Origin of the sequence: Actinoplanes sp. TBRC 11911 (assembly GCF_012933445.1) — a bacterium.
Taxonomy (GTDB): domain Bacteria; phylum Actinomycetota; class Actinomycetes; order Mycobacteriales; family Micromonosporaceae; genus Actinoplanes.
Map to the genome: position 1 here is coordinate 227,438 of NZ_JABBNC010000002.1, position 112,382 is coordinate 339,819.

Annotated in this window: 115 protein-coding genes and 2 pseudogenes (2 of these 117 running past the window's edge); 55 read left to right on the top strand and 62 right to left on the bottom strand. The window is 68.8% G+C overall.

The genetic code is table 11. The features are described 5' to 3' along the window. Positions 1-711: the 3' portion of an ABC transporter permease gene (locus HH310_RS04085; RefSeq protein ID WP_169174016.1), read on the top strand. 45 nt of this gene lie to the left of the window's left edge; 711 of the gene's 756 nt are visible here — the last part of the coding sequence; the start codon falls outside the window, past its left edge; the stop codon is at positions 709-711. 582 nt (positions 712-1,293) lie between these two features. Here the strand turns inward: HH310_RS04085 and HH310_RS04090 are convergent. The 5 genes from HH310_RS04090 to HH310_RS04110 all read right to left on the bottom strand — a co-directional run bounded on the left by HH310_RS04090 (position 1,294) and on the right by HH310_RS04110 (position 5,265). Continuing rightward, a complete protein-coding gene (locus tag HH310_RS04090) occupies positions 1,294-1,908 on the bottom strand; it encodes a nucleoside triphosphate pyrophosphatase (RefSeq protein WP_169174017.1) in 615 nt (204 codons plus the stop codon). Between the two features lie 66 nt (positions 1,909-1,974). Continuing rightward, positions 1,975-3,081 (bottom strand): type VII secretion-associated serine protease mycosin, encoded by a 1,107-nt coding sequence (gene mycP, locus HH310_RS04095; RefSeq protein WP_169174018.1) that lies wholly within the window; start codon positions 3,079-3,081, stop codon positions 1,975-1,977. Between the two features lie 32 nt (positions 3,082-3,113). Then, entirely contained in the window at positions 3,114-4,475 is a 1,362-nt protein-coding gene (locus tag HH310_RS04100) for a hypothetical protein (protein ID WP_169174019.1), read from the bottom strand. After that, positions 4,475-4,903, bottom strand: coding sequence for a hypothetical protein (locus HH310_RS04105; protein WP_169174020.1), 429 nt, complete (start codon positions 4,901-4,903; stop codon positions 4,475-4,477). The genes HH310_RS04100 and HH310_RS04105 overlap by 1 nt, the downstream gene beginning before the upstream one ends. A gap of 119 nt (positions 4,904-5,022) precedes the next feature. Further along, on the bottom strand, positions 5,023-5,265 hold the full coding sequence (locus tag HH310_RS04110; RefSeq protein ID WP_312033819.1) for an acyl-CoA carboxylase epsilon subunit: 243 nt from the start codon (positions 5,263-5,265) through the stop codon (positions 5,023-5,025). A 57-nt stretch (positions 5,266-5,322) separates the two neighbouring features. Here HH310_RS04110 and HH310_RS45710 point away from each other — a divergent pair. From HH310_RS45710 to HH310_RS04125, 3 genes and pseudogenes are all read left to right on the top strand, one after another. Next, positions 5,323-6,900: pseudogene (locus HH310_RS45710) on the top strand (protein kinase); the annotation flags it as partial. Between the two features lie 2,022 nt (positions 6,901-8,922). Further along, the gene (locus HH310_RS04120; RefSeq protein WP_169174022.1) at positions 8,923-9,654 is read left to right on the top strand and encodes a M50 family metallopeptidase; all 732 of its coding nucleotides are present in this window, start codon (positions 8,923-8,925) and stop codon (positions 9,652-9,654) included. 63 nt (positions 9,655-9,717) lie between these two features. Next, entirely contained in the window at positions 9,718-10,380 is a 663-nt protein-coding gene (locus tag HH310_RS04125) for a M50 family metallopeptidase (RefSeq protein ID WP_169174023.1), read from the top strand. A gap of 523 nt (positions 10,381-10,903) precedes the next feature. Here the strand turns inward: HH310_RS04125 and HH310_RS04130 are convergent. Next, positions 10,904-12,490, bottom strand: coding sequence for an acyl-CoA carboxylase subunit beta (locus HH310_RS04130; protein WP_312033820.1), 1,587 nt, complete (start codon positions 12,488-12,490; stop codon positions 10,904-10,906). A gap of 109 nt (positions 12,491-12,599) precedes the next feature. On the opposite strand from HH310_RS04130, the gene HH310_RS04135 reads away from it, so the two are divergent. The 3 genes from HH310_RS04135 to HH310_RS04145 are packed head-to-tail and all read left to right on the top strand — an operon-like array spanning position 12,600 to position 14,889. Continuing rightward, positions 12,600-13,424, top strand: a complete 825-nt coding sequence (locus HH310_RS04135; protein ID WP_169174024.1) for a hypothetical protein — start codon at positions 12,600-12,602, stop codon at positions 13,422-13,424. 18 nt (positions 13,425-13,442) lie between these two features. After that, entirely contained in the window at positions 13,443-14,297 is an 855-nt protein-coding gene (locus HH310_RS04140; protein ID WP_169174025.1) for a biotin--[acetyl-CoA-carboxylase] ligase, read from the top strand. A 4-nt stretch (positions 14,298-14,301) separates the two neighbouring features. Beyond that, the gene (locus HH310_RS04145; RefSeq protein WP_169174026.1) at positions 14,302-14,889 is read left to right on the top strand and encodes a PH domain-containing protein; all 588 of its coding nucleotides are present in this window, start codon (positions 14,302-14,304) and stop codon (positions 14,887-14,889) included. Here HH310_RS04145 and HH310_RS04150 read toward each other — a convergent pair. The 3 genes from HH310_RS04150 to HH310_RS44705 are packed head-to-tail and all read right to left on the bottom strand — an operon-like array spanning position 14,879 to position 16,772. Then, positions 14,879-15,409 (bottom strand): GtrA family protein, encoded by a 531-nt coding sequence (locus tag HH310_RS04150; RefSeq protein ID WP_169174027.1) that lies wholly within the window; start codon positions 15,407-15,409, stop codon positions 14,879-14,881. The two genes, HH310_RS04145 and HH310_RS04150, sit on opposite strands and share 11 nt — an antisense overlap. Positions 15,410-15,436: 27 nt before the next feature. Continuing rightward, on the bottom strand, positions 15,437-15,970 hold the full coding sequence (locus tag HH310_RS04155; protein ID WP_312033821.1) for a GtrA family protein: 534 nt from the start codon (positions 15,968-15,970) through the stop codon (positions 15,437-15,439). Positions 15,971-16,022: 52 nt separating this feature from the next. Next, complete coding sequence (locus HH310_RS44705) at positions 16,023-16,772, bottom strand: sigma-70 family RNA polymerase sigma factor (protein ID WP_169174029.1); 750 nt, start codon at positions 16,770-16,772, stop codon at positions 16,023-16,025. A gap of 296 nt (positions 16,773-17,068) precedes the next feature. Here HH310_RS44705 and HH310_RS04165 point away from each other — a divergent pair, with 296 nt between their 5' ends. The 3 genes from HH310_RS04165 to HH310_RS04175 all read left to right on the top strand — a co-directional run bounded on the left by HH310_RS04165 (position 17,069) and on the right by HH310_RS04175 (position 20,942). Beyond that, complete coding sequence (locus HH310_RS04165; protein ID WP_169174030.1) at positions 17,069-18,868, top strand: phosphoenolpyruvate carboxykinase (GTP); 1,800 nt, start codon at positions 17,069-17,071, stop codon at positions 18,866-18,868. 140 nt (positions 18,869-19,008) lie between these two features. Beyond that, positions 19,009-20,139, top strand: a complete 1,131-nt coding sequence (locus HH310_RS04170; RefSeq protein WP_169174031.1) for an NAD(P)/FAD-dependent oxidoreductase — start codon at positions 19,009-19,011, stop codon at positions 20,137-20,139. Between the two features lie 32 nt (positions 20,140-20,171). Further along, positions 20,172-20,942, top strand: a complete 771-nt coding sequence (locus tag HH310_RS04175; protein WP_169174032.1) for an isoprenyl transferase — start codon at positions 20,172-20,174, stop codon at positions 20,940-20,942. Here the strand turns inward: HH310_RS04175 and otsB are convergent. After that, positions 20,939-21,745, bottom strand: coding sequence for a trehalose-phosphatase (gene otsB / locus HH310_RS04180; protein WP_169174033.1), 807 nt, complete (start codon positions 21,743-21,745; stop codon positions 20,939-20,941). The two genes, HH310_RS04175 and otsB, sit on opposite strands and share 4 nt — an antisense overlap. Before the next feature lie 254 nt (positions 21,746-21,999). Between otsB and HH310_RS04185 the strand changes: the two genes are divergently transcribed. The 5 genes from HH310_RS04185 to HH310_RS04205 all read left to right on the top strand — a co-directional run bounded on the left by HH310_RS04185 (position 22,000) and on the right by HH310_RS04205 (position 26,292). Further along, positions 22,000-23,415: a PhoH family protein gene (locus HH310_RS04185; RefSeq protein ID WP_169174034.1), complete on the top strand. Its 1,416-nt coding sequence runs from the start codon at positions 22,000-22,002 to the stop codon at positions 23,413-23,415. A 270-nt stretch (positions 23,416-23,685) separates the two neighbouring features. Beyond that, positions 23,686-24,408: a lytic transglycosylase domain-containing protein gene (locus HH310_RS04190; protein WP_169174035.1), complete on the top strand. Its 723-nt coding sequence runs from the start codon at positions 23,686-23,688 to the stop codon at positions 24,406-24,408. A 69-nt stretch (positions 24,409-24,477) separates the two neighbouring features. Next, a complete protein-coding gene (locus HH310_RS04195; protein WP_169174036.1) occupies positions 24,478-25,263 on the top strand; it encodes a trypsin-like serine protease in 786 nt (261 codons plus the stop codon). Positions 25,264-25,300: 37 nt separating this feature from the next. Then, on the top strand, positions 25,301-25,963 hold the full coding sequence (locus HH310_RS04200; RefSeq protein ID WP_169174037.1) for a rhomboid family intramembrane serine protease: 663 nt from the start codon (positions 25,301-25,303) through the stop codon (positions 25,961-25,963). Positions 25,964-26,142: 179 nt separating this feature from the next. Continuing rightward, complete coding sequence (locus HH310_RS04205) at positions 26,143-26,292, top strand: hypothetical protein (RefSeq protein WP_169173831.1); 150 nt, start codon at positions 26,143-26,145, stop codon at positions 26,290-26,292. Here HH310_RS04205 and HH310_RS04210 read toward each other — a convergent pair. Then, positions 26,289-27,218: an NADP-dependent oxidoreductase gene (locus HH310_RS04210; protein WP_169174038.1), complete on the bottom strand. Its 930-nt coding sequence runs from the start codon at positions 27,216-27,218 to the stop codon at positions 26,289-26,291. The two genes, HH310_RS04205 and HH310_RS04210, sit on opposite strands and share 4 nt — an antisense overlap. 97 nt (positions 27,219-27,315) lie before the next feature. Between HH310_RS04210 and HH310_RS04215 the strand changes: the two genes are divergently transcribed. From HH310_RS04215 to HH310_RS04225, 3 genes are all read left to right on the top strand, one after another. Next, complete coding sequence (locus HH310_RS04215; protein ID WP_169174039.1) at positions 27,316-27,840, top strand: MarR family winged helix-turn-helix transcriptional regulator; 525 nt, start codon at positions 27,316-27,318, stop codon at positions 27,838-27,840. Positions 27,841-27,850: 10 nt separating this feature from the next. Continuing rightward, positions 27,851-30,376 (top strand): valine--tRNA ligase, encoded by a 2,526-nt coding sequence (valS, locus tag HH310_RS04220; protein WP_169174040.1) that lies wholly within the window; start codon positions 27,851-27,853, stop codon positions 30,374-30,376. A gap of 61 nt (positions 30,377-30,437) precedes the next feature. After that, a complete protein-coding gene (locus HH310_RS04225) occupies positions 30,438-30,980 on the top strand; it encodes a hypothetical protein (RefSeq protein ID WP_169174041.1) in 543 nt (180 codons plus the stop codon). Here the strand turns inward: HH310_RS04225 and HH310_RS04230 are convergent. Continuing rightward, positions 30,977-31,744 carry a hypothetical protein gene (locus HH310_RS04230; RefSeq protein ID WP_169174042.1) on the bottom strand — a complete coding sequence of 256 codons (768 nt, stop codon included), beginning with the start codon at positions 31,742-31,744 and terminating at the stop codon, positions 30,977-30,979. The genes HH310_RS04225 and HH310_RS04230 overlap by 4 nt on opposite strands. A 54-nt stretch (positions 31,745-31,798) precedes the next feature. Between HH310_RS04230 and HH310_RS04235 the strand changes: the two genes are divergently transcribed. Further along, positions 31,799-32,932 (top strand): DNA recombination protein RmuC, encoded by a 1,134-nt coding sequence (locus HH310_RS04235; RefSeq protein ID WP_169174043.1) that lies wholly within the window; start codon positions 31,799-31,801, stop codon positions 32,930-32,932. On the opposite strand, the gene HH310_RS04240 is transcribed toward HH310_RS04235, so the two are convergent. Next, a complete protein-coding gene (locus HH310_RS04240; RefSeq protein ID WP_169174044.1) occupies positions 32,929-33,894 on the bottom strand; it encodes a 4-hydroxy-3-methylbut-2-enyl diphosphate reductase in 966 nt (321 codons plus the stop codon). The two genes, HH310_RS04235 and HH310_RS04240, sit on opposite strands and share 4 nt — an antisense overlap. 115 nt (positions 33,895-34,009) lie before the next feature. Here HH310_RS04240 and HH310_RS04245 point away from each other — a divergent pair, with 115 nt between their 5' ends. The 3 genes from HH310_RS04245 to HH310_RS04255 are packed head-to-tail and all read left to right on the top strand — an operon-like array spanning position 34,010 to position 35,980. Next, positions 34,010-34,525: a hypothetical protein gene (locus tag HH310_RS04245; RefSeq protein WP_169174045.1), complete on the top strand. Its 516-nt coding sequence runs from the start codon at positions 34,010-34,012 to the stop codon at positions 34,523-34,525. Positions 34,526-34,534: 9 nt separating this feature from the next. After that, entirely contained in the window at positions 34,535-35,770 is a 1,236-nt protein-coding gene (gene xseA, locus HH310_RS04250) for an exodeoxyribonuclease VII large subunit (RefSeq protein WP_169174046.1), read from the top strand. Further along, positions 35,771-35,980: an exodeoxyribonuclease VII small subunit gene (locus HH310_RS04255; RefSeq protein ID WP_169174047.1), complete on the top strand. Its 210-nt coding sequence runs from the start codon at positions 35,771-35,773 to the stop codon at positions 35,978-35,980. A gap of 758 nt (positions 35,981-36,738) precedes the next feature. On the opposite strand, the gene HH310_RS04260 is transcribed toward HH310_RS04255, so the two are convergent. Then, positions 36,739-37,527: a hypothetical protein gene (locus tag HH310_RS04260; RefSeq protein WP_169174048.1), complete on the bottom strand. Its 789-nt coding sequence runs from the start codon at positions 37,525-37,527 to the stop codon at positions 36,739-36,741. 38 nt (positions 37,528-37,565) lie between these two features. Beyond that, positions 37,566-38,123 (bottom strand): DUF4245 domain-containing protein, encoded by a 558-nt coding sequence (locus HH310_RS04265; RefSeq protein WP_312033823.1) that lies wholly within the window; start codon positions 38,121-38,123, stop codon positions 37,566-37,568. 177 nt (positions 38,124-38,300) lie between these two features. Between HH310_RS04265 and glpX the strand changes: the two genes are divergently transcribed. Both glpX and HH310_RS04275 read left to right on the top strand, forming a co-directional pair. Next, complete coding sequence (gene glpX / locus HH310_RS04270; protein WP_169174050.1) at positions 38,301-39,341, top strand: class II fructose-bisphosphatase; 1,041 nt, start codon at positions 38,301-38,303, stop codon at positions 39,339-39,341. After that, positions 39,338-39,745, top strand: coding sequence for a Uma2 family endonuclease (locus HH310_RS04275; protein WP_169174051.1), 408 nt, complete (start codon positions 39,338-39,340; stop codon positions 39,743-39,745). Before glpX ends, HH310_RS04275 begins: the two co-directional genes overlap by 4 nt. A gap of 95 nt (positions 39,746-39,840) precedes the next feature. Here the strand turns inward: HH310_RS04275 and HH310_RS04280 are convergent, their stop codons facing one another. Further along, complete coding sequence (locus HH310_RS04280) at positions 39,841-40,080, bottom strand: DNA-binding protein (RefSeq protein WP_312033824.1); 240 nt, start codon at positions 40,078-40,080, stop codon at positions 39,841-39,843. A gap of 226 nt (positions 40,081-40,306) precedes the next feature. Here HH310_RS04280 and HH310_RS04285 point away from each other — a divergent pair, with 226 nt between their 5' ends. The 4 genes from HH310_RS04285 to HH310_RS04300 all read left to right on the top strand — a co-directional run bounded on the left by HH310_RS04285 (position 40,307) and on the right by HH310_RS04300 (position 43,166). After that, entirely contained in the window at positions 40,307-40,936 is a 630-nt protein-coding gene (locus tag HH310_RS04285) for a DUF433 domain-containing protein (RefSeq protein ID WP_169174052.1), read from the top strand. Further along, positions 40,936-41,373, top strand: coding sequence for a DUF5615 family PIN-like protein (locus HH310_RS04290; RefSeq protein WP_169174053.1), 438 nt, complete (start codon positions 40,936-40,938; stop codon positions 41,371-41,373). Before HH310_RS04285 ends, HH310_RS04290 begins: the two co-directional genes overlap by 1 nt. 17 nt (positions 41,374-41,390) lie before the next feature. Further along, positions 41,391-41,960, top strand: coding sequence for a Uma2 family endonuclease (locus HH310_RS04295; protein WP_312033825.1), 570 nt, complete (start codon positions 41,391-41,393; stop codon positions 41,958-41,960). Between the two features lie 507 nt (positions 41,961-42,467). Continuing rightward, positions 42,468-43,166: a hypothetical protein gene (locus HH310_RS04300; RefSeq protein ID WP_169174055.1), complete on the top strand. Its 699-nt coding sequence runs from the start codon at positions 42,468-42,470 to the stop codon at positions 43,164-43,166. 115 nt (positions 43,167-43,281) lie between these two features. On the opposite strand, the gene ychF is transcribed toward HH310_RS04300, so the two are convergent. Together ychF and HH310_RS04310 are read right to left on the bottom strand one after the other, a co-directional pair. After that, the gene (gene ychF / locus HH310_RS04305; protein ID WP_169174056.1) at positions 43,282-44,367 is read right to left on the bottom strand and encodes a redox-regulated ATPase YchF; all 1,086 of its coding nucleotides are present in this window, start codon (positions 44,365-44,367) and stop codon (positions 43,282-43,284) included. A gap of 22 nt (positions 44,368-44,389) precedes the next feature. Continuing rightward, a complete protein-coding gene (locus HH310_RS04310; protein WP_248293667.1) occupies positions 44,390-45,172 on the bottom strand; it encodes an alpha/beta fold hydrolase in 783 nt (260 codons plus the stop codon). A gap of 110 nt (positions 45,173-45,282) precedes the next feature. Here HH310_RS04310 and HH310_RS04315 point away from each other — a divergent pair, with 110 nt between their 5' ends. From HH310_RS04315 to HH310_RS04335, 5 genes are all read left to right on the top strand, one after another. Further along, complete coding sequence (locus tag HH310_RS04315) at positions 45,283-46,767, top strand: DNA-3-methyladenine glycosylase 2 family protein (protein WP_169174058.1); 1,485 nt, start codon at positions 45,283-45,285, stop codon at positions 46,765-46,767. 96 nt (positions 46,768-46,863) lie between these two features. Beyond that, positions 46,864-47,367, top strand: coding sequence for a methylated-DNA--[protein]-cysteine S-methyltransferase (locus HH310_RS04320; protein WP_169174059.1), 504 nt, complete (start codon positions 46,864-46,866; stop codon positions 47,365-47,367). A gap of 163 nt (positions 47,368-47,530) precedes the next feature. Further along, on the top strand, positions 47,531-48,178 hold the full coding sequence (locus tag HH310_RS04325; protein ID WP_169174060.1) for a DUF433 domain-containing protein: 648 nt from the start codon (positions 47,531-47,533) through the stop codon (positions 48,176-48,178). A gap of 269 nt (positions 48,179-48,447) precedes the next feature. Next, positions 48,448-48,783, top strand: coding sequence for a PadR family transcriptional regulator (locus tag HH310_RS04330; RefSeq protein ID WP_312033826.1), 336 nt, complete (start codon positions 48,448-48,450; stop codon positions 48,781-48,783). Next, positions 48,783-49,208, top strand: coding sequence for a DUF1700 domain-containing protein (locus HH310_RS04335; protein ID WP_169174061.1), 426 nt, complete (start codon positions 48,783-48,785; stop codon positions 49,206-49,208). The genes HH310_RS04330 and HH310_RS04335 overlap by 1 nt, the downstream gene beginning before the upstream one ends. 87 nt (positions 49,209-49,295) lie before the next feature. On the opposite strand, the gene HH310_RS04340 is transcribed toward HH310_RS04335, so the two are convergent. The 3 genes from HH310_RS04340 to HH310_RS04350 all read right to left on the bottom strand — a co-directional run bounded on the left by HH310_RS04340 (position 49,296) and on the right by HH310_RS04350 (position 50,667). Next, positions 49,296-49,787 (bottom strand): SRPBCC family protein, encoded by a 492-nt coding sequence (locus tag HH310_RS04340; protein WP_169174062.1) that lies wholly within the window; start codon positions 49,785-49,787, stop codon positions 49,296-49,298. Then, complete coding sequence (locus HH310_RS04345) at positions 49,777-50,121, bottom strand: helix-turn-helix transcriptional regulator (RefSeq protein WP_169174063.1); 345 nt, start codon at positions 50,119-50,121, stop codon at positions 49,777-49,779. The genes HH310_RS04340 and HH310_RS04345 overlap by 11 nt, the downstream gene beginning before the upstream one ends. 75 nt (positions 50,122-50,196) lie before the next feature. Next, complete coding sequence (locus HH310_RS04350; RefSeq protein ID WP_169174064.1) at positions 50,197-50,667, bottom strand: MarR family winged helix-turn-helix transcriptional regulator; 471 nt, start codon at positions 50,665-50,667, stop codon at positions 50,197-50,199. Positions 50,668-50,745: 78 nt separating this feature from the next. Between HH310_RS04350 and HH310_RS04355 the strand changes: the two genes are divergently transcribed. The 4 genes from HH310_RS04355 (at position 50,746) to HH310_RS04370 (ending at position 53,759) form a co-directional block, all read left to right on the top strand. Continuing rightward, positions 50,746-51,315 carry an NADPH-dependent FMN reductase gene (locus HH310_RS04355; protein ID WP_169174065.1) on the top strand — a complete coding sequence of 190 codons (570 nt, stop codon included), beginning with the start codon at positions 50,746-50,748 and terminating at the stop codon, positions 51,313-51,315. Between the two features lie 111 nt (positions 51,316-51,426). Then, positions 51,427-52,239: a G5 domain-containing protein gene (locus HH310_RS04360; RefSeq protein ID WP_169174066.1), complete on the top strand. Its 813-nt coding sequence runs from the start codon at positions 51,427-51,429 to the stop codon at positions 52,237-52,239. A gap of 48 nt (positions 52,240-52,287) precedes the next feature. Then, complete coding sequence (locus tag HH310_RS04365) at positions 52,288-53,031, top strand: class I SAM-dependent methyltransferase (protein ID WP_169174067.1); 744 nt, start codon at positions 52,288-52,290, stop codon at positions 53,029-53,031. Beyond that, entirely contained in the window at positions 53,028-53,759 is a 732-nt protein-coding gene (locus HH310_RS04370; RefSeq protein WP_169174068.1) for a peptidase E, read from the top strand. Before HH310_RS04365 ends, HH310_RS04370 begins: the two co-directional genes overlap by 4 nt. Here HH310_RS04370 and HH310_RS04375 read toward each other — a convergent pair. Together HH310_RS04375 and HH310_RS04380 are read right to left on the bottom strand one after the other, a co-directional pair. Continuing rightward, positions 53,747-54,109 (bottom strand): PH domain-containing protein, encoded by a 363-nt coding sequence (locus HH310_RS04375; RefSeq protein ID WP_169174069.1) that lies wholly within the window; start codon positions 54,107-54,109, stop codon positions 53,747-53,749. The two genes, HH310_RS04370 and HH310_RS04375, sit on opposite strands and share 13 nt — an antisense overlap. Positions 54,110-54,132: 23 nt before the next feature. Continuing rightward, complete coding sequence (locus HH310_RS04380; RefSeq protein ID WP_169174070.1) at positions 54,133-54,444, bottom strand: 4a-hydroxytetrahydrobiopterin dehydratase; 312 nt, start codon at positions 54,442-54,444, stop codon at positions 54,133-54,135. Between the two features lie 182 nt (positions 54,445-54,626). Between HH310_RS04380 and HH310_RS04385 the strand changes: the two genes are divergently transcribed. Beyond that, positions 54,627-55,046 (top strand): (deoxy)nucleoside triphosphate pyrophosphohydrolase, encoded by a 420-nt coding sequence (locus HH310_RS04385; protein WP_211191713.1) that lies wholly within the window; start codon positions 54,627-54,629, stop codon positions 55,044-55,046. On the opposite strand, the gene HH310_RS04390 is transcribed toward HH310_RS04385, so the two are convergent. Then, complete coding sequence (locus HH310_RS04390) at positions 55,038-56,564, bottom strand: long-chain fatty acid--CoA ligase (protein ID WP_169174072.1); 1,527 nt, start codon at positions 56,562-56,564, stop codon at positions 55,038-55,040. The genes HH310_RS04385 and HH310_RS04390 overlap by 9 nt on opposite strands. Continuing rightward, entirely contained in the window at positions 56,561-57,733 is a 1,173-nt protein-coding gene (locus HH310_RS04395) for an acyl-CoA dehydrogenase family protein (protein ID WP_169174073.1), read from the bottom strand. Before HH310_RS04395 ends, HH310_RS04390 begins: the two co-directional genes overlap by 4 nt. 51 nt (positions 57,734-57,784) lie before the next feature. On the opposite strand from HH310_RS04395, the gene HH310_RS04400 reads away from it, so the two are divergent. Genes HH310_RS04400 through HH310_RS04415 form a run of 4 tightly spaced genes read left to right on the top strand, consistent with a single transcriptional unit; the run spans position 57,785 to position 61,486 of the window. Then, a complete protein-coding gene (locus HH310_RS04400; RefSeq protein WP_169174340.1) occupies positions 57,785-58,402 on the top strand; it encodes a TetR family transcriptional regulator in 618 nt (205 codons plus the stop codon). After that, complete coding sequence (locus HH310_RS04405; RefSeq protein WP_169174074.1) at positions 58,399-59,796, top strand: aldehyde dehydrogenase family protein; 1,398 nt, start codon at positions 58,399-58,401, stop codon at positions 59,794-59,796. The genes HH310_RS04400 and HH310_RS04405 overlap by 4 nt, the downstream gene beginning before the upstream one ends. Then, positions 59,793-60,881 carry an alcohol dehydrogenase catalytic domain-containing protein gene (locus tag HH310_RS04410; protein ID WP_211191714.1) on the top strand — a complete coding sequence of 363 codons (1,089 nt, stop codon included), beginning with the start codon at positions 59,793-59,795 and terminating at the stop codon, positions 60,879-60,881. The genes HH310_RS04405 and HH310_RS04410 overlap by 4 nt, the downstream gene beginning before the upstream one ends. Beyond that, the gene (locus HH310_RS04415) at positions 60,878-61,486 is read left to right on the top strand and encodes a DUF6886 family protein (RefSeq protein WP_312033827.1); all 609 of its coding nucleotides are present in this window, start codon (positions 60,878-60,880) and stop codon (positions 61,484-61,486) included. The genes HH310_RS04410 and HH310_RS04415 overlap by 4 nt, the downstream gene beginning before the upstream one ends. 25 nt (positions 61,487-61,511) lie before the next feature. On the opposite strand, the gene HH310_RS04420 is transcribed toward HH310_RS04415, so the two are convergent. The 5 genes from HH310_RS04420 to HH310_RS04440 all read right to left on the bottom strand — a co-directional run bounded on the left by HH310_RS04420 (position 61,512) and on the right by HH310_RS04440 (position 65,949). Continuing rightward, positions 61,512-62,390 (bottom strand): hypothetical protein, encoded by an 879-nt coding sequence (locus HH310_RS04420; protein WP_169174075.1) that lies wholly within the window; start codon positions 62,388-62,390, stop codon positions 61,512-61,514. Between the two features lie 21 nt (positions 62,391-62,411). Beyond that, positions 62,412-63,416: a hypothetical protein gene (locus HH310_RS04425; protein ID WP_169174076.1), complete on the bottom strand. Its 1,005-nt coding sequence runs from the start codon at positions 63,414-63,416 to the stop codon at positions 62,412-62,414. A 276-nt stretch (positions 63,417-63,692) separates the two neighbouring features. Further along, the gene (locus HH310_RS04430) at positions 63,693-64,583 is read right to left on the bottom strand and encodes an alpha/beta hydrolase (RefSeq protein ID WP_312033828.1); all 891 of its coding nucleotides are present in this window, start codon (positions 64,581-64,583) and stop codon (positions 63,693-63,695) included. Between the two features lie 88 nt (positions 64,584-64,671). Continuing rightward, a complete protein-coding gene (locus HH310_RS04435; RefSeq protein ID WP_169174077.1) occupies positions 64,672-65,625 on the bottom strand; it encodes an RNA polymerase sigma factor in 954 nt (317 codons plus the stop codon). A 90-nt stretch (positions 65,626-65,715) separates the two neighbouring features. After that, positions 65,716-65,949, bottom strand: a complete 234-nt coding sequence (locus tag HH310_RS04440; RefSeq protein ID WP_312033829.1) for a helix-turn-helix domain-containing protein — start codon at positions 65,947-65,949, stop codon at positions 65,716-65,718. A gap of 208 nt (positions 65,950-66,157) precedes the next feature. On the opposite strand from HH310_RS04440, the gene HH310_RS04445 reads away from it, so the two are divergent. Further along, the gene (locus tag HH310_RS04445; RefSeq protein WP_169174078.1) at positions 66,158-67,930 is read left to right on the top strand and encodes a hypothetical protein; all 1,773 of its coding nucleotides are present in this window, start codon (positions 66,158-66,160) and stop codon (positions 67,928-67,930) included. Positions 67,931-67,938: 8 nt separating this feature from the next. Here the strand turns inward: HH310_RS04445 and HH310_RS04450 are convergent, their stop codons facing one another. The 12 genes from HH310_RS04450 to HH310_RS04505 all read right to left on the bottom strand — a co-directional run bounded on the left by HH310_RS04450 (position 67,939) and on the right by HH310_RS04505 (position 81,526). Next, complete coding sequence (locus HH310_RS04450) at positions 67,939-68,529, bottom strand: TetR/AcrR family transcriptional regulator (RefSeq protein WP_169174079.1); 591 nt, start codon at positions 68,527-68,529, stop codon at positions 67,939-67,941. Beyond that, the gene (locus HH310_RS04455) at positions 68,526-69,719 is read right to left on the bottom strand and encodes an acyl-CoA dehydrogenase family protein (protein WP_169174080.1); all 1,194 of its coding nucleotides are present in this window, start codon (positions 69,717-69,719) and stop codon (positions 68,526-68,528) included. The genes HH310_RS04450 and HH310_RS04455 overlap by 4 nt, the downstream gene beginning before the upstream one ends. Continuing rightward, on the bottom strand, positions 69,719-70,711 hold the full coding sequence (locus tag HH310_RS04460; protein WP_169174081.1) for a phosphotransferase family protein: 993 nt from the start codon (positions 70,709-70,711) through the stop codon (positions 69,719-69,721). Before HH310_RS04460 ends, HH310_RS04455 begins: the two co-directional genes overlap by 1 nt. After that, positions 70,708-71,484 carry an SDR family oxidoreductase gene (locus HH310_RS04465; protein ID WP_169174082.1) on the bottom strand — a complete coding sequence of 259 codons (777 nt, stop codon included), beginning with the start codon at positions 71,482-71,484 and terminating at the stop codon, positions 70,708-70,710. The genes HH310_RS04460 and HH310_RS04465 overlap by 4 nt, the downstream gene beginning before the upstream one ends. Next, positions 71,481-72,224 (bottom strand): SDR family oxidoreductase, encoded by a 744-nt coding sequence (locus HH310_RS04470; RefSeq protein WP_169174083.1) that lies wholly within the window; start codon positions 72,222-72,224, stop codon positions 71,481-71,483. The genes HH310_RS04465 and HH310_RS04470 overlap by 4 nt, the downstream gene beginning before the upstream one ends. Before the next feature lie 76 nt (positions 72,225-72,300). Continuing rightward, positions 72,301-73,560, bottom strand: a complete 1,260-nt coding sequence (locus HH310_RS04475; protein WP_169174344.1) for an ABC transporter substrate-binding protein — start codon at positions 73,558-73,560, stop codon at positions 72,301-72,303. Continuing rightward, the gene (locus HH310_RS04480) at positions 73,560-74,597 is read right to left on the bottom strand and encodes a branched-chain amino acid ABC transporter permease (protein WP_169174084.1); all 1,038 of its coding nucleotides are present in this window, start codon (positions 74,595-74,597) and stop codon (positions 73,560-73,562) included. The genes HH310_RS04475 and HH310_RS04480 overlap by 1 nt, the downstream gene beginning before the upstream one ends. Before the next feature lie 25 nt (positions 74,598-74,622). Next, positions 74,623-75,507 carry a branched-chain amino acid ABC transporter permease gene (locus tag HH310_RS04485; RefSeq protein ID WP_169174085.1) on the bottom strand — a complete coding sequence of 295 codons (885 nt, stop codon included), beginning with the start codon at positions 75,505-75,507 and terminating at the stop codon, positions 74,623-74,625. Position 75,508: 1 nt separating this feature from the next. Next, positions 75,509-76,219: an ABC transporter ATP-binding protein gene (locus HH310_RS04490; protein ID WP_169174086.1), complete on the bottom strand. Its 711-nt coding sequence runs from the start codon at positions 76,217-76,219 to the stop codon at positions 75,509-75,511. 88 nt (positions 76,220-76,307) lie between these two features. Further along, entirely contained in the window at positions 76,308-77,012 is a 705-nt protein-coding gene (locus HH310_RS04495) for an ABC transporter ATP-binding protein (RefSeq protein ID WP_169174087.1), read from the bottom strand. Positions 77,013-79,310: 2,298 nt separating this feature from the next. Then, the gene (locus HH310_RS04500) at positions 79,311-79,943 is read right to left on the bottom strand and encodes an alpha-ketoglutarate-dependent dioxygenase AlkB (RefSeq protein ID WP_169174088.1); all 633 of its coding nucleotides are present in this window, start codon (positions 79,941-79,943) and stop codon (positions 79,311-79,313) included. Between the two features lie 65 nt (positions 79,944-80,008). Then, positions 80,009-81,526 carry an MFS transporter gene (locus HH310_RS04505; RefSeq protein WP_312033830.1) on the bottom strand — a complete coding sequence of 506 codons (1,518 nt, stop codon included), beginning with the start codon at positions 81,524-81,526 and terminating at the stop codon, positions 80,009-80,011. A 98-nt stretch (positions 81,527-81,624) separates the two neighbouring features. Here HH310_RS04505 and HH310_RS04510 point away from each other — a divergent pair, with 98 nt between their 5' ends. From HH310_RS04510 to HH310_RS04520, 3 genes are read left to right on the top strand one after another with little or no spacing between them, the layout of a single operon-like run. Beyond that, positions 81,625-82,356 (top strand): TetR/AcrR family transcriptional regulator, encoded by a 732-nt coding sequence (locus HH310_RS04510; protein WP_169174089.1) that lies wholly within the window; start codon positions 81,625-81,627, stop codon positions 82,354-82,356. 34 nt (positions 82,357-82,390) lie between these two features. Further along, positions 82,391-83,044, top strand: a complete 654-nt coding sequence (locus HH310_RS04515; protein WP_248293668.1) for a pyridoxal 5'-phosphate synthase — start codon at positions 82,391-82,393, stop codon at positions 83,042-83,044. 34 nt (positions 83,045-83,078) lie between these two features. Then, a complete protein-coding gene (locus HH310_RS04520; protein ID WP_169174090.1) occupies positions 83,079-83,978 on the top strand; it encodes a MerR family transcriptional regulator in 900 nt (299 codons plus the stop codon). 414 nt (positions 83,979-84,392) lie between these two features. Here HH310_RS04520 and HH310_RS04525 read toward each other — a convergent pair. From HH310_RS04525 to HH310_RS04555, 7 genes and pseudogenes are all read right to left on the bottom strand, one after another. Continuing rightward, positions 84,393-85,146 (bottom strand): annotated as a pseudogene (locus HH310_RS04525) (succinate dehydrogenase/fumarate reductase iron-sulfur subunit); the annotation flags it as partial. Continuing rightward, positions 85,146-87,059 carry a fumarate reductase/succinate dehydrogenase flavoprotein subunit gene (locus tag HH310_RS04530; protein WP_169174092.1) on the bottom strand — a complete coding sequence of 638 codons (1,914 nt, stop codon included), beginning with the start codon at positions 87,057-87,059 and terminating at the stop codon, positions 85,146-85,148. The pseudogene HH310_RS04525 and the gene HH310_RS04530, both read right to left, overlap by 1 nt. Positions 87,060-87,073: 14 nt before the next feature. Continuing rightward, entirely contained in the window at positions 87,074-87,880 is an 807-nt protein-coding gene (locus tag HH310_RS04535; RefSeq protein WP_169174093.1) for a hypothetical protein, read from the bottom strand. Between the two features lie 198 nt (positions 87,881-88,078). Then, a complete protein-coding gene (locus HH310_RS04540; protein ID WP_169174094.1) occupies positions 88,079-89,536 on the bottom strand; it encodes a TldD/PmbA family protein in 1,458 nt (485 codons plus the stop codon). Then, positions 89,533-90,969, bottom strand: a complete 1,437-nt coding sequence (locus HH310_RS04545; protein ID WP_169174095.1) for a TldD/PmbA family protein — start codon at positions 90,967-90,969, stop codon at positions 89,533-89,535. Before HH310_RS04545 ends, HH310_RS04540 begins: the two co-directional genes overlap by 4 nt. 33 nt (positions 90,970-91,002) lie before the next feature. Beyond that, entirely contained in the window at positions 91,003-91,560 is a 558-nt protein-coding gene (locus HH310_RS04550; protein WP_169174096.1) for a Uma2 family endonuclease, read from the bottom strand. A 32-nt stretch (positions 91,561-91,592) separates the two neighbouring features. Further along, positions 91,593-93,380: a prolyl oligopeptidase family serine peptidase gene (locus HH310_RS04555; RefSeq protein ID WP_396027490.1), complete on the bottom strand. Its 1,788-nt coding sequence runs from the start codon at positions 93,378-93,380 to the stop codon at positions 91,593-91,595. 155 nt (positions 93,381-93,535) lie between these two features. Here HH310_RS04555 and mshB point away from each other — a divergent pair, with 155 nt between their 5' ends. Genes mshB through HH310_RS04575 form a run of 4 tightly spaced genes read left to right on the top strand, consistent with a single transcriptional unit; the run spans position 93,536 to position 97,000 of the window. After that, on the top strand, positions 93,536-94,438 hold the full coding sequence (gene mshB / locus HH310_RS04560) for an N-acetyl-1-D-myo-inositol-2-amino-2-deoxy-alpha-D-glucopyranoside deacetylase (protein WP_169174098.1): 903 nt from the start codon (positions 93,536-93,538) through the stop codon (positions 94,436-94,438). After that, a complete protein-coding gene (locus HH310_RS04565) occupies positions 94,435-94,959 on the top strand; it encodes a hypothetical protein (RefSeq protein ID WP_248293669.1) in 525 nt (174 codons plus the stop codon). The genes mshB and HH310_RS04565 overlap by 4 nt, the downstream gene beginning before the upstream one ends. Before the next feature lie 27 nt (positions 94,960-94,986). After that, the gene (locus tag HH310_RS45225; RefSeq protein ID WP_169174099.1) at positions 94,987-96,510 is read left to right on the top strand and encodes a VanW family protein; all 1,524 of its coding nucleotides are present in this window, start codon (positions 94,987-94,989) and stop codon (positions 96,508-96,510) included. A 22-nt stretch (positions 96,511-96,532) separates the two neighbouring features. Continuing rightward, complete coding sequence (locus HH310_RS04575; RefSeq protein ID WP_169174100.1) at positions 96,533-97,000, top strand: hypothetical protein; 468 nt, start codon at positions 96,533-96,535, stop codon at positions 96,998-97,000. On the opposite strand, the gene HH310_RS04580 is transcribed toward HH310_RS04575, so the two are convergent. Then, a complete protein-coding gene (locus HH310_RS04580; RefSeq protein WP_169174101.1) occupies positions 96,997-97,962 on the bottom strand; it encodes a GNAT family N-acetyltransferase in 966 nt (321 codons plus the stop codon). The genes HH310_RS04575 and HH310_RS04580 overlap by 4 nt on opposite strands. 66 nt (positions 97,963-98,028) lie before the next feature. Here HH310_RS04580 and fdxA point away from each other — a divergent pair, with 66 nt between their 5' ends. The 4 genes from fdxA to HH310_RS04600 all read left to right on the top strand — a co-directional run bounded on the left by fdxA (position 98,029) and on the right by HH310_RS04600 (position 101,099). Then, positions 98,029-98,352 carry a ferredoxin gene (fdxA, locus tag HH310_RS04585; protein WP_169174102.1) on the top strand — a complete coding sequence of 108 codons (324 nt, stop codon included), beginning with the start codon at positions 98,029-98,031 and terminating at the stop codon, positions 98,350-98,352. Continuing rightward, a complete protein-coding gene (gene dapC, locus HH310_RS04590; protein WP_169174103.1) occupies positions 98,349-99,437 on the top strand; it encodes a succinyldiaminopimelate transaminase in 1,089 nt (362 codons plus the stop codon). The genes fdxA and dapC overlap by 4 nt, the downstream gene beginning before the upstream one ends. Before the next feature lie 196 nt (positions 99,438-99,633). Continuing rightward, positions 99,634-100,149: a hypothetical protein gene (locus tag HH310_RS04595; protein WP_169174104.1), complete on the top strand. Its 516-nt coding sequence runs from the start codon at positions 99,634-99,636 to the stop codon at positions 100,147-100,149. A 299-nt stretch (positions 100,150-100,448) separates the two neighbouring features. Continuing rightward, positions 100,449-101,099 carry an SIMPL domain-containing protein gene (locus HH310_RS04600; protein WP_169174105.1) on the top strand — a complete coding sequence of 217 codons (651 nt, stop codon included), beginning with the start codon at positions 100,449-100,451 and terminating at the stop codon, positions 101,097-101,099. A 5-nt stretch (positions 101,100-101,104) separates the two neighbouring features. On the opposite strand, the gene HH310_RS04605 is transcribed toward HH310_RS04600, so the two are convergent. From HH310_RS04605 to HH310_RS04655, 11 genes are all read right to left on the bottom strand, one after another. Further along, complete coding sequence (locus tag HH310_RS04605) at positions 101,105-102,103, bottom strand: SDR family oxidoreductase (protein WP_169174106.1); 999 nt, start codon at positions 102,101-102,103, stop codon at positions 101,105-101,107. Between the two features lie 36 nt (positions 102,104-102,139). Next, the gene (locus tag HH310_RS04610) at positions 102,140-102,706 is read right to left on the bottom strand and encodes a hypothetical protein (RefSeq protein WP_169174107.1); all 567 of its coding nucleotides are present in this window, start codon (positions 102,704-102,706) and stop codon (positions 102,140-102,142) included. 462 nt (positions 102,707-103,168) lie between these two features. After that, positions 103,169-103,852 (bottom strand): hypothetical protein, encoded by a 684-nt coding sequence (locus HH310_RS04615; protein WP_169174108.1) that lies wholly within the window; start codon positions 103,850-103,852, stop codon positions 103,169-103,171. Continuing rightward, positions 103,849-104,319 carry a hypothetical protein gene (locus tag HH310_RS04620; RefSeq protein WP_169174109.1) on the bottom strand — a complete coding sequence of 157 codons (471 nt, stop codon included), beginning with the start codon at positions 104,317-104,319 and terminating at the stop codon, positions 103,849-103,851. Before HH310_RS04620 ends, HH310_RS04615 begins: the two co-directional genes overlap by 4 nt. Positions 104,320-104,387: 68 nt before the next feature. Continuing rightward, the gene (locus HH310_RS04625; protein WP_169174110.1) at positions 104,388-104,870 is read right to left on the bottom strand and encodes a hypothetical protein; all 483 of its coding nucleotides are present in this window, start codon (positions 104,868-104,870) and stop codon (positions 104,388-104,390) included. A gap of 469 nt (positions 104,871-105,339) precedes the next feature. Beyond that, the gene (locus HH310_RS04630) at positions 105,340-105,732 is read right to left on the bottom strand and encodes a RidA family protein (RefSeq protein WP_169174111.1); all 393 of its coding nucleotides are present in this window, start codon (positions 105,730-105,732) and stop codon (positions 105,340-105,342) included. An 85-nt stretch (positions 105,733-105,817) separates the two neighbouring features. After that, positions 105,818-106,519: a carbon-nitrogen hydrolase family protein gene (locus HH310_RS04635; protein ID WP_169174112.1), complete on the bottom strand. Its 702-nt coding sequence runs from the start codon at positions 106,517-106,519 to the stop codon at positions 105,818-105,820. Between the two features lie 25 nt (positions 106,520-106,544). Beyond that, the gene (locus HH310_RS04640; protein WP_312033831.1) at positions 106,545-107,270 is read right to left on the bottom strand and encodes a methyltransferase; all 726 of its coding nucleotides are present in this window, start codon (positions 107,268-107,270) and stop codon (positions 106,545-106,547) included. Between the two features lie 74 nt (positions 107,271-107,344). Next, positions 107,345-108,409, bottom strand: coding sequence for a low specificity L-threonine aldolase (locus HH310_RS04645; protein WP_169174114.1), 1,065 nt, complete (start codon positions 108,407-108,409; stop codon positions 107,345-107,347). Between the two features lie 25 nt (positions 108,410-108,434). Continuing rightward, complete coding sequence (locus tag HH310_RS04650; protein ID WP_169174115.1) at positions 108,435-109,574, bottom strand: MerR family transcriptional regulator; 1,140 nt, start codon at positions 109,572-109,574, stop codon at positions 108,435-108,437. Positions 109,575-110,297: 723 nt separating this feature from the next. Then, a complete protein-coding gene (locus tag HH310_RS04655; protein ID WP_169174116.1) occupies positions 110,298-110,894 on the bottom strand; it encodes a LysE/ArgO family amino acid transporter in 597 nt (198 codons plus the stop codon). A 71-nt stretch (positions 110,895-110,965) separates the two neighbouring features. Between HH310_RS04655 and HH310_RS04660 the strand changes: the two genes are divergently transcribed. Further along, positions 110,966-111,781 (top strand): ArgP/LysG family DNA-binding transcriptional regulator, encoded by an 816-nt coding sequence (locus HH310_RS04660; RefSeq protein WP_169174117.1) that lies wholly within the window; start codon positions 110,966-110,968, stop codon positions 111,779-111,781. A gap of 9 nt (positions 111,782-111,790) precedes the next feature. Here HH310_RS04660 and dapD read toward each other — a convergent pair whose 3' ends face one another. Then, positions 111,791-112,382 carry the 3' portion of a 2,3,4,5-tetrahydropyridine-2,6-dicarboxylate N-succinyltransferase gene (dapD, locus tag HH310_RS04665; RefSeq protein WP_312033832.1) on the bottom strand. The gene runs 344 nt beyond the window's last position, so the window shows 592 of its 936 coding nt (coding positions 345-936); its start codon lies beyond the right edge, outside the window; its stop codon occupies positions 111,791-111,793.

Sequence of the window (112,382 nt, forward strand, 5' to 3'; positions counted from 1 at the left end):
ATGCTGCTGTTGCGCAACCCGGTCTGGATCCTCGTCGGGGTCTTCCAGCCGGTCATGTACCTGCTGCTCTTCGCACCCCTGCTCAAGCCGGCCCTGCAGGTGAATTCCAACGCCGAGGCGTACCAGATCTTCGTCCCCGGCCTGCTGGTCCTGCTCGCCATCTTCGGCGGCCTGTTCCAGGGCTTCGGCCTGATCGCGGAGCTGCGTGCCGGGGTCATCGAGCGCTCCCGGGTCACCCCGGTGAGCCGCCTGGCCCTGCTGCTCGGTCGCTCCCTGCGGGACGTGGTCTCGCTGATCGCCCAAGCCGTGATCATCACGCTGCTGGCGTTGCTGTTCGGCCTGAGCGTCTACCTCGGCAACCTGCTACTGGCGTACCTGATGCTCGCCCTGATCTCGCTGATGACCTCGGCGCTCAGCTACGGGGTGGCGCTGGTGGTCAAGAGCGAGGACGCGCTGGCGCCACTAATGAACACGGTGGCCCAGCCGGTGCTGCTGCTGTCCGGGATCCTGCTGCCGCTCACGTTCGCCCCCGGGTGGCTGCAGGGAGTGGCGAACTGGAACCCGTTCTCCTGGGCGGTGAACGGGACGCGCGCGTTGTTCCGCGGTGACCTGGGCTCGCCGGACGTCTGGCAGGGCCTACTGATCATGGCCGTGCTGGCCGTGCTGGCGGTCCTGTGGGCGGCGCGTGAGTTCGCGCGGAGCGTCCGGTAGGCGGCACGCCCAAGCCGATTTCGTCGATCGAGAGCTGCCCGACCGCAACGGGTTGGCCCGTTCGTCGTGTGCGCGCGGGCAACGCCGTGCGCCCCCAAGTCGGGGTCGAGGGTGTGCTGCAGCGGCCCGATCATTGGTGCCTTGGTGCCTTGGTGCCTTGGTGCCTTGGTGCCTTGGTGCCTTGGTGCCTTGGTGCCTTGGTGCCTTGGTGCCGTGTTGCCTTGGTGCCTTGGTGCCGTGCTGGCGGCGGCGGCCGGGTTGTCTCGCTATCTGAGATTGGGCGTGCGAATCGTGGGATTTCGGCGACCTTGGAGAGTTACGCCCATATTTCGACCCTAAGTCGCCAAGATCTGACTCGCGGGCGGAAAGCGCCAGGGATAAAAGCCGTATATCAGGATGAAAACATGGTCCACAATGGAGCACGGTCCCACATTGCGAGCTTGTGCCCACGATGTGGACGCCAGTCCCGCTCAACGGGCGGGAGTCCCACATTCTGGGAGTCAACCCGCGCGTGCGGCCGTGGTCGTGTTCTGATCAAGCTTCGGATTCTCCGGGGCAGAGGGTGTGCTCCGGCGCTTTTCGTTACTTTCGCCAGAGCGCCGTGATCGGAATGTCCATCTCCGCGAGCAGCTTCCGCAGCAGCGGCAGCGACAGCCCGATGACGTTGCCGGGGTCGCCTTCGATCCGATCGACGAAGGCGGCCCCGCGCCCGTCCAGCGTGAACGCCCCCGCCACGTTGAGCGGCTCATCGGTAGCGACGTAGGCCTCGATCTCCTCATCGCTGATGTCCGCGAAGTGCACCACGGTCGCGCCGACCCCTTCGGCCTGCCGCCCGGTGGTGAGGCTGGTGACGTGGTGACCGGTGTGCAGCACGCCGGAACGCCCCCGCATCCGCGCCCACCGCTTCGTGGCCTCCTCGGCATTCGCCGGCTTCCCGAACACCTCACCCTCGAACGCCAGCACCGAGTCACACCCCAGAACCACCACGCCAGGATCGGCGTTCAGTTGGGCGGCGATGGTGCGAGCTTTCATGCGGGCCAGGGCAAGACACAGCGTGTACGCGTCCTCAGCGTCGACGACGGACTCATCCACCCCACTGACCATGACCTCAGCGTCAATGCCGGCCGCTTCGAGCAGCCCCCGGCGGGCCGGGCTGGCCGAGGCAAGGATCAACCGGTACGCGATGTCGTTCTGCACGCTGTTGAGGCTACAAGCCGCGGGGGTGCCGAAGGCCCAGACAAGCCCGTTTGGCCGCCTTCGTGCCTAGAAGTTCCGCCGCCGGCGCAGCGAGAAAAACGCGAGCGCCCCAAGCGCGAGCCCGACCCCACCAAGCCCCCCAAGCAGAACGGCCGTGCTGTCGTCGTCAGCCTCGCCCTGCGGGGTGAACGCCGTGATCGGAGAGGTAGTTGCAGCTCCAGACGAACTTTTGGCTGGCACGACGGCGGGGCTGGCGGCAGAGCCGGCCAATGGCGGAACGTCTGTGGTGAGGGCTTTCATGACGTTGACCACCCCAAATCCGCATTCATCGTCACGGCCGGGTGGTCCAACATCGTCAGCCGTCGCTACCAGGCGATGAACGATCTCGTTGGCTGGAAGGTCAGGAAATCTGGCACGCAAAAGCGCGGCGGCTCCAGAAACGACTGCGGTAGATGCCGACGTACCATCTATGTCGACGTATTCTCCGGTCTTGTCAGCAGTTGTGATATCGACTCCGGGTGCACATATTTGCACCTTTGGGCTGTGGATCGAGAATGATGCACTTTCGTCAGCCCGATTTACGGAACCTACTACCAGGACTCCATCGATCGCCGCCGGATACGCAATAATTGCTTGCTTGCTAGTGTTCCCGACTCCAGCAACCACGACGATGTTACCAGTAACGGCGGCTTGGATAGCATCGGCGAGCTCGAATGCCGGACCCGTTTCAGCCGATACGTTAATTACTGTCGCACCATGCTCAGAAGCCCACCGCACGCCGGCGGCCATCGTCTTTGCTGGCATGCTGTTCCCGCGGTTTGTGATTTTGACCGGGAGGATCCTGGCCGATGGAGCGATCCCAAGAACGCCGTCGCTTCTGCCCCTGCCATGGGCCGCGATGATACTTGCCATGTTGGTTCCATGGCCGTCGTCGTCTATGCGGCCATCCCGGTTATTCCCAGACACAAGGTCGGTGCCGGCGAGAAGGTTTCGCCTAACGTCTGGATGAGGATAAACGCCAGTATCGATGACGGCAACCTTAACGCCAGCACCTTTGGTAATTGTGTGGGCCTGGGTGATTCTTAGAGTTTTGAGGTACCACTGATCGGCTCGAAAGCTATCTGCATGGGCCGTTTTCGCTGGAATGACTAGGGAGGCTGCAATTGCAATCACGCTTACAGCCGCGCTAAATCGCGAAACCATGGTTAGCTGAGCCCGATAGCTGGGCCTGGGTCGACTCTCTGTTCCCGCGCCGGTAGGACAACAGGATCAACGCCTTCGGCAGTTTGCCATGGGTTATTTGGATCCCAATGGGTATCCATGACCTCGCCGGCGCGACTAGAGAGAGGTCTCCCAGGTTGCCCATACGCCGCCGTAAAACCGCCCGAACTATGGGCGGCAGTAGTGCGGCTGCCCGTGGAGCCTTGCCAAGGCTCGCCGATAACGCCGCCTGTGGGATTCACGCGGCGAAGGCCGGGGCGAGCGCCTCCCGGCTGGCTTAGCCCTATGCCAGGGGCTGCACCGATGATGCCCCCTGGCGGCATAGGGGACGGTCGGACGGCGCTGTCGCCGGGCAGCGCGCCTTCACTGGGCGGGACGGTGCCGGGACCGGGTGGTGTAGTGCCCCTCCCGGGTCGGGTTGCGCCCGGTCCAGTGATGGGATTTATGACTCCCGGGGGCAGGACGCTTGGTGTCGTTGACGAAACCGGGGGAATGGCCGTCAGCGGAGGAATGACTGCCGGGGCGTTTGCCCCGCCTAGGACAAGTCCGGGCTGCGAGCTATTAGCGGGGGAAGGTGCTGCGACGCCCGGCACGGTCTCGGACTGTTGCAAACCGCCGGACGTTGGAAATGTGGGTGACGCCTTGGTGGATTGTGGTGTCGAACTGTGTTCGCCTTCAGCTGTCGACGTGAACGGGGGAATCAGCGGCGCGATAAACGTGGAACCGTCGTTTGGCCTCCGTTCTTCCTCGATCTTGTTGGCTGGCTCGTATGGCCTTGGGCGGACCAGGCTCATCTGGGCCTGGGCCAGATCCGTGCTCACACCGCCCAGCAGCGCCGCCGCCCTCTGCCTCAGCTGCTCCTGCCGGCCCGGCGCCACCGGTGGCTGCTCGCCGCTTGGGCTTGGGGTGGGGTGCGGGGTTGGGGAGGCGGCCGCCTCCTGCTTCCTGGTCTCGAAAGCCTGCAGCAGCCCCTGGTTCGCCTGGTACTCGTCGTACAGCTTCTGGACGTCGTGCTGGGCCAGGCTCAGCGAGAGGGTCGCCGCGGCCAGGGCGTCGTGGTTGGCCAAAGCCGCGTTGTACGTCTCCGTGAGATGCCCGATCAGCTCGTCCAGGCGGGTCAGATACGCCTCGGACGCCGGGCTCTGCTTCGGTGGCCACACCGCGGCGAGGTTGTCCCGATAGCTCTGGACCTGGAAGAGGTGCGAGTTCACCAGCTCGGCCGACTTCTGCCAGCCACCGACCAGGTCGTAGTGCTTCTCGATGTCGGGGTTCTGGATCAGGCGCTGCATGTCGTCCATCGACATCGCGCTCCACGCCGTGCCGCCACCGCCGTCCGCGATCAGCATCAGAAATCGACCCCCGTGGGGGTGGAGGCCGGAATGCCGACCCGGTCCAGCGCCGAGTCCACGTCGCGTACCCGCGCATGGGCGAGCGCATCGGAACCCTCGTACTGCCGGCTGATGTCCGAGGCTGCGGTCGCGAACCCCTGTGTCCCGTTCGCGAAGTTATAGACGTTCTGGTGGGACACGTTCTGGATCTCGTTGTGGGCGACGAGGAACGACCGGAGCTCGACGAACGCGAGGGGCGGCTCGGGGATGCGGGTCGACATCGCGGTCGTCACCGTCTGGAGGTGCGGGGCGTAGTTGTCGTGGACGCTCGCCGCCAGCTTCCGGGCGAAGTTTTCCATCGCCTGGATGTCCGCCTCGATCTGGCTGAAATCCGTGAAGCCGTAGTCGTGCAGCCACGCCGGGCCGCGATCGTCCTCCGGAATCATCTCGCCCCCTCGGCAAGCACGAGCCGACCGAAGGATTGACACGGGCCGGCTGAAGCATTGACGAGCGTAGTCGTTCCGTGCCAGCCGCGCGGGCCGTGCGAGCCGCCTGTGGACAGTCGCTACCGGGGGAGCAAGGAAGTCCGCCACGAGGCTGGTGTCGTGGACGGCCGCGCGGATCGTGTCCAAGCTGAGACCTGCGTCCCGCTTGATTTTTCATCCACCCTGGCCGATCGTGCCGCAACCACCGCGACCAAGGCAGCCAGCTCGTCAATAGCCGGGTTGCCCTGTACTACTCTGACCAGCGGTTCCGTATTCATTGACCGAGCGTACGACAGGGGTATGCAAGATCCGGTGACACGCATCCCACACTCGGCTGATCGATTCGCTGTGGCTCGACAAGCTCGGGTATTTTCTCCGTGATGTCATCTTCTCCCCCGCTCGTCGTCGCTGATCGGTACCGGCTCGTTGCGCCGCTCGGTCAGGGCGGGATGGGTCGTGTCTGGCGGGCGACGGACGTCGTGCTTCATCGCGAAGTCGCCATCAAAGAGCTCGTTCCGCCGCCGGGGCTCACGCCCGCCGAGCGGCAGGAGATGCGCGAGCGGTCGCTGCGCGAGGCGCGCGCGATCGCCCGGCTCAACAACGTCAACGTGGTTCGCGTCTTCGACGTCCTGCGGACGGATGCCGACCCGTGGATCGTCATGGAGTACGTGCCGTCCCGCTCCCTGCAGGACACCCTCGCCGCCGACGGCCCGTTCAACCCGGTCCGGACCGCCGAGATCGGCCTGGGGGTGCTGGGCGCGCTGCGTGCGGCGCACCGGGCCGGCGTGGTGCACCGCGACGTGAAGCCGGGCAACGTGCTGATCGGCGCCGACGGCCGGGTCGTGCTCACCGACTTCGGCCTGGCCACCGTGCCCGGCGACCCGAACGTGACGCGCACCGGCCTGGTGCTGGGCTCTCCCGCGTACATCGCTCCGGAGCGCGCCCGCGACGGCACCGCCGGTCCGGCCGCCGACCTCTGGTCGCTCGGCGCCACGCTGTACGCCGCGGTCGAGGGCGCCTCGCCGTTCGCCCGGCCGTCGGCGATCGCCACGCTGGCCGCCTTGGCCACCGAGAACCCGCCGCCCGCGCGCAACGCCGGCTCGCTCAAGCCGGTGCTCAACGGCCTGCTCCGCAAGGACCCGGCGCACCGCATCAGCGCCGAGGAGGCCGAGCGCCTGCTGCTCCGCGCCTCCGGGCGTCGGTCCAAGCTGGCCTTCCCGATGAGCCCGACCATGCGCCGGCCGGGTGTCGGGCGCGAGCGGCCCGCTCTGCCGGGTGTGACTTCGCCCACAGGCTCCTCGCCGGTGGTGCCCGGTCCCCGTCCGCCGGTTGCTCCGGCGCGCCCGGCCAGCCCGCCCGGTTCCACGGCTGTTCCTGGGGGCCGTCCGGCGGTCGGCCAGAGCCGGCCGCCGGTCTATGTCCCGGGCAAGGCTCCGGTCGGCAGCGACAAGCCGACCCGCGTCGACGGCCCGAAGGTCGAACCGCCACGCCTCGATGCCACCCGCGTCGACGGCCCACCAATCCGAGACGATCAAAACCCGAGATTTGGTACGCGACGGGGCAGCGCCACACCCGCACCAGCCCAGTCCCCGGCCCCGGAGCAGGGACGGACCGATCCCGCCCCGAGCACCGGTCTCGCCCGCACGCGTCGAGGCGAGGTGGGTTCCTTCACCGCGGCCGACGTCGCCGCCGCGCGCCGCAAGCAGGCCGCCCCCGAGCACGAACGGTCCCTTGCCGAGGCGACCGCCCTGATCCGCAAGCCGGAGCCCGAGCCGCAAGCGCCGAAGCCCCCCGCCGACGCGACCACCGTCCTGCAGCCGAAGGCGAAGCCGGCCGACGCCACGTCGGTGCTCCCGCCGTCCAGGCCCAAGCAGGCGCCCGCCGACGCCACCTCGGTGCTCCCGCCGGCGCAGGCGAGGCCGGCCGACGCCACGTCCGTGCTCCCGCCGACAAAACCGAGGCAGCGCCCCGCCGAGCCCCGCCCCACAGCGACAGAGCCCGCCCAGTCAAAGCCCGCCCAGTCAAAGCCCGCCGAGGCGAAGCCCGCAAAGGCTCAGCCCGCCGAGCCGAAGCTCCCGGAGACGAAGCCCGCGGAGACGAAGCTCGCGGAGACGAAGCTCGCGGAGACGACGCCAACCCAGACGACACCCGCCGCGACCAAGCCGACCGCGCTAAAGCCCGCCGAGACAGCGTCGTCCGAGACGGCACCGGCTGAGTCAAAGCCCACCGCGCCCAAGTCCGCAGAGTCGAAGCTCGCTGAGACCACAGCGGCCGACTCAGAGCGCGCCGAGACTGCGGCCGGGTCGGATTCCGTCAACGCCACGTCGGCGGGCTCAAAGCTGACCGAGACCGAAGCAGCAGCCTCGAAGGTCGCCGAGACCGACGCGTCCGGGTCAGAGCTCGCTGCGACTGCGGCGGCTGAGTCGGCGCCCGTCAAGGCCACGTCGGCGGACTCCAAGCTGGCCGAGGCAACTGCGGCCGAGTCGAAGTTGGCCGAGGCAACAGCGGCCGAGTCGAAGTTGGCCGAGGCAACAGCGGCCGAGTCGAAGCTCGCTGAGACCACAGCAGCGGAGTCGAAGCCAGCCGCCGAGTCGAAACTCGCTGACACCACAGCGGCCGAGTCGGAGCCTGCCACGGCCACGTCGCCAGACAAGCTCACCGAGACCACAGCGCCCGATTCGAAGCTCGCCGCCGTGACCGAGTCCAAGACGACGCCGGCAGAGACCACGGCCGCCGAGTCAACGCCCGCCGAGACCACGTCGCCAGAGTCGGCCGCCGGTGCCAAGACCGAGCCGAAGCCCGCCGACACGAAACCGGCCGCATCAAAGGTCGCCAACGCCGACGCGACCTCGGTCCTCCCGCCGTCTCAGGCGAAACCGGCCGACGCCACGTCCGTGCTCCCGCCCACCAAAGCGAAGCCAACGACCCCGGCCAAGAACGACACGCCCGCGGCGAAGACGAAGCCCGCCGACGCGACGACCGTCCTCCCGCCGTCCAAGAAGACCGCCCGCAACGAACCAGCGGCCGAGGGCGGCGACGACCAGAGCCCTCAACTGGCCTTCCCCCTCGCGCGCCCGGCCCCGAAGGCGAAGCCCGCCCGCCAAAAGGCGAAGGCCTATGCCCCGGCCCCCCAGCCGGAACCCGACGAACTGGTCTCGGCCGGCTCGATGCCCGGCCGCCCGGCGGCCCGCCCGGCGTGGCGTCCGATGGAGGTCCGCTCCTCCCCGGGCATCACGGTCTTCGGCACCCGGCTCACGTACCGCCAGGCCGCCATCGGCGCCGGCGTCCTCCTCGTGGTGCTGATCCTGCTGATCACCCTGATCGTGCAGGCGGTCGGCGGCGACGACAAGAAGGCCGCCCTAACGCCCGCCCCGGCCACGACGGGCCAGAACCAGAACAAGACGCCGAACGGCCAGTCCAGCCAGGCCTCCGAGCCGAACCCGCCGTCCGCCCAGCCCAGCAAGCCTGCCGCCACCACCGCCCCGGTCCTGCCCGCCGGTTGGTCGGTGCGCACCATCGGGCCGAGCGACGGCACCCCCGGCCTGCTCCTCCCGCTGCCGAATAACGCCACCCAGCAAAACGGCGAGAGCCCCGGCGAGCTGCGGTTCCGGTGGGACAACCGGCTGCTGATCGTCGGCCGGAGCGGCAAACCCGCGCCGGACGCGCTGAAAGACTCGCAGCAGCAGGAGGCCTCGCGCCGCGGCGACTACGCCAACTACACCAATCTCGGCATCAAGCCGGTCACCTGGCGCACCTACGACTCGGTTGCCGACTGGGAGTTCCTCTACACCACGGGCACCGGTAACCCGCAGCACGTCGTCGCCCGCAACATCCGGGTGGACAGCAAGAGGGCGTACACCCTGAAGTGGTACACCTCGCCCGACGACTGGAACGCCGCGAACGCCGACCTCCAGGCCATATATCAGGGTTTCCAGCCCAAATAGGGCTGCGCACAGGGTGATCGGATACAGTTCCGCGCTGTGTCGATCGACGGTGTGACGGACCTCTGGGACAAACTGTTCGGCGCCCAGCCGGACCCGCCCGGCCTGCTGGTGCTGCTCACCGCGCTCGCCGGTCTGCTCGCGGTGGCGTTCCGTCCGGTGTGGCGGGTCGCGCGCAACGCGGTGACCATCGCGCACGAGGGCGGCCACGCGTTCTTCGCCCTGATCACCGGCCGCCGGTTGCGCGGCATCCGGCTGGAGTTCGACACGTCCGGCCTCACGCTCTCGTCCGGCAAGCCGACCGGCATCGGCATGATGCTCACGCTGCTCGGCGGCTACATCGCCCCGTCCCTGGTCGGCGTGCTCGGCGCCTGGCTGCTCGGCGGCAACCGGATCACCCTGCTGCTGTGGCTGGCCGTACTCCTGCTGCTGGTCATGCTGATCAACATCCGGAACCTGTTCGGCGTGCTCTCCATCCTGGTCACCGGCGCGGTCGTGGTGATCATTTCCCTGTACGCCTCCCCGCACGTCCAATCCGTCTTCGCGTACGCCGGTGTCTGGTTCCTGTTGTTCGGCGGTGTCCGGCCCGTCTTCGAGCTGCAGAGCCTGCGCAATCGCGGCCGTCTGCCCGGCTCCGACGCCGACCAGCTCGCCGGCGTCACCCACGTACCGGCGATCTTCTGGGTCGGCGTCTTCCTGGTCGTCAACCTGGCCGCCCTGGTCGTCGGCGGCTTCCTGCTGGCCGGCCAGTGGCTACCGTCGACCAGCTGACAAGCGCATATATCGGAACGTCGGCGGATGTGATCTAGGACACGATCCAATTAGGTTCAGGTCATGGCCAATGTCGGCATGGCGTGGACCACCGGAGTCGTGGCGTTCGTGGCCGCTGTGCCGTTGTGGCGTTTCACAACGCACGCCATCACGATCGCGCATGAGGGCGGCCACGCGATGTTCGGGTCGCTGGTCGGCCTGTTCGTCAAGAAGGTCACCATCGACCGGGGCGGGGGTGGAACCTCGTTCACTAAGGAGCCGAAGGATCTGAGCCTGCTGCAAATCCTCGCCGTTGGCTTGACCGGCTATCTCGGTCCGTCGATCTTCGGCTTCGCTGGTGCATGGATGCTTGTGCACGACATTTCGCCGCGTTCCGTGCTGCTCATGACGCTCGTTCTGATGGCCATGCTGCTGGTCATGGTGCGCAGCTTGTTCGGCTTCTTGGCCGTGCCGTTAACCGGCGCCCTGATCTGGGTTGTCGCGATGCGGTCGACCGAACAAGTCCAGCTGGTCTTCGCGTATATCTGGATATGGTTCCTACTAATGGGCGGTACCCGTCAGATCCCCGAGCTGTTCTCCGTCTGGAAGCAGGGCGGCGAACCGGACACGGGCAACCTCGCTGTGAGGACCGGGCTGTCGACGGCGTTTTTCGTGGCCCTCTTCTGGCTTCTTTCGGTGGCTGCCCTGGTCTACGGCGGCGTGTTGTTACTCCGCCACACGCCCTAGCCTAGACGAGTAGGTCCTAACCGTGGTGGTAGGCGGTGAGTGATCTGGCCACGGTGTAGCTCCGGTGGTGAGGCGTTGTGGCGATTCGTTAGCGGCTGGGCGGTCTCGCTATGTGGACACTGCGGTCACATCGTGGATTTTTTGTGAACCTTGGAGAGTTGCGCCCACATAGGAGCCATAACTCTCCAAGGTTCACATTCGGCCGGAACAATCTGCCGGGCGAAAGCCGCGTTACGTGACAAAGGTATTCTCTACAATGGACGCGGGTCTCACATTGCGGACGGTGGGTCCATGATGTGGGCGCGGGTCTCAGTAGGCGGTCGCCCGTCTCACGGAATGGACGCGCCGCACGGCCGCGCGCCGAGCCCGCCTGTCCAGCTGCCCAGCCATCCGACAAATCTCGGGAAATATCGGATATACGAGACGGGTGGCGGGGCTGGTGGTTGCACGGTGATCAGATCACTGGCTCGCCTGCGGTCACCGGCTCGCCTACGGCCACCGACTCGGCCTAGGACTTACTCGTCTAGAGCGGAATGTTCCCGTGCTTCTTCGGCGGCAGCGTCTCCCTCTTCGTACGCAGCGTCCGTAACGCCCGCGTCACCTGCGCCCGCGTCTGCGACGGCTGAATCACCGCGTCCACGTACCCGCGCTCGGCAGCGATATACGGGTTGGCCAGCGCATCCTCATACTCCTGTACGAGTTCGGCCCGCTTCTCCACCGGATCGTCCGCCCCGGCCAGCTCCCCGCGATACAGAATGTTCACCGCGCCCTGCGCACCCATCACGGCGATTTGCGCGGTGGGCCACGCGAAGTTCATGTCCGCGCCCAGGTGCTTCGACCCCATCACGTCGTACGCCCCGCCGTACGCCTTGCGCGTGATCACCGTGACCTTCGGGACCGTGGCCTCGGCGTACGCGTAAATGAGTTTGGCGCCGCGCCGGATGATGCCGTCCCACTCCTGGGAGGTGCCGGGCAGGAAGCCGGGCACGTCCACGAACGTGACCACCGGGATGTTGAAGGCGTCGCACGTGCGGACGAAACGCGCGGCCTTCTCGCTGGCCACGATGTCGAGCGTGCCGGCCAGGTGCATCGGCTGGTTGGCGACCACGCCGACCGGGCGGCCCTCGACACGCCCGAAGCCGACCACGATGTTCTGCGCGTAGAGCGGCTGCACCTCGAGGAAGTCGTCGACGACCGTTTCGACAACCTTTTTGATGTCGTACGGCTGGTTCGCGGAGTCCGGGATCAGCGTGTCGAGCGCGAGATCAACGTCGGACGGCGCCAAATCCGAAACCGTGTCGAAAACGGTCGGTTCGTCCAAATTGTTCGAAGGCAGGTACGTCAGCAACGCGCGTACGTAATCAATCGCGTCGTCCTCGTCGGACGCCAGGTAGTGCGCGTTGCCGCTGCGGGTGTTGTGGGTGCGTGCGCCGCCCAGCTCCTCGAAGCCGACCTCCTCGCCGGTCACCGTCTTGATCACGTCCGGGCCGGTGATGAACATGTGCGAGGTCTGATCGACCATCACGGTGAAGTCGGTGAGCGCCGGCGAGTACACGGCACCGCCCGCGCTCGGGCCCATGATCAGCGAGATCTGCGGGATGACGCCGCTGGCCCGCACGTTGCGGAAGAAGATGTCGGCGTACAGGCCGAGCGCGACCACGCCCTCCTGGATGCGGGCGCCGCCCGAGTCGTTGATGCCGATGACCGGGCAGCCGATCTTCATGGCCAGGTCGAGCACCTTGACGATCTTTTCGCCGAAGACCTCGCCGAGCGATCCGCCGAACACCGTGAAGTCCTGGGAGAACACGCAGACCTGACGGCCGTCGACGGTTCCGTGGCCGGTGACCACGCCGTCGCCGTACGGGCGGTTCTTCTCCAGTCCGAAGCTGGTCGAGCGGTGCCGGGCGAGCTCGTCCAGCTCGACGAAGGACCCCTCGTCGAGCAGCATCGCGATGCGTTCCCGGGCGGTCTTCTTGCCGCGCGAGTGCTGCTTCTCGACGGCTCGCTCGGACCCGGCGTGCACCGCCTCGTCGGTGCGCCGGGCCAGGTCGGCCAGCTTGCCGGCGGTGGTGTGGATATCGGCCTCGGCCTGGTCCTGCTGCGCTGTCACGGTGTCCCTCACGCTCTCCGGCGACGTCAGCGATGATCGTAGTGCGAAGCATCCTCAGGCGTCGCTACGGGTGCGTTTCGCACCCAATGCCCCATTCGTTACGGAAGGCGTGACGAACTGGTTGACCGCGGCCGGGCTCGCCCTTTTCGCCGGTGGGCTGGCCACATTGATCTGCTTCCGCGCGGTGCTCTTCGGCGGCGGCACCCGGCGTGGGCGGCGCGGTCGGCGGCCGAACGACCGGCTGCCGGATGACCGGCGGACGGCCGCCCGGCAGCCCGCCGGCACGCCGCGACGCAGGCAGAATGCCGTCAAACCCCCCACAGTAGAGCCACGCCGGCGTCGCTCGGAGCCCCCGATCCCGGACGATCGCGGCGGCTTGGCGTCCATCGGGTTCGCCGAATACGAAATCTCGGCCGCCGAATACGAAATCTCAGCCGCCGAGTACGAAATGCCGCCCACCGCCGACGAAATCCCGGTCGGCGAGGACGCCATGCCGATCGACTTCCTGGACGACGACCCCGACCCGCCCACGGTGCTGGACCGCTCACCCCGCCGCGTCGGTCACCGCGCCGAAGGATGGATCCGCCCCCAATACAGCGACGACCAACCCCCCAGCGCCGCCGGCGACTACTGGACGCCGCCACCGAGCGACCCGGACCCGGCGGGCTGGGAACCGTCGGCGCGCGGCTACGGCTGGCCGGTCCAGGTGGAGCGGCTGCCACCGGTACCGGCGTACGAACCCTCGACCGGTTTCGATCTGCACCCCGAGCCGACGGAGGTGGTGCCGGCCGCGGACCGCCCCCACCTGCCCCGATCATGGTCGAGCCGGGACGACAAGCCGCGTCGCCGGCCCCGCCCACGACCGCGTCCGGCCGCCTCGGTCGACGGCAACGGCGTCTATGTGAGCAGGCACGCAGCCGATCCGCCACGATGATCCGACTAGGCTCCTAGGGTGAGTTCGCCGTTTTCCGACCTTGATCGCCCGCCGCTCTCCGCGCGGGCGCTCGATCACGCGCTGGTCACCCCGGACGGGTTCTGGACCAGCATCGCCGTGCGCGCGCAGACCGGCTCGACAAACGCCGACGCCGCCGCCGAGGCCCGCGCCGGTGCGCCCGAGGGCCTCGTCGTGGTCGCCGAGGAACAGGTCGCCGGGCGCGGCCGCCGGGACCGCCAGTGGGTGTCGCCGCCCCGGGCCGGGCTGGCCGTCAGCGTTCTGCTGCGCCCGGGCCGCGCGAACGAGGAACGCGGCTGGCGTGCGGTGCCCGCCGGGGCGTACGGCTGGCTGCCCTTGCTGGCCGGGGTGGCCCTGCTGGAGGCGGTGGACCGGGTGGCCGAGGTGGACGACGCCGCCCTGAAATGGCCGAACGACCTGCTGGTGGGCGGCCGCAAATGCGCCGGGATCCTGGCCGAGGCGGTCGGTGACGCGGTGGTGATCGGCTTGGGCGTGAACGTGTCGACCCGGGCCGAGGAACTGCCCGAGACGACCGGCGTGCCGGCCACCTCGCTGCGGGTCGCCGGCGCGAAGACGACCGATCGTGACCCGCTGCTGCGGGCTCTGCTGCGCGGCGTCGCCTCCTGGTACGCGGGCTGGCGGGACGCGGACGCCGACGCGGAGATGTCCGGCCTGCTCGCGGCGTACCGGCGGCGTTGCTCGACGATCGGCCGCCCGGTGCGCGTGCTGCTGCCCGGCGGCGGCGCGCTGGAGGGCGAGGCGACCGAGGTGGACGGTCAAGGTCAGTTGGTCGTCCGGACGGCTGACGGCCTCACGCATCGTGTCTCGGCGGGTGACGTGCTGCACGTACGCTGACCGCGTGGCGTTTCCGGACGAGATTCTCGCGGACGAGGAAGAGGTCGTCCTCCACCTGCGTCCGCACTGGAAGACGGTGCTGCGGCCGGGTCTGCTCGTGCTGCTGGCGGTGGTCGTGACGGCGGTGGCCTGGGTGATGCTGCCGGGCAATCAGGGCGGCCGGATCGGGTTCGCGGTGGTCGCGCTGATCATGCTCTACCAGGGCATCCGGTACGGCGCCGTGCCGCTCGCGATCTGGCGGTCCACCCACTACGTGCTCACCGACGAGCGGATCCTGCTGCAGGACGGCGTGATCGCCCGTGAGCGCCGGGACCTTCCGCTGAACCGGGTGAACGATCACGTGGTCAGCCAGTCGCCGCTCGACCGGATCTTCGGGAGCGGGACGCTGACCATCGACTCGATCGGGGACCAGGCCGCCGTGCTCGTCTCGGTGCCCCGGGCCCAGCAGGTGCAGTCACTGCTCTACGAGCTGATCGAGGAGGACCGCCTGCGGCACCCCGAGGAGGACGAGGAGGAAGAAGAGGAGCCGGAGGTGCCGCAGCAGCGGCGCGGCATCTTCCGGCGGAAGGCGAAGCGACCCGCTAGCGGGTGACGCCCAGCTGCGCCTCTTCCTCGGCGCTCAGCTCGGCGAAGCCGGCCGCCGGGTCCAGGTCGGCGAGGTCGGCCTCGTGGCCGTCGACGGCGGGCTTGAGGAAGACGAACGTGCGGTACGCCCAGAAGCGGAACAACGTGGCGACGAGGATGCCGACCACGGTCACGCCCATGAAGGCGATCCCGTCGCGATCCTCGGTCAGGCCGAAGCCGTACTTTCCGACGGCGATGGCGCCCGACTGGATCAGCATGCCGATCAGGTTGAAGGTGAAGAACAGAACGTACTCACGACGCAACGCGGTGCGCGTGTGATTACGGTAAGTCCAATAGCGGTTCGCGAAATACGCCAGGGTGGTCGTGATGACCGTGGCGATGACGCTCGCCTTGACCGCGCCGATCGGCAGGGCAACCCAGGTGATCGCCATGTAGAGCAGCGTGTTTCCGGCGCCGATGATGCCGAACGCGATGGCTTCGGGGGCGACACGGCGCAGCCGTGCGGTCAGCGGAGTAGCTGAGGACATTGGGCTACCTTACGAGAGGATGGGCGATCACGCCGAGTCGCGTACGGGAGAGGACGGGGACGTCACACTGGCCGTCCGAAGCTCGGTGGGTTGACTCGCCGTTGCGGCGGGAAAAACGAATCGCCGGTATGACCAGAAGCGGAACAACGTGCCGAAGGCGGTGCCGATCAGCAGGCCCGAGATGTTGTCGGCGAGTGCGCTGGTGAACGCCGGCGAGATCCGGCCCAGGCCGTAGTGGCTGATCGCCAGGCAGGCCAGGCCGATACCGAGTCCGATCGCGTTCAGGACGAAGAACACCGTGTACTGCCGGGCCATGTTGCTGTGTTCCCGGTCCCGCCACGTCCAGAACCTGTTTCCGGCGAACGCGATCGTGGTGGCGATCACCGTGGAGATCGTCTTGGCGAACAGCGACTCCATGCCGGAGTGCAACAGAACGTTGAAGATCACAAAGTCGATCGCGAACGAGATGCCGCCGACCGTGCCGAACTTGCCGAGCTCCCGCACCAGCGCGCCGAGCCTGGTCCGCAGGCGGGAGCGCGGCTGCGTCGAGATCTCGGGCACGGTCCCGAGAGTACCGGGGGCAGTCACGTTCCGCTGTTTTCGTGCGCGAGTCTTAACCGGTGGTCCCGGCGTGGTGACGTTGGCGGTGCGGACGGTGACGAATGCCGTCAATCTCGCTGATTTCATCGAGTCTCGCCCGGCACTCGCCGCACCAGCCCAGGTGCAGGCGCATGCGGTTGGCGTCGCGCGGGGCCAGGCGCCCGCGCAGGTGCCCGCCCAGGCGATCCCCGGCCCAGCGGCACTCCGGATGATCCGCGACCGCGACATGCTGCTGGAGATACAGGCTGCGCAGGCCTTCGCGAGCCCGGTGCGCCAGGACGGCGACCGCGTTCGGCGTCATGCCGAGCATCCCGGCCACCTCGCTGGGTGAGTTGCCCTCGATCTCGGTGTGCCACAGCACGTCCCGCCAGCGCGCCGGGAGCTGCCGGAACGCGGCCGCGGCGTACGTGCGTTCCAGCCGGTCGAGCGCCGGATCGCTGTACGGCACACCCTCGTCGTACCGGGTCAGGTCGTCGGTGAACTCGAGCCTGCGGTCCCGCCGGGCGCCGTGGTAGCAGACGTGCCGCATGGTCGTGTGCAGGTACGCCCGGAAGGCGACCAGGGGACCGCGGCCGGCTCGTAGCGAGGCGAAAACCTTGGCGAACGTCTCGGCGACCAGGTCGTCGACGTCGGCCGGATCGCGCACCAGCCCCCAGGCGAGCCGGCGCGCGGCCGCCCGGTGGCGTTCGTACAACGTGCCGTACGCCGCCGAGTCGCCCGCTCGCACTGCGGTCAGCAGAGCGGTGTCCGAATCGGTCGTCATTCCTGCCTCCTGTGGCCGGGAGTAGAAGGAAGGCCCGATTCACTCAGTTTAGGGCTTTAAGTCCGTTTTGCGAAAGGTGTCGTAAGGGGGCCGTTCGGCCGATGTTGCGCGGAACTGCGAGGTAGGGCGAAGGATCGAACGTCTATGAGCACCAGCGCCGAGGATTGTGCGGTTCTCCACAGGAAAGGCCGATGAACTCACCGTGTCCGGGGCTTAGCCTGATGTGACTCCCGTGACCAAGGGCCGTGACCGACGGCCTGATGCGTCATTGGTCAGCGCCGACCGAAGGAGATCACATGACCCCATCCCCGACCTCCCACGCTCGACTGCTCCACTGGATCGACGAAGTAGCCGCCCTGACCACCCCCGACCGCATCGTCTGGTGCGACGGTTCCGAGACCGAGTGGGCCGGCATGACCGACGCCCTCGTCGAGTCCGGTGCCCTCGTCCGGCTCGATCCCGCCAAGAAGCCCAACTCGTTCTGGGCGCACACCGACCCGGGCGACGTGGCCCGCGTCGAGGAACGCACCTTCATCTGCTCGGTCGACGAGTCCGACGCCGGACCCACCAACAACTGGATGGCGCCGGCCGAGATGAAGGCGACCATGACCGAGCTCTACCGCGGCTGCATGCGCGGCCGGACCATGTACGTCGTCCCGTTCTGCATGGGCCCGCTGGACGCCCCGCAGCCCATGTTCGGCGTCGAGCTGACCGACAGCCCGTACGTGGTGGCCAGCATGCGCATCATGACCCGGATGGGCAGCGAGGTGCTGCGGGCGATGGGCGCCGACGCGGACTTCGTCCCGGCCCTGCACTCGGTCGGCGCGCCGCTGGACCCGGGCCAGGCCGACGTCGCCTGGCCGTGCAACGAGACGAAGTACATCTCGCACTTCCCGGAGACCCGCGAGATCTGGTCGTTCGGGTCCGGGTACGGCGGAAACTCGCTGCTCGGCAAGAAGTGCTACGCGCTGCGGATCGCCAGCGTGGCCGCCCGCGACGAGGGCTGGCTCGCCGAGCACATGCTGATCATGAAGCTGACCTCACCGGCGGGCGAGGTCCGCTACATCGCCGGGGCGTTCCCGTCGGCGTGCGGCAAGACCAACCTCGCGATGCTCGAACCGACCCTGCCCGGCTGGAAGGTCGAGACGATCGGCGACGACATCGCGTGGATGCGGTTCGGCGAGGACGGCCGGCTCTGGGCCACGAACCCGGAGTTCGGGCTGTTCGGCGTCGCCCCCGGCACCGATTACCACACCAACCCGAACGCGATGCGCACGCTGGCCCGGGGCAACTCGGTCTTCACGAACGTCGCCCGCACCGACGACGGCGACATCTGGTGGGAGGGCATGGGCGAGCCGCCGGCGCATCTGACGAGCTGGCGGAACGAAGACTGGACCCCGGCGGAGACGTCGCCGTCGAGCCACCCGAACAGCCGGTTCTGCACGCCGATCGAGCAGTGCCCGATCCTCGCCGACGAGTACCACGACCCGCGCGGCGTCCCGATCGACGCGATCCTGTTCGGCGGCCGCCGCAAGACGACGGTTCCGCTGGTCACCGAGGCACGCGACTGGGTGCACGGCGTCTACATGGGCGCCACGCTCTCGTCCGAGACCACTGCGGCGGCGGTCGGCCAGGTCGGTGTGGTGCGCCGCGACCCGATGGCGATGCTGCCGTTCATCGGCTACCACGCCGGCGACTACTTCCAGCACTGGATCGACATGGCCAAGGGTGCGTCCGGCGACGCCGCCAAACTGCCGAAGATCTACTACGTGAACTGGTTCCGGCGCGGCGACGACGGCCGTTTCCTCTGGCCCGGCTTCGGCGAGAACAGCCGCGTGCTCAAGTGGATCATCGAGCGCCTGGACGGCAAGGGCGAGGCGGTCGAGACCCCGATCGGCCACGTGCCGACACCGGGAGCGATCGACCTGACCGGCCTGGACATCAGCGCCGCCGACATCGAGTCCGTGCTCCGCGTCGACAACGGCGAGTGGCTGGCCGAGTTACCCCAGGTCACCGAGTGGTTCAGCAAGTTCGGCGACAAGCTCCCGGCGGTGCTCTGGGCCGAGCTGGACGCGCTCAAAGCACGCCTGGCGTAGTCATTTCGCCTCGCTTCGCCTCGGCTCATACCCGTGGTGAAGCGAGGCGGCTCTCTCCCGCGCCTCCAGATGTACGCCTCGCCGTCAACCCGCCGTAGCAGGATCGGCTCGGACCGGTCTGTCGAGCTACGGTTCGCTCCGTGACGCTCGAACGTTACGACGTCGTTGTCGTCGGCGCGGGCCCGGCCGGTTCGGCGGCGGCGATCGCCGCGCGCCTGTCCGGTGCGCGTGTCCTGCTGCTCGACCGCGCCGATTTCCCCCGCGACAAGGCCTGCGGCGACGGCATCGCGGCCGACGCGATCGACGTCCTCACCCGGATGGGCGTGCACGGCATCACCGAGGGATATCCCGCGATCGAGCGACTCCGGCTCGTCGGCCCCGGCGGCGCGCAGGTCTCCCGGCGGCTGCCGCGAGTCGCGTACACGATCCCGCGCCGCGTTTTCGACGCGCGACTGGTCGAGGCGGCCGTCGCCGAGGGCGCGGACCTCAAACGGCACACGGTCCGCCGCCTGTTCGACCCCGGTGGCGGCGTCGAGATCGACGGGCGGTTCCACGCGGGTGTCCTGATCGGTGCGGACGGCGCCGGTTCGGTGGTGCGCCGCGCCCTCGGCATCGCGCCCAACCCGCCCGGTCACCTCGCTGTCGCGATCCGTGGCTACGTCCCGACGAGCAACACCGGCGAGCAGATCATCGTCACCACGAGACGGCGCTGGCCCGCGTACGCCTGGGAGTTCCCGATCGGCGACGGCACCGCGAACGTCGGTTACGGCGAGGTGTTGCGTGGTGTCCCGCTGTCCCGGGCGTACCTGCTGGAGCGCCTGAAGACCCTGCTGCCCGGCGCCGAACCGCAAAGCCTGCGCGGGCACCACCTGCCGTTGTCCACCCGGCGCCCGCCGCCGGCCCAGGGCCGGGTGTTGCTGGCCGGTGACGCTCTGTCGCTGATCAACCCGTTCACCGGCGAGGGCATCTTCTACGCCGTGCTCTCCGGTGCGCTCGCCGGCACCGCGGCCGCGCTGGGCCCGGAACGCGCCGCCCCGAGCTATCGAGCCGCGCTCACCCGTCGGCTGGGCCGCCATCTGCGGCACTCCGGCGTCGCCGCGCTGCTGTCCCGGCAGCCCAGGGTCGTGGATGCCGCGGTGGAGGCGGCCGCGCGCGATGCCACGGTGTTCGACCGGATGGTGGACCTCGGCCTCGGCGACGGGGTTTTTGATCTTCGCACGATCGGGCGCATCATCTCGCGGATAGGACACCGTGACCCGGCCGCAACCTGACCGGCACCCGAAGAGGGCTACTGTTTGTCGCGATGAGTCTGCGGTCCCTCGTGTATTCGGTGTATGAACGTCGGCTGGCCGGCAAGCTGGTCGGCAAGCCCGTACCCCAGCATGTCGGCGTCATGTGCGACGGAAATCGGCGCTGGGCACGGGAAATGGGCTTCGTCGACCCCAACGACGGTCACCGTGTCGGTGCCGCCCGGGTCAAGGAGCTGCTCACCTGGTGTGACCAGGCGGGCATCAAACACGTGACGCTTTATCTTCTGGCGACCGACAACCTGCGTCGCCCGGCGGCCGAACTGGACCCGCTGCTGAGGATCATCGAAGACCTCGCCACCGAGCTCGCCGAGGACGCGAACCCCTGGCGGCTGCGCATGGTCGGCGCGCTCGACGTGCTTCCCACGGCCACCGCGACCGCGCTGAAGGCGGCCCGCGAGAAGACCCGTGGCCGCACCGGCGGCGTCGAGGTCAACATGGCCGTCGGGTACGGAGGCCGGCGCGAGATCACCGACGCGGTCCGTTCGCTGCTGCACGAGCACGCGGCGGCCGGCGGCACACTTGAGGAACTGGCCGAGGTTCTCGACGTCGACCACATCGCCGAGCACCTCTACACCGCCGGGCAGCCAGACCCCGACCTGGTCATCCGCACCAGCGGCGAGCAGCGTCTGTCCGGCTTCCTGCTCTGGCAGTCGGCGTTCTCGGAGTTCTACTTCCACGACGCCAACTGGCCGGACTTCCGCCGCATCGACTTCCTGCGGGCGCTGCGCTCGTACGCCTCGAGGCAGCGCCGCTTCGGCGCTTAAAAGCGTTTCAGGCCCTCGGCGAGGAACTCGGCGACCGCGTCGGGGGAGGCCAGCGTCAGATCCGCGGCGCCGGCCACCTCGGCGCCGGTCTCCGGGTTGGCGACCGCGACGGCCATGCCGAAGAACTCCGGGTCGACGGCCTCGCGGGCGCGCAGCGCGTCGAACGCCTTGATGTCGGACATGTCGTCGCCGAAATACCACGCGCAGCCCGCGTTGCGGACGCCCTCGGTGATGACCATGCCCTTGTCCTGATCGACCGGTGGCTTGAGCTCGACCACCATGCGGCCGCCCTGGATCCGTAGCCCGAGGCGTTCCGCCTGCTCGTGCGCCCAGCGCTCGACCGTGCCGGCCTGCTGCGGGTCGGTGCGGTAGTGCAGAGCCACGGACAGCCTCTTGTACTCCACCAGGATGGAGTCGGGCAGCTCGGTGCGTGCCCGTTCGGCCAGGCCGTCCATGGCCGGAACCCAGGGCAGCGCCGCCGGTTCGGTGACGACCTCGCCGTTGTGCCACACCTCCAGGCCGTACAGCCCGTACAGATCGACCCGTTCGAGCGAGGCGAACCGCGATCGCAGGAAGCTGACCGGCCGGGCGGACACGATGGCCACCCGGCGGACCGCGCTCGCGAGCTGCTCGAGAACGCCCGGGACGCCGGGCGCGGGCTGCGACGCGTCCGGGTCGTCGGTGACGGGCGAGAGCACGCCGTCGAAGTCGAAGAAGAAGGTGGTCTCGGCCGCCCGCGTGACCGTGAAGGCCCAGGCGTCGTCGATGCTCAGCGGATGGTGCGGACGCGGAGTCTGTGCCACAGCGTCAGATTACCCGGCAGCCAGAAGGTTGCGAGTTGCGGAATTCACTGCGCGCCCGTTTTTGCGTACTACCGGTAGCAGGTTTTGACCGCTAGCGTTCAAGTCATGGCGCGGGGTCATCCCGGGCCAGCCGGCCGGCCCGGACCTGCGACAAGTGCGCCACAGGGCCCCGCAATCCGACCCTGTGCACGTGACGGGCGCCGGAGGAGGCGGACCGCGGGCGAACCGGGTTGCACGCCCGCTGGAGCAGGCCTGTGACATCTAGCCCATCTGACGCCGGCATCCCCCACGAGCCGGTCGCCAAAGTGTCCTCCACCAGCAGCCGTGCTACTTCCCGGCGCCGTACCCGGGATCGCCACGCGGACGCAGAACCGGCCCCTATGGGCCGGATTTTTGTTTTGGACACCTCGGTCCTGCTGTCCGACCCGGCGGCGTTCCGCCGGTTCACCGACCACGAGGTGGTGATCCCACTGGTGGTCATCTCCGAACTGGAGGGCAAGCGTCACCATCCCGAGCTGGGCTGGTTCGCGCGGCAGTCGCTGCGCATGCTCGACGAACTGCGGATCAAGCACGGCCGGCTGGACCAGCCGGTGCTGTGCAACGACGAGGGCGGCACCCTGCGGGTGGAGCTCAACCATGTCGACCAGAGCGTGCTGCCGGCCGGTTTCCGCAACGACGCCAACGACACCCGCATCCTCTCGGTAGCGCTCGGGCTCGCCGCCGAGGGGCGCGACGTCACGCTGGTCAGCAAGGACATGCCGCTGCGGGTCAAGGCGGCCTCGGTGGGGCTCGCGGCCGACGAGTACCGCCACGGCCAGGCCAGCGACCCCACCTGGACCGGCATGGCCGATCTGACTCTGTCCGAGGAGCAGGTCAGCTCGCTCTACGGCGGCGAGGAGCTGGAGCTCGACGAGGTGGAGACCCTGCCGACGCACACCGGTCTGGTCGTCCACTCGCCGCGCGGCTCCGCGCTGGCCCGGGTGAACCCGGACAAGACGGTGCGCCTGGTGCGCGGCGACCGGGAGGCGTTCGGACTGCACGGGCGATCCGCCGAGCAGCGTGTCGCGCTCGACCTGCTGCTGGACGACTCGATCGGCATCGTGTCGCTGGGCGGCCGGGCCGGCACCGGCAAGTCGGCGCTGGCGTTGTGCGCGGGCCTGGAGGCGACGATGGAGCGCAACCGCCACAAGAAGGTGGTGGTGTTCCGTCCCCTCTACGCGGTCGGCGGCCAGGAGCTGGGCTACCTGCCCGGCAGCGAGTCGGAGAAGATGTCGCCCTGGGCGCAGGCCGTCTTCGACACGCTCGGCTCGGTGGTGCACCCCAACGTGATGGAGGAGGTCATGGCGCGCGGGCTGCTCGAGGTGCTGCCGCTGACCCACATCCGGGGCCGGAGCCTGCACGACGCGTTCGTCATCGTCGACGAGGCGCAGTCGCTGGAACGCAACGTGCTGCTCACCGTTCTCTCCCGTATCGGCCAGGGCTCGCGGGTGGTGCTGACCCACGACGTGGCCCAGCGGGACAACCTGCGGGTGGGCCGGCACGACGGCGTCACCGCGGTGATCGAGGCGCTGAAGGGACACCCGATCTTCGCGCACGTGACCCTGACCCGATCCGAGCGGTCGCCGATCGCCGAAGTGGTCACCGATCTGCTGGAGGACATCCCCCTATGAGGTGACGCTTTTTCGCCCGGTTCACGCTGAATAGTCCTGTGATCAAAGTCACAAGACGGCGCCGTCGTTTCACATCCACTTCACCTTGCGCAAGGGTGTCTGGCGAGCGCCAAGCGTGGCCAACATCGTCGGGATCGACGGTGGGCCACCGCCCCGATCGGGAGATCGAGGCCCGGCCCACCGCGGTCGCGGTGCTCGCGGCACGTACCACCCGCCGTTTCCCCCGGTGGCGGACGTGCCGCGTCATTGCCCCCGACGAAGGGATCCTTCGTGAATCGGCTCTGGAGCCGGAGCATTCGAGTGACCTCGGTAGGCCTGCTGTTGGCGGGCGCGGCCGGCGGTATCTATCTCGGACAGGGCCGGGAAGTCCAGCAGCAGAACGCGGAAGCCACACTTGTCGTCCAGGCTGACGTCAACGACATGCAGTTGCTGAAGCAACACGCCGCGCAACATGCCGCCACCCGCGCGTGGCAGCGAAAGGCCGAAGGGGACGCTGCCGAGAAGGCGGCCTCCGAGGTCAAGAGCGCGGCCGCCAAGGCGCACACGCTCGAGACGAAGGTCGTCGAGCAGAAGCAGGCCGCCGAGGACGCCAAGAAGGCCGCCGAGCAGAAGGCCAAAGAGGAGCAGGAGCAAAAGGAGTCCGGAAAGTCCGGTGTGTCCGTCGGACCGATTCCCAGTTCCTGCAACGAATACTCGGGCAACCGCCAGATCGGTTGCACCCTGATGCTCAAGGCCGGCTTCGGCATCGACCAGTTCCCCTGTTTGGACAAACTGTTCAACAAGGAGAGCGGCTGGAACCAGCACGCCGAGAACCGCGGTTCCGGCGCGTACGGGATCCCGCAGGCCTTGCCGGGCAGCAAGATGGCCAAGTTCGGTGACGACTGGGAAGACAACGCGGCCACGCAGGTCGCCTGGGGACTGGACTACATCGAGGGCCGGTACAACGACCCTTGTGGAGCCTGGGACCACTCGGAAAGCACCGGCTGGTACTAAGTAGACATTCCGGAATCGGTCGCGCGGCGTTCGGCCGCGCGACCCTTTTCGTCGTGATCAAATGTCCATATGGTCCGAAATGTCGTCTCGCTGGTCGTGATCGGCGTGCTGGCCGTGCCGGCCGCCGTCGCCCGTCCGGCGAGTGCGGCGCACGGCGTCCGCCCGATCATCGGCGGGTCGGTGGCGCCCGAGGGTAAGTTCCCGTGGGCGGTGCGGCTGTCCATGGGCTGCGGCGGCGCCCTCACCGCACCGCGGGTCGTGCTCACCGCGGGGCACTGCGTGGACGGCACCGGCGAGACGAAGACCATCAGTGTCGTCGCGGGCGTGTCGGACCTGAAATCGCCGCAGGCCGTCACCGCGCACTCGGAACGGGTCATCCGCGCGGACGGGTTCGAGACCGAGACCCGCGGCGACGACTGGGCCGTCATCCGGCTCGACCATCCCCTGGGCCTGCCGACATTGCCCCTTGCCATGGAGATGTCGGAGAAAAGCACGTACGTGGTGATGGGCTGGGGCCAGATACGCGAGGACTCGCTGAAACAGGAACGGCGGCTGCACTTCGCGGACGTGCCGATCGTGCCGGACGGTAACTGTGCGGTGGCGTACCGGAAAGCGGGGGTGAAGCTCGTCGCCGACGACTCGGTCTGCGCCGGGAGCCCCACGGCCGACACGTGCCAGGGTGACAGCGGCGGCCCGATGGTCGGCCGCGACGTGCTGGGCGACTGGGTGCAGGTGGGCATCACGAGCTGGGGGCTGGGCTGCGCCCGCGACGGCTACCCGGGCGTCTACACCCAGATCACCAAGTTCCGCGCCGACATCACCGCGGCTACCAAAAAGCTGAGTGAACCCCGGTGAGCTGGCCGGGGTCGCTCCTGGCTGGGACTATCGGACTATGAGCTACCGCTTGCCCCAGGCCCGCGACGAGGCGGCGGCCAAGTTCGGCACGGACGCGTTCTATGCGTCCCTCGGCCGCGCGTTCGTCACCATGTGCGCCGTGATCCCGGTGCTCTTCCTCATCGAAGTGATCGACGTCGGCGTCGGCGCCGGCCGGCTGGACACGGCCGGCGGGATCATCCCGCACCACATCAGCGGCCTGGACGGCGTGCTGTTCAGCCCGTTCCTGCACGCCGGCTGGGACCACCTGTACGGCAACGCGGTCCCGCTCATCCTGGTCGGCACGTTCGCGCTGGCCGGTGGCGTACGCCGGTTCATCTGGTCGACGTTCGTCATCATGCTGGTCAGCGGCCTCGGCGTCTGGTTCATCGGCGACCCGAACAGCGTGGTGGTGGGCGCGAGCGGCGTCATCTTCGGTTACCTGGGCCTGCTGTTCGCCCGCGGCTTCGTCGAGCGCAGCTGGTGGAACCTGGGCGTGGCCGCGTTCATCGGCCTTCTGTACTGGTACCAGCTCTACAACATCCTCCCGACCGACCAGCCGATCTCCTGGCAGGGCCACCTGCTCGGCCTGGCCGGCGGCGTCATCGCCGCGATCCTGTTCCGCCGCAAGCGCCCCAAGTCGCAGCCTGCAACGCTGAACACCGGACTGCCAACCCTTTAGCCGTACGCCCGAGCGAGGAGCCCCCGGGGCCTCGCCCAGCCGGATCTTCAGGGGTTGGTGTACATCGAACTGGACAGCCGTGGCGGTTGGAAGAGTGACCTTGCCCGCGAGCTGAATTCGGCCGGGTTCAAGGTCGACTGGTCTGCGCTAGGGCGTTTCTAGATCCAGGTCATGTGCGCGTGCGAGGGCCCATCACGAAAAGCGTCAACCTCGGGTTCCCACGGCCGATCGCCCGCCTTCGCCTCGGGCAGGTGTGGCTCGAGCAGGACGTCGAGGCGTGGATCGCCGCGCATCGCGCGTACCTCAACGAGCCCGAGGACGAGGCCTAGCCCTCTACCGTCAGCAGGACTTTGCCGCGGAACTGGCCGGCGCTGCCTGCGGTGTGGACGGTGGCTATCTCGGTGAACGGGTAGCGCGCCGAGACGTCCAGACGCAGGGCGCCCTTGTCTACGGCCAGGGCCAAGTCGGTCAGGCGGGGCACGTCGGTCTCGACCCGGAAGGTTTCCCACCCGATGCCGCGGGACTCGTCGCCCGCCAGCTCCATCGGCACCGTGCTGACCGCTCGGCCGCCGTCGGCCACCAAGCGGGCCAACGGGCCGATCTCGGCGGGACTGGCGGCCACCATGTTGACCAGCAGGTCGACGGGCGTGGTCACCGCGGAGGGCACCGGGGTCGCCGTGTAGTCGATGATCTCGTCGGCGCCGAGCGACCGCACGGCTGAGGCGCTGCGCGGTGAGGCCGTCGCCACCACGTAGGCGCCGGCGTTCTTCGCCAACCGGACGGCCATGCCGCCGACGGCACCGCCGGCGCCGTTGAGCAGCACCCGCATGCCCGGCGCGAGATGGCCCAGCGCCTGGTCGGCCGTCAGCGCGGCGACCGGTAACGCGGCGGCGTCGGCCAGCGGCACCGTGGCCGGGGCCGGGGCCAGGAACGCCGTGGAGACCACCGCGAACTCGGCCGCGCCGCCGCCGACCGGGAGCGGCAGCAGCGCGATCACCCGGGAACCCACTTCATGATCCGGTACGCCCGTGCCGGCAAGCACGACCGTTCCGGACAGCTCCATGCCCGGCGTGTAGGGGAACGCAGGCGGGATGAACGCGGCCATCGCACCCGCGCGGAACCGGGCGTCCACCGGGTTGAACGTCGTCGCCGCCACCCGCACCAGGACCTCGCCGGGACCCGGAACGGGCTGCGGCACCTCCTCGATCCGCAGGACGTCGACGTCGCCGTACTCGTGAATCCGCACTGCCTTCATGATTCAACCTCCGGTGAGAACATGCTTCGAATTCGGAGCAAGCTGTGAGACACGAGCGTAGAACTGCTTCGAATTCGATGCAAGTAGAATGAGGGGCATGCGAGGTGACGAGCGTCTCGATGCGGAGCAGCTCGCTGCTTACTTCACGCTCAGCGAGGTCGGCAGCCTGCTGGAGCAAGCGGTGACCCAGCAGCTGCGCGACGAGGGCGACCTCAGTCCGATCCAGTTCAAGATCCTGGCGGGGCTGGACGCGACCCCGGGCGGCGCGCAGCGCATGACCGACATCGCGGACCGGATCGTCTACAGCCGCAGCGGGTTCAGCTATCAGGCCGGCCAGCTCGAGCAACGTGGGCTCATCGCGCGCAGCCCGGCCAAGGACGACGAGCGGAGCACGCTGATTCATCTCACCGACGCCGGGCGCGACCTGCTCAACCGGGTCATGCCCGAGCACGTGGCCCTGGTCAAGCGGCTGCTCTTCGACGCGATGCCGCCCACCGGTATGCAGGATCTGCAACGGGCGCTCGGGCCGGTGCGTGACCGGCTCCGCGAGGCGCCGCCGCGGTCGGCCCGGCCGCGCGCCCGGCAGGTATATAAAAAGCAGCCGCCGGAGGCTTCGCCGTAGCATTCAGCGCATGACTGATACGGGAAAGCGCGGCCTTCCCGAGAAGCCGTCCCTGGACGGCCTCGAGGAGAAGTGGGCGCGACGCTGGCAGGAGGAAGGCACGTATGCGTTCGACCGCTCGAAGGAGCGCGCGGATGTATACGCGATCGACACCCCGCCGCCGACCGTATCCGGCGAGCTGCACATGGGCCACGTCTTCTCGTACACGCACACCGACACCGTCGCCCGGTTCCAGCGCATGCGGGGGAAGACCGTCTTCTACCCGATGGGCTGGGACGACAACGGGCTGCCGACCGAGCGCCGTGTCCAAAATGTGCATGGCGTCCGATGCGACCCGAGCCTTCCGTACGACCCGAAGTGGCAGCCGCCGGCCAAGGCGGGCAAAGAGACGGTGAGCGTCTCCCGGCGCAACTTCGTCGAACTGTGCAGCACGATGACCGTCGAGGACGAGAAGGCGTTCGAGGCGTTGTGGCGCCAGCTCGGGCTGTCGGTTGACTGGGACCGGACGTACACCACGATCGGCCGTCGATCCCAGGCCGTGTCGCAGCGCGCCTTTCTGCGGAATCTCGCGCGCGGGGAGGCGTACGCGGCAGAGGCCCCGACCCTCTGGGACATCGGCTTCCACACCGCCGTCGCGCAGGCCGAGCTGGAGGATCGGGAACGCCCCGGGGCGTACCACAAGCTGCGGTTTCATGGCCCGGACGGCCCGGTCGAGGTGGACACCACCCGGCCGGAACTGCTGCCCGCCTGCGTCGCGCTGGTCTTCCACCCGGGCGACGAGCGATACCAGCACCTTTTGGGCCGTACGGTCCGGACGCCGCTGTTCGACGTCGAGGTGCCGGTCTACGAGCACCCGCTCGCGGCGGTCGACAAGGGCACCGGCATCGCGATGGTCTGCACCTTCGGTGACCTGACCGACGTCACTTGGTGGCGCGACCTCGACCTGCAGACCCGGGTGGTGCTGGGACGCGACGGCCGGTTCCTGCCGGACGCCCCGAAGGACGTCCCGGTCGCGGCCTATCAGGAGGTCGCCGGGCTGACCGTGAACGGAGCGCGCCGCGAGATCGTCCAGCTCCTCAAGGACGCGGGTGATCTGATCGGGGAACCGACGCCGGTCATGCATCCGGTCAAGTTCTACGAGAAGGGCGCGTCGCCGCTGGAGATCGTCACCAGCCGGCAGTGGTTCATCCGCAACGGCGGGCGGGAGCCGGAGCTGCGCGAGCGGATGCTGGCCCGCGGTGCCGAGCTGCGCTGGATTCCGGAGCACATGAAGCACCGGTACGACCATTGGGTCAACGGGCTGACCGGCGACTGGCTGATCAGCCGGCAGCGGTTCTTCGGGGTGCCGTTCCCGATCTGGTACCGGCTCGACGACGCTGGCGAGCCGGACTACGACCAGCTTCTCATACCGGACGAATCGGCACTGCCGGTCGACCCGTCCTCGGAGTGTCCGCCGGGCTTCGACGAGTCGCAGCGCGGCGTCCCGGGCGGCTTCGCGGCCGACCCGGACGTGATGGACACGTGGGCCACCTCCTCGTTAACTCCGCAGATCGTCAGCGGCTGGGAGGAGGACGAGGATCTCTACCGTCGGGTCTTCCCGATGGACCTGCGCCCGCAGGGTCAGGAGATCATCCGGACCTGGCTGTTCGCCACGGTGCTGCGCGCCGATCTGGAGAGCGGCGTGCTGCCCTGGCAGACCGCCATCCTGTCCGGCTGGATCCTCGATCCGGACCGCAAGAAGATGTCGAAGTCCAAGGGCAACGTGGTCACCCCGATGGATCTGCTGGTCCAGAGCGGTTCGGACGCGGTCCGCTATTGGGCCGCGAGTGGGCGGCCGGGTGCCGACCTGGCCTTCGACGCGGCGCAGATCAAGGTGGGCCGGCGGCTCGCCACGAAGATCCTCAACGCGTCGAAGTTCGCGCTGGGACTGGGCGCGGCCGACGCGCTGAATCTGCCGGTGACCGAGCCGCTCGACAAGGCGATGCTGGCCCGGCTGGACGAGGTCGTCACCAAGGCGACCGAGGCGTTCAAGCGCTACGACCACACCGACGCGTTGCAGGGCACCGAGACGTTCTTCTGGACGTTCTGCGACGACTACATCGAGCTGGTCAAGGAGCGGGCGTACGCGCAGGGCCCGGCGGGTGACTCGGCTCGGGCGGCGCTGGCCACCGGACTTTCGGTGCTGATGCGGTTGTTCGCACCCTTTGTCCCGTACGTGACGGAAGAAGTTTGGTCCTGGTGGCAGGATGGCTCGGTGCATCGGGCGCCTTGGCCGGCCAGGGATGAGCTGCCTGAAAGTGGCGATCCCGAGCTGCTCGATCTCGCGGGTGACGCGTTGCGGCAGGTCCGGCGGGCCAAGTCGGACCGGAAGCTGTCGATGAAGGCGGACGTTCCGCTGGCCGAGGCGCTCGGCCCGGCGGCGGTGCTGGAACGGCTCTCGCTGATCGAGGGCGATCTCAAGGCGGCCGGGCGGATCGGCAAGCTCGACAAGCTGCCGGACCGGTCGCCCGAGCTGGTCATCACGTCGGCGTTCTGACCGGCCCTCCGGCTTCGGCAAAACGCCGGAGCCGGGGGCCACCGGCAGGCAGCATGAAAGCATGCCGATCGCGCCTGAGCAGGTCGAGGCCCCCGCGAAAGATGCCGTGCTGTTCCGGTCGTCCCCGGTACGCACGTTCGTCGCGCTCTTTCTGCTCCTGATGCTCTCGTTCGGCATCGTCTCGCCGATCGTCGCGTTCGCCGCCGGCGGCACCGGAAACCCGTGGTGGCAAACCGCGTTGCAGGCCGCTTGCATCGCCGGCGTCGCTTCGGCCGCGTACGCCTATTCCACGCGCGCCTCACTCACCACGTGGGTGCGCGTGTCCACCGGCGGGCTGGAACTGGCGGCCCAGGAGAGCGACCCGATCCTGCTCGCGTGGCCGGACATCGCCCACGTGACGGTGCGGCGGGTGGGGCTGCGCAACGTGCTGGACGTGGCCCCGGTCGACCTGGATCGGGTGCATCCCGTCCAGGGCGAGGGCGTCGGCTGGCCCACGATGACCGACACGCCACACGGGCCGGCCTTCACCGCGGATCTGAGCGAGGTCTGGCCCGGCCCCCGGCGGCTGCGCCGGGAGCTGGCCAAACACCTCACCTCGGACTAGAAATCGCCGCCGAAGTCGCCGCCGCCGAAGTCGCCGCCGCCCCAGTCGCCACCGCCGCCGCCGAAGTCACCGGCGTTGTCGCCGCCGTTGAAGTCGCCGTTGTTGAAGTCCTGCGCGGCGTCCTGATAACCGTCCTGGTAGCCGCTGTCGAAACCGGTGTCACCGAACCCCGGCGAGAACAGGGCGTCGAACAGCAGCAGGCCACCGAGCGCGCCGGCGCCGGCGCCGAGAGCGGTCTTCCAGACTGGCGTCGAATACCACCCCGCGGGCACCGGACGGCCCTGCACCCGGCCGCCCGGGTAGTAATACGGGGTGTCGGCGCCGGGCTGCGGGCCGGCCTTGTAGTGCTGGCCCTCCACGGTGACCTCGCGCTCGCGGGTGAGCTGGCCGGTGCCCGCCTGGCTGGCGAGCGCGGGCAGTTCGGGACCCGGGTCGATGCCCATGGCCGTGCGGGCGGCCCGGACATACTGAAGGCCCTCGAGCGCGGACTCGCGGGCCAACTCGTACTGCCGGACGGAGTTGGCCGACTGCAGCTGGCCGCCGGCCGCGTTATATCTCTCACCGGCGTCGGCGAGGGCCTGCTGCACGGCCGGCTCGGAGCCATGCAGATTCGTCACTTGACCGCCGAGCCGCTCATACCACCGCTGGGCCTCGGCGCGAGCGTCCTCCAGGCGGGTGCGCTGGGCGCCGGCCCCGCCGCGACGCATCAGGACGATCACGAGGAGGACGACGATCACGATGCCCAGAATTAGGAACGCGCTCATATTCTAACGGTACCCTTACGTTTCTTGTCGGACCCATCTGGCAATCTGCCGGATGTGACCGTTTCGACCTTGGCCGTGGTGCTCCTCTGTCTGGCGGTCGGGGCCGCCCTCGGCTGGCTGGTCGCTCGATTGCGGGCGGCGACCGACATTGCCCGGCTCGAGGCGACCGTGCAGGCCCATCGTGAGGGCGAGGAGCGGCTGGAGCAGTCGCTGCGCGCCCTGTCCTACGAGTCGACCGCCCAGTCCCAGGAGGCGGTGGCCCGCGCGATCGCCCCGCTGCACGAGACGCTGCAGCGCTACGAGCGGCGGGTGACCGAGCTCGAACGCGAGCGCGTCGACGCGTACGCGGAGCTCCGGGAGCAGGTCCGGGGCATGAGCGCGGTCTCGGGCGAGCTGCGCACCGAGACGAAACAGCTGGTCGCGGCGCTGCGCGCGCCGCAGGTGCGGGGCCGCTGGGGCGAGCATCAGCTGCGCCGGGTGGTGGAGGCGGCGGGGCTGCTCGAGCATTGCGATTTCGCCGAGCAGGTCACGGCCGCGACCGACGACCAGACCGTACGCCCGGACCTCGTGGTCCGGCTGCACGGCGGCCGCACGATCGTCGTCGACGCGAAGGCACCGCTGGAGGGATACCTCGCCGCCATGGAGGCCCGCGACGAGCGCAGCCGGGACGCGAGCCTCGACCAGCACGCCCGGCACCTGCGGGCGCACGTGGACGCGCTGGCCGCGAAGGAGTATTGGACGGCGTTCCCGCCCTCCCCCGACTTCGTGGTGCTGTTCGTGCCGGCCGACCCGTTCCTGGACGCGGCGCTGCGGCACGACCCGACGCTGATGGAGCACGCGTTCCGGCGCAACGTCGTGCTGGCCACCCCGTCGACGCTGATCGCGATGCTGCGCACGGTGGCGTACTCGTGGCGTCAGGAGGAGCTGGCCCGCAACGCGGTGGCCGTGCACGCGCTGGCCCGCGAGCTGTACGGGCGGCTGGCCACGGTCGGGGAGCACGTGGGCCGGCTCGGCACCGCGCTGGGGGGAGCCGTCACGGCGTACAACAGGGCGGTGGGGTCGTTGGAGTCGCGGGTGCTGGTGAGCGCGCGCAAGCTGGCCGAGATGGGCGTCTCGGACGAGCCGATCCCGGTGCCGCCGCAGGTGGAGGTGGCCCCCCGGCAGCCGCAGGCCCCCGAACTCGCCTAGCCGCGGGCAGCCGCCTTCATGTCGCGGCGGAGCTCGGACGGCAGCGAGAAAGTGAGGCGCTCCTCGACCGTCTTGTACTCGGTGACCTCGCCGAAGCCGCGCTGCGCCAGGTGGGTGAGCACGTCCATCACCAGGTCGTCGGGGACGCTCGCGCCGGACGTGACGCCGACCGTGGCCGCGCCGTCCAGCCACTCGTCGCGGATCTCGGACGCGTAGTCGATCAGGTGGCCGGCGCGCGACCCGGCGTCCAGCGCGACCTCGACCAGGCGCACCGAGTTCGACGAGTTCTTCGAGCCGACGACGAGCACCACGTCGCAGTCGGGCGCGATCTCCTTGACCACCTGCTGGCGGTTCTGCGTGGCGTAGCAGATGTCGTCGCTGGGCGGCGACTGCAGCAACGGCAGCTTGGTCTTGAGCCGGTTGACCGTCTCCATCGTCTCGTCGACGGACAGCGTGGTCTGCGACAGCCACACCACCTTCGACGGGTCGCGGACGACGACCTGGTCGACCGCGTCGGGGCCGTCCACCAGCTGAATGTTCTGCGGCGCCTCGCCCGAGGTGCCGACGACCTCTTCGTGCCCCTCGTGACCGATGAGCAGAATGTCGTAATCGTCCGCGGCGAACCGCTTCGCCTCCTGGTGCACCTTGGTGACCAGCGGGCAGGTCGCGTCGATCGCCTTGAGGTTGCGCTGCCTGGCCTGCTCGTGCACCTCGGGCGCGACACCGTGCGCGGAGAACACCACTGTCGATCCCTCGGGGACCTCCTCGTTCTCCTCCACGAAGATCGCGCCGCGCGCCTCGAGCGTGGTCACCACGTACTTGTTGTGCACGATCTGCTTACGGACGTAGACCGGAGCGCCGTACAGCTTCAGCGCCTCCTCGACGGTCTGCACCGCACGGTCGACGCCGGCGCAGTATCCGCGCGGCTTGGCCAGCAACACACGCTTACGAGCATCGGTCACGTTGCCATGTTACCGACCATGGCGAACCGCCCTCGCGCCCCGGAACCCCGCTCGCCGGAGGGGGATAAGTCGGTTTCGCCCCGAACATCGGGCATTTGCCGAGATACTCGGACGCATGCAGGAGGCACCCCCGATGTCGGTCGGCTCGACGGTCCGGCTGGTCCTCGGCTGGGCGTTCGCCGCACTCGGCGTCCTCAATCTCTCGATGGGCGTGGCCGGCGGCGGATACCTGCTCTTCCACGTGGTGCTGCTGGTCACGGCCGTGGCGCTGATGGGCTTCGGACGCATCCGCCGGCAGCCGGGCCGGATCGCGTGGCTGGCCGCCGGGGCGGTGCCCCTGCTCGGTCTGGTGCTGAGCACGCTGCCCGCCATCGACGCGGGGTGCTGCCTGCGCGATCGGCCGGGCCGGCATGGCTTCCCGTTCACCATGTACGCCTCGGGGCGCGTCGACGCCGTACTCCTGGTGTCCGATCTTGTCTTCTGGTCGTCCGTCGGATTCCTCGTACTCACCGCCCTCACGCTGCTGCGCCCTCCGTTATCGCCGCCGGCCGCCACGAATCCCACTCACGCGGAGGGACGCGCCACCGAGGTCCCGGCGCCGCGCGACGAAAGTGTCGGGGGTCTTCCGTAGGCTTGCCGCGTGAGCGAGCCCGAACAGTCCGCATCGGCACCCAAGAGCACCGCCGATGAGCCGTGGCCGGTCCGCGTCGTCAGTCAGAAGGTCGGCGCCTGGATCGCCAAGCTGGGCTGGGTCTGGGTGGACGGCCAGGTCGCCCAGATCAGCCGTCGGCCGGGCTCGTCCGTGGTGTTCCTGACGCTGCGTGACCCCTCGGCCGACCTCAGCCTCACCGTGACCGCGCATCGTGACGTGCTCGACTCCGGCGCCCCCGAGCTGGCCGAGGGCGCCCGGGTGACGATGCACGCCAAGCCCGAGTTCTATCCGAGCAGGGGCACGCTGAGCCTCCGTGCCGACGAGATCCGCCAGGTCGGCCTCGGTGAGCTGCTCGCCCGGCTGGAGCGGCTGAAGAAGCTGCTCGGCGCCGAGGGCCTGTTCGCCCGCGAGCGCAAGCGGCGGCTCCCGTTCCTGCCCAATCGCATCGGCCTGATCACCGGCCGGGCCAGCGCCGCCGAGCGCGACGTCCTGATGAACACGCAGCGCCGCTGGCCGGCCGCCGACTTCCGGAAGATCAACGTGCCGGTGCAAGGCCCGACCGCGGTCCCGCAGATCATCGAGGCCCTCAAGGTGCTCGACGCCGACGAGTCGGTCGACGTCATCGTGATCGCCCGCGGCGGCGGCAGCGTCGAGGACCTGCTGCCCTTCTCCGACGAGGCGCTGTGCCGAGCGGTGTTCGCGGCGCGCACTCCGGTGGTCAGCGCGATCGGGCACGAGACCGACACGCCGCTGCTCGACTACGTGGCCGACCTGCGCGCGTCGACGCCGACCGACGCGGCCAAGCGGATCGTGCCCGACCTGGCCGAGGAGCGGCAGCTCATCGACATCGCCCGCCGCCGGCTGGAGCGGGCGGTGCGGACGCTGATCGAGCGCGAGGAGAACCGCATCGAGTCCTGGCGGTCGCGGCCCTCGCTGGCCCGCCCCGAGCTGCTGATCGACCAGCGGGCGGCCGACGTCACCGCGCTGCGCGACCGGGCCGGGCGCAACCTCGACCATCGGCTGCGCCTGGCCGGCGACGATCTGCGGCACACGCTGGCCCGGCTGCGCGCGCTCTCCCCGGCCGCGACGCTGCAGCGCGGCTACGCGATCGTCCAGCGCGACGACGGCCACGTGGTGCGCGCGGCGACCGACGTCAAGACCGACGACCCCATCCGTGTACGCCTCGCCGACGGCGAACTCCGAGCAGTGGTCCGGGAGGACTGAATGACCGACGAGAAACTGAGCTACGAGCAGGCCCGCAGTGAGCTGGCCTCGGTCGTGGAGCGGCTGGAGCAGGGCGGCACTTCGCTGGAGGAGTCGCTGGCCCTGTGGGAGCGGGGCGAAAAGCTGGCCGACGTGTGCCAGCGCTGGCTCGACGGGGCCCGGGAGCGCGTGGACGCCGCCCGGGCCGCGCGCGCCGAATCCGGCGAGTAGCCGCTCAGACCTCGCATCGCCGGCGCGGGTCGCACGGCGCATCGCTCGTCGTGCGCTCGTCCTCGGCGGCACGCCGGGTCGTGGGGTGCCGCCTGGCGAGGATAGGCGGCGGCCCTCGCACACATGTGCGGGTTGATTGGCGTGCGACATGCCCCGCTAGCCGCGCCCACCGGCACCGACGTCCCCGCCCCGCCACCGGGCTCGCGGGAATACCTCATGCCGCTCGCCCAGCCAAACATATCCGACATTTCCACTAATCAGAGGAAACGGCTCGGACGCTTTGGCCCGGCGGATGGCGTGCCACTCCCACTATCTGGAATCGAGGACCGCTTGTTGAGACCGGTGACCACATTCTGGACCCGAGGTCCGCGATATGGGAAGCCCGTCCATTGTGGAGGGACTTTTGTCAGGCAATGCAACTTTTGCCCAGCAAGTTTTGGCGGTCGGATGTGAACCTTGGAGAGTTATGGCTCGTATGTGGGCGCAACTCTCCAAGGATCGCAAAAAGTCCACGATGTGGTTGCGATATCCACAGAGTGGGAACGCCGCCCGCGAGCGGATCGCCGCGGGGCCATGACGATCTCGCCGGCCGCGGCGGCGGTTGCGCATCGGGTCAGGTCGGCCGAAGCACAACTCGCAGCTCGACAGGGTTGCGCCGGGCAGCTCGACGAGGTGGCGTCGGGCGGCCCGACCGAGTTGCGCCCCGCGGCCCGACCGAGTCGCGCCCCGGCAGCGGCGCGGCCTCCGGAAACCTGGATCTAGCCGTTCAGCATCTCGTAGGCCGAGGCGGGCATCTCCTTGATCGCGCCGGTTGGCTTCTCCTGCTGCGTCTGCTCGCCGTAGCCGGACAGCTCGAACGACCACTTGCCGGCCTCGGTGTCGACCGTGGCGGGCATGTCCAGCTCCAGCGACTCGAGCAGGCCGGTGCCGTCCATCGCGGCGGTGAACGGGATCGCGGTTGCGGCCTGGCCGGCGTCCTTGAGGTCGGCGGCCGAGATGACGCCGTCGTCGCCGGCGATCTTCGTGCCGTCGATGGTGCCGGAGACGGCCGTCGCGTCGCCCTTGACCGTGGTGGCGGCCGCGATGAGTTCGGTCAGGCGCAGCACGTCCGGGTGCGACGTGTCGATGGACAGGTCCTTGGCCGCGTCGCCCTTGACCTTGGAGCCGTCGAAATGCATCCAGGACTTTCCGTCGTACGGGTCGGGGGCGCCGGGAACCGTCATCTTCATCCACCGGTCGTTGCCGAGGAACACCACGTCGTAGGTGAACGGGCTGCCCTCGGACTCGTAGTTCGCCTTCACCGAGCCGGACTTGGTCTCCGCGTCGATCACGAGCAGCTGCGTTCCGTCCGGCGCCTTGACGGTCAGCGCGTAGTCACCCTTGGCAACCCCGCTGGTGGATCCGGTGAGCACAGCCTGGGCGATCGCGGACGCGGGCTTGGCCGACGATCCGCCGGAGCCCTTGTCGTCACCGGAGCAACCGGCGAGGGAGAGACCGACCAGCCCGGATATCGCTACAGGGAGAAGGGTCCCCCGCATTTTCATCATGCGCGGGATAATAGATGATCTTGATCCTGCCGCGGCGGTCAGCTCAGCGAGCCGGCCAGCTTGCGCAAATTGTCCACATCGGCCTGACCCACCACGATGATCGTGCGGGACTGGTCGGCCAGCACCAGCGCCTGCTCGCCGGGGCGACCGTCGAACTGACGCCAGACGCCGTTCGTGGCGCGGAACGTGCCGGTCGGCTTCGCGGCCTTCGTCAGCTCGACCGGCAGCAGCGTGTCGGTCGGGACGCTGCTCTCGATCAGCTGGATCGGGTCCTTGCCCGGGTCGACGTAGCCGATCCGCAGCGTGGCGCCGTTCGAAGCGCGGGTGAACCGGGCACTGGCCGTGTGCCAGTCGTCGCCCAGCCCCTGCGGCACGGCGACCTTGAAGAGGTTGGCCTGCTGCGCCTCCTGGATCGTCGGTGCCGGGTCGACCGTGATCGGGGCGTCACCGTTGAACAGCGTGCGGTAGATGACGAGCAAGATCGCCACCGGCACCAGCAGCACGGCGAGCGACAGGATCATGTCGCGGGGGCGCCGCTCCGAGCCGCGCGACGCGCGCGTGGCGGCCGCCGGGCCGGCAGCGGTGGCGTCGGCCACCGATTCCGGCTGCCCTGACGACTGTGCCGAGGGCTCTGCCGATTCCGGCGTAGCGGGTGCGGGCGATGCGGGTTCCACCCCACCATTGTTAACCACGCCCGCCGGACGCGACTTTGCGCGTCCGGACATGTGAGGATCGGTGGATTCAGCCCCGGCAGCGTCGCGAGGAGGCTCACCATGGCCGAGCGGGTCCCGCAGGATCTCGACCGCAACATCGCCCTCGATCTGGTCCGCGTCACGGAGGCCGCCGCCATGGCCGCCGGGCGCTGGGTCGGGCGTGGCGACAAGAACGGCGGGGACGGCGCGGCCGTCGACGCCATGCGCAAGCTGATCAACTCGATCCAGATGCGCGGCGTGGTGGTCATCGGCGAGGGTGAGAAGGACGAGGCGCCCATGCTGTTCAACGGCGAGGAGGTCGGTGACGGCACCGGGCCGGAGGTGGACGTCGCGGTCGACCCGATCGACGGCACCACGCTGATGAGCAAGGGCATGCCGGGCGCCGTGGCGGTGCTGGCGGTGGCCGAGCGCGGCGCGATGTTCGACCCCAGCGCGGTCTTCTACATGGAGAAGATCGCGGTCGGCCCGGACTGCGCCGACGTCATCGACATCAACGCCGGCACGCAGGAAAATCTGCGCCGCATCGCGAAGGCGAAGCGCTCGTCGATCTCCGACGTCACGGTCTGCATCCTGGACCGGCCGCGGCACGCCACGCTGGTCGAGGAGGTCCGGCAGGCGGGCGCGAACATCAAGTTCATCACCGACGGTGACATCGCCGGCGCGATCTCGGCGGCCCGGCTGGAATCGGACGTCGACGTGCTGATGGGCATCGGCGGCACACCCGAGGGCATCACCGCCGCCTGCGCCCTGAAGTGCCTCGGCGGCATGATCCAGGCGAAACTGTGGCCGCGCGACGACGCGGAACGGGAGAAGGCGCTGGCCGGCGGCCACGACCTCGACCGTGTGCTCACCACCGACGACCTGGTCACCGGCGACAACTGCTTCTTCGTGGCGACCGGCGTGACCACGGGCGACCTGCTCAGGGGCGTGCGGTACCGCTCGGGCGGCGCGCACACCCACTCGATCGTGATGCGGTCGAAGAGCGGCACGATCCGGGTGATCGACTCGTACCACCGTTTGGAGAAGCTGGCGCTTTACTCAGCCGTCGACTTCGACGGCCACCTGCCCACCGTGCCGATGGGCGACGAGCCCGTCATATGAGCTCGTCCCGGCAAACCGGGCGCCCCAAGTGGATGTGTCCGCCCCGCCTCGAGGGCTGGTTCGCTGAGGACCTTGACCAGCTCCCCGAGGCGGCGCCCCGCCATATCGAACTCATCGATGGCGACCTCGTCGTCAGGTCACCTCAGCGTGTGTGGCACGCCCGGGCCGTCACTGGCTTACAGGTCGGCCTCACCGCGCAGGCGCCGACCGGTATGGACGTCGAGCGGGAGATGACCATCCTGCTCGACAAGCGGAACCGCCTCGAGCCCGACATCCTTGCTACCGGGGCGCCCTGCTACGAGCCGAACCGCACCTTCTACACGCCTGACCAGGTGCTGCTGGTCGTCGAGGTCGTCGACAAGAGATGCGCACCACGACGCCGTTCCCGATCAAGCTCGATTTGAACGGGCTGGTCCCCGGCCGCAAGAGCTGTGCCAGGCGCCGAAGTCAGAGTCCACACCGCAGGCGGCACTGGCCAGGTCCTGCTGACGGTCGAAAGCTAGGCCTCGTCCTCGGGTTCGTTGAGGTACGCGCGATGCGCGGCGATCCAAGCCTCGACGTCCTGCTCCAGCCACACCTGCCCGAGGCGCAGGCGGGCGATCGGCCGTGGGAACCCGAGGTTGACGCTGTCCGTGATCTGGCCGGCACGCGCGCGCGTGACCCGAAGCCGCCCGGCGATCTCAGCCATGCCCATCAGGCGGATGTCGGCCCGCCTGATGAGGATTTCGTCCGGCTCCACGAGTCCACACGCTAAGCCCTTTCAGACTATGAAATCGGACTTAGCTATCGCCCTAGACGGCCGTATAGTAGCTCCCATGGAGGTGGCAGGCAGCGCGCCAAGGCCGTAGCAAGCCACTTCCCGCGACAGCGACGCCGTCCACACCGGACGAGCACCGCCCAGACAGCGTGCACTTGGAGGTCACCCAGTGCTGACCGGACGCGACTAGATGTGGCAATCTGACGGCATGGCCTACGAACCGCGCATCGCGACCGCGCTGTCCGGTGCCACCCGTAGCCAACTCGACTACTGGCGCCGAGAAGGGCTTCTCGTTCCAGAGGTGTCCGCGACGCGGCCGGTGCTCTATTCGTTCCGGGATCTGATCGCTCTACGTTCTTTCGTCTTCTTACGGGAGAAGCGTCCGCTGCAGACCATTCGGAAGGCTCTCAACAGCCTGCGCGACATCGGCGAAACAGAGCATCTTTCCCAGTACCGGTTTGTCGCCCAAGGTCGGCGTGGCATCGCTCTGGTGCAGGCCAGCGGCGAAGGTGCGATCGAACTCGTCGAGGAGCCCGGCCATCAGCTGACGGTGCTCGCCCTCGGAGATGTGCTGCGGTCCTTCCCGCTCGACAACATCGAGGTCCCTAACCTGGCTCACCCACGACGGCGGATCTCAGTGAATCCCGGCGTGCGACGTGGCTACCCGGTCGTCTCCGGAACGCGCGTCGGCTACGACCTCGTCGCCGGGCTGGTTCGTGATGGCGTGCCGCCAGAGGAGATCAAGGACTACTACCCCGGTGTGACCGCCGCCGCGGCACGGGACGCGGTCTCCTTCGCCGACTACGTCGACCGAGCAGCGGAGCGTACGGCAGCCTGATGCGGATTTTGTTGGATGAAGACGTCCCTCGGCCGGTCGTTGAACTCTTACGGCACCTGTTGCGAGGACATGACGTCGACCACGTCCAGCTGATCAAATGGACGGGCAAGAAGGATCTGTTGTTGTATCAGGACGCGAAGCGTGCTGGGTACGACGTGGTGGTCACCAACGACAACGCTCAGATGTCGGATCCGGACGAGTGCCGCGAGGTGAAGAGGGCGGGCATGCACAGGGTGTCGTACAAGCAGCGGCATCCAGGATTGCGTGGCTTGGCGTTTGCGATGGCGTCGCTGGTCGCGGCTATGCCGGACGTGGTCGCGGAACTCGTGAACGCCGACGGGCAGCGGCTCGTAGCAATCACTGGGATCGACCCAACTCACAAGCGTTACTCGATCGTGGATCCAAGGCGCGAGCCACCACCCTACTGGCCGAGATAGGCCGAACCGTGACCTCGGTGCCCGAGTGGATGCGCCCACCCCGTCCCGAGGGGTGGTACGCCGACGACCTCGATCATCTCCCCGAAGTGCCCCGCCACACCGAATTGATCGATGGAACGCTCGTCTTTATGACGTTCCCCCGGCGCGTCTGGCACAGCCGCGTGGTCACCGCACTGGTGCGTTCCCTCAACGAGCAGGCACCGCCGGGTGTCGAGGCTGAGCTAGAGATGACGATCCGGCTCGACGAGCGGAACCGCACCGAACCAGACCTTCTCGCCACCACGGCAGCCTACGATCCGAACCGCACCTTCTACACGCCTGACGAGGTGCTGCTGGTGGTCGAGGTGGTCTCGCCGGAGTCGGCGCACCGCGATCGGACAATCAAGCTTCGTAAGTACGCGGAAGCCGGTATCCCGAACTACTGGCGCGTCGACGAAGAAGAGTCGCCCGTAGTGCACGCCTATCAGCTCGACCGCCCCAAGCGGTCGTACGCAGCGCCCAAAATCCATCGGCACGACCTACGCATCACGACGCCGTTCGCGATCCAGCTCGATCTGGACGGACTGGCGCCCGGCCGCAAGAGTTAAGCCCGGCTAGCCTCGACCATCTTGGCGGATCCGCGACGAAAGCCGGTTCAATCGCGCGAAATCCACGCCGCCGTACGAAACCTCAATGATTGTGGCGGCCGAAATAGCGAGGTCAGCTCCGTCGCGCTCGGCCTGTTCAAGAAGCTCGCTACCTTACGATCCCGGTCGATCCATGAAGAGAGGCCCTGCGAATCGAGCACCAACCATTCTATGCTCACGCCGCATGCCCCATCCCCTCAGTTCCGTGCAGAAGGGCCTTAGCCTCGGCCATCTCCTCATCGGTGAACGCACCGTACTCAGCTTGGTAGTGATCCAATTCCTGGCGTAGAAGCCTGCGGCGCTCGGCACGCTCGGACGGTTTTCGTCGTAGCGCTTGAGCCGGCACTTCCCGCTCAACTGCCTCTTGACCGGATTCAGACGGTGAAGCGTAATTCGACCGATTTGGGTAGCCGAACAACGCCGTTCGCCGTTCAAGAGCGTTGGCGAAAGCCACGCATACTGGTGGACGTGAATGCGCGCGCGGGCGATACAGGGGGCACGTTCTCCAGGTTCTACGCAGTGGTTCTTGGCCATTGGGCGGGCGGGGGCCGACGAATCCGTTGGTCAACACAGCACAACGCTTGGGTTCGTGGCGAGGCCTATGGCCGGTACCTCGCGGATCCATGGCTGACCGAGCCAGGACAGACGTTCGGCAGGCCTGATGGTCCTGCCGAAGAGGACCAGGTTGCGGCCTCTGCGCTGGCGAACAGCGTGGTCAAGCCTGACGGCCGACCGTTCTTCTGTCAGCGATGCTGGGGAAGTGGCCCCGAGAGCCACTTCATTGCCCCAGACGTGTACGGCGACCCGGAACTCTACTGCGTTCAAATGCCGGCCTACAGCGTGGTGGATTCCTCCGGCGGTAGCGGCGAGGTCAAGCATTGGGGCAGTCCCTACGGTTGCCAGTCAGTCGACCAAAGCATCGACACTGCATCGACTGGTCGTGAGCCGTACCTCGGGCCTTGCGCCGCGTACGTGTTCGGTCGACCGCTGCCTGCAGACGAGGTCATCAACCGCGACTGGTGTTCGCGATGTACCGGATTCGCATCCAACGTGAAACACAACGCTGCGGAACGAGGCGAAGACCAGGTCGAGTGGGCACGGAAAGAAACCCGGCGTCACGTACGCCGTCTTTCGCGCAGTCTGGCGGAGTACTACGGCGAACAGTGAGCACATTGGCCGCCACCTTGTCACCAGCGACGTTCAGCGGGTCCATCCCATGCATCGAGTGCTGCGGCCGGTTGGCTAAATCGACGAGAGTTAACCTGCAGACGTTGGACCGGAATCAGACATTAAATCTGAATTCGACCACGTCGCCGTCCTTCATGACGTAGTCCTTGCCCTCCATGCGGACCTTGCCGGCCGCCTTCGCCGCCGTCATCGAGCCCGCCCCCATCAAGTCGTCGTAGCTCACGATCTCGGCCTTGATGAAGCCCCGCTGGAAGTCACTGTGGATCACGCCGGCCGCCTCGGGGGCCGTCGCGCCGCGGGAGATCACCCACGCGCGTGCCTCCTTCGGGCCCGCCGTCAGGTAGGTCTGCAATCCCAGGGTGTCGAAGCCGACGCGGATCAGCTGGTTCAGGCCCGGCTCGGTCTGGCCGGTCGACTCCAGCAGTTCCTGCGCTTCCTCCGGGTCCAGGTCGATCAGCTCGGACTCGATCTTCGCGTCCATGAACACCGCCTCGGCCGGTGCCACCAACGCGCGGAGCGAATCGAGGAACTCAGCGTTACCCAGCTCGGCCTCGTCGACGTTGAACACGTACAGGAAAGGCTTTGTGGTCAGCAGGTGCAACTCGTCCAGCAGTTCGACGTCGATGCCCGCCCCGGCGGCGCCTTGATACAGCGTCACTCCATCGTTGAGCAGCTTGAACGCTGCCTCGGCGGCGGCCGCGGCCGAAGCCTTCTCCTTGCGGAGCTTCGCCTCCTTCTGCAGGCGGGGGAGCGCCTTCTCGACGGTCTGCAGGTCGGCCAGGATGAGCTCGGTGTTGATCGTCTCGATGTCGTCGGCGGGGGAGATCTTGCCGTCGACGTGCAGCACGTTCGGGTCGGAGAAGGCGCGCACCACCTGGCAGATCGCCGACGCGTCGCGGATGTTCGCGAGGAACGCGTTGCCTCGGCCCTGCCCCTTCGACGCGCCGCGCACCAGGCCCGCGATGTCGACGAAACTCACCGGCGCGGGCACGACCTTCTCGCTCTGGTACAGCTCGGCGAGCTTCTCCAACCGGTCGTCCGGCAGCCCGACGACCCCGACGTTCGGCTCGATGGTCGCGAACGGGTAGTTCGCGGCGAGCACGTCGTTCTTGGTCAGGGCATTGAACAGGGTGCTCTTGCCGACGTTGGGCAGGCCGACGATTCCGATGGTGAGGCTCACGGAGTGCAAGTCTACGCAGGCCTCACCGGAGGAACTTCCGCAGTTCCGCCGCGACCAGCGAAGGCTTGCCGCTGTTGTCGGCCGCGAGATGGCCCACGCCGCTCAAGGTCACGCGTCGCACTCGCGGCAGGACCGGTTCCAGACCGTTCAACACCCGTTTGAGGTACGCCGGTGAGCGCTCCCCACCGAGCAACAGTGTCTCGGCGGTGATCGCCGCGTACCGGTCCAGTGGGCCGGTGGCCTGCTCCACCACCGTCGCGTCCTGGCGCATCGTCGGCACCAGGGTGGTGATCGAACTGGGCAGAAGTCGCGCCAGTGGAGTCAGGACGGCCCTCGGGGCGTACCGGAAATTGCCCGTGCCCTTCGCGGCCGTCACAAATGCCGCCGCCGTACGCCCCGCGGCCAGCTCTTTCTCGTATCGGGGCCGCCACGCGACGGGATCGTCCGCACCGTAGCGCAGCGGGGGTTCGTAGAGTGCCAGCCGCTCGATCCGGGGGAGCTCAAGGGCCGCGTTGAGCGCGATCACCGCGCCGGAGCTGAGCCCGAAGACGTTGCCCGCCCCCGTCTCGTCGAGCACCGCCCCGAGGTCGTCGATCTCGCTGTCCAGCCCGTGGTCGTCGCCGGCCGGGCCGCTGAGCCCGCGCCCGCGCCGATCCGGCACATAGACCGTGAACGTCGTGGCCAGCTCCGCCGCCAGCTTGGTGAAGTTGCCCGAGGTCTGCAGCCCGCCGTGCAGCAGTACCAGCTTGGGCCCGCCGTCGCCGTACGTCCTAAAACGAATGTTCGTTCGCGGTTGTGTCCTCATGTCGTCAACCATAGTTGACACGCTAGCTGTCGTCAACCAAAGTTGACATCCCATGCTCATGTCCGAATCCCGCCAGCATTCGAGCCCTTCCGGGGCGCAGACTTCTAGACATGGAACTGGACTTCGAACGGTGCTACCGAGCCGTGGACAGCCGGGACCAGCGCTTCGACGGCTGGTTCTTCACCGCCGTCAAGAGCACCGGCATCTACTGCCGGCCGTCCTGCCCCGCGATGACGCCGAAGCGGGAGAACGTCACGTTCTTCCCGAGCGGCGCCGCGGCGCAACGAGCCGGCTTCCGCGCCTGCAAGCGCTGCCGGCCGGACGCGGTGCCCGGCTCACCCGAGTGGGACGTGCGCGCCGACCTGGTGGGCCGCGCGATGCGGTTGATCGGCGACGGCGTGGTGGATCGCGACGGCGTACCGGGGCTGGCATCCCGGCTCGGCTACACCGAGAGGCACCTCAACCGCCTGCTCACCGCGGAACTCGGCGCCGGACCGCTGGCACTGGCCCGGGCGCAGCGGGCACAAACCGCCCGGATCCTCATCGAGACCACCGATCTCGGGCTCGCGGAGATCGCCTTCGCGGCGGGTTTCGGCAGCGTGCGGCAGTTCAACGACACGATCCAGGAGGTGTACGCCCAATCCCCGAGCGGGCTGCGCGAGCGGCGGCCCTCGGTGCGCGCCGAGGCGGGCGTGATCAATCTGCGGCTCGCTTATCGGTCGCCGTTGCACATTCCGGCGCTGCTCGACTTTCTCGAGATGCGCGCCCTGCCCGGGGTTGAGGAGCGCGACGGGGAGGCGTACGGGAGAGGGCTTTTGCTGCCGCACGGAAGCGCGACGGTGGTTCTGAAGCCGACGGCGCGCTGGGTTTCGGCGACGTTGCGGCTGGAGGACGTGCGTGACCTGGCGCCGGCGGTGGCGCGATGCCGGCGGCTGATGGATCTCGACGCGGATCCGGACGCGGTGGATGCGACGCTCGGGGAGGATCCGGCGCTGGCCGCGATGGTTGCGGCGGAGCCCGGGGTGCGGGTGCCGCGGGCGGTCGACGGGTTCGAGATGGCCGTGCGGGCGATCGTGGGGCAGCAGGTGAGCGTCGCGGGGGCGCGGACGACGTTGGGGCGTCTTGTGCGGGCGGCCGGTTCGTCGGGGTTGCAGTCGTCGTCGGGTGTGGCCGCATCTGGCTCCGCGGCGTCCTCTTCCGCGTCGGAGACGGCAGGGCTCGTGCCGTTCCCCTCGGCCGCCGTTGTCGCGGACCTGCCCGACAAGGCGTTCGGGATGCCGGCCGCCCGCCGCGAGACAATCCGGGCGCTGGCCTCCTTGGTAGCCGACGGCAAGATCGACCTGGAACCCGGCGCGGATCGGGAGGAAACGGTCGCTCGCCTGCGCGAGGTGCCCGGCATCGGAGCCTGGACCGCCGGTTACGTGGCCATGCGCGCGATCGGTGACCCCGACGTTTTCCTTCCGACCGATCTAGCCGTACGCCGTGGCGCCGCAGCCGTGGGTCTCCCGTCCACGCCGGCGGCCCTGGAAACCCACGCGGAACGCTGGCGGCCGTGGCGCTCGTACGCGCTGATCCGCTTATGGCGAGCGTCCTGACCTGCGCGTATCCCGAGTTATCCACAGGCTGGCAGAAACTTTCCCGCGAGCGGCGCCAAGAGGCCAATCTGTGTACCTGAACCCCTGGAGGACGAAATGCTGAAGTACCACACGATGGACACCCCCGCCGGCCCGTTCACCTTCGTGACGAGCTCCGCGGACGCCGTGCGCGCCGCCGGTTTCACCACCGAGGTCGACGAGTTGCTGCCGCTGATCCATCCCGACCTTTCCGGCGAGGCACGGGAGGTGGACGACGGCGGCACGATCGCCGAGACCATCACCGCCTATTTCGACGGCGACAAGTCCGCAATCGACACCGTCGAGGTCGAGCAGAAGACCGGCGGCGAGTTCATGGCCCACGCGTGGCAGGTGATGCGCGACATCAAGCCCGGCGCCCCCGTGACATATTCAGAGTTCGCCCGCTTGGCCGGCCGCCCCGCAGCGATCCGAGCAGCAGCCGCGGCATGCGCCCGCAACCCGGTCGCGTTCTTCACCCCGTGCCACCGAGTGTTGCGTTTGGACGGTTCGCTGGGCGGCTACCGCTGGGGCTTGCCGGTCAAACGCTGGCTGCTCGACTTCGAGGCCGGCGCCGGCGCCTGACCGTTCGTGGTCCGAGCAACCCGGCGGCGAGATCGAACCCTGCGTGCGCGGCGGCGCCGGTTACGCCATCGGCTGATCAACGTCAGCGGTACGGCCCGCGACGTTTCGTGATTGGTTAGTCTGCTAAGAGTTCGATCGAGGTTCGTGGCGGCAAGGAGGGGACATGGTCAACAAGTTCACTGTTCCGCTGCTTACGCCGTATGAGGCGGCCACCCACCTGCAGATCCCTGAGCGGACGATGAGGCGTTGGCTCCGCCCGGAGGACGGCCGACCGGCACTCGTGCACAGCGTGGGGCCACCGAAACGGGGCCGGCCGTCGGTGCCGTTCATCGCACTCGTCGAGGCGTACGTGCTACGAGCGCTCCGCGACCTGGAGTTGTCTCCGCGCGCGATTGCCGAGGCGGCGGCCGAAGTGCGTGCCGAGTTCGGCACCGAGTATGGACTGGCCACGCGTCGGATTGCTACCGACGGCATCGATGTGTTTATCCATTACCTGGACAGTGACGAGCTCGCCCGCGCACAGGATCGGCAGATCCCGATCCGTGGCGTCGTCGAGGACTACCTGAAATACGTGAGCTGGGACAGTGACGGATTCGCCCAACGCCTCGTGCTGCGGCGCTACGATCCCGCCGTCGCTCGAGTGGTCATTGATCCACGTTTCGCGTGGGGAGCACCCATTGTGGAACAGGCGAAGGTAACGGTGGACGCGGTGCTCGGCATGTGGCGGGGCGGCGAGAGTCCGGAAACGGTTGCCGGCGAATACGGACTGAGCATTGAGCAAGTCGAAGCCCTTATCCGCGTCGCCGCCTGAGTTGGTCGCTCCTGACGCAGGACGAGCGAATCTGCACGCAGCCTGCTGTTCGCCAGCTTCTCGAGCACCACGGAGGGTGCGTGCACTGCCTCGACAGCGCCAACCTGTCCGCGGCAGCCAAGGCCAGCCGATTCGACTCGCATCGGAACGTGATACATCAGCACGCGCGTGATCGCCGCGTCGGCTTCTTCGTCGTTCACGAGTTCGGCCCGCCGAAGCGGAAGCGAATCGGGTGATCATTCCCTTGCGGTGCAAGGTACCATGCGTGGGTGAGTGAAGAGTCGTCGACGACCGCGCTGCTCCGGGGCACCCTGGAGTACTGCGTGCTCGGCCTGCTGGCCAAGGAAGAGATGTATTCGGTGGAGCTGGTGCGCCGGGTCAGCTCCGAGCTTGGCCTCACCACCAGCGAGGGCGCGATGTATCCGCTGCTCTCCCGCCTCCGCCGGGCCGGGCGCATCGGGACGAGCTGGCGCGAGTCGCCGAGTGGGCCGCCGCGGCGCTATTACACGTTGACGTCCGACGGTGAGCTGGCGCTTGAGCAGTTCCGGGCACAGTGGACGGCTTTCCGCGCCGGGGTCGACCGCATCTTGGGAACGGAGCAGTGATGATGACCGAGCACAACGACGTCCTGGTCGCCGACTATCTGTCGCGGGTCTCCCGGGCCACCGCGGGGCTGCCGGCCGAGCAGCGCGACGAGCTGCTCCGCGACCTCCAGGAGCACATCGACAGCGGCCGCTCCGAGCTGACGGTGGAGACCGAGGCGCAGGTGCGCGAGATCCTCGACCGCTTGGGCGAGCCGTCGGTGATCGCGCGGGCAGCCGCGGAGGACGCGGAGCCTTCCCGGTACGCCTCGACGACCTACCCGCCCGTGCCGCACGCGCCCACCGACGCCAAGCCGAGATCGCACCTGCCCGTGATCATCGCGATCGGGGTGGCCGTCGTGCTGCTGGCTCTCTGCGCGGGGGTGCTCTTCTTCGCGAGCGCGTCCTCGACGGAGATGCCCGCGCAGGCTCCGGCCACGCCCGGCTGATCCGCCGGGTGGATTCGGACGGCGTCGCTTGTGGATGACGCGAAGAGCGCCGCGCACGGGCGCGCGGCGCTCTCCCCCGAAACGCGTTTATTTCAGGGTGGCGGCCACCTGCTCCAATGCGTCGTAGGACTCCTGCATGCCGCTTTCCATGCCGGAGTTGATGATGGCGTCGCGACCGTCCTTGTCCCTGGTCTCGATCAGGACCTCCATGAAGGTGCGCTCCTCCTTCTCCACGAGCGTCATCGTGACCAGCGCGGCGTTGGCGTCCGGCTCCGGGATTCCCTCGTACGCCTCGGTGTTGACCAGGCGCTCGGGCGCCGCGATCTCGCGGTACTCCCCGTGGAAGGCCACCTCGAAGCCGCCGTTGGCCTGCATCACGTAGCGCCAGCGGCCGCCCACCCGCAGGTCGACCTCGACGCTCGTGACGTTGCCGCGCAGGCCCGCCCACCAGCGCTTGATCAGCTCGGGCTCGGTGTAGGCGCGCCAGACCAGCCGCCGTGGTGCGTCGAACTCGCGGGTGACCAGGATCTGGGTGTCGGCCGGCAGCGTGACAACGGCGGAGCCGGAACTAGTCGTCATGATCTTCCTCCTCCTTGAGCTCTTCCAGAACGGTGTCCATCGCGTCGAACCGCTCGTTCCACATCCGCTCGTACTTGCCGAGCCAGTCGTGGATCGATCGCAGCGGTTCGGGGTTCAGCCGGTACATCCGTTGCCTCCCCGCGTCGCGAACGTGCACCAGGTCGACCTCGCGCAGGACGCGCAGGTGCTTGGAGACCTGGGGCTGGGCGAGACCGAGCAGGTCGACCAACTCGTTGACCGGGCGTTCGCGCTGCGCCAGCAGATCGAGGATCTGCCGCCGCCGGGGCTCGGCCACCGCGTTGAACGCGTCCGTCGTCGTCGCTGCTCGTGCCATGCGACCATCGTATACCCATAAGGGAATACGTCAAGCCGGGCAACGGGGAGCGGAATACTTTCAAAGTTGAAGCAGTTAGGGCTGGTTGGCCATGCTGTCGAGTGCGGCCGCGAGCTTCGCCAGGTCGATTCCCTCGAGGTGGTCGAAGATGCGGCGGCGGACACTCGCCAGATGTGCCGGCCAGGCCTGCTCGAGGCGGGCGAGGCCGGCGTCGGTCAGGACGGCGTTCCACCCGCGCGCGTCGTCCTGGCACTTGATACGCGTGACGTACCCGAGAGATTCGAGCTTGGCGGTGAGGCGGGTCATGCCGCTGAGTGACATGTCGCAGGCCTGGGCGAGCTCGCTCATGCGGAGCATCCCGGAACTCGACTCGGACAGGTGGCGCAATGCGGTGTATTCGCTAGCGGACATCCGCTGATCGCGCTCGAGGTCGGCATTCAGGGCTTTCGGTAGCACCTGCATCATCCGGCCGAACGCACGCATCAGGGCCTCTTCCTCGGTGGAAAGAGGCGTGAGCCCGGCAGGAAGGGCTGCTGTGGCCGACATGACATCGATTCTATATCCTTGCCCACGCAACATTTGCTTGACGAAGCAAGTAACATGATCAAGCCAGGAAGGTTCCCCATGACCAAGATCGGCATCATCCTTGGCAGCACCCGGCCGGGCCGTAACGGCGAGCAGGTCGCGAAGTGGGTCTACGACGTCGCCTCGAAGCGCACCGACGCCGAGTACGAGTTAGTGGATCTCCTCGACTACAAGCTGCCGCACCTCGACGAGGTCGTCCCGCCGGCGGCCAACCAGTACAGCCAGGACCACACGTTCGCGTGGGCCGACAAGGTCGCCGAGTTCGACGGCTTCGTCTTCGTCACCCCGGAGTACAACCACTCCACCTCGGGTGCCCTGAAGAACGCCATCGACTTCCTCTTCAAGGAGTGGAACAACAAGGCGCTCGGCTTCGTGAGCTACGGCGGTCACGGTGGCACCCGCGCGGTCGAGCACCTGCGCCTCATGGCCGGTGAGCTGATGATGGCGGACGTCCGGACGCAGCTCGCGCTGTACCTCGGCTCCGACTTCGAGAACTACAGCGTCTTCCAGCCGACCGAGCGGCACGAGCAGACCCTCAACACCGTGCTGGACCAGGTCGTGCTGTGGAGCGACGCGCTGTCGCACCTGCGCGAGCCGGTCCTGGCATAACGCAAAAACCAGAGCCACGAGGCCCGGGATCGTGGAATCCCGGGCCTCGTGCTGCACAATGCTCTGGTGCAAAACCAGACAACTAGTGACTCTTGGCAGCAACTGCTCGAAATGCCACGAAAGTCTTGGTGGGCCCGGCTGCCGTTCGGCGTACGGATGGCGACCGGCACCAGTGCGCTGCTGATCGCGATCGGCGGTGGGGCGGCCGGTATCGCCGCGCTCACCACGGACCACAAGGACACACCGCCGCAGATCGTCACCGCCGTCGGGCAACCGGCCCAGGCCGCGCCCCGGGAGGCCGCCGGGGGTCCGGCACCGGCCGCGCCGCCACCCGTGATGGCGCCTCGGACCAGCGACGACGAGGTGCGGCGCACGGCCGCGAACGAGAAGGCCGACCGCACCAGCACCCGAGATCCACGATCGCCGGTCGCGGCCTCGAGCCTGACGAATTCGGACTCGGCAGCGACGAAGAAGGCCCCCGCACCAAAGGCTCCGGTCACCACGACCCGCACCGACGTGGAGACGAACGAGATCCCGTTCCGGACTCGCCTGGTGCGCGACCCTTCGCTGCCGCGCGGCACGAAGCAGGTGCAGACCCAGGGCGTACCGGGGGTGCAGACGCTGCGGTATCTGGTCACCCTCGTCGACGGCAAGCAGGTCGACCGGAAGCTGCTCGACACGACGGTCACCCGCGAGCCGCAACATCGCGTCGTCGCGTACGGGTCGGCGCGCCGGGGCGGCGACATGAACCACGACCGGCGATGCGAATTCCGGGTCTGCATGCCGTTCGGCCGCAAGATCTGCGAGCGGAACGCGCGGGACGAGAGCGCCCTGCAACTGGGCGGTTCGGTCGTGGTGCTGGACCGCGACGTCGAACTCCTCAACCCGGAAACCCTGGACGGCATGTCCGGCGTGACCTGCTGAGCGCAAAAAGGGGCTGAGCCGCGGCAAGATCGGCAGCACAATGCCGGAGTGAATGATTTCGATGCGCTGCTTGCCGAGGCCGAAGCCGTGCCGCTCGAGGGCTGGGATTTCTCCTGGTTCGCCGGGCGCGCCACCGAGGAACGGCCGTCCTGGGGCTACGCCGACCGGGTCGCCGATCGGCTGACCAGGGCCACTGCCGCCCTGGACGTGCAGACCGGCGGGGGCGAGGTGATGGCGTACGCGCTGGGAACCGCACGCCCCTCGATGCTGGTGGCGGTGGAGGCCTGGCCACCGAATGTCGGGGTCGCCGCACGCACCCTGGCCCCGTTCGGCGGCCGCGTGATCCACTCGGACCGGATCCCGTTCCGCGACGGCACGTTCGACCTGGTCACGAGCCGGCATCCGGTGGACACGCCGTGGCCGGAGATCGCCCGGGTGCTGCGGCCGGGCGGCGTCTTCCTGTCCCAGCAGATCGGCGCGGGCACCAATCGCGAGCTGGCCGAGGCGATGATGGGCCCGCTGCCGGCGCCCGAGCGGCAGCATCCGGGCGAAGCCGCCGAGGCCGCCGGTCTGGAGGTTCTCGAGGTGCGTTCGGAGAGCCTGCGCGCCGAGTTCTACGACGTCGGCGCGGTCGCGCATTTCCTGCGCAAGGTGGTGTGGACGGTGCCCGGCTTCGAGATCGGGAAGTATCGCGATCGGCTGCGTGCGGTGCACCACGAGATCAACGACAAAGGCAAGTTCGTCTCGTACGCTCGTCGGGTGTTGATCGAGGCTCGGAGGAACGCCCGGTGACTGCTGAAGCTCCCACGATTCTGGCCACCAGCGCGGGTTTCGAGCGCGGACCCGACGGCGACCGGCGACCCGGCAAGATCCATCGGTTCGCTGCGGAACTGGCCGGGACGCGTACGCCGAAGATCTGTTTTCTGACCCAGGCCATGGGTGACCAGGCCGAGCGGATCGCGCTGCACTATGCGGGGTTCGCCGGGACCGAGTTCAGCGCGACGCACCTGCAGCTGTTCCCGATGCCGAACCACGCCGACGTCCGTGGCCACCTGCTCAGCCAGGACATCATCTGGGTCGACGGCGGGAGCGTGGCCAACCTGGTCGCCGTCTGGCGGGTGCACGGGCTCGACGAGATCCTGCACGAGGCGTGGCAGTCGGGTGTGGTGCTCGGCGGCGTCTCGGCCGGCTCGATCTGCTGGCATCAGGGCGGCAGCACCGACAGCTTCGGATCGGACCTGCGCGCCTTCACCGACGGGCTGGGCTGGCTGCCCTACAGCAACGGCGTGCACTACGACGGCGAAGAGCTGCGGCGGCCCAAGATGCACGAGTTCATCGGCGACGGCACGCTGGGCGACGGATACGCGACCGACGACGGCGCCGGGCTGGTGTATCGGGGCACGACCCTCGCGGAAGTCGTCGCGGACCGGGCCGGACCCCGGGGTTACGAGCTGAAAAGGGCAGCGGACGGCTCGGTACGCGAGACACCGCTGCCCACCAGGCTCCTTCAGCCGGCGTAGTGCAGGATCACGTTGTGCACGTGGTGGGTCTTCTCGGTACCGCGGAACTCGACCTCGTAGCTGTGCTGGCCCACCATGATGGCGATGGTGCCGCTGGAGAAGAACTGGCCGGCCCAGCTCTTGTTGCTGACCACGCTGACGCTGCTGACCTTCGAGTACGGGATGCTCGTGATCGCGATGCGCTTCCCGACGAAGGACTTGTCCTGAATGATGATGCGCCGGTTGGTCAGCCCGATGAAGCCGGTGCCGGCACCGATCGCGTCGTAGACGGCGATGATCTCCTCGCCGTCCAGTAAGCCGCTCTGGACCTGCTCGAACTGGCCCTTGTTGTCGTAGATAGCGTCAGCCATGGCCAGAGCGTAGCGATCGTCCGCTATTGCGCGGCGGTCACCGTCCGGTAGAAGTCCTCGATGCGTGCGGCAAGCGTTACCTCACCGTCCGTGATCGCCTCGGCGTCACGATCGCCTAGCAGGATCTGAGTGTGACCGTCCTGGCGCCGGATAAGCGGGCGAATGTGAAGTGTGTCCGCCGCCACCTTGATCCGCTCGGTCAATGCGGCATGCTGACTCTCGTCGCACGCGAGTTCGCGCTTCAACTGGACACCGTCCTGCGTCCACCCGCTCAACAGCGCTAACGCGTCGGACAGGTAGTCGGAGCGGTCTACCCGCCTTCTTCTGGCCCGCATCTCCGCACCCTCCAGGCGTCGTTGCCGGCTTGTGGCCAAACTGTCGCCGTGTCGTCATGGTCGGTGCCCACAGTCTTGCCTTCAGTCGCAATCATGTCCACGCCCACATATACGTGTTTGCGTGACGATCGGGACGCCTCGGGCAACCTGAACGGCAAGATTTTGTGGAAAGCTCTCATCCCATGGCGGGGGAGCAACAAGTTAAAACCGTTCAGTCACGCAAGGTGATCGTGGCTGCGGTCATCATCACAGACGGTCGTGTGCTCGCGTGCGAACGGGCGTCACCGCCCGAGGTGGCCGGCCGCTGGGAGTTTCCCGGCGGCAAGGTCGAGGCGGGCGAGACCGATCAGCAGGCGCTGGCCCGTGAGTGCTTCGAGGAGCTCGGCGTCCGGGTCGCGGTCGGCGAGCGGGTCGGACCGGACGTTCCGTTGGCGCACGGTCGCGCGGTGTTGCGCGTGTACGCCGTACGGCTGCTGGAGGGTGACGTCCCGCAGGCGCTGGAGCATTCGGCCATGCGCTGGTTGTCCGCGGACGAGCTGGACAGCGTCCCGTGGCTGCCCGCGGACAAACCGATCGTCGCCGAACTGCCCGCCCTACTGTGAATAGGTCTTGCGCAGCTCGCGTTTGAGCACCTTGTGGCTGGGCCCCAGCGGCAGCGACTCCACGAAACGCACCTGGCGCGGGTACTTGTGCCGGCCGAGCTTCTCCTTCGACCATTCGATGAGCTCGTCGGCCGTGATGCCGCCCGGGTCCGGCACGATGACCGCGCAGATCTCCTCGCCGTGCACCGCGTCCGGGATGCCGATCACCGCGACCTGCAGCACGGCCGGATGCCGCGCCAGCGCCTCCTCGACCTCACGCGGGTAGACGTTGAAGCCACCCCGGATGACCAGGTCCTTCTTGCGGTCGACGATGGTGATGAATCCCGCCGCGTCGCGGGTGCCCAGGTCGCCGGTGCGGAACCACCCGTCGACCAGCGCGAGCGACGTCGCCTCGTCGTTGTTCAGATATCCGGCGAAGACGTTGTGCCCGCGGATCACGATCTCGCCGAGCTCGCCGTCGTCCATCAGCTCGATCCGGTCGTCGATCTCCGGGCGCGCGATCTCCACGTCGACGCCCCAGATCGGGTGCCCGATGGTGCCGGCCCGGGTGCCGAACGCGGGCTGGTTGGTGGTCGCGGTCGGCGAGGTCTCGGACAGGCCGTACCCCTCGTAGACCGTGGCGTGGAAGACCTCGCGGAACTTCTCCAGCACGGCGACCGGCAGCGCGGCGCCGCCGGAGATGCACAGCCGCAGGTCGGGGAGGCGATCCGCCTTCGAAGCGGCCTCCAGCAATCCGATGTACATGGTCGGGACGCCGTGGAAGATCGTCACCTTCTCCCGGACCATGATGTCGATCGCGGCCTCGCCGGTGAATCGGGCCTGCAAGACGATGGTGCCGCCCAGCCGGAACGTGCCGTTCATGCCGACCGTCTGGCCGAACGTGTGGAACAGCGGCAGGCAGCCCATCACCACGTCGTCGTCGAACAGCTCGTGCACGTCGAAGACGTTCACCACCGTGTTCATCACCAGGTTGAGGTGGGTGAGCAGAGCGCCCTTCGGCTTGCCGGTGGTCCCGCTGGTGTAGAACACCACCGCGACGTCCTCGGCCTCAGTGCTTTCGTACGTCCGTAGCGGCGCGACACCCGCAGCGGCGTCCTCGAGCCGGCGCACGCCCGCGTCCGGCCCGACCGAGACCACGTCGACGTCCGCGAGCTTTCCGGCGGCGGTGGCCGCGGCGAGCTGGCTGGCATGCGCGACCAGCAGTTTCGCCTGGCTGTCCCGCAGGATGTAGGCGTTCTCCTCCGGGGTGAGCAGCAGGTGCATCGGCACGATGGTGGCGCCGACCGCCAGCGCGGCGTAGTAGACGCGGGGGAAGTCCGCGAGGTTGGGGATCTGGATGGCCACCGTGTCGCCGCGGCCGATGCCCAGTTCACGCAGGCCGGCCGCGTAGGACAGGGTCTGCGTCCATAAGTCGCGGTAGGTGATCCGCTCGGTGGTCGCGGTGTCGATCACGGCGATCTTGTCGGGAAATTTTCGAGCCGCCTCGGCCAGGACGGTGGCCAGCGACAACATCGTCATGCTAAATGCCCTCCGATCTTCGTGTACCCCCGCAGCAAATCCCGCGAGATGATCAACCGCTGCATCTCGTCGGTACCTTCATAGATACGCATCAGTCGGACCTGGCGGTACCACCGTTCGATGGGGAGTTCCCGCGTGTACCCCATCCCGCCGTGGATCTGCATCACCCGGTCGACCACGTCGTTGACCATCGCGGCCCCGTACAGCTTGGCCATCGACGACGCGTGCCGCGGGTCCCAGCCCTGGTCAACCGTCCAGGCGGCCTTGAGGATCAGCCATCGCGCCGCCTCCAGCTCGACCTCGGAGTCCGCGAGCATCCACTGGATCGCCTGGTTCTCGCCGATCTTCTTGCCGAACGTCTCGCGCGTGTTCGCGTACTCGACCGCCATGCCCAAGGCCCGCTCGGCGATGCCCAGCGCGGTCGACGGAATGATGTATCGGCCCTTGCCGATCCACTCCATGCCCAGCTGGAAGCCCTTGCCGATCTCGCCGAGCACGTTGCGGTGCGGCACCCGGACGTCGTCGAAGACGAGCGCGGCCGGACCGCCCTCGCCCATCGTCTGGATGAACTCGCTGCGCCAGCCCATCGACCGGTCGACCAGGAACGCCGTGGTGCCGCCGCCGCGCACACCCTTCTCCGGGTCGGTGACCGCGACGACCATCGCGAAGTCGGCGTCGTTGCCGTTGGTGATGAACGTCTTCTCGCCGGTGAGGACCCAGTCGTCGCCGTCGCGGCGGGCGCGCAGCTTGATGTTCGCGGCGTCCGACCCGGCGCCCGGCTCGGTGATCGCGAAGCAGGAGATCCGCTCGCCCTCGATGGTGGGCAGCAGATACTCCTTCTTCTGCTCCTCGTTGGCGTAGTACAGGATGTTGTCCGCCTCGCCGCCGAACCGGAACTGGATGAAGGTGCGGCCCACCTCGGTCCAGATCAGCGACTGCAGGACGGCGGGCAGGTTCATCCCGCCGTACTCCTCCGGGGTGGACAGACCCCAGAAGCCGAATTTCTTGGCCTTGAGCTGAAGCTCGCGCAGAACGCCGCGCTCCAGGCCGGGCTCCTGGCGGCGCTCGCGCAGCAGAGCCTCCTGCTCCAGCGGCATGACCTCGCGAGTGATGAATTGCCGGGCGGTATCGCGAATCGCACGTTCCTCGTCGGTGAGCGAGAAGTCCATGGGCTTAAACTAGCGGCGTAAGTTTTGCCGGTCCAGTATTTAGGGGAATCCATGGCTCGCCCCAGACAGGCGCTTCTGACCCGGCAGCGGATCGTCGATGCGGCCGCTGAGCTGGTCGACGAGGAAGGGCTGGAAGCGCTCTCGGTGCGCCGGCTTGCCACCGAGTTGGGCGTACAAGGGCCGTCTTTATATAATCATTTTGCCACTAAAGCCGACATTGTGGACGCGGTTGCCGACTCGGTCATCGAACAGGTCGACGTGTCCGCGTTCGGGGCTTTCCCATGGCCGGAGGCACTGCGCCGGTGGGCGCTGTCGTACCATGCCGTGCTCGTCGCGCATCCGAACGTCGTTCCGGTGCTGGCGCAGGGGCCCGGTCGACGGCCGTTCGCGCTCGCGATGGCCGACACCGTCTACGGCGCGCTCATCGACGCCGGTTTCAGCCCGGCCCGCGCCACCCACATCGGTGCCCTGATGCGCTATCTGGTCACCGGATCCGCCCTCGGGTCGTTCGCGCTCGGTTTCCACATCGACCCGTCGCTCTACGAACGTTATCCACACCTGCATCGCGCGCACCGCCTCGCGGCGCATCATGTAGCGGTGGATGAGGGCGCCTTCGCGCTCGGACTGGACCTGCTGATCAACGGCCTGGAGGTAGGGACTCACCGATGACCTCGCATCTCTATATCGGCGGCAAGTGGGTCGCCCCCGCCTCCACCGACACCATCCCCGTGGAAAATCCGGCGACCGAGGAGGAGATCGCGAGGGTGCCGTCCGGCACGGCGACCGACGTCGATCGCGCTGTCGCCGCGGCTCGTGCCGCCTTCGACGGCTGGGCCGGCCTGCCGATGGTTTCGCGTGCCGGCTTCCTCGACCGATTACATGGCTGCCTGTCCACCCGTGCCGAGAAGATCGCCCGCACCATCGGGCTCGAGATGGGCGCACCCCTCAAGATCGCGTCGAGGGTCCAGACCGGCCTTCCACTTGCGGTCCTCCGGTCGTACGCCGATCTCGCCGCTCGCCCGGCGCCCGCGGAAACCGTGGGAAATTCGCTGGTCGTGCACGAACCGGTCGGCGTGGTCGGCGCGATCACCCCGTGGAACTATCCGTTGCAGCAGGTCATGGCCAAGGTGGCGGCGGCGCTCGCGGCCGGCTGCACGGTCGTGCTCAAGCCCAGTGAGCTGACCCCGCTGGTGGCGTACCTGCTGGCCGAGGCGGCCGACGAGGCCGGCCTGCCGGCGGGCGTGTTCAACCTGGTCACCGGCACCGGCCCGGTGGTCGGCGCGGCGCTCGCCGGGCACCCCGACGTCGACATGGTCTCGTTCACCGGTTCCACCGCGACGGGCCGTTTCATCTCGCACGCCGCGGCCGACCGCATCGCCCGGGTGTCGCTCGAGCTCGGTGGCAAGTCGGCCAACGTGATCCTCTCTGACGCCGACGTCACCAAGGCCGTGAAGATCGGTGTTGGCAACGCGCTGCTCAACTCCGGCCAGACGTGTACGGCGTGGACCCGCATGCTCGTACACCACGATTTGTACGACGAGGCGGTCGCGCTGGCCGCCAAGACCGCCGCGGGCTACTCGTTGGGTGATCCGTTCGACGAGTCCACCAGGCTGGGCCCGGTTGTCTCCGCCGCCCAGCGTGCGCGAGTTCTTGGTTTTGTCGAGCGCGCGACGGCGCGGTTGGTCACCGGCGGACCGGACGCACCGGTGCCGGCCGTCGGGCATTTCGTTGCTCCGACCGTCTTCGCCGATGTCGACCCGTCCAGCGAACTCGCCCAAGAAGAGATCTTCGGGCCGGTGCTGTCGATCATCCCGTTCGGCAGCGACGACGAGGCCGTCGACATCGCCAACAATTCCCGGTACGGGCTGGCCGGCGGCGTGTGGGGCAGCGACGAACGGGCGTTGGCCGTGGCCCGGCGCCTCCGAACCGGCGCGGTCGACGTCAACGGCGGCGCGTTCAACCCGCTGGCACCGTTCGGCGGCTACAAGCAGTCCGGCATCGGACGCGAGCTGGGTTCGCACGGCCTGGCCGAATTCCAGCAGGTAAAGGCGATTCAGCGATGACGGCATACTTCAACGGCGTGGTGGTCCGCGAGCCCGGCGCGCGGCCGTCGGTGGCCGAGTTACGGCTCCCCGAGATCGGGCGAGGTCGGGTCCGGGTGCGGATCCGGGCGGCCGGCGTCTGCCACTCCGACCTGTCCATGGTGAACGGGACGATCCGGCCGGCATATCCGCTGGTGCTCGGGCACGAGGCGGCCGGCGAGGTGGTCGAGGCCGGCGAGCACGTCACCCGCGCCGCGGTCGGCGACCTCGTGGTCCTCAACTGGCAGCCGCCGTGCCGCACGTGCTGGTTCTGCCGGCAGGGCGAGCCGTGGCTGTGCTCGACGTCGTCCGGCGCGGCCTCGCTGGCGAACGGGGTGACGCTCGACGGCGTACCGGTGCAGGTGGCGTTGGGCCTCGGCGCGTTCGCCGACCAGGTGGTCGCCCCCGAGAACGCGGTCATCCGGGTGCCGCAGTCGCTCGGCGCGGATGTCGCGGCGCTGCTCAGTTGCGGTGTGCTGACCGGTACCGGCGCGGTCCGCAACACGGCCCAGGTGGCCGCGGGTGAATCGGTCGTGGTGATCGGCCTGGGCGGGGTGGGCTTGTCGGTGGTGGCGGCCGCACGGGCGGCAGGCGCCTCCGACGTGATCGCCGTCGACGTCTCGTCGGCGAAGGCAGACCTGGCCTTGGCGGCCGGCGCCACCGACTTCGTGGTCTCGTCCGACACTCTGTCCAAAGAGATCCGATCCCGTACGTCGGGTCGCGGCGCCGACCACGCCTTCGAGTGCGTGGGCCGTTCGCAGACGATCCGCGCCGCGTGGCGGGCCACCCGTCGCGGCGGCAAGGTGACGGTGGTCGGCATGGGCGCGAACGACGACCTGGTCTCGCTGTCGGCCCTCGACATCTTCTCCTCGTCGCGCACGCTGCGCTCATCGGTGTACGGCCAGGCCGACCAGGACGTGGCGATCCCTTCGCTCGCGTCGGACGTCATGTCGGGCGTCCTCAAACTGGACTACCTGATCACCGACCGCATCAAGCTTTCCGACGTGCCGCTGGCGTTCGAGCAGATGGCCCGCGGCGAGGGCGCCCGTTCCGTGGTCCTCTGGTGAGGCCGGCGCCGGGCGAGGTGCTGCACTTCTCCGAGGACCCGACGATCACGCGCTTCGAGCCGCACGTGGCCGCGACGTCGAGCCAACCGGAGGCGTACGTCTGGGCGGTGGATGCCTCGCAGGCGCCGAGCTATTGGTTTCCCCGGCAGTGCCCGCGCGCCATGGCCTGGGCCGGCCCGTCGACGTCCGATGTAGACCGTGACCGCATCGTCGGCGCCGGTTGCGGCGAGCGGGTCCACGCCATCGAGTACGCGTGGTGGGAGGCGATGCGGACGACCACGCTGTACGCGTACCGTTTCGCGGCCGACCAGTTCCGCCCGATCGCGTCCCTGTACACCGAGCCTTATGCCCAGGTGGCGACCTCGCCGGTGGTGCCACTGGCCGCGCCGTCACCGGTGGGCAACTTGATCGAGTGCCACGCGCGGGCGGGCATCCAGCTGCGCCTGCTGGACAACCTGTGGCCGTTCTGGGACGAGGTCCGGGGGAGCACGCTCGCCTTCAGCGGCATCCGCCTACGAAACGCCAGCCCGCGTGCGGTCGCCGTGTCACCGTCGGACCTCTCTACTCGCCCTCGATGCCTTGGGTGGTCCGAATCCACTCCTTGATACCGGCAGGCCGTTCCGCCTGTTGTCAGGCGGTGCTACGAAAGGCGGCGAGCAGTTCGTTGATGTAATTGGGCAGGAGCACCTCGATGCGTTCTGCCGGGACGCCGCCGCCGGTACTGAGTGCTTTGATGGCCAGCCCTACGCCACGCGTCCGTCGCCGTGCGAATAGTTCTTCGAGGTAGCCAATTCCGTCTACCACTGCTTCGGCGGCCATGTCGTCTTGCGCCAGTTTACGAAGGCGCCCGCCGATGATATCTGGTGGTTCGGCTTGGACCGCCAGCCGAAAGACATCGCCGGCATCTTTGGGCCTTACCCGGTCGGTCGGTCTGCGTTCGACGGTCTCCGCTTTGATGCGTTCGTACAGTTTGTGCGCCTTGGCGATGAGCAACGCCGCGGTTCCTGCGACGGCGACCTCGACCACTCGGACGTCAGATTCCTCGTAGCTTGTGATCACCATAGGGTTGTTGTCAATCATTGCGGCTTCCAGTCCGCGACCTCGGCGGGCCACGTGCTTTGCCTGGTCAGGGAGCCGAGCCGCGCGGCTCCCCGGACCGGCGAGCGCCTCCGGCACCATGAGATCGACTTCGACAGTCCGAGAAATGCCATCGGCCAGCCGGATATTGGTGAGCCATGCTCCGGGCTGGCACGTGGTCCGGGCGAAGCCTGCCGCCGCCATGACGTCTTCCAGCTGCGGATCGGCGCCGAGGACCGCCGGATTCAGTGCGAGGTCAGCGTCCGTCGTGCTCGGATCAACGGAGATGTCGAACTCTGCGGTTCCGGTTCGGAGGTATACGGCTTGGGCTCCGATGAGGACGATGGGGCTGGGGTGCTTCTCAAGCGCGAATAATGCGTCCAACAGTGCCCGGCGGGCAGCGACGTATTCGACATCGACGGCGAAAACCATCGCGAGATGATAGCGAACGAGCTAACCGGTCAACATTGGATTTCGCCAATGATCTTCGTGCCCTCGCATCCATTCCACCACGGCGCGGCCTTGCTCCGGCACACGTCCTGGGCCGTTCGCACAATCCAGTACCAGCTGACTGGGAGCGACGTGCTTCACCCCGTCCACAGTGCGGGCTCCTTGTCTCACCCAGCGGTCATCGGGGCGGATCAAGACCACGTCGGCACCCTGGTTTGAGGGCACGAGACGCCCGAATGTGCGCATGGCATCCGGGTCGTCGCAGTAGAGGACCAGCTGCGCCGCGCCCGAGATCGGCGCGATGATCCGCGCGGCGAAGGACGCTGTAACGAGCGTCTCGGGAGCACCGGGGTCAGTCAGCCGTTCGTACAACTTTGCAGCGCCTGACGGAGACACGAACGTCCACGCCGACCGGCCGCTCCACGGCGTGTACTCCTGCGCTGCCGCCATCAGCAAGGTTGGCCAGTCCACGCGCTCTACCTCACCGCGACCGGGGCGGTCGAGTATCGCCTCGTCGTTCAGCCGGTCAATCAGTTTCGAGACGTAGCCGAGGCTGAGCTCGTTGAACTCGGCCAACGCCGTCAATCGATACGGCGGCTGGAAGTCGGTGAGTGTGCGAACGAGGCGTCGCGCTTTCGGACCGCGCAGCGTCGGTGCCGGTTGCGGATGCGGCGATGGATCTCGATCGGAGCCTTGTGTGCGGACAAAGACGGTCGGCCGTCGCACCGTCAGCGAAACGTTGCCGGCCAGGTCGAGGAAGGAGACGCCGCGTCGCTCGAGAACCTCTTGGGTTCGGCGGCTCAACCACGGGGCCACCACTAGCAAGGTCGCCCCGCTGTCAAGCGCCCGGCGGGTGGCCGGCCCGTCGAACACCTGTGCGGCCTGTCTTGGCAGGAGCCGCGTCTTCGCCTCGACGAGCAGATCGGTGACCCCGCTCGCCGGCTCGCTCAATGACCACACCGCATCACGCTCTCGGCGGGTCTCGCCAGCCTGAGGCTCAACAGTCATGTAGTCAGGCAGGACCCCGCGGACTACCTCCAGGGCCCGCTCAAGTAATCCCTGCTCAGACAACAAACCTGCTCCGAACTTTCCGGAAAATCGGACTTTCCTGACTCAGGAAAGTCCGCAAACCAAAGCGAACTTTCCTGAAAACTAGACTTTACTGTATCAATCAAGTCTGGTTTTCAGGAAAGTTAGCTGGTGGATGGACTGTTCCGTTGATCGACCGAGAGAGTCGGCTCGGCGGCGGCCGGCGCGCTGGGGCACGGCGGCCGCTTCCAAGAGCTATGGGGTTGAGGTCACGAAGTCGGTGACCGCGCGGGCGAACTCGTCGGGCTGCTCGAGGTGGCCGAAATGGCCGCTCTTCTCCAGCACGACTAGCCGTGAGCCCGGGATTCCCGCGTGCAGTTCGTCTGCCGCGCGGGGGCCGCAGATGAAGTCGTGCCGGCCGACGACCACCAACGTCGGGATGGTGATGCTGGCTAGAGCCGAGCGGTCGTCGATGGTCTGCGGCGCGTGGCAGTCGTCCAGTCCGGAGATGTAACTTCCGTGGACGGCCGTCCGGGCCTCGGCGAACTCGCGCTCCCTGTCCCAATAGTCGGCGAAGTAGACCGGGAACAGGCGCTGGGCCGCGGTCGTGAAACCGTTGTCGTCGGCGATCGCGGGCACCGACTGCCATGCCTCCACAACGTCGGCCAGCCGCGGATCGTCGGCGTGCTGCTTCGCGAACGCCTGCAGGTTCCGGTTCGCCTCGGCGAAGTGTTCGGGGCCGACCGACGCCGCGCTCTCGTACAGAGTCACTCCGGCTAGCCGGTCGCGCGTGTAGGCGTAGTACTGGGCGACGAAGCCACCGTGGGAGTGGCCGAGCAGATGCGGCCGATCGACCCCGAGGTGATCGATGAGGCCGTCGAGCGCGCGGGTGTAGTGCTCCCGGGTGTAGCCGTCCGGGTGCGTTGCCAGCCGACCCGACCCTCCGGTGCCGATCGGCTCGACATACACGGTGGTCAGCGACCGCTCCACGGTCGGCATACGGAGGTAACCCCAGTCGAATCCGGGGCCACCCGGGTGCACGATGCAGACCGGCCCGGAGCCGAAGACGTGGTAGCGCTGGGTCACTCCGTCGATCTCGATGGTGTGCTGACCGGCCGACAGCGGCCGGTCCATTCGCGTGGTCACGATGGTATTCCCTCTCGTGCTTCAGACCAGGACGGCCGTCAAGAGAGAGGAGGCCGGGCAGAAGTTCGCCACGCGCCGGTGACGATCGTCACCCCACGGGAGCGCCCATGTATCGACGCGGCGGGACCGGGAAGAACAGCCGCAGGCTCTGCACCCGCCCCTGCTCGTGGGTCAGCAGCCAGGTCACCGCGGGCGGGCAATGATCCGGGTCGTCGGACGGGCTCGTCATGGCGTTGTCCCAGATGGTCAGGTCACGGCTGGCCACGGTGCTGGTGACCCGCTGGTGGATCCCCGCCGTCAGATCCCGGTCCATCCCCCAGAGCAGCATGTCCCGTCCGCCGCGCTCACCCATGCCGCCCTGCAACCGGACGTCGGGTGCCCATCGGTCGGCGACGACCGCGGCGAACTCGCCGCGCTGGGCGGCGGCCAGCAGTTCGACTCCGTCCCGGTGCCGCTCCGCGTTCAGCGCGGCCGAGTCGTCGTGGGCGGCCTCGCGGTTCGACGCCAGGAGATCGACCATCTGCGTCTTGGCGGCGGCGAGCCGGCTTCGGACCGTGCCGATCGGCACGTCGCAGAGCGCCGCTATCCGGTCATATGTCGTGACATTGCTGAAATATCGCAACATGACGGTCAGGCGGAGCGACGGCGACAGTCCCTCGATGGCCGCCCAGATCCAGTCGCGCAGGGCGTGGTTCTCGATCAGCGCCTCCGGCCCCGCATCGCCGGTCACCCGGTCCGGGTCGGTCAGCACCGGAATCTCGCGGGCCGGGCGGAAGCGGGCGCGGCACTCGTTGCGCACGATCATCCGCAGCCAGGCCCCGACCGAGACGCCGTCCCGGACATCCCCGATCTTCCGCAGCGCGATGAGGATCGCGTCCTGGACGGCGTCCTCGGCGTCCGGGCCGCGGCCCAGGATGCGCAGCGCCACGGCCTTCATGCCGGCTTCGTGCCGCGCGAGCAGAACCGCCAGCGCATCGCCGTCACCGGCCTGCGCCCGAGCGGTCAGGTCGGCGTCGGACGGAAGGAGAGTCGTTGCAGCCATCGTCGTGTCGTCCCCCGGATTGTCGGCGCCTGCGCGCTCAGTGGCACAACAACGACAGGGATCAGGACGGCATTCCCGGAGGGCTCTTTGCTACTGGCCTTCGGGGTCCTCGACCAGAGCCTTGCGGTGCTCCGTGATCCAGGCTTCGACGTCGTGCTTGCGCCAGACCGATCCCATGATCAGTGTTTGGAAGGGTGCGGGGAAATCACGATCCCGGGTCAGCTGGTAAACCCTATTCCGGCCGACGCCAAGCCGTCGTTGGATCTCCGCGGCGCCCATCAGCTCGCCCGGCAGTACACCGCCGTGGTCGGGGATCTCATTCACAGAGCAGACGCTACGTGTGTCCTAACTGGGATCTCTCTCTATGCACATGCTCTAATCACATGTAACATACGTCGATAGAGGCGGCGGGCAGCGTGCCGAGGCCGTGGCAAGCCGCTTCCAAACACAAAGTCAAAGCCGCGGTGCCGTGACGCGAGGCGGGATCCGAGCCATTGATTAAGATCAGGTTCGTGATGTGTGGAAAGGGCGCATGAGCGGCCCGGTGCTGGTGTCGCCGCTGGGCGACTGGGGATGGTTGGAAGCGGGCATCCTCTCGGGTGACGTCCTAGTCCGTGACAGCGATGTGCGGTCGCATATCTCCTACTGGGTTCGAGCCGACCGGGACGGGCCGCTGACTCGCCGCCTGCTCACCTTCACGACCGATCGCCGAGTGTCGGCTCGCCGGACGGTTTTCGAGCTGCTGGACCAGTTGAGCGACCAGCTACCCGGCCACCCCCCGGGCTGGCCCCTGATGGCGGATGCCGCCGAGCCGGCCCTGAGCGACGTCGATGCGCAGGTGCGGCGTATCGCGGCGACAGTACTGGTGAATACCGCCGAACCCGATCGGGCCGTCGCGGCCTTGGACGCCTCGGCCGATCCGGGCGTCCGGATCAACCTGGTAGACGGTATTCCCTGGTACAAGGTGGCCGGGCATCAAGCCATCCTGGAACGTCTGCGATCGGACTCCGTTCCGGCCATCCGGCTGCTGGCAACCTGTGCCACGTTCGGCTGGGACTCGGCGGCCTGGCCGGTACTGGACGCCGCGATCCGTGCTGAGATTGACGCATGCGTCGGTGTCTTGGGGGCACCGGGCTCTCGTCTTGGGTGGACGGCGGGTCAGTACTGGGCACGGGCGATGACCCGCTTCGACCGGGAGGAGGACTGCTGCGCCTGGGCGGAGCGGCTGGCGAACGAGGCAGAGAGCCTGGATGTCAGGCTCGAAGGTGCCCGGATGGCGGTCGGAGCAATGCGGCAATGGCGGGCTGCGCCTGGCCGGTTGACGCCTGTGCTGACCGGTCTCCTTCGGGAAGAGCCCTCCGAGGTCCGGTCGGCGGCGGTGCGAGCGCTGGCGGCGTCGCTGACCGCCACCCGGCTCGCCGCCGCCGATCTCGCGGCGGTGATGGACGACCCGGATCTCGGCGCGGTGGCCACCACCGCGCTGGGCTGCGTCGGCGACCACCGAGCGGTGCCGTACCTAGTACGGCTGATGCTCGCCGGCAGTGACGAGCCCCGACTGGTCGAAGCGTTTAACGCTGTTGCTGCGGCGGGCGCCGACCCGCAGGCACCGGTCGCCGCCGCGCGTCAGATGCTGGCCGCACACGCGGACTCGTCCGAACCGGAGTTGCCGATGCGAGTGCTGGCCGCGTTCGGACCGGCCGCGGCCGCCGCGGTGCCGGAGCTCCACGCCAGGTTTGGGAAAGTCGAGAACGACACGCCCGACCTGACGTTTCACGTCCTCGGAAGGATCGGGCCGGCCGCCGTGGCCGCGGCGCCGTCGCTACGGGAATTTTCGACGCAGGCTGCGCTGTCCGCTCTCGTGAAAGTCACGTCGGACCGGGATCTCGCGGAACTCCCGCCCGAGCTTCGCCAGAGCCGCTTCGGATCGAAACTGCTGGCCTGGCTCGCCGAGCACGCCGTTCTCACCGCCCGTCAGCGCCAGCAGGTGCGGAGTTTCTTCCAGGAGCAGGGAAACGGGGTGGTGGAAGCGGCTCGGGCGCTATGGCTTCAGGAAGGTCCCGCGGTAGCCCTCGAACTCCTGGAGGTCCTGCCGAAGTTCCTGTTCGACGACATACTCGGGCCGAAGGTGCTGCGGTTGTTCGCGACGATGGGGCCGCACGCGCGGCCGGTGCTCGACCGGGTGGACGGGTTGATCACGCCTCGCCGGCGGGTCGAGATCTACCTCGGCGACTCCGACGCGGAGATGCGCTGGGACGAGGTGCTGCTCGCCGGGGCGATCGCCGCGCGTGAGCGGATCGTCGGATGATCTGAGCGCTACGGGGTGGCCAGCAGCGCCGTCACGGTGCGGACGAGGGCCCGACGGGAGGCGGGCACCGACATGCCCATCGCCTCGCGCCACGTCGACCATGTCGGCCACATCGACACCGCCGTCAAGGCGTTCAGCAATTCGTCGTTGCCGTCGATCTCGGGGGCGAACAGCGTTGCCAGCTCGTCTCGCACGCGGGCCACGTGCAGCTTCCGGTACCGCTGCAGCGTCTCCGAGAACGGCTCCTTGATGGCGGCCGCCTTTGCCGTCGGGCCAATCTGTTCCAGCAGGCGGGCCCGCTGCGCGCAGTACGCGTCGATACGCTCGGCCAGCGGGCGGTCCGGCTTGATCTGCTTGTGGGCCGCGTCTCGTAGCTCCAGCACCCGCTTGCCGGACGCCGCGAACAGGGCCTCCATGTCGGCGAAGTGGCTCCACAACGCGCGCAGCGAGACTCCCGCCTGCTTGGCGATGCGGTCCGCGGTGGGGCGCAGGTCGCCCTCGCGGATGAGCTGCAACTGGGCGTCGACGATCGCGTTGCGGGTGCGTTCGGAACGTGCGGTCCGGCCGTCGACACGCTGCGGCGAAGGGGACGCGGTCACGACGAATACCGTTTCAGTTCGCGGCGGGCCAGCGATCGTTTGTGCACCTCGTCGGGGCCGTCGGCCAGCCGCAGCGTACGGGTGTTCGCCCAGATCCGGGCCAGCGGCGTGTCCTGGCCGACCCCGGCCGCGCCGTGCGTCTGGATGGCCTTGTCGACGATCCACTCGACGGTCGACGGCACCGTGATCTTGATGGCTTGGATCTCGGTGTGCGCGCCCTTGTTGCCGACCGTGTCCATCAGCCAGGCGGCCTTCAAGACCAGGAGCCGGGCCTGTTCGATGCGCACCCGCGACTCGGCGATCCAGTCCTGCACCACCCCCTGCTCGGCGAGCGACTTGCCGAACGAGAAACGGGACAGCGCCCGCGTGCACATCAGTTCCAGAGCGCGTTCGGCCATGCCGATCAGCCGCATGCAGTGGTGGATGCGTCCCGGTCCGAGACGGGCCTGCGAAATGGCGAACCCGCTGCCCTCCGGGCCGATCAAAGAGGACACGGGGACGCGTACGGAGTCAAGAATGATCTCGGCGTGGCCACCGTGATCGCCGTCGGTGTAGCCGAACACCGTCATCCCGCGCTTGACCGTCAGGCCCGGGGTGTCGCGCGGCACCAGGATCATGCTCTGCTGCACGTGGCGGGCCGCGGACGGATCGGTCTTGCCCATCACGATGAAGATCTTGCAGTTCGGGTTCATCGCGCCGCTGATGTAGAACTTGTGCCCGGTGATCACGTAGTCGTCGCCGTCGCGCTCGATCCGGGTGCCGATGTTCGTGGCGTCCGACGAGGCGACGGATGGTTCGGTCATCGCGAAGGCCGAGCGGATCGTGCCGTCCAGCAACGGGTCGAGCCACTGGCGCTGCTGCGACTCGGAGCCGAACTCGGCGAGCACCTCCATGTTCCCGGTGTCCGGCGCCGCGCAGTTCAACGCCGCCGGCGCCAGCGTGGGACTGCGACCGGTGATCTCCGCGAGCGGCGCGTACTGCAGGTTCGTCAGCCCGGCGCCGTGCGTCCCGGGCAGGAAGAGATTCCACAGGCCCTCGCGCTTGGCGATCACCTTCAGCTCTTCGATCACCGGCGGCGGTTCCCAGCCGTACGCCTCGACGGCACCCTCGGCCGGGTAGACGTGCTCGTCCATGAACGCGGACAGCCGCTTACGGTAGTCCTCGGTCTTGGCATCGAAGCCGAAGTCCATCAATACCCCTCCAGCGCCTCGTGGCCGCGCCTGACCAGCGGGCCCACCATGTCGCCGATCGTGTCGAAGCCCTCGCCCACGGTCTGGCCGTGAACGTAGCGATAATGCACGCCTTCGAGAATGGCGGCGAGCTTGAATGCGGCGAAGCCCACGTACCAGTGCAGGTCGCTGACGTCCCGGCCGCTGCGCTCGCCGTACCGGGCGCCCATCTCGAACAGGCTCGGATGGCCGGGGATCTCGATCGGGGCGATCGCCCGGCCGTCGCGGATCTGCAACGGCCGGCCCGCGTAGACCATCATGAGCGCGATGTCGCTGAGCGGGTCACCCAGCGTCGACATCTCCCAGTCCAGCACCGCGCTGATCCGCAGCCCGTCGCCGATGAGCACATTGTCGAGCCGGTAGTCGCCGTGCACCACCGTGCCCGGCCCGCCCGCCGGGATGTGCACCGCGAGCCGCGCGTGCAACTCGTCGAGCCCGGGCACGTCACGGCCGCGCGACGCGTCGAGCTGTTTCTTCCACCGCGCGACCTGGCGCGCGTTGTAGCCCTCCGGACGCCCGAAGTCGGCGAGCCCGATCGCCGCCGGGTCGAGCGCGTGCAGGTCGGCGAGAGTGTCCACGAGGGACAATGTCAGAGCGTGCATCGCCTCCGGACCCATCGACGCCAGCACGTCGACGTCCCGGTAGATCGTGCCGTCGACGTGTTCCATCAGGTAGAAGGGCGCGCCGATCACGTCCGGGTCGGTGCACAGCAGGATCGGATGCGGCGCCGGGAAACCCGCCTTCGACAACGCCTCCAGTACCCGGTGCTCGCGCACCATGTCGTGCGCTGTGGGCAGCACGTGCCCGAGCGGCGGCCGGCGCAGCACCCAGCGGTTCTCGCCGTCGCTGACCGCGTACGTGAGATTGGAGCGGCCGCCGGCGAACATGCTGCCGGTCAGCTCGCGCCCGGTTCCCAGGTACGCCCGTAGGCGTTCGAGATCGAGCCCCTTCACCGGATGCCCGCCTCGAACGTGCGCTGCATCTTGTTCATCCCGCCCAGCCAGCGGTCGGTGTCCGCGGCCCGCAGCCGGAAGAACTCGGCCACCTCGGCGTGCGGCAGGATCAGGAAGCTGTCGCCTTCGAGGGCCTTCGCGACGATCGCGGCGACCTCCTCGGCCTCCAGCGCGCTCTCGCTGAGCAGCTTGGCGCTGGCGCTGCCCCGCTCGCGGCCCCGGTTCAGCATGTCGGTGCGCACGCCCTGCGGGCACAGGGCCTGCACGATCAAACCCCGGTGCGCGTACGTCGCGCGCAACCACTCCGCGTACGCCAGTGCCGCGTGCTTGGTGACCGAGTACGGCGCGCTGCCGAGCAGGGACAGCAGACCGGCCGCGCTGACGGTCATGACCAGGCGTTTCGGGGTGTCCTGGTCGAGCCAGCGGGGGAGCAGCGCCCGGCTCACGTAGACGTGCGACATCACGTTGACATGCCAGGCCCGCGACCAGTCGTCGTCCGGGGTGGCCTCGTCGCCCGCGGTGAGGGTGCCGGCGTTCGCGCAGAACAGGTCGATCCCGCCGAGCTCGGCCCACGCGGTCTCGACGAGTCGCCGGGTGTCGTCCTCGTTCGCGGCGTCGCCGGGCACCGCCAGCCCGCCGATGTCGCTGGCCACCGCCTGCGCGGCCGCCGGGTCCAGGTCGTTGACGATCACCTCGGCGCCGTCGGCGGCGAACCGGCGGGCCAGGGCCGCGCCGATCCCGCCGCCGGCGCCGGTGACGACGACCCTGCTCACCGCGCAGCCCCGGTCAGCGTGTACCCGCCGTCGATGACGATGGTCTGACCGGTGATCCAGCCCGCGTCCGGCGAGCAGAGGAAATGGACCGCGCCGGACACGTCCTCCGGGATGCCGAGGCGTGCCATCGGGTACGTGGCGACGACCTCGTCCTCGTAGCCCTCGTACAGCGCGGAGGCGAACCGGGTCTTGACGATCCCGGGGGCGACCGCGTTGACGCGGACCTTGGGGGCCAGCTCGACGGCCAGCTCCTTGGTGAGGTGGAGCAGCGCGGCCTTGGTGATGCCGTAGAAGGCGATCCCCGGCGACGCGGTGAGACCCGAGACCGACGACAGGTTCACGATCGAGCCGCCCTCGGACAGGCCGCCGCGTAACGCCTCCTGCACCCAGCCGAGGGTGCCGATGATGTTGACCTCGAAGATCTTCCGGGCGGCGCCGAGGTCCATCTCGCCCAGCGGCCCGTACACCGGGTTGATCCCGATGTTGTTGACCAGCGTGGTGATCGGGCCGAACTCGCCCAGCACGGTGTCGATCACCGCGGCTCGGTGGTCCGGGTCGTCGCCCTTGCCGGCCACGGCGAGCGCGACCGAGGGGCCGCCCAGGTCCTTGGCGGCCTGTTCGAGCGCCTCGGGTTTACGGCCGGTGATGCACACCTTGTAACCCTCGGCGACGAAGCGTTGGGCGATGGCGAAGCCGATTCCTCTGCTGGCCCCGGTCACGATCGCCACTTGGTCCGACATCGCCCAACTCCTCTGGTCCGCCCGGTTCTTGCATTGCTTGTGCAAACACTAATCAAGGTGCATATCGCTCGCCAGATCAGGACGCGGGGATCCCGTTGGCCGGGGGTACCGCCGGGGCCGCCGTGGACGCGGTTACCGCACCGTCGCCGTCGTCGGTGGTGAACGGCGTGCCGAAGTACGCCGCCTGCCCGCCCTTGATGGTGGTGAGCTGCTCACCGGCGTACCCGGAATGATCTTTATCGGAGAAGCGCACCGGCACCAGGCCGGGACCGGTGAAGCCGCCCTTCTCCACCGCCTGAATGATCTTGTCGCGAGTGAGGTCCTTGCCGGCGGCCTGCAGCGCCTGCACGAACAGGTAGCCGACCGACATCCCGTACACGACGTTGTTGTCCAGCTCGGCGTTGTTGTTGTACTGGGTGTTGACCTTGGTGTAGAGCTGGATCCACGGGTTCGCGGTGTCGTTGGCCAGCGGCAGGTAGTTCGCCGCCACCACGCCCTCGAGCAGCGGGGCCGCCGGGCCGAGCGACTTGGCCAGCGTGGTCGGGTCGGAGCCGACGTTGCTGACCACGAACGCGGGCTTGAAGCCGATCTTCGCGGCGGTGCCGATGGACAGCGCGGTGAAGCCCGGCACGGTCGCGAGCATGACGACCTGGCAGCCGGCCGCCTTGAGCGCGCCCATCTGCGGGCCGACGTTCGGGTTGCTGGTCACGTACGACTGCTTGGCCGTGACCGGACCGAGGATGTTCTCGATGCCGGCCAGGCTGTCGCGTCCGAAGTCGTCGTCCTGCCCGAGGAAGCAGACCTTCTTGCCGGCGTGCTCCTGCTTGACGTACGACGCCAGGATCTTGCCCTCGACCGTGTAGTCCGGGTTGAAGCCGAACGTGTCCGGATACTTCTCCGGCTGGTTCCAGCTGCGGCTGCCGCTGGCCACGAAGAGGTCCGGCACGCGGTTCGTCTTGAGGAAGTCGAGTACGCCCGTGTGCGTCGGGGTGCCCAGGCCGTTCAGAATCGCGAAAACCTTGTCCTGCAATACCAATTGGCGTACGACGGTCTGGGTGTTCGCGGGGTTGTAGCCGTCATCCATGATCTTGTAGGTGATCTTGCGGCCGTTCACGCCGCCGTTCGCGTTGACATAGTCGAAGTAGGCCTTGGTGGCCGGCGCGATCTTGGAGTATCCGGCGGCGGCCGGGCCGGTCAGCGGCATGTGCGTGCCGACCACGATCTCGGTGTCGGTCACTCCCGGGGTGTTCCCGGAACTGCCCCCGCTATTGCTGGTCCCGTTGCTGCAACCGGCGGCCAGAAGCACGACGGCGAGTACGGACGCGGTGCGTTTCATCATCGGCCTTTCTGCTTGAGCTCGTTACGGGTTCGCGTTGTTTTCGTACGGCGCAATCGGATCGAGGTGAGGCCGCCGGGCGCCGCGATCATCACGACGACCAGGACGACCCCGAAGAAGGTGAGCGCGAGGTTGCCCTCCAGCCGCTGCGAGCCGGCCGATTGGCCGATCTCCTGCGCGATCGCCGGGAGCGCGACCAGCAGCAACGCGCCGATCAGCGCGCCGACGAGCCGGCCCAGACCGCCGATCACGATCGCCATCAGCAGGAAGAGCGACAGCGTGAGCGGGAAGGCGCCGGGCGACACGCTTTGCGACAGCACCGCGAACAGGGCGCCGCCCAGCCCGGCGCAGGCCGCCGAGACCACGAACGCGAGGACCTGGGTACGCGCGACGCTGATGCCGGCGAGCTTCGCGGCGGTCTCGTCGTCCCGCACGGCGCGCATGTCCCGGCCGAAACGACCCCGGGTCAGGTACGCCAACGCGAGAACCGTGACCAGCGCGGCGATCCAGCACACCCAGGCCTGCCACTGCTCGACGAGGATCGACTCGGGCGGCGGGTTCAAGGCGACGGGCAGCCCCTGGTCGCTGTTGAAGGTGCCGTCGAAGGTGCTGCTGATCGACGGGACCACGACCGCGACCGCGAGCGTGAGCCCGGCCAGGTACGGGCCGCGGAGCCGGGCGGCGGCGAGGCCGATGATCGCGCCGACCGCCGTGGTCACCAGGATCGCGACGATGACGCCGGGGATCAGCATGTTGAACTTGTTCTGCCAGAGGGCCAGCGTGTACGCGCCGGTGGCCATGAGAGCGCCGTGCCCCAGGGAGAGCTGGCCGTTGAGTCCGGTGAGGACGGTCAGCCCGGCGGTCACACAGAAGTAGGCGCCGACCGTGGCCAGCTGGTACGTGCGAAAGGCGGGCAGCGTGTAGGTGAGCGCCACGATGATCGCCCCGGCGACGACAACCACCAGGATCGGATTTATCCGTCTTTTTCCCGGTAGCGCGTGCAGGGTGGTGGCGACCCGGTCGCGGACGATTGTCATAAGACGCCTCCCGGGCACGCTTTCGTCATGCCGCCCTCGCTTTCGTCCTGGCGCGTGTGAACAGACCGTCCGGGCGTCCGAGCAGCACGACCACGAGCAGGATCAGGACCGCCATCGGGGCCACCGTCGCGCCCAGGTAACCGCTCACGTACGACAGCAGCAGACCGACCACCAGGCCACCGATGACCGCGCCGATCGGGCTGTCCAGACCGCCCAGCACCGCCGCCGTGAACGCCGAGATGAAGACGACGTCCATCGCCGTCGGGTGCAGTCCCAGCTCGGTCGGGATCACCAGCAACCCGGCCAGCGATCCCACCGCGGCGGCGAGCGCCCAACCCAACGTCAACATCCCTCCCACCGGTACGCCCAGGAGCCGTGACACGTCCGGGGCGAAGGCTGCCGCGCGCATCCGCAGCCCCGTCGGCGTACGGGTGAAAAGCAGCGTGAGAAGGACGACCACCGCGCCCACCGAGGCGAACACGAAGATGTCGTAGCGCGACAGCAGAGCCACGCCACCGACCTCGAACGCGTCCCGGCTGAATGCCGTCGGCGCCGGCAGGAACTCGTTGCCGTAGATCATCCCGAGCACGCCCTGGATGATCAGCACGAGCCCGAGCGCCACGACCACGCCGTTGAGCGGCGACGAATGGTCGACGAAGCGCATCACCACCCGCTCGACCGCCGCCCCGAGCACCAGCCCGCCGACGATCGCGACGACGAAGCCCAGCCAGTACGAGCCGGTCGCGTTGGTCACCGAGTAACCCGCGTAGACGGTCGCCACCGCCATCGCACCCTGCGCGAAGTTGACGATCCGGGCGGCGCGCCAGATCAGGACCAGGGCCAGGGCGAACGCCGCGTACACCGCGCCCCGGCTCAGGCCGTCGAAGGTGAGGAACAGGAATCGGTCCATGTCAGAACCCCAGGTAGGCGTGCCGGAGGTCGTCGTTGCCGGCGAGCTCGGACGCGGTGTCCTTGGTGGCGATGCGCCCGAGCGCCAGCACGATGCCGACGTCCGCGACGGACAGGGCGCTGCGCACGTTCTGCTCGACCAGGAGAACCGCTAATCCCGTACGGTCGCGGAGGTCGCGCAGCAGCGCCATGATCTGCGCGGTGACCTTCGGAGCGAGGCCCAGCGAGGGTTCGTCGAGCAGCAGCAGCCGGGGTTGCGCGACCAGGGCACGCCCGATCGCCAGCATCTGCCGTTCACCGCCGGAGAGCTGGTGGCCGAGGTGGCTCTTACGTTGCGCGAGCGGCGGGAACAGCTCGTAGACGTCGTCCAGCTTCGGTTTCCCGCGCCAGAGCCCACCGAGCCGCAGGTTTTCCTCGACGGTGAGCTCGGTGACGACGCCGCGCCCCTCCGGCACGTGCGCGATGCCGTGCCGCACCATCCGCTCGACCTTGACGTGGCGCAGGTCGATCCCGTCGAAGGTGATGCTCCCGCTGGTCGCCGGAAGCAGGCCGGAGAGGGTGCGCAGAAGCGTGGTCTTGCCGGCGCCGTTGGCCCCCAGAACCGCGACGATTTGTCCCGCCTGGACGCTGAGCGAGACGTCGCGGAGGACGGGCGCCGCGCCGTAGCCGGCGTTGAGCCCCGCGACGTCCAGGAGGGGTTCGCTCGTGGTCATGCGTCGGCCCCCTGATACGCGTCGGTGGCCTTGGGGTGGTTGCGGGTGGTCATGCTGCGGCCCCGCAAGCTCCCAGATAGTCGCGTGGTCATGCCGCGGCCCCCAGGTATGCGTCGGTGACCTTGGGGTCGTTGCGGATCGTGTCGGGCGGCCCGAACGCGATCGGCTTGCCGAAGTCGAGCACCAGGATCTCGTCGCACACCGACATCACCAGATCCATGTGGTGTTCGACCAGCATGACGGTGGTGTCCGCCTCCCGGATCAGCGTCTCCAGCCAGCGGATCTCGTCGGTGTCTAGCCCGCCGGCCGGTTCGTCGAGCATGAGGATGCGCGGTTTCGAGACGAGGGCGCGGGCGAGCTCGACCCGTTTGCGCACCGCATACGGCAGGGTCGCGGGCATCTGCCGGGCGTGCTCGGCGATGCCGCACCGCTCCAGCGCTGCGGCGGCCTGCTGTTCCGGTTTACGTCCGGAACGCACCCCGGCCAGCACGTTCTCCAGAACGCTCAGCCCGTTGAACTGGCCGACGCCTTGCAGCGTGCGGGCGATGCCGTGCCGCACCAGATGATGCGGCCGTGCCCGAAAGGGACGGCCGTCCAGGGTCATCGACCCCGCCTGCGCGCCCACGAACCCGCACACGACGTTGAACAGCGTCGTCTTCCCGGCCCCGTTGGGCCCGATGATGCCGACGACCCGCCCCGGTGTCACCCGCAACGAGACGTCATCGAGAGCAAGGAGCCCGCCGAAGCGGACCGTCAGATGGTGAAGGGCAAGCCCCTGATCAGGTGTTGACATGGTCACCTCGGGCAGGACCGGTGGAAGTCCGATGTGGAGCGTGAAGGTCAACTATTTACACTTGGAGTGTAACTTTCTAGGCGGCCTCGTCAACCCGCTGATATCCCCTTGTTAACCAACCGCTTCCCAGCCGACGTAGTCGCGTCAGAATAGACCTTTGTTGATGTCTGCGGCGCGTTTGCGCGCCGCCGACCTCGAAGTCTCAGCCGATCGCCACGCAGCCCCGCCCAGGTGATCTCCAGGCGCGCCCCTGCGGCCCGTCGCGGCGTGCTCGGCCATTCGGGCCGCGCCAGCATGGGCGTGGCCCGATACACACACGCTGACCAGCTGAAACGCATCGTCGCGGCCAATGAGATCCGGAGCCCGGCCGCCCGTGGATCGTCATGCCGGGGAGATCGCAGGCCTTCGGCACCGTCCGCGTCGAGATGCCCCGCGCTGGCCCAGCTGATCGCCGCCACGGGCCGAGCGCCCGTGTATGGGATCATCGCTCTTGCTGTACTGGGCGCATCGGGTGGCGCAATTCTGTGCCCAGCGCATGGGTGGCGGCTCTTGCTGCGGCCGGCGCATGGGTGGCCGCACTTCCTGTGCCCGGCGTGTCGGGTGGCCGCTCTTGCTGCAGTCGGCGCAACGGGTGGCGCGTTTGCCGTAGTCGGCGCATCGGGTGGCCGCACTTCCTGTGCCCGGGCGCAACGGGTGGCCGTACTTCCTGTGCCCGGGCGTATCGGGTGGCCGTACTTCCTGTGCCCGGGCGCAACGGGTGGCCGCACTTCCTGTGCCCGGGCGCAACGGGTGGCCGCTCTTGCTGCGCCGTGCCGCCGGGCCGGTGTAGTCAGCGGCGCTCGCCCTGCGCGGATCCCGGGGATAAGGGCGCGTTCATGATGTGGGATCAACGTCCGTTGTGTGGGACTGGCGACCACATCGTGGCTGCGAGCCCGCAATGTGGGATTTACGTCCACTGTAGAGAGACGTTTCCTCCGCTCGTGCGGCTTTTGTTCGGCCGCTTTCCGCGCTGTTTCGTGGACCTTGGATACTTATGGCTCGCATATGGGCGTAAGTCTCCAAGGTCGCGATAAAGTCCAGAATGTGTAACTGTTCAGCTGGTTCCGTCGGCCGGGAGCCCCCGTGCGAGGCGACGCCGCCAGGTCCGGGCAGGTCCCAGCTCCCCACAGTGGCCGCCCCACCCCCGTGTGGGGAGTCGCGACGCCGGGGAGGTTGCGGTTGCCCACACCGCAGCCACCCCCACCCCCGTGTGGGCAGTCGCGACGCCGGGGAGGTAGTGGTTGCCCACACCGCAGCCACCCCCACCCCCGTGTGGGCAGTCGCGACGCCGAGGAGGTTGCGGTTGCCCACACCGCAGCCACCCCCACCCCCGTGTGGGCAGCCGCCACGACCGGAAGGTCCCAGCTCCCCACAGCGACGGTCCGCGCAGGTCCGCCGCGCAAGGAGGTCAACTCATCGGAGCGTGAGCGGCGCGAGAAACAGCTGAACAGTTCCAGAATGTGGTCGCGCTCGCCGCATAGTGGGATCGGCGACGAGGCTCCCGACCAGCGCCGACATGTACCAGCTCGTTGATCAGCTCGGCGGCCAATGTCGGTTGCGGATTGCCCCGCCCGACCCGGGCGGCATGGGGTCCGCCGCATCGAGGCTCAGCAGCGGGGGCGCGTGCGGGCAGGGAGCGATGACGGGGTGCCAAGACGCAAATCCGGACCCGGCTCTCTAGCCGCCGGCACGCCGCGCGTCCCGCAGGCGACCCGGCCCGCGCCCGTCACGCCGCGTGGTTCGAACCCGCCGCGCCACGCGGTTCGTCGCGCCAGTGGCCTGCCGCGCCACGCGGTTCGTCGCGCCAGTGGCCTGCCGCGCCACGCGGTTCGTCGCGCCAGTGCAATGGCCGGTCCCGCCACGCGGTTCGTCGCGCCAGTGGCCTGCCGCGCCACGCGGTTCGTCGCGCCAGTGCAGTGGCCGGTCCCGCCACCCGGTCGTCGCGCCAGCGGCCCGCCACGCCACGCGGTCCGTCGCGCCAGCGGCCCGTCATGGTGGCGGCCCGCGCGACGCGGTCCGTCAGACGAGCGATCAATGCACCTCACGCCATGCGGTAAGTCACGCCGCGCCGCGTGCTCCATCGCGCCGTGCGGTGCCTGCCCGTCACGCGGTGCGGTGCCTGCCCGTCACGCGGTGCGGTGCCTGCCCGTCACGCGGTGCGGTGCCTGCCCGTCACGCGGTGCGGTGCCTGCCCGTCACGCCGTGCGGTCACAGCCCGTCAACGCCACGCGGCCCGTTACGCCGTGCCGTCTGCGCCCCTCACGCCACCCCGAACGGCCGGAACTGGACGCTTATGCGTGGCCCGACCGGCTTTGCCGTCTTCAGGATGGCGTGCTCCCACGTCCGCTGGCACGACCCGCCCATCACGATCAGATCGCCGTGGCCCAAGGGGAAGCGAAGCGTCTCGTGGCCGCCCGCGCGCGGCCGCAGCGACAGGTGGCGCGGTGCGCCGAGCGACAAGATGGCCACCATCGTGTCGTGGCGGGACGAGCGGCCCAGCGTGTCGCCGTGCCAGGCGACGCTGTCGCGGCCGTCGCGATACAGGCACATGCCGGCCGTGATGAACTCCTCGCCGAGCTCGTCGGCATAGTGTGCGTTCAGCGCGGCCTTGGCCTGCACCAACGTGGGATGGGGCAGCGGCTCGTCCCCGCCATACCACCGGAGCAGCCGGGGCACGTCGACGACGTTGTCGTACATCTGGCGACGGTCGGCCCGCCAGTCGATCTCGAGCAGGGTCTCGAAGACGGCGTCCGAGCCGTGCATCCAGCCGGGCAGCACGTCGACCCAGGCGCCGGCGGTCAACCGGTGCCGCGTCAGGCCGGCCAGAGGCTCGACGGTCGTCTCGTCGCCGCCCATGAAATCGAGCATTGACGGCTGGTAGGTGCTGGTCATGCAGCCATATTAGTACGGATGTTCGATCTTGGCTCGGGCCCCGTGGATAACAGGGGCAGCCCCTCTCACGACTTGCTGGCGACCGGCTCGTCGGTCATGGCCTCAGGCGCCACCGCGGGGACGGCAGCCTTGGGCCGCAACACCGACACCGCGACGATCGCCGCCAAGACGCCGCCGACGACGCCCACGGTCGCGGCCACCGACGTCGCGGATGTAAAAGCATCCTTGGCCAGCTGCGCCAACCCGCCATCCCCGGTGTTGGCAGCGATCCGCAACGCGTCGCCGATCGAATTGCGGGCCTCCGCCGCGACATCGGACGGCATGGCATTCCGATACGCCGTCGTCAGCACGCTGCCCAGGACGGCGACGCTCAACGCCGTACCGACCTGCTGCACCGTGTCGTTCACTGCCGAACCCACGCCGGCCCGCTCCGGCGGCAGCGCCGCGAGCAGCGTCCCGTACGCCGCGGGCCCCGTCGTCCCGCTGCCCATCCCGACGATGACCAGGGCGATCGCCAGCTTCAGATATCCGTCCGACGGCCCGACCGTGGCCAGCACCCCGAACCCGGCCGCCATCAGCAGCATGCCGATCGCGATCGTCGCCTTCGTCCCCAGCTTCCTGTCGATCATCACGCCGACGCCGTTGAAGATCATGGCCGTGATGATCATCGGGAACAGTGCCGTCCCCGCCTTGAGCGGCTCGTAACCGAGGACGAACTGCAGATACTGCGTCAGCGCCAGAATGATGCCGCCGGCCGAGAACGACAGCAGCACGATCGAGAAGCTGGCACCGCCGAAGTTGCGATTGCGGAACAGGGCCAGCGGCAGCATCGGCTCCGCCACCCGGCGCTCCCACAGCACGAACGCGGCGAGCGCCACCGCCGCGACCACGAATCCGCCAAGTGTCTGCGACGAGGCCCAGCCGTCCTTCGACGACGAGATGACGCCCCAGACCAGCGCTGTCATGCCGAGTGTGGACAACAGCGCGCCGAACAGGTCGGGCTTGCCGGCCGGGCCGCGCGACTCCGGAATGACCGCCAGCGCGGCCACGATGCCGAGCGCCGCGATCGGCACGTTCATCAGGAAGATCGAGCCCCACCAGAAGTGCTCGAGGAGGGCCCCGCCGACGGTCGGCCCGCCGAGCGCGCCCAGCATCAGCACCGAACTCCAGATGGCGATCGCCTTCTTGCGCTCGGCGTCGTCGAACACCGTGGTCAGGATCGACAGCGTCCCCGGCATCAGGAAGGCGGCGCCGACACCCATCAGCCCGCGGACCGCGATCAGCTGCCCGGGCGTCTGGCACATGGTGGCGAGCACCGAGGCGCCCCCGAAGATCACCAGCCCGATCACCAGGCCGAGCCGACGCCCGTGCCGGTCGGACAGGCTGCCGGCGGTCAACAGCAGGCCGGCGAACACCAAAATATACGCGTCGATGATCCACTGAATCTGGGCGGTGCTCGCGCCGAGGTCGCTGATCAGCGACGGGATCGCCACGTTCAGCACCATGTTGTCCACGACGACCACGAGCATGCTCAGGCACAGCACGCCGAGGATCAACCAGCGGCGTGGATGACGTTCAGGCACAGCGGCAGCCTCTCTCGAAAACTCGTACGGCGTTCGATTGGCTCGCACACCGTACCATCGATCTCGCACACTGTTCGACTGCCGGTAAGATGAGCGACATGGCCGACTTCATCGACACCGTGTGGATCCGCCCCAGCCGAGGCAAACGCACTGGTCAGCCCACGCTGAGCCGGGAGCAGATCATCCGGACGGCGATCGAGATGCTGGACGCCGACGGTGCCGCCGGCCTGAGCATGCGCCGCCTGGGCAGCCGTCTCGGCTCCGGCGCGACCTCGCTGTATTGGTATGTCGCGACCAAGGACGACCTGCTCGAGCTCGCGGTCGACGAGGTGTTCGGCGAGGTCTACGTGCCCGACCCGGACGACACCGGCTGGCGGGTCGGCGCGTCGATCTTCGCGAACCAGATGCGTCAGATGCTGCTCCGGCACCCGTGGGTGATCGGCCAGCTGGGCGTGCGTCCCAACCTCGGACCCAACGCGATGCGCATGGGCGAGCGCTCGGTGGTCCTGCTGGAGGCTGGCGAGTTCGACGGCATGGCCCTGTCGCACGCGTCGTCGCTGCTGATGTCGCACGCGATCGGCTCGGCGACCATCGAGTCCGCCTTCGCCGCCTCGGTCAAGCGTTCCGGCGCGACGGTCGCCGAGATGACCGAGCGCCTCGAGCCCTACCTGGATCAGGTCGCCGCCGACCATCCGCACTACGACAAGTGGCGCCACGCTAACTCCGTCATGACCCAGCAGCCCGAGCAGATCATGGCGGACAATTTCGCGTTCGGCCTGGAACGCCTGCTCGACGGCCTGGGGGCATGGCTGGCGACGAAGAGCGCTTGACCTGACCCCCGAGGTGCGGGTTTAGCGTCCCGGCATGCGACTCGCCGGCGATTTCGACGATCAAACCCGATGCCTCCCGTACGCCGGTGCCCCGCGACCCGGCATGCCGAACCGCGCTTTCCTGCGTGCCCTGCCGGTGTTCGCGGGTGCGCTGCCCGTCTTCGATCCGGACACTGCCGCCGACCGTCCCGACACCCAGTTCCTGATCTGGCTGGCGGCGGCGATCGAAGCCGGTGTTCGCGAGCCGCACGCCATGACGCTGTCGACCGTCGATCCCACGGGACGGCTCTCCGCCCGTACGGTAATCCTCAAAAATGTTGATAAATCAGGCTGGCAGTTCGCCGGGCGGAGAGGCGAGCTCGCCGCCGCGACCTTGACCTTCTACTGGCCGGACCAGGGCCGCCAAGTCCGAGTCGCCGGTCCCGTGCGGGCGGAGTCGGCCGAACTGAGCGCCGCCGATTTCCTCGCCCGCCCGCCGAGCGTCCGCTCCGAGGCGCTGACCGGCCGGTCGCGAACAACACCCGAGCAGATCCCGTACGCCACGACAGGCACCCAGGTGCCGAAGGAGTGGACGCTGTACACCGTGCTCGCCGACGAGATCGAGTTCTTCCAGGGCGACCCGGACCGCCGGCACGTGCGACTCCGATATGTCCGGCACGGCGAAGCCTGGAAGCGGGGAATGCTTTGACTCGAACCCTGGGGTACGGGTTTAGTGTCGCGCCATGCGAGTGGGTGAGCTGGCACGCCGGACCGGCACGACGTTACGGGCCCTGCGCTACTACGAGCAGGCCGGACTGGTGGTGCCGCACCGGCTCGGCAACGGCTACCGCGAGTACGCGCCGATCGCCGTGGAGCTGGTGCGGCAGATCCGTGAGCTGACCGCGCTGGGGCTCAGCGTCGAGGAGACCCGGCCGTTCGTGGAGAGTCTCGCCGAGGGCCGGGACGGGGATGTGTGCCCGGCCGCCGTGGCCACCTTCCGCAGCGCGATCGGCAGTCTCGAGGAGCGCATCGGCAAGCTGTCCGCGCAGCGCGACGGCCTGCACGAGCGGCTGGACGCCGCGGCCGGCCGTGTGCCGGCGTCGGAAACCGGCCGGGGCAGCGCCGACCCGTCCGCGCTGGTGGGCGAGCGGGTCCCGGGCGTCGAGTTCTACGCCACCGACGGAACGCTGATCGACCTGGGCGCGCTCGGTCCCGGCCGCAGCGTCGTCTTCGTCTATCCGCTGACCGGCCGCCCGGGGGTGGATCTGCCGGACAGCCTGCTGAACATCCCGGGCGCCCGCGGCTCGACCGAGCAGGCGTCCTGGTTTCGCGACCACCACGCCGAGCTGCTCGCCGCCGGTGCGGCCCGGGTGTTCGGTCTGTCCGCGCAGTCGACCGGCTACCAACGCGAGCTGGTGCACCGCCTGCGGCTGCCGTACCCGCTGCTACCCGACCCGCGGATGACCTTGGCAGCGGCGCTGGGCCTGCCGACGTTCGGCGCGGCCGACATGGTCCTCTACCGCCGCGTCACGCTGGTCATCAACGACAACGTGATCGAGCACGTCTTCCACCCGATCGCCGCGCCACCGATGCACGCCTTGGAGGTCATGCGCTGGCTGGCCCAGAGGCCACGCACAGCCTGACTCCCCGCGCGCCCCGACTGGCCGCGCGGCCCGGCGCGCCGCACGGAATGACTCGATCACCCGCCAGCCTCGCCGGGCCCGCCGATGGCCGCCGACCCCCCAACGGTCGGCGGCCCAGGCGACCTCAGTCCTTCTTGACGTCCGGATCGGGCGCCGGCGGGTTGTAGGTGAACTGCCCCTCCTTGAGCGGGAACTCCTGATCGCCGAACGGCGACGGCCCGCCCTGGAACGGCAAAGCGAGCTCGGCCACGTCCATCTGACCGTCCTCGCGAACCGGCGGGGCCTCGGGCGGACGACCGTGGACGAACGGGGTGCCGGCGCCGGTGAGATCCATCGCGGCGTTCGGCTCGATCACGTCGGTGCCACGCGCGGCTGCCGCGCCGACTCCGGCCATCTGTGCGGGTTGGGATTCGAGCTGGTCCCGGCGGAAGATCTTGCGGCCGAGCCAGACCAACGGGTCGTATCGCCGGTCCACCACGCGCTCCTTCATCGGGATGATCGCGTTGTCTGTGATCTTGATGTGCTCGGGGCAGACCTCGGTGCAGCACTTGGTGATGTTGCAGAAGCCGAGGCCTTGATGGGCCTGCGCGTACTCCTTGCGATCCCCGCGGGCGTCGAGCGGATGCATGTCGAGTTCTGCTGCGCGGATGAAGTAGCGCGGACCGGAGAACTCTGTCTTGTTCTCCTCATGGTCGCGGACCACGTGACATGTGTTTTGGCAAAGGTAGCACTCGATGCACTTGCGAAACTCCTGGCTGCGCTCGACATCGACCTGCTGCATCCGGTATTCACCCGGTGCCACACCCGCCGGCGGCGCGAAGGCCGGCGTCTCCCGCGCCTTCTCGTAGTTGAACGAGACGTCGGTGACCAGATCCCGAATTACCGGGAATGTCCGCAGCGGAGTGATCGTGATCGTCTCGTCGTCCTCGAACGTGGACATCCGGGTCATACAGCCCAGCTTCGGCTTCCCGTTGATCTCCATCGAACAGGATCCGCACTTACCGGCCTTGCAGTTCCACCGGCACGCCAGATCGGGCGTCTGGGTGGCCTGCAGCCGGTGGATGATGTCGAGGACGACCTCACCCTCGTTGACCTCGACGTCGAAGTCCTCGATCTCGCCACCGGACGAGTCGCCCCGCCAGACGCGGAAGTGGCGCTTGGTGCCCATTACTTCGCCTCCGTCTCGGCCTGAGCGTCGAACTCGGCCAGCTCGCCCTTGGTGAGGTATTTCGACAACTCGGTGCGATCGAAGAGCTGGATCAGCTCGGGACGCATCACCGGGAGCGGCTTGCGTTCCAGCCGCACCTCGCCGGCCGAGTCCACCGAGCAGACCAGGTTGACCTGGCGCCAGTCCGGATCCATCGCCGGGTAGTCCTCGCGGGTGTGGCCGCCACGCGACTCCTCGCGTTCCAGCGCCGCCTTCGCCGTGCACTCCGAGACGACCAGCATGTTGCGCAGGTCGAGCGCGAGGTGCCAGCCCGGGTTGTACTTTCGGCCGCCGGTGGCGCCGACGTTCGCCACGCGCTGGCGGAGATCCTGCAGCCGCTTGAGCGCGTCGGTCAGCTCGCCCGCCCGCCGGATGATGCCGACCAGGTCGCCCATCACCGCCTGCAGGTCCTGCTGCAGCGTGTACGGGTTTTCCCCGCTCTGCCGCCGAAGCGGAGCGAGCGCCGTCTCGGCCGCGGCCTCCATGTCGGCCCGGTTCACCTTCGGCCGCTCGGCCAAGGCGTCCACGTACGCCGCGGCGTGCTCACCGGCGCGCTTGCCGAACACCAGCAGGTCGGACAGCGAGTTGCCGCCGAGCCGGTTGGAGCCGTGCATGCCGCCGGACACCTCGCCGGCCGCGAACAGGCCGCGCACCGTTCCGGCCGCGGCGGCCGAGTCCGGATCGACCTCGACCCCGCCCATCACGTAGTGACAGGTCGGCCCGACCTCCATCGGCTCCTTCGTGATGTCGACGTCGGCCAGCTCCTTGAACTGGTGGTACATCGACGGAAGGCGCCGGGTGATCGTCTCGGCCGGCATCCGGGTCGAGACGTCCAGGTAGACGCCGCCGGCCGGGGTGCCGCGGCCCGCCTTGACCTCCGAGTTGATCGCCCGCGCGACCTCGTCACGGGGCAGCAGCTCGGGCGGGCGGCGATTGTTGTCGGGATCCGTGTACCACCGGTCGGCCTCCTCCTCGGTGTCCGCGTACTGCTTGCGGAACACGTCGGGGACGTAGTCGAACATGAAGCGCTTGCCGTCCGAGTTGCGCAGCACGCCGCCGTCACCGCGGACCGACTCGGTGACCAGGATGCCCTTGACGCTGGGCGGCCAGACCATGCCGGTCGGGTGGAACTGGAGGAACTCCATGTTGATCAACGTGGCGCCGGCCCGCAGGGCGAGCGCGTGGCCGTCCCCCGTGTACTCCCAGGAGTTCGAGGTGACCTTGTAGCTGCGGCCGACCCCACCGGTGGCCAGCACCACCGCAGGGGCCTCGAACAGCAGGAACCGGCCGGACTCGCGGTAGTAGCCGAACGCGCCGGCCACCTGGTCGCCGTTGAGCATCAGCTCGGTGATGGTGGTTTCGGCGAAGACCCGGATCCGCGAGTCGTAGCTGCCGGTCTCGGCGAAGTCCTCCTGCTGCAGCGAGACGATCTTCTGCTGCAGGGTGCGGATCAGCTCCAGCCCGGTGCGGTCGCCGACGTGCGCGAGCCGCGGGTATTCGTGCCCGCCGAAGTTGCGCTGGGAGATCTTGCCGTCCTTGGTGCGGTCGAAGAGCGCGCCGTAGGTCTCCAGCTCCCAGATGCGCTCCGGCGCCTCCTTGGCGTGCAACTCGGCCATGCGGAAGTTGTTGAGGAACTTGCCGCCGCGCATCGTGTCCCGGAAGTGGACCATCCAGTTGTCGCGCGAGTTCACGTTGCCCATCGCGGCCGCCGCGCCGCCCTCGGCCATCACCGTGTGCGCCTTGCCGAACAGCGACTTCGAGATGATCGCCGTCCGCTTGCCGGCCAGCCGGGCCTCGATCGCCGCGCGCAGGCCGGCGCCACCGGCACCGATCACCACGACGTCGAATTGGAGTCGTTCGATTTGGTCAGTCATCGTTGCGTTGCTCCCTAGCCGACGAACCGCAGGTCCGGGAACCAGCCGGCGGAGATGGCCATGACGTAGAAGTCGGTCAGCGCGAGAGTGCCGAGCGTGATCCAGGCGAGCAGCATGTGCCGCGTGTTCAGCTTCGACACGAAGGTCCAGAAGCGGTAACGCACGGGATGCTTGGAGAAGTGCTTGAGCCGGCCCCCGGCGATGTGCCGGCAGGAATGGCAGGACAACGTGTACGCCCAGAGCATCACCACGTTGCCGACCAGGATGATGTTGCCCAGCCCGAAGCCGAAGCCGCCGGGGCTGTGGAAGGCGCGGATCGCGTCCCAGGTGTTGATCAAAGAGATGATCCCGGCGGCGTAGAACGCGTACCGGTGGATGTTCTGGAAGATGAGCGGGAAGCGCGTCTCGCCGGAGTACTTCTCGTGGGCGTCGGGCACCGCGCAGGCCGGCGGCGACAGCCAGAACGCCCGGTAGTACGCCTTGCGGTAGTAGTAGCACGTCAGGCGGAACAGCAGCAGGAACGGCAGTGAGAACGCCGCCTCGGGGATGAGCCAGAAGGACGGCAGCGGCGTGCCGAACTCGCTCGCACCAGGGACGCACCGGTCGGTGACGCAAGGCGAGTAGAACGGTGTGAGGTAGTGGAAGTCCTCCACGTAATACCACTTGTGCATGAAGACGCGGACGGTCGCATAGATGACCCATGCCGCGAGACCTGCGAAGGTCAGCAGTGGCGGGAACCACCACCGGTCGGTGCGCAACGTCCTCGCCGCAATGGCAGCGCGCGCACGCCCTGCCTCCGGCCTCGTTGCCGTCGTCGTCATTCGATCTCCTGACGTGCCTGTGTGACCCGGCTGTTAACGGGCGGGGGTGCCCTTCAGCCGCCATGCGTCGGTGATGTGTGGCACACGTTACGCCGAGGGTCGGACAGAATCTTGGTCAGGGATGCCGTGTAGGTCACACTTTGCCACCCCCGTCTTATCGACGGGGGTGAACGTACTAGTGGATCTTGGGCGCGGACGTCACCCGGAGGCGTTACCGGTCAGGTTCCAGCTCGCCAGGTGCAGCGCCGGTGCCGCGTACCGAACCCCGGACCACGCGTCCGGCTGCAACACCGACCGGCCGCCGATGCCGCGCACCATGCCGGCGCTGAGGGCCTCCGGGTAGGACTGGGTGAACCGCATGTTGCTCACCGGGGCGACCACCCGGCCGTCCTCCACCAGCCACACCCCGTTGCGGGTCAGGCCGGTGACCACCAGCGCCTTCTGGTCGAGCACCCGCGTGTACCAGAGGTCGGTGACGAGCAGCCCGCGTTCCATCCGCTCGACCAGCGGCCGGGCCGTCGCCGCCACCGGGCCGTCGTCGGACGAGACGTCGGGCAGTGTCTCCGGCGCGGATGCCTCCAGACGCATGTTCAGCGCCACCGGGCCCCACGTGCGCGAGCCCACGGACGCGTGCCCGGTCGAGGTCGCGCCGGCCTCGGCCGCCGACGTACGGTCATGGGTCACCGCCTTGGTCACCCCCTCGCGGACCAGCACCAGCCAGTCGCGCGGGGTGCCCTCCAGGTCGAACGGCAGGCCGATGGCCGGCTCGCCGCGACTGCCGAGCGGCTCGTCGATGATGGACACCGACGGGTCGAACTGGTCGGCGTCGATCTCGGCGAAGGACTGCTTCTGCGCGTACGCCTTGCCGTTGAACCCGTACGCTGCGAGGTTCGCCAGCAGGTCCGCCACGGCCTCCGGCTCGAGCACCACCTCGTAGCGGCCGGGCGGCAGTTCGCGCGGCGACGCACCGGCCCGTGCCTTGGCGGCGGCCCGCGCCCCCAGCTCGGCGCCGTCCAGATCGGCCAGCCGCCCGCTCGCCAGCCGGGCGACGCCGTCCGCGCCGCGATACCGGGCGATGCCGTCCATCGCCGCCTCCGCCGAGCGGCCCTCGACGGACTGTCCCGCGGTGTTCGCGAAGGCGGCCGAGCTGTAGACCGTACGGCAATAGCCGGCCGTCTCCAGGCCCGCCGCCGCCCGGACGAAGGCGCGCACCCGCTCGGCGCGGTCCGCCGGGTCGGCGCGGGCGGTGGTCTCGTCGAATCCGAAGTCGAGCCCCGAATGCGGGCCGGAGCCGTGCGCACCGGACGCTGGATACAGCGGGGTCGGCGGCGTCAGGCCCGGCCACAAGGCGTCCGGCGGGTTCACCCGGGCCGCCGCGACGACGCGCTCGACCAGCCCGGCCAGTCCGTCGGCCGCGGTCAGCGTGGTCGAGCCGGCGGCGGTGCGGCCGTCCAGGTGCAGCCGCAGCCGCACGGTCGTGACGGCGTCCGCGACGTTCTGATGGATCATCGAATTGGCGAACCGGGTGAGGGCCTCGGCGTGGTGCCCGACCATCACCTCGGCCTCGGCGGACGCGCCCGCCTGCCGCCGGACCAGGTCCACGATTCGGGCGGCGAGCTCCAGCTCAGCCCCGGTCAGAGTTGTGTCGCCGGTCATCCGCGCACCCCCACGCGTACGTTGGTGAAACGAGCCGGCGCCGCCGGATGCCCGGTGTGACCCACCTGGCCGGGTTGTCCCTTGCCGCAGTTCGGTGTGCCCCAGGCGGTGGTCTCCGAGGAGAGCATGTCCATCGACTGCCAGAACCGGGGACCGATCCCGGTGTAGGTCGGGTTGCGCAGCATGCGGCCCAGTTTGCCGTTCTTGATCTCGTACCCGATCTCGCAGCCGAACTGGAAGTTGAGGCGGCGGTCGTCGATCGACCAGGAGCGGTTGATGTCCATGAAGACGCCGTCGTCGGTGTTCGCGATGATCTCGTCGAGCGTGTGCGGACCCGGTTCCAGGCCCACATTGGTCATCCGGACCATCGGCAGCCGGCGCCAGCCGTCCGAGCGGACGCTGCCCGCGTAGTCGAGACCGGCGACGGCGGCCGAGTCACGTCCGGCCAGGACGCCCACCCAGATGCCGTCGCGCACCGCGTCCCGCTTGCGGGCCGGGCTGCCCTCGTCGTCGAAGCCGAAGCTGCCGAGCGCGCCCGGGATGCCCGGGTCGATGGTGATGTTCATGAGGTCGGAGCCGTAGCGCAGCGTTCCCAGCTTGCTCAGGTCCAGCCAGCTCGTGCCAGCGTACGCGGCCTCCCAGCCCAGGATGCGGTCGAGCTCGATCGCGTGCCCCACCGACTCGTGGATCTGCAGCGCCATCTGCTCGCCGCCGAGCACCAAAGTGGTCTCGCCGGGCGGGCACAGCGGAGCGCTGAGCAGGGCCCGCGCCTCCTCGGCCATCCGCGGCGCGTGGCCCACCAGGTCGATCTCGTCGACCAGTTCCCAGCCGCGGGTCGCGTACTGCCCGCGATGCGACGGCCAGGACCGGCGCTGGATCTCGCCATCCCCGTACGCGCTGGCGGTGATGCCCGCGCCGCACTCGCGGATGTGCTGATCGATGCGGTGGCCCTCGCTCGAGACGAACCATTTCCGGGTGTCCCAGATCTGGTAGATCGCCTCGGCCAGGTCGGCGCCCGCCTCCTTGGCCGCGGCGGTGGCCCGGACCAGCAGGTCACCCTTCGTGGACAGCGGCACCGACAGCGGGTCGATCTCGCACGCGCTTTCCCAGCTCGCGACCTGGACCTCGGAGGGCACGAGGTCGATCGGCGGCCCGGCGACGAGCCCGGAGGCGGCGGCGATCTGCGCGGCCCGGCGACCGGCGGCCTGCGCGGCCGCGGTGGACAGGTCAGGCACCGCATAAAAACCCCAGCCCGACCCCACCAGAGCCCGTACGCCCAGGCCGGCGCTCTCGTCCGAGCTGAGATCCTCGATGTCCCCGTCGCGGGCGGTCATGGACTCGGTGCGGCGCACCATGACGCGTGCGTCCGCGTAACGCGCCCCGGCGTCGAGCGCCGCCTGAACGGCCGCCGACGCCTCATCGAAGTGGTTCATGCCCCGACCCTATGCGGCCGGTACGACAAACCGTCACCGCCGCCGCAGCAACTCGGCCGCGTCGATGGTCACGACGATCGGCTCGACGAGATTAACGACCTTGCCGGACTCGGCGATCGAGTAGGAGCCCTCGGTCAGCCGATGGAGACGGAGAACGTTGCCTTCCTCGTCGATCGTCAAGTACCACGGAATGCCGGCCACCGCGTAGTGGTGCATCTTCAGCACCCCATCGATGGTGGCGGTGTGGGGCGAGGTGATCTCGCAGACCAGATGAACGGCGCGGGCATCGATGACCAGCCCATCCCGGTCGAGATCGTTGGTGACGACAATGTCGGTAATGGTGATCAAGCCGGGTCGCAGCCGAAGGTTGACGCTGTGGTGCACCTCAAGACCGGAATGGGCGGCGGCTCCGTCGAGCAAGGCGCACAGCCTTGTGGACAAGCGTTGGTGGCGAAGGTTCGGAGCAGGGGACACGAAAAGGGTGTCGTCGAAGAGTTCGACGCGCGGCGGCGTTGCGATATCGAGGAAGACCTGCTCGGTCAGCGGCCCATCTGCGAAAACGCCCGGTCGAGCGAGTTCTTGCTCATCCACCCAAACTAGTCTCACGACGACTCTCCTAGTGACTACCTCCTGGATGTGCTCGAATGTCGCAGGAAGGCTAGCTCCTCGTCAAGGGTTGCCGTGGAAACGGATCGATACCCTGGCAGATGTGCGCCCACGATGAGCAGGCCTCGCGAGCGGTCCGACTGCTCCGCCGCCTCGAACAGGCTGTGCTGGGCGTATACCTCGGGCGAGTCCCGTGGATCGCCCAGATAGCGCTCCGCGTACGGCGCCGGCAGGTCACCCCAGTCCAGCACCGGCGACCTCGCCACCGCCCGATGGAAGACGTCCGGCCGCCGCAGCACCGCCATCGCCGCCAGCCATCCGCCGAGCCCGCTGCCGCGTACCGAAACTGACGAAAGATCCAGGTCCGGGTGCTTGCCGACCAACGCCAGCAACGCGTCCACCTGGTCGCCCAGCAGCACATCCACCAGCCGCCGGTGCACCACCTTCTCGAAGCTGGGCGCCACTCCGGGCGTACCCCTGCTGTCGATGCTCACGACGGCGAAGCCGGAGTCCGCCCACCACTGCCGTTCCTGCCAGGCCGCGGCGTCCGCGACCACCTGCTGCCGCCCCGGCTCGTCGGCGAGCGTGACCAGCACCGGGATCCGCGCCCCGGCCACGAACGACGTCGGATACAGCACGCCGGTGGGTAACCCGCGGTCGGTGGCCTTCTCCAGCACCGGCTTCGGCGCGTACGGCGGGGTGGCGGCCAGCGACCGTAACGTGGCCACCCGCTTCTCGCCGCGCCACACCACGTCGTCGACGACCAGGACGTCGCCGCCGGTCTCGGCCCGATGCCAGCCTTGGCTCGCGGTGATCCGGTGGGCCTCGGCGCCCCCGCTGCCCAGCGCCGTGCGCACGCGGAAGACGAACTGGCTGGCCGGGTCCCCGTCGGTGCCCTCGACGATGAGATCCGGGGTGCTGGACCGCGCGATGGTGCCGACCACCCGGCGTACGTAAAGGTGGGGTGGGGTGAGCAGGCTGCCGTCGGCGAACAGGCAGCGCGCGTCGAAGCCGTCGTGCGCCAGCTCCCCGCCGACCAGCACGCGACCGTCCGGCAGATGCCGCGGCGTGCCGGCCACCGGTTCCACCCAGCGCGCGTCGGCCAGCTCGGCGTGCACCTGCGTCTCCCCGGTACGCGGATCGATCGCCAGCACCAGCCCGTGCTGCTGCAGCCGGCGCAGCACGGTGATCAGCGGGCCGCCGCCGTCGCCCCAGCGCACGTCCACCACCAGCGGGTACGTCTCGCGGTCCCAGTGCACGTCGACCCAGCCGAGGTCGAGGTCGAGCAGGTGCAGGCTGCTGCTCGATCCGGCGGTGCGCGTGGCGAGCACCCGCACCCCGTCCGGCGACCACCACCAGCCCCGATCCCGGCCCAGCCGGCGGGCCGCCACGTCCGCGACGCCCCAGGCGATGGTGCTGCCATGCTCGCGCCACGCGTTGCCCGGTTCGCCGGCCAGCAGACGGTCGCCGTCCGGCCCGACCACGCGCAGCGACGGCGCGCCGGTCGCCCGCCCGATGTAGCCGATGCTGCGCCCGGCCGGGTCCGGCCGCGGATCCTCGGCCGGCTCGTCGGTCGCCACCTCGGTCACCGTCGCGCCGACCAGGTCGGCGCGGAAAAGCCTGCCGTCCCGCACGAAAGCGGCGACCCGCGCATCCCGATCGATCGCGTACGCCCGTAACGGCCCCCGATCGACCATGGTCTCGGCCGCGGTGCCGACGTCGAGGACCCAGAGCGCCGCGTCCGGGTCCTCCGGGCCGAGCGAGCGCAGGAAGACGACCCGGGCGCCGTCCGCGCCCACGGTCACCGACCGTGGCGCGCCGAAGCCGAAGTGGCCGGTCCGACCGGCGAGTCCGGGGTAGTCCACTCGCACAGCATCGCTGATCAAGGCACACTTCGGCCCCGCAATCCCCACAGCCCGGGCCGGGAAAACTGTCGGGGCCGCCGCGTAGAGTTGCCGCCGTGACAGACGCCCTGCCCGCCCGCCGCCTGCTGCTGGTGCACGCCCATCCGGACGACGAGACCGTCGGCACCGGCGCCACCATGGCGCACTACGCCGCCGCCGGCGCGCACGTGACGCTCGTGACCTGCACGCTCGGCGAGGAGGGCGAGATCCACCTGCCGCAGCTGGCGCAGCTGGAGGCGAGCCAGGCCGATCAGCTCGGCGGCTACCGCCTCGTCGAGTTGGAGCGGGCCTGCGCCGCGCTCGGCGTGACCGACCACCGCTTCCTCGGCGGCGCCGGCCACTACCGCGACTCGGGCATGATGGGCCTCGCGACCAACAAGCATCCCCGGGCCTTCTGGCAGGCCGATCTCGACGAGGCGGCCGCCCTCCTGGTGGCGATCATGCGTGAGGTCCGCCCGCAGGTCATGGTCACCTACGACGAGAACGGCTTCTACGGCCACCCGGACCACATCCAGTCGCACCGGGTCGCGATGCGCGCCGCCGAGCTGGCCGGCGCCGACGGGCCGGAAAAGATCTACTTCACCGCGATGCCACGCAGCGTGCTGCTCGACGGCATGGAGGCGTTCCGCGAGCTGGACGACAACCCGTTCGCCGACGCGCAGACGGTGGACGACCTGCCGTTCGGCCACCCGAACGAGGAGATCGCCGCCCAGATCGACGGCACCGACTACTACGAACGCAAGGTCGCGGCGATGCGCGCGCACGCCTCGCAGATCGCCGGGAACTCCTGGCTGTACGCGATGGCCGGCGACTTCGGCGGCGAGTTCATGGGCGTCGAGTACTACACGCTCGCCAAGGGCGCGCGCGGTCCGGGCGGCGGGCCGTGGGGCTGGGAGAACGACCTGTTCAGCGGCTTGGCGCTGGGGTCGTCCGAGAGCGTCGAGACGGCCGCGCGATGAGTCAGGCCGACACCGATCCGCAGGCGGCCTCCGGCGACGCGGCACCCCAGCAGCGCCGCAGCGATCTGGAGCAACTGCCCGCCGAGCCGCGGCCGGCCGCCACGTGGGAGCCGATCCTGCGGATCGCCGGGGTCGTGATCGCGATCCTCGCGGCGTTCCTGAGCGGGGTCATCGAGCTGCTGCTCAGCCCCCTGCGGGCCGGTGACTTCGTCTCGGTCTGGAGGGGTGACTCGATCGGTTCCGGGGGCGGGCCGCCGATTCCGCTGTCGATCGTCCTGGCGGTGGTGCTCAACTACGTCATCGCCTGGTTCGCGGTCAGCACCACCGGCAAGCGGTGGGCGCTCGGGCCGCCGTGGGCGGTCTGGACGCTGTTCATGCTGATCGCGGCCGGGGTGCGCACCCGCGAGGGCGACTACCTGTTGAGCGGCGACAACTGGGTCGCGCTCGTGATGATCCTGCTCGGCAGCCTGACCTTCGCGGTGTACGCCTATCGCATGATCATGCGGGGCATTTCCCGCTGACCGGCGCCCCTCTCTCGTTGGGAGAGGGTGACCGACGGCCCACCTTTCGACGCCCGCCGCGCGATCGTCGTCGTGGTGATCGCGGCGGTCCTGGTCATGTCGGCCGGCGTGAGCGCCTTCCGGCTGGCCGGGGACGTGCCGCGCGGTGTGCGGGTGCTCGGCGCCGACCTCGGCGGGTTGTCTCGCACCGAAGCCGAGCAGGCGCTGCACGACCACGTCGACGCGCAGGCCGCCGCGCCGGTGCACATCCGGCTCGACGGGCATCGGGTTCGGCTCGACCCGGCCGCCGTCGGGATTCGTCTCGACGTCGACGCCACGGTCGGGCGGGCGATCCGCACCGGCGTGCGCGACGTCGTGCCCGTGGTCCGGCTCGACCGCGGCCGTCTCGAGGCGGAACTTCGCGCGCGCGTCCCGGCGGACCGGATCACGATGCGCCTGCCGGGTATCACCTTCCACGGACTGACGCCCGTACCGGCGTACCCGGGAACCGGTCTTGATCTTGACGTGGGGGAGGCCGCCGCAGCGGTGAAGCTGGCCTGGCCGATCGGGGCGACGGCCGAGGTGCCTCTCGTACGGCGGACGCCGCGCACGACGCGTACCCGGGTGGACGCCTTGATCGCGCAGCTCGCGCGGCCGGCCGTGCGTGCGCCGGTGACCGTGACCATCGGCTCGGCCGGCTTCTCGCTGACGCCCCGCGCGATCGCGGCCGGCCTGGTGTTCGGCTCGGACAGCGCCGGACGGCTCACCCCGGCCATCGACGGCGACCGGCTGCACGCGGCCGCGGCCGGCGAGTTCGCCCGGGTCGAGAACGCGCCGGAACCCGGGCGCCTGGTGCTGCGCGACGACCGCCCACGCGTCCTTCCCGGACTCGCCGGAATGGTCGTCGACCTGCGGCAACTCGGCGCGGACCTGCTCGCCGTGCTGGCCGAGCCGGCGCCGCGGACGGTCACCGCGAGCCTGACCCGCGTCGCGGCCACGCCGAACGATCTGGCGCGCCTCGGCATCCGGGAGCGGGTCGCCACGTTCCGGCTGCCGGTCGGCGGCGACGCGAACGCCGAGGCCGTCGCCGCGGCGGTGGACGGCGCCATCGTGCGGCCCGGCGAGACGTTCTCGCTCAACGCGCGCACCGGGCCGCGGAGCTCCTCGCAGTTCGCGACGGCGCTGTTCAACGCCGCCTACTACGCCGGTCTGCAGGACGTCGAGCACACGCCGCACACGTCCTGGTCCGGCCGGTATCCCGCGGTGATCGAGGCGGCGATCTCGTACCCGGACCGCGATCTGAAGTTCCGCAACACCACGCCGTACGGGGTCTGGATCGCCGCCACCGTGACCGGCGGGTGGATGCGGGTCTCGCTGTGGAGCACCCGGGTCTACGACAGCGTGCGGACCGAGTACGGACCGCGGCGGGCCTGCGGAACTAGCAGCAGACTCCCAGGCTTCACCCAGGACGCGTGGCGCGTCATCCGTAAAGATGGCTGGGAGATCGAGCGCCAGAAGTTCACCTGGCGCTACGATCCCGTGCCACGACGGGTCTGCGGCGCGATGCCGTAGGCGTGGGTTCCGGGGAGGAATCATGAGACAGCGGGCCTGGTTCCCGATCGCGGTGCTGGCGGTCGGCCTCTTCGCGATCAACGTGGTGGCCCGGCTGGTGATTCGTTTCGGCTTCCACGACAACGACACCGCCGAGGACCGCGCGACCATCATCATGTTCGCGATCATCGGCCTGACCCTGGCGGTCTGGACCTTCGTCGACGCGCAGCGGCGGCGGCCGTCGGGGTGGCTGCCGACGGTGGGCTTCGGCGCGCTCGGCGGTCTCCTGCTGACCGTCCTGATCGGACCGTTCGTCAGCGGCGGCCAGCCCTTCCGGGACGGCGCCGGCGACTTCTTCGTGCAGGTCTGGCTGTACGGCGGCTTCGCGATCGTGGGCACCGTGCTCGGTTACTGGGTGGCCATGGTGCTGGGCCGTGACTACCGTTCGCGTTCGCTCAAGGCCTTCAGCGAGCAGCGAAAGGCCAAGCCGCGCCGGGTCGTGCGCCGCTAACCTTCCGGCGCCTCGCGCGTCAGGTAGGTGTGGTGGGTGGCGAAGCCGGCCGCGCCGTACAGCGCGACAGCAGCCGAGTTCCGCTCCTCCACCTGCAGATATGCCCGGTTCGCGCCGTGCTGCGTCGCCCATTGCGTCACCGCGCGCAGCACGTGCCGGCCCAGGCCCTGCCGTCGCGCCCGCGGAACGGTCTGCAGCAGCGACACACCCAGCCATCGCCGATCACCGGTCACCGCACCCCGCGCGATGGCGACGAGGTCACCCTGCGTGTCGCGGACATGAGCAAAAACCACTTCCGGTACGCCGGTGAGCACGCGCACCGCGGCCGGCGGCAGCGTGCCCTTGTGCTCGGCCACCATCGCGTACCAGTCGTCGGAGGGCGAGTCGGCCAGATCGACCGGCGGCAGATCATGGCGCGCCGGGATCGCCCCCAGCACCTGTGCGATCGTCGCGGTCTGCATGAGGGTCAGCGGCCGGGCCGTCCAGCCCCGGCGGTCCAGCGCGGCGTTCACCGGCGCCGCCAGCGGCATCGGCGCGTTGATCAGCGGCCGCTGGCCGTGCGCCGCGTACCACTCGACCACGCCGTCGATGGCGGCCTCGAGGGTGCGGTCCGGGTCGCCCACCGCGAGCGCCGAGTTCGCGCGGCCGGTCCAGTTGTCCGCGGCCCGCAGGATCCAGCTGCCCAGCCGGCTCTGGACCGGGGCCGGCCAGGCGTCGTTCGCGGCCAGTTCCAGCGCCACCACCTCGGCCGCCGGGGGTCGCCGCGCCGGTGGCACCCGCTTCGCCCGGTGCACCTCCTGCAGCGGCACACGCAGCGTGCCTTTCTCGGTCGCTATGGTGAGATCGGTCTCGGTGAGGTCGACGAGTTCACCGAGAGCATCCGAGTAGAGCGTCCGATCGTGCGATACGCCTACAATCCGGCGTACCACCACCCGGTGTCCCACATCCTGCCGACGGAGCACGTGTCACCTCCCTCCGGCGGAGATACTAGGCTCTGCACTGTTCGGCGGCTTCGAAGGGAAAGACCCGTGACATACATCATCGCTGAGCCCTGCGTCGATGTGCTCGACCGTGCATGCATCGAGGAATGCCCCGTCGACTGCATCTACGAGGGCAATCGGATGCTCTACATCCACCCCGATGAGTGCGTCGACTGCGGGGCCTGTGAGCCGGTGTGCCCGGTGGAGGCGATCTTCTACGAGGACGACGTGCCGGAGCAGTGGAAGGATTACACCAACGCGAACTACGAGTTCTTCGAGGATCTCGGTTCGCCCGGTGGCGCGGCCAAGGTCGGCAAGATCGACAAGGACACGCCCTTCATCCTTGCTCAGCCGCCTCGAGGTGAGAATTGACCGCATTGTCGTCGGCCCTGCCCGACTTTCCGTGGGATCTGCTGGAGCCGGCCAAGGCGAAAGCTGCCGCCCACCCGGGCGGGATCGTCGACCTCTCCGTCGGTACGCCGGTCGACCCGGTCCCCGCGGTGGTACAGAAAGCACTCGCCGACGGTTCGGACGCACCGGGATACCCGCCCACCGCGGGTATCCCCGCGTTGCGCACCGCGATCGCCGAGTGGCTCGCCCGGACGTGTAACGCCTCCGGCGAGCTCGGCGTGCTGCCCACCATCGGCTCCAAGGAGATGGTCGCCTGGCTGCCGACGCTGCTCGGCATCGGCCCCGGCGACACCGTGGTGATCCCGTCCGTCTGCTACCCGACGTACGAGGTGGGCGCCAAGCTCGCCGGTGCCACGGTGGTCCGGTCCGACTCGTTGACCGCGCTGGGCCCGACCCCGCGCGTGAAGGCGGTCTGGCTGAACTCGCCGTCGAACCCGACCGGCAAGGTCCTGCCCGTCGACCACCTGCGCAAGGTGGTGGACTGGGCGCGCGAGCGGGGTGCCGTCGTCCTCAGCGACGAGTGCTACCTGACGCTCGGCTGGGACGCCGAGCCGGTCTCGGTGCTCGACGACGCGGTGACCGGCGGCGACTACACCGGCGTGGTCGCGGTGCACTCGCTGTCCAAGCGCTCCAACCTGGCCGGCTATCGGGCCGCCTTCGTCGGCGGCGACCAGGCGATCATCAACGAACTGCTGGCGGTCCGCAAACACGCCGGCATGATCGTGCCGCAGCCGGTGCAGGCCGCCATGATCGCCGCGCTGGCCGACGAGGCCGACGTCGCGGTCCAGCGCAAGCGCTACGAGGCGCGTCGCGAGGCCCTGCGCGCGGCGCTGATCAAGGCGGGCTTCGAGATCAACCAGTCGGAGGCCGGCCTGTACCTGTGGTCGACCCGCGGCGAGGATTCCTGGCAGACCGTGGACTGGCTCGCCGAGCGCGGCATTCTCGCGGCGCCGGGCGCCTTCTACGGTCCGGCCGGCGAGAAGCATGTGCGGATCGCGCTGACCGCGACGGACGAACGAATTGAGGCGGCGGTCGCCCGCCTCTGAGGTCGCACGGTGTGGGGAGCCGCAGCTTCCCACACCGCACCGGCCCATGTCACGACATATCCACAGGGTCGAATCGGCAGATGTGGGTGCGCTACGCTGAGTTCCGCTCTAAACGGGGGGAGCGACGGTGTATCCATCTGTCCGATCAGAACAAAACGATTCAAAAGATGCGCGAGTCGCCGACGCGGAAAAGTTCGTGGCCGGCGTGGAGCAGAGCGATCCGGCCATGCGCATGGACCGCATCCGCGGGCTGGACAGCTCCGGCACGGCCTTCGCGGTCGTCGACGCGGTGGGCCGTTTCGTCGACATCGGACTCGATTCCTGCTGGTGGACGGCGCTCGGTCCGGAGCGTCTCGCGGCCGGTCTGCTCGAGGCGCTCAGCAGTGCGCGTATGAAGGCCGCCCTGGTTCCGCTGATTATGCGAAAAAACGGTGTCATGCGCCGCACCGGCGGCCTGGCCGAAACGTATCAGCTGATCAAGGACGTCAACACGAACAAGCTCGCGCGGGCCGAAAACGGCCCGCGGAAACGGGTGCTTGACGGGCCGCGCGGATTGTTCCGCCTGCATGTCCGGGGCAGCCACATCGAGGGCGCGGACATCGTTGGCGCCCTGGCCTGCGACGACGGTGACCGGGTGGCGGCGGACGCGCGCGATGCCCTTGTTGAGTTCGGGCGGAGCCGGTGGGTCGCCCTGGACGAGTGGGGGCGCTGAGCCGGGGCGGCCACGCGTGGTCAGCGGTAGCCCTCCGGGGTGGGCGGGCCGGTGCCGTGCGGGCCAGGGACAGCCGCTGACCCGGGGGCAGGCTCGCGTCTGGTCCGCGGAGCCACGCGGCGTTGTCCGCTGCAGGTGTGGGCGAAGAAATCATGCGTGGTGCGCTTGGCCGGCGGGCGCTGGTGACCCGACTTCATCGTGCGTGGTGCGCTTGGCCGGCGGGCGCTAGTGACCCGACTTCATCGTGCATGGTGCGCTTGGCCGGCCGCTGCTGGCTCGGCTTCGGTAGCGTCGGTGGCATGGCTGAGCAGCTGCCGGTGGTCGTCGTCCGGGGTGAGGCGGTTCGCGAGGTGCCGCCCGAGCAGGCGGTCCTCTCGGTGACGGCGTCCGCGCGCGACCGCGACCGCGATACCGTGCTGACCCGGCTGGCCGAGCGCTCGGCGTCCGTGCGGGCGGTGCTCGAGGCGTACGGGGAAGGCATTGAAAAGCGCGAAACCAGCCAAGTCAGCATTTATCCGGACATGGGGCGCCGAAGTGACACCCCGGTGGCGTACGTGGGAAGCGCCGGCACGACGGTGACCGTGACCGACTTCGCCCTGCTCGGCGAGCTTATGCTCCGTCTCGCCGGGCTGGACCAGGTGGCCGTGGCCGGACCGTGGTGGCAGCTGCGAGCCGGCAGTAAAGCGGGTGCCGAGGTCCGCGCCGAGGCCATCGCCGACGCGTTGCAGCGGGCCCGCGAATATGCGAACGCGGTCGGCGCCCGCGTCCACCGGCTTGTCGAGATCGCCGACGAGTCGAGCGGCGGCGTCGGCGGTCGTGCCTTCCTGACCGCGGCGGTGTCACGAGACACCGCCCAGCTCGAGTTCGACCCGCAGATGCAGACCGTGCAGGCGTCGGTGATCGTCCGCGTGACGATCACCGAGCCGGATCTGACGACGCCGGCCGACTGACCGATTCAGCGGCGCCGGCCGAGCACCAACGCAGCACCTGCCACAGCCGCCGCACCTGCCGCGACCAGGCCATGATGTTGCGACAACCACAGCTGCGGGCTCCGGACCTTCGCCTGGGCGTCGAAGTCGCCATGCGCGCCCGCATCTTGCTCGCCCCGACCGTCGGCGGGCTCCCACAGGTTGGCCGGCTGGTCGGCCGGGCGCCGCTCGTCGGTCTGCTGCGCCGAGAACCCGGTCCGCGCCAGATAGCGATCCAGCAGGCCCGGCGCCACCGCGTTCGCCAGCAGCGTCCCGGCCGTGGAGCCGCCCACCCAGTACTCGCGCCGCCTCGGATGGTCCGCCGCGTACTCGACCGCCCGCGCCGCCACCTCCGGCTGATAGATCGGCGGCACCGGCTGCGCCTTGCGCGGCAGCCGGGACAGCACCCAGCTGAACTGCGGCGTGTTCACGGCCGGCATCTGCACCATCGTGACGTGCACGTTGCTCTTGTCGTGCAGCAGCTCGACCCGCACCGACTCGTGGAAGCCCTGGACGGCGTGCTTGGCCCCGCAGTACGCGCTCTGCAACGGAATGCCCCGATAGGCCAGCGCCGACCCCACCTGCACGATCACGCCACGGTCGCGCGGCAGCATCCGGGACAGGGCGGCCCGGGTGCCGTGCACGTAGCCCAGGTACGTCACCTCGGTGGCGCGCGTGAACTCGTCCACGCCCATGTCCATGAACTTGGCGAACACCGAGCTGAACGCGTTGTTCACCCACAGGTCGATCGGCCCGGCCTCCTTCTCGACCTGCTCGGCCGCCGCGTCCACCGCGGCGAAATCGGACACGTCCACCTCGAACGGCAATGCGGTGCCGCCGGCCGCGCGTACGTCCTCGGCCGCCCCGGCCAGGCCGTCCGAACCGCGCGCCAGCAGCGCCACCACATCACCGCGAGCGGCCAGCCGACGGGCGACCGCTCGCCCGATGCCGCCACTCGCGCCGGTCACCACGGAGATCCTCGTCATGTCTTCTGGGTTCTCCGATTCGGCCTCCGGGAAACCTCAACCGGCTTCCTTGCGTACGCCGAAAGCCTGAACCGGAACCGTGAACGTGGCCCCTGCGCACCCCTTGGCCGTCTCGGGCCGCATGACCAGCGCATCCGGCACCGTGAATGCGCCAATCGTGTTGCGTCGCACGCTCCAGTCCACGTCGAAGCGCGACTTCGTCATCGTCACCTCGGCCTGCGTGCAGCCCAGATCCCGATGCTCGTCGTCGGCCACGATGTTCCCCTGACCCGGGGTTATCGAGGTGATCCGGATCGGAAACTCGTAGCCGTTGGTCACCGTGACCACGAGACTGCCGGTCCGCCCCGGGGTGAGCGGCACGTTCAGGTCCGAGCGCGCCCGAATCGCCATCGAGACCGCACTCCCGGCCGCGGCGGGCGCGCCGTACCCGGTGAAATGCCAATACGACCAGGCCGCGCCCGCGTTGACGACCACTGCAGCAGCCGCCGCAATGGCAAGAATCGATTTCGTACGCCCGTTCAGGCGCCGTCGCCGCGCATCTGACGGGTGGCGCACCTCCCATGTCGGTTCTTCGTGTTCGGCCGGATCGAGCTCGATGTGCATGTCGGTGTTCCTGGTGCCGGCGGCTTCCGGGTCATTCCTGGCAAGAAGAACGCGCCGGATCATGACATGGCCGCGGGGATGGTCATGGCGTGCTCTCGCATGCGGCGCATTCCTCCTTGACGACTCGGTGGGGACTTGGTGATAACAACGTTCCCCGAAGAGCCTCGGTCATGTGATCGGCATTCCGTCCGTCGTTCTGCGCACAAAAACGGGTATCTGCGTCTGTCCGGCTTAACCCTGACGGGGGATGGTGGCCGCGCTCCGTTCACCGGCACTTTCGACTAAGGCGCGGGAGCGTGAGCCCCGCTCATTTCCAGTGCGCCGATGCATTGTTCCCCGGCGGGTGACGTGGAATGTTTACGCCCGCGTTTATCGGACAATGTGGGACGCATTCGGGACAGAGAAGATCGAGCCCCCGGTGCGGGACCCACACCGAGGGCTCGATCCTTTTCCCCCACTCACCTAATCCGTAAGGTCTGACTCCGCCGGGTCGGGGCTCAGCGGCTTCTCGGAAGCCGGTTCCGGCGGCGCGGATGTTGCGTCCTCAGTCGGTTCCAGGGCCGGAGGCGGCTCGAGTGTGGGAGCCGGATCTGTTGTTGGCTTCGGAGCGGCTGGTGACGTGACGTCCGTCGGGGTCGGTGGCTCGACGCGCGGGGCGGGGTCGGTCGTGGCCGCGTCGGTGCCGGTCGCCGCGGTCTTGGTTGCCGCCGGTGCCGTGGCGAAGGTCAGGCGGCTGCTCTTCTTGCTCTCGTTACCTACCCAGTGCCGGAAGCCGGGCGTGATCGTCCACTGCCAGGTGCCGCCGGCCACTTCTGCTGCCGAGAAGGTGACCGACTCGCTCGGCCCGCCCGTAGCGGCCACCACGTGCGTGATGTCCGGCAGCGGCGGGGCGTTGAGGCTGTGCGCGGTGATGACGTATTCGTCCATTCCTGCGTCGGGGGCGAGCTGCTGGGCACTCCAGCTGACGACTGCGGTCTTCCCTTGTTTCGCGACGCTGGGCTGCACGCCGCGTGGCATCTTGGCGGCACGCGCCTTGACCGTGACAGTGCTGGGAACGGCCCAGTCGGCGAAGGCCGTCAGCGTGCCACCGAGTCCGAGTGTCGTCGCCACCAGGCCGACCAGCAGATGCCGGGCGCCACGTCTCATCGTGCGGTCCGGCTTCCGGTGCTGCTCAGGGCGATGGTGAACCGAGCGTTGGAGCATTTGGGCGTGGCGTTCCTCGGCATGGCGACGGCGATCGATCCCGGCAGGACTCGGCGATCGCGTGGCTTGATGATGACCGGGAGGCGTCCGGTGTAGTCACCGACCCGCAGGCTCGCCGATGTGGCGGGACAGCCGCGATTCGAGGTTGAGACCAGTCGAGCCGAGACGTGGTGCAGGCTCAGTGCGAAGCCGTATGGATTCGTCACCGTGATGTTGATCCGGCGACTCGCGCCGGGATAAAGGCCCTTGATGGGTTTGCCCGCCAGTCCGAATCGATAGTCGTTCCCTTGTCGGCCACCGTGCGTGAGAACCATGTCCTCGCCCGGCGCCCCCTCCTGCCCGGCGGCCGCCACGATGCACGCCGTGACCAGCGCGGTTGCGGCGGTGATCGCCGTCCACCAAACCCTCATGATCGTCCTCCGGTCGCGAGATAGACGGCGGGCGGGTGAGCCGGCGTCCGGCTCACCCGCCCACTTGGTCAGCTGGTGGCCGGAGCGATTTCGCCGCCGAGGGTGGCCGAAATGTTCATGAATTGGCCGGCGCAGTTCTCGCTCGCGGTGTCATCCATCTTGATCGTGCCGAGCGAGATCGAGTGCAGGCCTGGTGTGAGCACCGTGTTGGGCGGAATGGCGCCGAAGATGATGTCGGCGTCGTCGGCATCGCAGTTCGTGCCGGCGCTGGTCGTCACGCTTTCCACAGCGATCGTGTTGATCTTCACCGGGTAGTCGTTGGTGTTGTTGACGTTGACGTTGGGCAGATTGAACAGGCGACCCGGGTAGAGGTTGCCGAGCGATCGGGTATCCACGGTCGCGTGCAGCGTTTGGATCGCCGAGGCGTTCGCGTAGACCGTGCTGTCCCCCTTGAACCACCCGCTGGCGTAGGCGAAGGCCGCGGTTCCGCCGGCGACGGCGAGGACCGAGCCGGCGACGATGGCGACGGAACGCTTGGTGAGCTTGCGCATGGGGAGTTCCTCCTGGAACGGTGCGGGTCGCGGAAAAGGTGATCGCCGGGGTGCTCGTTGGCGTTCCGGCGCTGCGACAAAGATGACCGAAAGGGAACTGCTCGGCGATAGGGCTTCCGTTTGCGCTATCCCGCACGGTGCGACAACCGAAGTCCGATGATCCGGTTAACCCGTTGGGCTGAGCGCCGTAGTACACATCGACCGACTTCGTCCGGATTTGGCCGCCCAGCAGACCGGCTGGCCAGGGCAAACCGGGTGCTATCAGACGTGTGCGAGCGCTTCAACCCGTGCAAAGATCCACAGTGGCCCGGAAAGGCGGCGAAGTGCTTTCAGACGTGAATTTTCTGGGCCGAAAATCACGATAGTTTCCGTGCGGCAAGGTCCCGTTTTCACGGAAGGATTAGCCGGATCGGCGAGGCTTTCCCCTGAAAGAGGCTTTACGCCGACGCCTCTGTTGTTCGCCGGGGTGTCAGCGAGCCGGCAGTACCGCGACCGCCTCGACCTCGATGCGGAACTCCGGGCTCACCAGGCCGGCCACCCGCACCAGCGACGAAGCGGGCGGCGCGGCGGCGTCGAACACCTCGTCCCGCGCCTCCCGGAACGCCCCGAGGTCGCCCATGTCGGTCAGGAAGATCGTCAGCTTGGCCACGTCCGCCATCGATGCCCCGGCCGCGGCCAGCACCGCCCGCATGTTGCGGAACACCTGCCGGGACTGTTCGAGTGCGTCCCCGGCGCCGACGAGCCGGCCCTCGTCGTCGAGCGGGACCTGCCCGGACACCATCACCGTGGCGCCGCTGAAGGAGACCGCGTGGCTGTAGCCGTTGGGCCTGGGAGTCCCGGGCGGATGGATATGGTGCTGCACGTCGAGCAGCTTAGTCACCGGCTCGCCGAACGCGTCCCGTCGCGTTCGGCCCCGGCGATCGGCCCCGCACGTGCGCCAGCTTGACCTACACGTGCGCTAGGTGAAACAGCGTGGCCCGCGCGATCTCGCCCGGCGCCTGCCCGGCCCGCGCCGCGACGCTGCCGTCCGGCGACCAGATGCCCGAGCGGCCCGCGGTCTCGTCGAACTCGCCGCCGGTCGGTCCGGCGAACGACGAAAAGGCCACCCACACCCCGTACGCCCGGGCAATGCCCCGTGCCCTCTCGGCGACCTGATCGACGGCCTCGGGCCGGTCCACCGCCCCGGCGATGTACGCGTCCATGCCCAGCTCGGCCGTGCTCGCCGCGTGCGTGGCGACCCCGGTGTCGCGGCAGATCGCGAGGCCCAGCCGCCACCCGTCGATCTCGAACACCGCCGGGCCCGGACCGGCCGCGAAGCGTTCCTCGGTCTGGTGCGGGTGCTGCTTGCGGTACACGACCCGGGCGCCACCCCCGTCGATCGCCAGCATCGCGATGTGCGGACCGTCGACCGGCGCCCCGACGAGCGCGACCGTGTCGGTGGCCGCACACGCCGCGACCAGCGGATCCAGCCGTGCGTCGTCCTCGGCGAGCAGCGGAGCGTCCAATTCGTACCCAGTAAGCGACATTTCGGGAAAAACCACTAAACGGGCTGCCGCCGCACGGACCGAGGCGGCGTGCACGACCGCGTTGCGGGCCACGTCGAGAGGGGTGACGTGCGGTTGGGCTACGGCGAGGACCAGCGGATTCATCTTTTCCTTCGGGTTGGGGGCGAACCTACGGGCGTACGGCTTCCACCAAAAACCGGTGTGCGGTCACGGTGAAGCCGCCATGTAGGCGGATGAAGGAGTCGAGGCGCCCCAGCGCGTCGGAATAGCGCTCGGGACTGAAATCGCGGATCTGCCACGGGAGGTCGCGCAGCTGTCGGACGACCGCACCGACATCGTGAAAAGTGACGGCGGGACGCTCCTCGCGGACGCCGGTCACTCGCAGACCGGCCTCCCGGAGCGCGTTCGCCGCGACGTCGGCGTTCCACCGACGCGGATAGGCGGGTGGTGCTTTGAGCGAGGTGTTCACGGCGGCCAGGTCATCGCTGCCGACCTGCTGGGTCAGCACGCGGCCACCGCGACGGAGAAGGCGGGCGATGTCGGCGGCCGGCAACCGGCCGTGCCGGCTGAGCACCACGTCGAACTCGTCCTCGCCGCCCGGCAGCTCGGTCAGCACCGGCACGTTGAACGGGCCCAGACGATCGCGGGCGACCGCCACGTTTCTGGTCCAGCTCTCCACCGCCACCGTGTGCGGCGGCAGCGGGGCCAGCTCGGCGAGCAACTCACCGCTGCCGGTGTCGAGATCGAGCAGGCCCACGGCGCGACGGATCAGACCCCGGGCCATCTCGGGGTACGACCAGGACGGCTCGGAGCTGACGTGCCGACCGTCCAGCCAGGCGAATTCCCACCCGGTGGCACGCTCGCTCAGGTCATCGAACCGCTGTCCGCTGCGCACCATCCGACGTTAGCCAGTCCACGCATCATCGACCGCTTCCGTGTGACACGACTCAACAACGGATCGGACGCAATTCAGGCGATCAGCCGAGCCAGGATGTTCGCGACCTCGGCCGGGTCGTGCCGCAGTGTCGCGCTCCCGACCGCGAGCTCGACGCGTACGACATCGGGGTCTTCGGTTTCCATGGCCTTGGGCCACACCCAGAACTTGTCCGCCTCGGCGAGCTCCTTGGCGTTCTCGGCGTAGCGGCCGGCGCTCACCGAGAGCAGAAAGTGCATCATCGGGGCCTGCGGTACCGCCGGGACCGTGCGTACGCCCGGCACGTCCTCGACCGCCTTCGCGATCGCCAGCGCATGATCCATCCGGGCGGGCATCTCGGCCAGCGCACCGGTCAACTTGTTGCGAGCCGACGCGGCGCCCGGCCACAGCCCGTAGAGGGTGCCGCCGAGCCGCCGTCGCCACTCCTTCACCTGGGCGATCACGTCCTCCGGGCCGGCCACGCAGCACCCCGGCAGCGCGCCGACGCCCTTGTAGAAACTCACGTAGACGGTGTCGAAGAACTGCGCGATCTCGGCCGGGCTGCGGTGATACCCGGCCGAGGCCTCCCACAGCCGCGCGCCGTCGAGATGCGCCGCCATGTTTCGGTCGCGAGCCCAGCTGACCTGGGCGAACAGGTCGTCCAGCGACGGCATCTGCCCACCCAGGTCACGCTGCGGCAGCTCCAGCAGCAGGGCCGCGGCCGGCTCGGCGACCGCCTCCAGATCCGCCAACGTGATCAACCGGCTCTGCTCACCGACCGCGCGGCCGACAAGACCATGCAATTGCGCGTACGCCTCGAGCTCGTGCCGGGCCAGATGACAGTACGGATGCCAGAGGACCGTCCGGCTGGACCGTGTGTCCGCGTGCACCCGCAACGTGGCCGGTTGTGCCATCGTGCCGCTCGGCAGGTAGACCGCGGCCGGCTTGCCGAGCAGCTCAGCGATCTCCTTCTCGAGATCGGCGACCACACCGCCGTCGCCGTACGTGTCCGCCTCCACGTCCGCGCCGATCGTGGCCACCATGTCGGCGGTCGTGGTCAGTCCGTTGCCGTGGAACGAATCGGTGCATGCGGCACGCCGTGCGGCGATCTCGTCGAGCATTCGGTCAGTCTGGCACTTCGGGTCCTCAGCGGCGTACCGGCATCAGGATCGAAAAACGGTCACTGTCGCCCGGAACCCGTACCGCCAGGGGGCGGATCGGTCCGTCGAGTTCCAGCACGAGTTGCCCGGCGGCACCGGCGTCCAGGGCCTGCAGCAGGAACTCACGGTTCACCGCGACATGCTCGTCTGCCCACTCACCCTCACCGACCAGCCGTACGCCTCCCGCGGCGCCGGGCTCCAGGATCGCGACCTCGTACGCCGTCCCGTCGTGTTCCCGCGTCAGTGCGGGCGCGGCCGCGACCTGGGAGCGCAGCACGGCGGTGTCGACCGTGACCCGTCGCGCCCCGGCACCGAGGCCCTCCATCAGCCGCTTGTGGTCCGGAAAGTCGACGTCGAACGGCCGCGTCGCGACGGTCCGGCCGCCAGTGTCCGCGACCACCGTTTGGCGGGTCGTGGGGGCCGCGCCGTCGGCGCCTGTCGTGCCGGTTCCGGTCGCGGCGGCCTCGGTGGCTGTCGTGCCGATTCTGGCGGCGGCCGTTTCGCCCGTTTCCGTGGTCACGTCGATGGTGACCGTGCCGGTCAGCAGCGGGCGCAGCTCGTCGACGAAGTCCGCCGGAAGCAGGTGTCGCCCGCCGGGTCCTTCGACAGTGGCGGCCGTGCCCGCCACCGCCATCCGGAAGCGGTCGGTGGCCACCAGGGTGAGGGCGCCCGCGGCGGTCGTATCGAACAGGATCCCGCCGAGCGCGGGCATCTCAGGATCGCGGCCGACCGCGAACCGGACAGCGTCGATCGTGGCGGCGAGGGCCGCGGCGGGAAGGGTGATCCGGGTCATCAGATGTTCCTCCAGGTCGAGCAGGGCATGGATGCGGAGGAGTTCACGCTGGGCATCGGCGAGTCCGTGCTCGAGCCGTCGCCGGTGCCGTTCGAGCCGCTCACGAACGGCGGCCGGCTCCTCGGCGACCGCCTTCGCGATCTCGGCCACCGGCATGCCGACGCGACGCAGTCCGGCAACGAGCCGGGCGGCCCGCACCTGCTCGTCGGCGTAACGGCGGTAGCCGGTCGCGGCGTCCACCTCGGCCGGCACCAGCACCCCGGCTCCGTCGTAGAACCGCAGCGCGCTGACCGTGAGCCCACTGACCCGGGCAACTTCCCCGATGCTGCGCATGTCTCCTCGCACCAGTCCGACCTAAGCCCCTCAACAAGCTAGAGAGTCAACGCGCCTGGCGTCGCGCGAGCCCGGAGTTGATGGGCTTATCGGCACGACTGCTCGCGGGACCCGTCGCGGCGCCCCCAGCTGGGCTGCTGGACGGGCGGGCTCGGCGTGCGGCCGTGCGGCGCTTCCATTCCGTGAGACGGGTGACCGCCTGCTGAGACCGGCGTCCGTATCATGGACCGACTGTCCGCGATGTGGGACGAACGTCCATTGTAGAGAGTGTCTTTGTCACGTAACGACCCTTTCGCCCGGCAGCTCGTTCCGGCCGAATGTGAACCTTGGAGAGTTATGGCTCGTATGTGGGCGTAACTCTCTAAGGTCGCGCTAAATCCCAGGATGCGGAACGGCAAACTCACATCGCAGGATGACGGAACGAAAGAGTTCCCGCTGAACCCGCCAAGGTCACGAGATCCGGGCGCCCGGCCGCCCCGCCGGGCCGGAGCTGCACGGTATGTCGAAGCCGGATGCCCGCCGTCGGCGGCGCTGACGGAGACGGCCGTAGGCCGGCGCGAGACGCGCCCAGGCCGGAGGGCCACCGCCTCCCCCGCCCTGTTTTGGGTGGGTGCCAGTTAAGCGGGAGGGTGCGACAGTTTTCGGCGGCCGTCCACAGTTTCGAGGGCCGTCCACAGTTTCCGGGCGCTGTCCACAGGCTTCGGGGCGGTCCGCAGAGCGTCCTCACGTGGCGATCAACGTCGCTGCGACGCCGACCATCACCACGGCGATCAAGGCGTCCAACACCCGCCACGCGGCCGGCCGGGCCAGCAGCGGGGCCAGCCGATGCGCCCCTCCGCCCAGAGCGGTGAACCACGCCAGGCTGGCCGCGGCCGCGCCCAGGCCGAACAGCCAGCGGTGGGCGTGCTGCTGGGCGACCGAGCCGAGCAGCAGGACGGTGTCCAGGTAGACGTGCGGGTTCAAGTACGTCAGGGCCAGGCACGTCAGGAGCGTCGCGCGCAGGGTGGCGGGGGCGCGGTCGGCGGGGTTCAGGGCGGTGGGCTTCGCGGCGCGGCGCGCGGCCAGTACGGCGTACGTGAGGAGGAAAGCGGCGCCCACCCAGCGGATGATGCTGACCGCGGTGGGCTGGGCGGTGACCACGGCGCCGAGGCCGCCGATGCCGGCCAGGATCAGGAGCAGGTCGGAGAGCGCGCAGACCAGGACGACGGGCAGCACGTGCTCGCGGCGGAGGCCCTGGCGCAGGACGAAGGCGTTCTGCGCGCCGATGGCGATGATCAGGACGGCGGACGCGGCGAAGCCGGCTAGCGCGGAGGTGAGCACGATATCGACGGTAGGAACTTGCTACGCCGTACTCCAACTAAAGATTTTCATGATGGTTTAGATTTTTTCATGTGGACCAGGTCCAGCTCAGCACGTTCCAGGCGGTCATCGACACCGGCAGCTTCGAGGCGGCGGCGCGGCGGCTGCACGTGACGCCCAGTGCGGTCTCGCAGCGGATCAAGGCGTTGGAGCGCTCGGTCGGGCAGGTGCTGGTGCGTCGCGCGAAACCATGTGTGGCGACGAGCGCGGGGGCGGCGCTGGTGCGGTTCGCCGGGCAGGTGGCGCTGCTCGAGCGGGAGGCGCTGGACCAGGCCCGCGACGGCACCCGCGTATCGATCGTGGTGAACGCCGACTCGCTGCACACCTGGTTCCTGCCGACGCTGCTGAGCGTGCCGGGGCCGCGGTACGAGCTGCACACCGACGATCAGGATTACACGACCGACCTGCTGCGGGCCGGGACGGCGATGGCCGCGGTGACCGCCGAGCACGTCGCCGTGCAGGGGTGCCGGATGGAGAAGCTGGGGTCGATGCGCTACCTCGCGGTCGGGCGGGCGGGCCTCGACGTGACCAGTCCGATGATCGTCTACAACCGCAAGGACCAGCTCCAGCACCGCTTCCTGAAGCTGGTGAAGAGGCCGGAGCCGGCGGCGCACTACATCCCGGCGGCGGCCGCGTTCGTCGAGTCGATCCGGCTCGGGCTCGGCTGGGGGATGGTGCCGGAGCAGATCGCGCGCACCGATCTGGCCAACGGCCTATATGAAGAGATATTTCCGGGCAAATTTCTCGACGTACCGCTCTACTGGCAATACTGGCGGATCGAATCGGAGGTGCTCACCGCCCTCACGGCCGCCGTCCAAACGGCGGCCGCGACGGCGTTGCGCTCATAAAAAGCGAGCTCAGTCGTTAGCGTGCAGCGCCGCGTTCAACTCGATCCCGGTGCCCGACCGAGGCCGCGCCTCCAACCCACCGCTGAGCGAGTTCCGCCAGAACAGCAAATTGTTCACCCCGGACAACTCGCGCGCCTTCACGATCCGCCCGTCCGGCAGCGTCAGCTTGGACCCGGCCGTGATGTAGACGCCTGCCTCCACCACGCAGTCGTCGCCGAGCGAGATCCCCACGCCGGCGTTCGCCCCGATCAGGCTGCGCTCCCCGATCCGGACGCGGTCCTTGCCGCCGCCGGACAGCGTGCCCATGATGGACGACCCGCCGCCGATGTCGGAGCCGTCGCCGACCACCACACCCTGCACGATCCGGCCCTCCACCATCGAGGTGCCGAGCGTGCCCGCGTTGAAGTTCACGAATCCCTCGTGCATCACGGTCGTGCCGGCCGCCAGGTGCGCCCCGAGGCGTACGCGATCGGCGTCGGCGATGCGCACCCCGGCCGGCACCACGTAGTCGGTCATCCGAGGGAACTTGTCCACGCCGTACACGGTCAAATGGCGTCCCTGCCCGCGCTCCAGCAGGCGCAGCTCGTCGACCTGCTCGATC

Coding starts and splice junctions, on each gene's coding strand:
- HH310_RS04495 (WP_169174087.1), bottom strand. CDS start 77,012: ATGTCAACACCTGATCAGGGGCTTGCCCTTCACCATCTGACGGTCCGC.
- HH310_RS44705 (WP_169174029.1), bottom strand. CDS start 16,772: ATGACGACCGATTCGGACACCGCTCTGCTGACCGCAGTGCGAGCGGGC.
- HH310_RS04545 (WP_169174095.1), bottom strand. CDS start 90,969: ATGAACCACTTCGATGAGGCGTCGGCGGCCGTTCAGGCGGCGCTCGAC.
- HH310_RS04350 (WP_169174064.1), bottom strand. CDS start 50,667: ATGTCGGCCACAGCAGCCCTTCCTGCCGGGCTCACGCCTCTTTCCACC.
- HH310_RS04150 (WP_169174027.1), bottom strand. CDS start 15,409: ATGTCCTCAGCTACTCCGCTGACCGCACGGCTGCGCCGTGTCGCCCCC.
- HH310_RS04125 (WP_169174023.1), top strand. CDS start 9,718: ATGGCCAATGTCGGCATGGCGTGGACCACCGGAGTCGTGGCGTTCGTG.
- HH310_RS04110 (WP_312033819.1), bottom strand. CDS start 5,265: ATGCGTGTCACCGGATCTTGCATACCCCTGTCGTACGCTCGGTCAATG.
- HH310_RS04575 (WP_169174100.1), top strand. CDS start 96,533: ATGAGACAGCGGGCCTGGTTCCCGATCGCGGTGCTGGCGGTCGGCCTC.
- HH310_RS04425 (WP_169174076.1), bottom strand. CDS start 63,416: ATGACTGTTGAGCCTCAGGCTGGCGAGACCCGCCGAGAGCGTGATGCG.
- HH310_RS04445 (WP_169174078.1), top strand. CDS start 66,158: ATGAGCGGCCCGGTGCTGGTGTCGCCGCTGGGCGACTGGGGATGGTTG.
- HH310_RS04175 (WP_169174032.1), top strand. CDS start 20,172: ATGAGTCTGCGGTCCCTCGTGTATTCGGTGTATGAACGTCGGCTGGCC.
- HH310_RS04215 (WP_169174039.1), top strand. CDS start 27,316: ATGCGAGGTGACGAGCGTCTCGATGCGGAGCAGCTCGCTGCTTACTTC.
- HH310_RS04535 (WP_169174093.1), bottom strand. CDS start 87,880: ATGACGACGACGGCAACGAGGCCGGAGGCAGGGCGTGCGCGCGCTGCC.
- HH310_RS04625 (WP_169174110.1), bottom strand. CDS start 104,870: ATGCGCAAGCTCACCAAGCGTTCCGTCGCCATCGTCGCCGGCTCGGTC.
- HH310_RS04615 (WP_169174108.1), bottom strand. CDS start 103,852: ATGAGACGTGGCGCCCGGCATCTGCTGGTCGGCCTGGTGGCGACGACA.
- HH310_RS04210 (WP_169174038.1), bottom strand. CDS start 27,218: ATGAAGGCAGTGCGGATTCACGAGTACGGCGACGTCGACGTCCTGCGG.
- HH310_RS04285 (WP_169174052.1), top strand. CDS start 40,307: ATGGCCTACGAACCGCGCATCGCGACCGCGCTGTCCGGTGCCACCCGT.
- HH310_RS04195 (WP_169174036.1), top strand. CDS start 24,478: ATGGTCCGAAATGTCGTCTCGCTGGTCGTGATCGGCGTGCTGGCCGTG.
- HH310_RS04245 (WP_169174045.1), top strand. CDS start 34,010: ATGCAGGAGGCACCCCCGATGTCGGTCGGCTCGACGGTCCGGCTGGTC.
- HH310_RS04520 (WP_169174090.1), top strand. CDS start 83,079: ATGCGAGTGGGTGAGCTGGCACGCCGGACCGGCACGACGTTACGGGCC.
- HH310_RS04255 (WP_169174047.1), top strand. CDS start 35,771: ATGACCGACGAGAAACTGAGCTACGAGCAGGCCCGCAGTGAGCTGGCC.
- HH310_RS04200 (WP_169174037.1), top strand. CDS start 25,301: ATGAGCTACCGCTTGCCCCAGGCCCGCGACGAGGCGGCGGCCAAGTTC.
- HH310_RS04230 (WP_169174042.1), bottom strand. CDS start 31,744: ATGAGCGCGTTCCTAATTCTGGGCATCGTGATCGTCGTCCTCCTCGTG.
- HH310_RS04315 (WP_169174058.1), top strand. CDS start 45,283: ATGGAACTGGACTTCGAACGGTGCTACCGAGCCGTGGACAGCCGGGAC.
- HH310_RS04355 (WP_169174065.1), top strand. CDS start 50,746: ATGACCAAGATCGGCATCATCCTTGGCAGCACCCGGCCGGGCCGTAAC.
- HH310_RS04605 (WP_169174106.1), bottom strand. CDS start 102,103: ATGACGAGGATCTCCGTGGTGACCGGCGCGAGTGGCGGCATCGGGCGA.
- HH310_RS04475 (WP_169174344.1), bottom strand. CDS start 73,560: ATGAAACGCACCGCGTCCGTACTCGCCGTCGTGCTTCTGGCCGCCGGT.
- HH310_RS04260 (WP_169174048.1), bottom strand. CDS start 37,527: ATGATGAAAATGCGGGGGACCCTTCTCCCTGTAGCGATATCCGGGCTG.
- HH310_RS04390 (WP_169174072.1), bottom strand. CDS start 56,564: ATGACGATGTTGTCGCTGGCCACCGTCCTGGCCGAGGCGGCTCGAAAA.
- glpX (WP_169174050.1), top strand. CDS start 38,301: ATGGCCGAGCGGGTCCCGCAGGATCTCGACCGCAACATCGCCCTCGAT.
- HH310_RS04490 (WP_169174086.1), bottom strand. CDS start 76,219: ATGACCACGAGCGAACCCCTCCTGGACGTCGCGGGGCTCAACGCCGGC.
- HH310_RS04375 (WP_169174069.1), bottom strand. CDS start 54,109: ATGGCTGACGCTATCTACGACAACAAGGGCCAGTTCGAGCAGGTCCAG.
- valS (WP_169174040.1), top strand. CDS start 27,851: ATGACTGATACGGGAAAGCGCGGCCTTCCCGAGAAGCCGTCCCTGGAC.
- HH310_RS04320 (WP_169174059.1), top strand. CDS start 46,864: ATGCTGAAGTACCACACGATGGACACCCCCGCCGGCCCGTTCACCTTC.
- HH310_RS04405 (WP_169174074.1), top strand. CDS start 58,399: ATGACCTCGCATCTCTATATCGGCGGCAAGTGGGTCGCCCCCGCCTCC.
- HH310_RS04100 (WP_169174019.1), bottom strand. CDS start 4,475: ATGCTGATCGCGGACGGCGGTGGCGGCACGGCGTGGAGCGCGATGTCG.
- HH310_RS04310 (WP_248293667.1), bottom strand. CDS start 45,172: ATGAGGACACAACCGCGAACGAACATTCGTTTTAGGACGTACGGCGAC.
- HH310_RS04380 (WP_169174070.1), bottom strand. CDS start 54,444: ATGCGGGCCAGAAGAAGGCGGGTAGACCGCTCCGACTACCTGTCCGAC.
- HH310_RS04510 (WP_169174089.1), top strand. CDS start 81,625: ATGGCCGACTTCATCGACACCGTGTGGATCCGCCCCAGCCGAGGCAAA.
- HH310_RS04360 (WP_169174066.1), top strand. CDS start 51,427: ATGCCACGAAAGTCTTGGTGGGCCCGGCTGCCGTTCGGCGTACGGATG.
- HH310_RS04385 (WP_211191713.1), top strand. CDS start 54,627: ATGGCGGGGGAGCAACAAGTTAAAACCGTTCAGTCACGCAAGGTGATC.
- HH310_RS04610 (WP_169174107.1), bottom strand. CDS start 102,706: ATGCACATCGAGCTCGATCCGGCCGAACACGAAGAACCGACATGGGAG.
- HH310_RS04540 (WP_169174094.1), bottom strand. CDS start 89,536: ATGACCGGCGACACAACTCTGACCGGGGCTGAGCTGGAGCTCGCCGCC.
- HH310_RS04515 (WP_248293668.1), top strand. CDS start 82,391: ATGCGACTCGCCGGCGATTTCGACGATCAAACCCGATGCCTCCCGTAC.
- HH310_RS04650 (WP_169174115.1), bottom strand. CDS start 109,574: ATGCGCAGCATCGGGGAAGTTGCCCGGGTCAGTGGGCTCACGGTCAGC.
- HH310_RS04530 (WP_169174092.1), bottom strand. CDS start 87,059: ATGACTGACCAAATCGAACGACTCCAATTCGACGTCGTGGTGATCGGT.
- HH310_RS04105 (WP_169174020.1), bottom strand. CDS start 4,903: ATGATTCCGGAGGACGATCGCGGCCCGGCGTGGCTGCACGACTACGGC.
- HH310_RS04635 (WP_169174112.1), bottom strand. CDS start 106,519: ATGAATCCGCTGGTCCTCGCCGTAGCCCAACCGCACGTCACCCCTCTC.
- HH310_RS04435 (WP_169174077.1), bottom strand. CDS start 65,625: ATGGCTGCAACGACTCTCCTTCCGTCCGACGCCGACCTGACCGCTCGG.
- HH310_RS04165 (WP_169174030.1), top strand. CDS start 17,069: ATGACCCCATCCCCGACCTCCCACGCTCGACTGCTCCACTGGATCGAC.
- HH310_RS04455 (WP_169174080.1), bottom strand. CDS start 69,719: ATGGACTTCGGCTTCGATGCCAAGACCGAGGACTACCGTAAGCGGCTG.
- HH310_RS04500 (WP_169174088.1), bottom strand. CDS start 79,943: ATGACCAGCACCTACCAGCCGTCAATGCTCGATTTCATGGGCGGCGAC.
- HH310_RS04470 (WP_169174083.1), bottom strand. CDS start 72,224: ATGTCGGACCAAGTGGCGATCGTGACCGGGGCCAGCAGAGGAATCGGC.
- HH310_RS04335 (WP_169174061.1), top strand. CDS start 48,783: ATGATGACCGAGCACAACGACGTCCTGGTCGCCGACTATCTGTCGCGG.
- HH310_RS04275 (WP_169174051.1), top strand. CDS start 39,338: ATGAGCTCGTCCCGGCAAACCGGGCGCCCCAAGTGGATGTGTCCGCCC.
- HH310_RS04340 (WP_169174062.1), bottom strand. CDS start 49,787: ATGACGACTAGTTCCGGCTCCGCCGTTGTCACGCTGCCGGCCGACACC.
- HH310_RS04325 (WP_169174060.1), top strand. CDS start 47,531: ATGGTCAACAAGTTCACTGTTCCGCTGCTTACGCCGTATGAGGCGGCC.
- HH310_RS04645 (WP_169174114.1), bottom strand. CDS start 108,409: ATGCTCGACGAGATCGCCGCACGGCGTGCCGCATGCACCGATTCGTTC.
- HH310_RS04400 (WP_169174340.1), top strand. CDS start 57,785: ATGGCTCGCCCCAGACAGGCGCTTCTGACCCGGCAGCGGATCGTCGAT.
- HH310_RS04410 (WP_211191714.1), top strand. CDS start 59,793: ATGACGGCATACTTCAACGGCGTGGTGGTCCGCGAGCCCGGCGCGCGG.
- HH310_RS04345 (WP_169174063.1), bottom strand. CDS start 50,121: ATGGCACGAGCAGCGACGACGACGGACGCGTTCAACGCGGTGGCCGAG.
- HH310_RS04290 (WP_169174053.1), top strand. CDS start 40,936: ATGCGGATTTTGTTGGATGAAGACGTCCCTCGGCCGGTCGTTGAACTC.
- HH310_RS04420 (WP_169174075.1), bottom strand. CDS start 62,390: ATGGTTTTCGCCGTCGATGTCGAATACGTCGCTGCCCGCCGGGCACTG.
- HH310_RS04225 (WP_169174041.1), top strand. CDS start 30,438: ATGCCGATCGCGCCTGAGCAGGTCGAGGCCCCCGCGAAAGATGCCGTG.
- HH310_RS04565 (WP_248293669.1), top strand. CDS start 94,435: ATGAGTCAGGCCGACACCGATCCGCAGGCGGCCTCCGGCGACGCGGCA.
- HH310_RS04480 (WP_169174084.1), bottom strand. CDS start 74,597: ATGACAATCGTCCGCGACCGGGTCGCCACCACCCTGCACGCGCTACCG.
- HH310_RS04485 (WP_169174085.1), bottom strand. CDS start 75,507: ATGGACCGATTCCTGTTCCTCACCTTCGACGGCCTGAGCCGGGGCGCG.
- HH310_RS04395 (WP_169174073.1), bottom strand. CDS start 57,733: ATGGACTTCTCGCTCACCGACGAGGAACGTGCGATTCGCGATACCGCC.
- HH310_RS04620 (WP_169174109.1), bottom strand. CDS start 104,319: ATGAGGGTTTGGTGGACGGCGATCACCGCCGCAACCGCGCTGGTCACG.
- HH310_RS04600 (WP_169174105.1), top strand. CDS start 100,449: ATGGCTGAGCAGCTGCCGGTGGTCGTCGTCCGGGGTGAGGCGGTTCGC.